Genomic DNA, 115,343 nt, shown 5'->3' with positions numbered 1-115,343 from the left:
CCAGTCCGCCCTGCAGACCCAATTGCTGGTCCGCCAGCGGCCGCGCGGGGTGCGACTCACGGCGAGTGGACGTCAGCTCGCCCAGGACCTCAAACCGATCCTCGAGCAGGCCGATTCACTCTACGAGTCCGTCAACGGCATGTCCGCCTCCCTCAGCGGCGAACTGAAACTCGGGGTCTTCGCACCGCTCGCACCGTTCCGCCTCCCGACCATCCTGCAGGCGTTCGAAGCCGAACACCCCGAGGTGTCGGTGTCGATCGTGGAGGCCGACCTCGCCCGCCTCCAGGAGGTGCTGCTCCGCGGCGAGTGCGACGTCGCGCTGATGTACGGGCTCGGGCTCGGCTCCGGCTTCACCTTCGAAGTGCTGGAACGGATCCCGCCGCACGTCCTCGTCTACGCGGACCACCCGCTCGCCGTCGCCGGTCGGAGCCGGATCGCGCTGCGCGAGCTGAAGGACGATCCGGCGATCGTGCTGGATCTCCCGCACAGCCGCGAATACTACGAACGGCTGTACCGGAGCGCCGGGATCAGCCCGCGGGTGCGTCACCGCTTCTCGGGCTACGAGACGGTGCGCTCTTTCGTCGCCAAGGGCCACGGTTACGCCGTCCTCAATCAGCGCCTCCACAATGACCGCACGTATTCCGGCGGCCGGGTCGTCGCCCTGGAACTGAGCGATGACTTCCCTCCCATCGAGGTGATGCTGGTGCGCCCCGCAGGAGTGCAGGCCACGCGCCGCGCCCTCGCGTTCGAGGAGACCTGCCGGCTCATCTATGGACGGGCCGGCTCACCCGACTCATAAAGGAAATCTATAAGAGGACTAAAAACAATCAATTAGACAGATGTGATCCGCGCCACTGATCGTTGATGGCAAGTCCTTCAAAGGAGATCCCCATGGTCCTGAAGCACGCCGTCGACCTCACCGGAACCCCCTCCGGGAGCACCACGGAACCCCCAGCCCCCACCATCACAGCCGCAGCCACCGCCGCAGCCGGCAAGAGCACCGTCATGCAGCGGCGGGTCCTCCTCGGAGGAAGCGTCGGCCAGTTCATCGAGTTCTACGATTTCACCCTGTACGGCCTCACCGCCGTCATCTTCTCCCAGTTGTTCTTCCCGAGCGGAAATCCGGTGGTCGGCCTGCTCGCCACCTTCGCGACCTTCGGCGTCGCCTTCGTGGTGCGGCCCCTGGGCGGCCTGTTCTTCGGCGCGCTCGGCGACCGCATCGGACGCCGCCGGGTCCTCACCATCACGCTCATGGCGATCGGCGGGGCCACGGCCCTGATGGGCATGCTGCCGGGCTATGCGCAGATCGGCCCGTGGGCGCCCGCGCTGCTCGTGCTGTGCCGGCTCATCCAGGGGTTCTCGGCCGGCGGCGAATCCGTGGGAGCGCCGTCCTTCGTCTTCGAGCACGCCCCCGTGCGCAAGCGGGCCTTCTGGCTCAACATCACCATCGCCGCGACGGCCCTCCCCTCCGTGGTGGCCGGCGGCATGATCCTTCTGCTCAGCCGCTCCCTGCCCGACGAGGCGTTCACTTCCTGGGGCTGGCGCCTGCCGTTCCTGCTGGCGCTGCCACTGGCCCTGGTCGGGGTGTGGATCCGCAGCCGGACCGAGGAGAGCGAAGCGTTCCACCAGGCACGCGCCGAACGGGACCCCGAGTTCAGCCCCGTCCGCGCCGCGTTCCGCGAGAACGGTCTCCGCATGGTGCAGGTCATCATCGTCATGGGCCTGACGGCCATGGGCTTCTACTTCCTCTCCGCCTACTTCGTCTCCTACGTCCAGACCGCGGGGCACCTCACGCGGGAACAGTCCCTTCTGGTGAACGCCTCTGCCCTGGCCCTGTACGCGATCCTGCTCCCGTTCGGCGGACGGCTCAGCGACCGGTTCGGCCGGAAGCCCCTGCTCATCGCGGGGGCCGCCGCGCTCGCCGTCCTGTCGGTGCCGAGCTTCGCCCTCGTCACGAGCGGCGACACGATGCTCGCCCTCCTGGGCCAGTCCCTCTTCGTGGTGGCCCTCTGCGTCTACGGCGGCGGCTGCTACACCTTCTTCGTCGAGATCTTCACGACCAGGACACGTTTCACCTCGGCCGCCGTCAGTTACAACGTCGCCTACGCCCTCTTCGGCGGCACGGCGCCGTTCATCGGCACAGCCCTGGTCGGAGCGAGCGGCGTGCCCTTCATGCCGGGCGTGTACATGGCGGCGGCCGCCGCCGTCGTGCTCCTGCTGCTTCTGTTCACCAAGGTCCCCGAGACCCGCGGGCGCCTCGGCTGACTCACCTTCCTTCACGCCTTCACGACAAAGGAGAAGCTCATGAATGCTTCCGAATTCCTCAGCGACTTCCACCACGTGGCGACCATCGGCGCGACGCCGCGCCACGGCGTCGAACGCCAGGCCGCGACCGACACCGACCGCCAGACCCGTGACTGGTTCGCCGGCGCCATCCGCGACGCCGGGTGGGAGCTCCGCGTGGACGGCATCGGCAATATGTTCGGCCTGCTCGAATGGACTCCCGGCGCCCCGTACATCCTGCTGGGCTCGCATCTGGACAGCCAGCCACTCGCCGGCCGCTTCGATGGCGCCTACGGTGTCCTCGCCGCGCTGCATGCCGCCAAGGCGCTCGACGCCGAAGTGTCCGCGTCCGGCGAGCGCCCCCGGTTCAATCTCGCGGTGGTCAACTGGTTCAACGAGGAAGGCAGCCGCTTCGCCCCGAGTATCATGGGCAGCTCCGTCTTCGCGGGGCTCTTCGAACGGGATGAGATGCTCCGGGTCCGCGACGTGGAGGGCACGGCAGTCCGCCAGGCGCTGGACATGATCGGGTACCTCGGCACGGACGAGGGTCCGGACGTGGCCGGATACGCCGAGATCCACATCGAGCAGGGCCGCATCCTGGAGCGCGAGGGGCACACGATCGGCTTGGTCGACTCGAGCTGGTACACCCAGAAACTGGACATCGAGGTGCTGGGCGAACAGTCCCACACCGGGGCCACCGCCATGGCGGACCGGCACGACGCCCTCGTGGCGGCAGCCAAGATCATCCTCCAGGTGCACGACGTGACGGGCGACTTCCCGGAGGAGGCGCTGGTCTCCTCCGTGGGGCAGCTGACCCTGGAGCCCAACTCCCCCATCGTCGTGGCACGGAGGGTTCACCTCGTGGCCGATCTGCGCTCCGGCGATCCCGCGATCGTGGCGGCGGCCCGGGAGAGTCTTCTCCGGGACATCGACCGGCTGGCCCGGGAGCACGACCTCACCATCACCGTGAAGGACTTCGACATCCGCCCGATCCGCCGTTTCCCGGAGAACGGTCTGGAACTCTCCGAGAAGGTCGCGGCGAATCTCGGCCTGTCCGCCCGCCGCATCCAGACGATGGCCGGTCATGATTCGGTGGCGCTCAACACGATGACCCCCACGGTGATGCTGTTCATCCCGAGCGTGGACGGCGTCTCGCATTGCGAGCGCGAGTTCTCCACGGACGCCGACATGACCGCCGGCCTCGCCATGCTCACCGGGGTGGCCCGCGAACTCGTCTCCGGGGCCCTCTCGTGACGGGCGGCTCCGCCGAACTGCACCGGCTGGACGCCACCACGGCACTCCGCCTCTTCCGGAGCCGGGAGCTCTCCCCGGTCGAGCTGATGGAAGCGCTGATCACACGCATCGAGGACGTCGACGACGCCGTCAACGCCCTCAGCGAAAGGCTCTTCGACACGGCGCTCGCCTCCGCCCGGGAGGCCGCCGACCGCTACGCCCGAGGGCGCGGCATCACCCCGCTGCTCGGCCTTCCCGTGGCGGCGAAGGAGAAGCACGGGATTGCCGGCCACACCCTGTCGCAGGGGCTGGTGGCCCACCGGGATGTGATCGCGGAGCATGACCACCCCGTCATCGAACGGATCCGCGCGGCCGGCGGTATCGTCCACGCCCGGACGACCACCCCTGAGTACAGCTGCGCCACCGTCACCCACAGCCCGCTCTGGGGAGTCACCCGGAACCCGTGGAACCCGCGGTACTCACCCGGCGGGTCGTCCGGCGGGGCGGGGGCCGCGCTGGCCGCGGGGATGTCGCCGCTCGCCACGGCGTCGGACATCGCCGGCTCCACCCGCCTCCCGGCCTCCTTCACGGGCACGGTCGGATTCAAGGCGCCCTACGGGAGGATTCCGGGGCTGGCGCCCCTGGCCGCGGACCACTACCGCGGCGACGGACCCATGGCCCGGACCGTGGCGGACACGGCGCTCCTCGCCTCCGTCCTGGCGGGCCGGCACCCCGGTGATCACGCCACGCTCGCGGACCCTCCGCCCCTGCTGAGTCTCCCGGGCTCGGCGGTGGACGCGGTCCGGGGCCGCCGCATCGCGCTGTGCGTGCGGCTCGGTGACTACCCCGTGGAACCCGACGTCGAGGCCAACACCCGCGAGGTCGCAGCGGCACTGCGGGCCGCCGGCGCCGTGGTGGAGGAGGTCTCCCTGCCGTGGACCACGGAAGAGATCAGTCGGACCATGTTCACGCATTTCGGCCATCTCCTGGGACCGGCCATGGAGGACGACACGGCCGGCTCGGAGCACCTCCTGGCGCCGTACACCCGGCGGTTCATGGCGGACGCACGTGCCGCCGCGGCCCGGGACCGTCTCCTCGACGGGATCCGCGCCGAGGCACGGATCCAGGCCCAGCTCGCCGAGGCCATGGCCGGCTTCGACGCGCTGCTCTGTCCCGCCTCCGCCGTCGCCGCGCTGGAAGCCGACGGCCTGTACCTCGACGGCATCGACGTGAACGGGGTCCACCTGGAGCACTACTGGCAGGCTCACATGACCGGGCCGTTCAACATCGCCAACCGCTGCCCGGTGCTCGCGGTGCCGAGCGGGATGGCCACGTGCGGCATCCCCACGGGGGTGCAGATCGTGGGTCATCCCTTCGACGACGCGACCGTGTTCTCCCTGGGCGCGGCCCTCGAGGAACTGCGCCCCTGGAGCCATCGCACCCCGTCGTTCGGCCTCAGCCGGGTCTGACGGAGCCGCCCGGCCCGCTTCATTCCCCCGTGGCGACCTCGCGGGAGGCGTCGTGGGACCACTGGGAGAACGAACCGGGATACAGCGTGGCGTCGATGCCCGCGAGCGCCAGAGCCGCCACTTCGTGCGCCGCCGTGACGCCGGAACCGCAGTAGACGGCCACGCGGCTGCCGGGCTCGACGCCGAGGCCCGCGAAGCGCTCCCGCAGCGCCTCCGGCTCGAGGAACAGCCCATCTTCGTCGACGTTCTCAGTGGTGGGTGCGCTGACCGCGCCCGGGATGTGGCCCGCTCGGGGGTCGATGGGCTCCGTCTCGCCGCGGAATCGCTCGCCGGCGCGCGCGTCCAGGAGGATGCCGTCAGCGGGCCACTCGGCGGCCTGATCGATCGTGATCGCGGCGTCGTCCGCCAGCGGCCGGAGCGTGACGTTCCCCGCGGGGAGGACCACTTCGTCCTTCTCGATCGGGAAATCCTCCTGGACCCAGGCCATGAGCCCGCCGTCGAGGATGCGCGTGTCCGCATGGCCGTGCGCTCGCAGCAGCCACCAGGCACGCGCGGCCGCCATGGACCCCGAGTTGTCATAGACCACGACCGTGTCGCCGTCGTTGATGCCCCAGCGCCGCGCCGCGGCCTGGAAGCTCTCCAGATCGGGCAGCGGGTGACGGCCGTCCTCCGGACTGGCAGGACCCGCCAGATCGGTCTCCATGTCCACGAACACGGCGGCCGGCAGGTGGCCCATGAGGTACTTCTCCCGGCCCAGCGGATCGCCCAGCTTCCACCGGACGTCGAGCAGGACGAGCTTGTCCGGGTCCAGATCGTGGACGTCGGCAGGGGCGATGGTCACGGGGAATTCTTGGTCCATGAGGCACACTCTATGCCCGTCGACGCGCTCTCCGGCAACACCCCACCACAGGCTGAACAGGGCGGGAACCGATTCCGGAGGCACGTCCGCCACGCCGACGAGGAGGCGCCCGCCCAGTAGGCTAGTGCCCGTGAGCGCAGCAGATTTCCCGCAGGTGGTCCGTTCCGGCGAACGGGCCTGGGCCGACGAAGCCATCCGGATCATCACGGCGGAGGCCAACCGTTCCGCCGACACCCACCTGTACAGCGTGCCGCTTCCGGAGCAGTGGGGCATCGAGCTGTTCATCAAGGATGAATCCACGCACCGCTCCGGCAGCCTGAAGCACCGGCTCGCGCGCTCGCTCTTCCTCTTCGGCCTGGTGAATGGCTGGATCGGGCCGGGGACCACCATCGTGGAGGCCAGCAGCGGCAGCACGGCCGTCTCCGAAGCCTATTTCGCACGGCTGCTCGGCCTGCCCTTCATCGCGGTCATGGCGCGTAGCACGAGCGAGGAGAAGATCCGCCTCATCGAGGACTTCGGCGGCTCGTGCCTGCTGGTGGACCACCCCGGCGAGGTCTACTCGACCGCGGAGGAGGTCGCCCGGACCACCGGCGGCCACTACATGGATCAGTTCACCTACGCCGAACGGGCCACCGACTGGCGCGGCAACAACAACATCGCCGAATCGATCTTCCAGCAGATGTCGCGGGAGAAGCATCCGGTCCCGGAATGGATCGTCGTGGGCGCCGGGACCGGCGGCACGAGCGCCACGATCGGGCGCTACCTGCGGTACCACCGGCACCCGTCGAAGCTCGCCGTGGTGGACCCGGAGAACTCCGCGTTCTACCCCTCCTGGCGGGACGGGGATCCGGAGCTCACCACCGGGATGCCGTCCCGCATCGAGGGGATCGGCCGTCCGCGCGTGGAACCGAGCTTCGTCCCGGCCGTCATCGATGCCATGATCCCGATCCCGGACGCGGCGTCCATCGCGGCGATGCGTCACCTCAAGCGCTACGCGAACCTCGACGCCGGCCCCTCCACGGGCACGAACCTCTGGGGCGTGTGGCAGCTCATCGCCGGCATGGTCGCGCGCGGCGAACAGGGCAGCGTGGTGACTCTCATGTGCGACCCGGGGAACCGCTACGCCTGCAGCCACCAGAGCGACGCGTGGCTCGCCGGCAAGGGCCTGGACCCTTCGCCGCACGAGCGCACGATCGAACGCTTCCTCGACACGGGGGTGTGGGAGCCGTTCGCGGAATGATCCGCAGGGGCGCCGTCCCTCCCGTTGCGTGCTCAGTGGTTGTTGTGTGCTCAGTAGTTGCGGGTTCCAGGCGGGATCACCCGCATCTACTGAGCACACAACGGAGGACAGTTCTTATCCGAGGTCGCGAGTGTCTCCCGGATCGAGGTGCTCGTAGCTCGTGCCGTAGAGGCCGCCCAGCCGGGTGACATGGCCCTCCAGCATGGACAGGCCCGCGGGGTTGAGCAGCGCCTCGTGGATGTTGAACGCACGGCGTGCCCGGACGCTGATGACGAAGTCGACCACTTCCTGGATCTTGGACCACGGCGCGTGCACCGGCACGAGCAGCGTGTCCACCTCGACCCCTGACGGCACCGTGAAGCTGTCACCCGGGTGGAACAGCGTCCCGTCCACGAGGTATCCGGTGTTGGCCACGAGCGGCACGAGCGGGTGGATGAGCGCGTGCTGACTGCCGAAGCCCCGCACCGAGTAACCGGCCACGACGACGTCGAGTCCGTCCCCGGCGTCGTGCACCCGGCCGTCCGGGTCGGCGGCGCCCGCTGCCGCGGCCTCCTGCCGCAAGGTTCCCGCGATCCCGGCCGGCGCATACACGACCAGGTCCGGCGAACTCACGAGCGCCGAGACGACGGCCGGCACGTCCACGTGGTCCGCGTGCTCGTGGGTGATGAGGATGGCGTGGGCCCCCTCGAGAGCGGGTCCGGTCTCCGAGAACGACCCCGGATCGATGACCAGGGTGCGGGGCCCCTCAGGGGTCTCCTTGTCGAGGCGGACGCAGGAATGGGTGTACTTGGTCAGCTGCATGACCTCAGGGTACGCCTGCAGGCTGTCACGGCATCGGCGAATCCGGCACCCTCACAGCATCTCCAGCGGAACCTTGCGGGTGGGAGCCGGGAACGCGGCGTCGATGCGGCCCAGTTCGGCGGCACTGAGCTCCAGACCGGCGGCGGCCGCATTGTCACGGACATGCTCGACAGTGGACGCCTTCGGGATGGCGATGACGTCCCCGGAGCGGATCGCCCAGGCGAGGAGCACCTGCGCCACACTCACGCCGCGTTCCTCCGCGATGTCCCCGAGCGTGGGGTCGTCCAGCAGACGGCCCTGTTCGATCGGCGAGTACGCCATCGTCTTCACCGGGCTGGAGAGCCGCGCCTGCGCCGGGAACAGGTCGAACTCGGGGCCGCGCCGCGAGGGGTTGTAGAGCACCTGGTTCACCGCGGGGGCGCTCGGGAAGCGGTCCAGCGCGTCGGCGTCGAAGTTGCTGATCCCCCACGCGCCGATCAGCCCGCGCCGGATCAGCTCCTCGAAACCTTCGACGGTCTCCTCCACCGGGTGGGAGCCGGGCCAGTGGAGCAGGTACAGATCGATCCAGTCGGTTCCGAGCACCTCGAGGGACCGTTCGCAGGCCTGCACGGTCCCTCGCCGCGAGGCGTTGCAGGGAAGGACTTTGTCCACCAAGTACACCCGGTCCCGGACCGGGGCGATGGCCTCCCCCACCAGGTCCTCCGAGCGCCCGTCGCCATACATCTCCGCCGTGTCCACCAGGGTCAGGCCGAGGTCGATCCCCTCCCGCAGCGTGGCGATCTCGGCGTCGCGGCGCCAGGGGTCGTCCCCCACGAACCAGGTGCCCTGACCCAGCGCAGGCAGAACGGTGCCATCGGACAGCGTGACGGTTTTCAAAGCGGCCATGGCAGTGAAGCCTACTGCGTGAACCACCGTGGTGTGCTGGGAACCCGATTGTTGCCATTCCCCCTCAGCCGGACACCCTGTGCCGAACGCCCGAGGCGAACCTCTCACCGCCCCGGGGTCCGATGGGACTAATCCCCGCCTGCTCCTTGTTAAACTGAATGTTCAGGACAGGACAACCAGGAGAGTAGTCGTGGAGCAGAGTTCAGAGGCCCGCGTGCAGACGAGGGTGACCAAACAGCGTCTCGCAGTGGACGCCGCCCTGGACCAACTAGAGGACTTCGTCAGCACGCAGGAGCTCCACCGTTCCCTGCAGGACTCCGGCGTGTCCGTCTCCCTGGCCACCACCTACCGCATCCTGCAGTCCATGGCGGATGAGGGCGCCGTCGACGTCCTCCGCAGCACCGACGGCGAAGCCGTCTACCGCCGCTGCGAGGCCGACAGCCATCACCACCACCTGCTCTGCCGCCGCTGCGGCAAGGCCGTGGAGATCGAGGCGCCCGCCGTCGAGGCCTGGGCCGCGAAGATGGCCGCCGAGCACGGCTTCACCGCCGTCACTCACACGGTCGAGATCATGGGGTTGTGCGCCGAATGCTCCCAGTCCTCTGGGACCACAGCACCACAGGGATGAGCAGGAGGGCCAGCACCCCGCCCGCGATCGTGACAGCGGAGTAATCCCCCGCAGCCATCACCACACCGGCCATCGCGCTTCCGCCTGCTCCTGACAAGGCGACCAGAACGTCGACGCCGCCCTGCACCCGTGCGCGGCTGTCCGGCTCGGTGGCGTCCACCAGCAGAGCGGTCGCCGTGATGAGGCCGAAGTTCCAGCCGAGACCCAGCAAGGCCAGCGCGAGCAGGAGCAGCCCCAGGGAGTCACTCGGGGCGAGCGTCGCCAGGACGGCCGACGCCACCAGCACGAGCCCGCCGGCGCACGCCATCCAGACCCTGCCGATCCGGTCGACGAGCCAGCCCGTGACGAGCGACGGCAGGTACATCGCGCCGATGTGGACGCCGATCACGAGCCCGACCTCACCCAGACCGTGGTGGTGCGCCCGCATGTGCACCGGGGTCATGGTCATGATCGCGGTCATGGTCACCTGGGTGAGCACCATGATGAGCGCGGCCAGAGCGACGCCGTGGCGCGCGGGCTTCTTCTCCGGCGCCGCTCCCGCGGCGCCCGGCGTCGGCGACTCCGCGTCCTCCGGAACCGCCGCGTCCTCCGCCTCCCGCCGCAGCTGGTGGGCCAGGCGGTACGGATCGGGCCTCAGCAGGACCCAGAGCACGAGGCCGGCCGCCGCATAGGCCACCGCGGCCAGCAGGAACGGACCCGAGAGGACCGGCAGCCCCCAGGACCCGGCCAGCGTGCCGAGCGGCTCCACCAGGTTGGGACCCGCCACCGCGCCCAGGGTGGTGGACACCAGGGCGATGCTCACGGCCCGGCCGCGCTGATCGGCGGTCGCCAGATCGGTCCCGGCGTAACGGGCCTGGAGGTTCGTGGCGGAGCCGCCGCCGTACAGGAACAGTGAGACGAAGAGCAGCACCGGGTTCCACAGGATCGCGGCCAGCACCACGCCGGCCGCGCCCAGGGCGCCCGCGCCGAAGCCGAACGCCAGCCCGGGCCTCCGGCCGAAGCGCTGCGTCGTCCGGCCCACCAGGTAGGCCGCCAGGGCGGAACCCAGGGTGAAGAGCGCCGTCGGCAGCCCGGCGACGCCGTCGCTGCCGAGCATCTCCTGCGCCAGAAGAGCGCCCACCGTGATGCCGGCCGCGAGCCCCGCGCCGCCCAGGACCTGACTGATCACGACGACGGCGAGGGTCCGCCGCTGCACGCGCGCCCGGTCGCCGTCGTCCGTCAGCGTGCGGGCCGGGGCCGCCGACGGCTCAGGCACGTGCCTCGACCTCGACGCGGCGCCCGTTGCGGCCCTTCCGTTTGCGCCAGGACCCGATGCCCCAGCACACGAGATAGATGAGGAACGAGATGGTCGTGACGTAGGGGCTGATCGGGATGCGCCCGGCCAGAGCCAGGAGGATGCCGCCCACGGTGGAGGTCGTGGCGAAGACGACGCTCAGCAGCACCACGAGCGCCGGGGAACCCGTGACCTTGAAGGCGGCGGCCGCCGGGGTGATGAGCAGGGCCAGGACCAGCAGAGCGCCCACCACCTGGATGGACAGGGCCACGGAGACGCCGAGGATCAGCATGAAGGCCATGGACAAGCCCTTGACCGGCACGCCACGGGCCTCGGCCACCTCGGGGTCGTCACTGGCGAAGTTGAGCGGCCGCCACAGCACCACGAGCGCCACCATCACGAGGGCGGCGGTCACGGCGAGCATCTGGAGCTGCACGGCGTCCACGGAGACGATCTGCCCCGTGAGCAGGGAGAACTTGTTCGCTGCTCGGCCTTCGTAGAGCGAGAGGAACAGGATGCCGAGGCCGAGCCCGAAGGGCATGAGCACCCCGATGAGGGAGTTCTTCTCGCGGGCTCTCAGACCCATCACGCCCAGGAGCAGGGCCGCGGCCACGGAGCCGAGCAGCGAGCCGAACACCACGTCCGCCCCGATCAGCAGGGCGAAGGAGGCGCCGGCGAAGGACAGCTCGGAGATGCCGTGCACTGCGAAGGAGAGGTCCCGCTTGACCACGAACACGCCGACCAGCCCACCGAGCACACCCAGGACCGCCCCGGCCCAGAGGGAGTTCTGGAGCAGGGCCAGCAGTTCGCCGTAGTTCTCGAAGTTGAAGATGGCGCTCAGAACGGAGTTGAAGTCCACTTACTCGCTCTCCTGTTCGTGGTGCACCTGTTCGGGGATGCCCGAGACCATCAGCCGGTCGCCGGACCGGATCACTTCCACATGACCCTGGTACAGCTCGGACAGGGTCTCGGTGTTCATGACCTCGTCAGGGGTGCCGATGCAGAATCGTCCTCCGGCCAGGTAAAGAACCTTGTCCACATAGGGCAGCACAGGGTTGAGTTCGTGGGTCACGAACACCACGGCGGAGCCCTCATCACGGCACTGACGGTTGACCAGTTCGCTCACGATGTTCTGGTGGCGCGGGTCCAGGGAGAGCAGCGGCTCGTCACAGAGCAGGATGGCGGGATCCGCGGCGAGCGCCTGCGCGATCCTCAGGCGCTGCTGTTCGCCGCCGGAGAGCTGGCCCACCGGGACTTTGGCGTAGTCGGAGGCCCCGACGTGGGCGAGCAGCTCATCGACCTTGCGATGGACTCCGCGCCGTTCCAGCCGGACGCCCCAGCGGTGCCCGTCGACGCCGAGCGCCACGAGATCTCGCGCCCGCAGGGCGGTGTCCGGGGCGAAGGACTTCTGCTGGGGCACGTAGCCCACGCGTTCCTTGGGGACCCGGCTCTCCAGCGTTCCGGCGGTCAGCGGGAGGAGCCCCAGCAGGACGCGGAGCAGCGAGCTCTTGCCGCTGCCGTTGGCGCCGAGGACGGCGAGGAATTCGCCCGCCTTGAGGTCCAGGTCCAGGTCCTCCCAGAGGACGCGCTGACCGAAGCCGAGCCCGGCCCCCCTGAGTGACATCAGGGAGGCCGGGGCCGGGTGCATCGTTTTCTCGTTCATGTTCTCCCTGAGCACGGGACGATGGAGGGTGCGCAGCGGCGCACCACTCTCACTTTAGCCCCGGACCTTCTCCACGGCCTTCTGGACGGCGTTCACGTTGTCCGACATCCAGCTCAGGTAGTCCTTGCCGTCCGGGAGGGTCTCCGTGAAGGACACGACCGGCGCTCCGGCGTCCGTGGCGGCCTTCTTCACCGCTTCGGTCTGCGGGCCGGAGGTCTGCTCGTTGTAGGCGAGGAAGGCGGCCTTCTTCGAGGAGAAGAGCTTGAGAGTCTCGTCGAGCACGGAGGCCGGGACGTCATGACCCTCCTCCACGGCGCTCGTGAACTCCTCCGGGGTGACGTTGTGCAGGCCCGCCGCCTCAAGGAGGTAGAGCGGCACCGGCTCGGTGACCGCCACATCCACATGGCTGCCCTTCGTCAGTTTCTCCAGGGTCTGCTGGTAGTCGCCGAGGCGGGAGGTGAAGGCGTCCGCGTTGTGCTTGAACTCCGCCGCCGACGCCGGGGCCAGCGCGCTCAGCCGCTGCTCCACCTGGGCCGCGACCTTCTGCATGGCCGGGAAGTTGTACCAGACGTGCTCGTTGAAGGAGCCGTGGTCATGATCGTGCCCGTGGTCGTCCGCCGCGGAGGCGCTCGGAGCCGGGCTCTCGGCGCTCTCCTGCTGGAGGCCGGAGACGGTCACCGCGTTGATGACATTGGCAGGGTCGAGCTTGGCGTCGGCCACCATGCCGTCCATGAAGCTGTCATAGCCTCCGCCGTTCACCACGACGAGACCGGCCTTGGAGACCTTGAGGCGATCCTGCGCCGTGGCCTCGTAGGAGTGGGGGTCCTGGCTGATCTTGGAGACGATCGATTCGACTGTCACCTTGTCGCCGCCGATGGCCTTGACGAGGCTGCCGTAGGCGCTCGTGGACGCGACGACGGTGATCTCACCGGACTTGGCGCTCTCCGTGCCCGCGGCGCTGCTGCCGGGGGTGGAGCAGGCGGCGACGCCGAGGAGGACGACGCCGGACAGCGCGGTCAGGGACAAGGTCGTCTTACGGAACTGCACGTTCTTTCGGGACTGCACGGGCACCTCTGGTTCAGGCTGGGGGAAGGTTGCTTCCCCCAGCCTAGACCTAAATGAGAATCATTTCCATTTAAGGGCGGAACTCACTGATCCTCAGGCGTCCGCTGACTCTCCCAGTACCGCACGGCGTCCTTCGCCTGCGTCTCGTCCTGGATCTCCCCCACGAGTTCCTCGATGACGTCTTCGAGGAAGAGGACGCCCAGGGTGTGCCCCTGTCCGTCCACCACCCGGGCCACGTGGGACCCGCTCTTCTGCATCCGGGCCAGCACGTCCTCGATCTCCATCTCCGGGTCGATGTTCACCAGCGAACGCTGGCGGACCACGGCGATGGGCTGGTCGTACTGGGACTCCGGGATGGAGATGACGTCCTTGATGTGGAGATACCCGGACAGCTCCCCCTCGTCATCCTTGAGCAGGATGCGGGAGTACCCGGTCCTGGCGACCATCCGCTCGAACTGCTGCGGGGTGGCGTCCTCACTGAGCGTGGCCAGGCGGTCCAGCGGGACCATGACCTGGGAGGCGCGGCGCTCGGAGAACTCCAGCGCCCCGGTGAGCAGGCCGGCGTCGTCCTCCACGAGGCCGTGCCGCGTGGATTCGTGGACGATCGACTGCACCTCCTCGAGCGTGAAGGTCGAGGTCACCTCGTCCTTCGGCTCCACGCGCATGAGCTTCAGCACGTGGTTGGCGCACCAATTCAGCGTGGCCACGACCGGACGGAGCATGGTCGCCAGTGCCGCCAGCACGGGGGCCAGCAGCAGGGCCGCCTTGTCCGCGGCGGACACCGAGATGTTCTTCGGCACCATCTCGCCGAAGGTCACGTGCAGGAAGGTCACCACGATCAGTGCCGCGGCGAACGCCAGCGCGCCGGCGAGCGTCTCCGGAATGCCGAGATGCTCCAGCGGCTCCGCGATCAGGTGGTGGATGGCCGGTTCGGCCACCTGCAGGATGAGCAGCGAACACACCGTGATGCCGAGCTGCGCACAGGCGAGCATGAGCGAGACCTGTTCCATGGCCTTCAGGGTGGTGGCCGCGCGTCGCGACCCCGCCTCGGCCAAGGGCTCGATCTGGCTGCGCCGCGCGGACATGATGGCGAACTCCGCCGCCACGAAGAACGCGTTGCCGAGCAGCAGCACCACCAGCCAGAGGATTCCCATCCAGTCACTCATGGCGCTCCCCCTCCGCGGTCTCCTCGTCACGGGGCAGGAAGGCGAGCCGGTCCACCCGGCGTCCGTCCATCCGCACCACGCGCAGTTCGCCGCCGTGGACCGCCACGTGATCGCCGGCCACCGGGATGCGTCCCAGGCTGCTCATCACGAAGCCACCCACCGTTTCATACGAACCGTCCTCGGGGATCACGAGGCCCTTGATCTGAGCCCCGACCTCGTCCGGACGCAGCAGGCCGGGGAAGAACCACCGGCCGTCGGCGCCCTGGAGCACGCCCGGCCTCCGCCGGTCATGCTCGTCGGCGACCTCGCCCACGATCTCCTCGACCAGGTCCTCCAGCGTCACGACGCCGGCGGTGCCACCGTACTCGTCCAGCACCACGGCCAGCTGCATGTTGGAGGCGCGCAGCTCGGCGATCAGATCGTCCAGCGGGATGGTCTCCGGAACCCGGAACACCTCGGTCATGAGGGATCCGACCTCCAGCTCGGCGCGCTTGGCCGTCGGCACGGCCACGGCCTTCTTGATGTGCACCACTCCCCTGATGTCGTCCACGGACTCTCCGGTGACGGGGAAGCGGGAATAGCCGGTGGCGCGGGCCGCGTCGACGACGGCGGTCACCGGCTCCACCGCGTCCAGCGTCTCCATGCGGAAACGCGGGGTCATGACATCGGCCGCGGTCTTGTCGGAGAAGCGCAGGGTCCGCGCCAGGAACTCGGCGGTGCCGGGATCCAGCGTCCCCATCTCCGCGGAACGGCGCACGAGCGACGCGAGCTCGTCCGGGGTGCGCGCGCCGGAGATCTCCTCCTTGGCCTCCAGGCCGAAGATGCCGAGCACTTTGTTGGAGAAGCCGTTGAGGACGATGATCGCGGGCTTGAAGATCATGGTGAACACCAGCTGCGGGCGTGCCACCGCCTTGCCGACCGCCATCGCCTGAGCGATCGCGAGGTTCTTCGGCACCAGCTCGCCCAAAATCATGGAGAACACGGTGGCGGCGATCATCGCGATCACGAGGGACACCGGCGTCGGATCGGCGAGGCCGAGCCCCCGGAGGGGTTCCTTCAGCAGGCTGCCGACCGACGGTTCCAGCACGTAGCCCGTGAGGAGCGTGGTCAGGGTGATGCCCAGCTGACAGCTGGAGAGCTGAGTGGAAAGGGACTTCAGGCAGGCCAGCAGGGGTTTCGCGGCCTCGTCACCGTCGTCGACGGCGGCCTGGACCTGCGCCTGGTCGAGCGCCACGAGGGAGAACTCCACGGCCACGAAGAAGCCGGTGCCGAAGATCAGCAGGATGCCGAAGACGAGGAAGAGCCATTCCATGGAGCGTGGTCACCCCCTCGACTGGCAGCGGTCAGTCCGCGGGTGGGTGGATGGGCATGGGATCGGGGTCTGCCGGCTGGATCGGACGCCGCGGGGGCAGCATGGCTGCGGCGGCGTCGGGAGCGTCCAGGCCGGCACCTGGAATGACTGTCCATAAGAAGACCAGTCTATCCAGAGGCGGGCCCGAATGGCACGCAAACTTTTACGCTCTGTAGATTAGCCCTCAGCAAGCGTCGTCACTAGACTGGCAAAGGTCTGGGTTCACGCAACCCGGCACTGGACCAGGCCGGCACCGAGGCCGGCTCTCATTCCAGCGGGCAAACAAAAATGGAAGAGGCGTATCACGTGCCAGAGCAGCCAAACCACCGTCTACCCGAAGAGTTCGGCGGAAATGAGTGGCTTGTAGATGAGCTCTACGAGCAGTTTCTGAAAGACAAGAACTCTGTGGACTCCAAGTGGTGGTCTGTCTTCGAGAACTACGGTTCAGGCAACCCGGCCCCGTCGACGCAGACTCAGGTGCTGCCGACCGTGGCCACGGCGACCAAGACCGCCACTGCGACCGAGGCCCCCGCCTCCCCTGCTCCCGCGACGGCGCCGCCCGCCGCCGCTGCACCGGCGCCTGCCGCTCCGGCACCCTCCGCCCCGGCCCAGGAAAGCCCCGCCGCACCCGCGCCCAAGGCCCCGCCGCGCGTCGTCGCGAAGGACGGCAACCGCACCACGGCCACCGCGCCCATCCCCGCCCAGCTGCCCAAGAGCGCTCCCGCGGAGTCCGGTCCGCAGGAAGAGAACGTGGTCCAGGTCCTCCGCGGCCCGGCGAAGGCCATCGCGGCCAACATGGTCACCAGCCTCGAGGTCCCCACGGCGACCAGTGTGCGCGCCGTCCCGGCCAAGCTCCTGATCGACAACCGCGTGGTCATCAACAACCACCTGGCCCGCGCCCGTGGCGGCAAGGTCTCCTTCACGCACCTCATCGGCTTCGCCGTGGTCAAGGCGCTCAAGCAGTTCCCCTCCATGAACGTCACCTACGACGTGCAGGACGGCAAGCCGGTCGCGGTCGAGAACGCCCACGTGAACTTCGGCATCGCGATCGACATGCCCCGGCCCGACGGCAGCCGCCTGCTCGTGGTGCCGAACATCAAGAAGGCCGAGACCCTGCGGTTCGCCGAGTTCTGGCGCACCTATGAGGACCTCATCAAGCGCGCCCGCAACGGCAAGCTGACCGCTGACGACCACTCCGGCACCACGGTCTCCCTGACCAACCCGGGCGGCATCGGAACGGTGCACTCGGTCCCGCGTCTGTCCAAGGGCCAGGCCGCGATCATCGGCGTCGGCGCTCTCGAGTACCCGGCCGAGTTCCAGGGTTCCAGCGAGAAGAAGCTCGCCGAGATGGCCGTGGGCAAGATCATCACCCTGACCTCCACCTATGACCACCGCGTCATCCAGGGCGCCGGTTCCGGCGAATTCCTGCGGATCGTCCACCAGCTCCTGCTGGGCGAGCAGAACTTCTACGACGAGATCTTCGAAGAGCTCCGCATCCCGTACGAGCCCGTGCGCTGGAGCCCGGACGTCCAGGTCGACCCGGCCGACGAGATCAACAAGGTCGCCCGCATCCAGCAGCTCATCCACTCCTACCGCGTGCGCGGCCACCTCATGGCGGACACCGATCCGCTCGAGTATGTCCAGCGCAAGCACCCGGACCTGGATGTGCTCAACCACGGCCTGACCCTCTGGGACCTGGACCGCGAGTGGCCCACCGGCGGCTTCGGCGGCAAGCAGTTCCTGAAGTTCCGCACGATCCTCGGCGTCCTCCGCGACGCCTACTGCCGCACCACCGGCATCGAGTACATGCACATCCAGGATCCCGAGGAACGCCAGTGGTTCCAGGATGAGCTGGAGCACCCGTACTCCAAGCCGAGCCGCGAGGAGCAGCTGCGCATCGTCTCCCGCCTGAACGCCGCGGAGGCCTTCGAGACCTTCCTTCAGACCAAGTTCGTCGGGCAGAAGCGCTTCTCGCTGGAGGGCGGCGAGTCCCTCATCCCGCTGCTGGACGCCATCATCTCGGACGCCGCGGACAAGGGCCTCGACGAGGTCGCGATCGGCATGGCCCACCGTGGCCGCCTCAACGTGCTGACCAACATCGCCGGCAAGACCTACGCCCAGGTGTTCCGCGAGTTCGAAGGCACGCAGGACCCGCGCAGCGTCCAGGGATCCGGTGACGTGAAGTACCACCTCGGCACCGAGGGCACCTTCACCTCCGAGTCGGGCAACACCACGAAGGTGTACCTGGCCGCCAACCCGTCCCACCTGGAGGCCGTGGACTCGGTGCTGGAAGGCATCGTCCGCGCCAAGCAGGATCTGCTCGACCAGGGCACCGCCTTCCCGGTCCTGCCCATCCTGGTCCACGGCGACGCGGCCTTCGCGGGCCAGGGCGTGGTGGCGGAGACGCTCAATCTGTCCCAGCTGCGCGGCTACCGCACCGGTGGCACCATCCACGTGATCGTGAACAACCAGGTCGGCTTCACCACGTCGCCATCCTCCTCTCGGTCCTCCACGTACTCCACGGACGTCGCCAAGATGATCCAGGCTCCGGTGTTCCACGTGAACGGCGACGACCCGGAGGCCGTGGTCCGCGTGGCGCAGCTCGCCTTCGAGTTCCGCGAGCGGTTCCACAAGGACGTCGTGATCGACATGGTCTGCTACCGCCGCCGCGGTCACAACGAGGGGGACGACCCCTCGATGACCCAGCCGCTCATGTACAACCTGATCGAAGCCAAGCGCAGCGTCCGCAAGCTGTACACCGAGGCCCTGATCGGCCGTGGCGACATCACCGAGGAAGAAGCCGAGCAGCTGCTGCGCGACTACCAGGAGCGCCTGGAGCGCGTCTTCGCGGAGACCCACGCCGCCCAGACCTCCCCGATCCCGGTCATCACCTCGGATTCCGCGGCCGTGTCCGGCATCGAACGGCCCATGGCGCAGCGCAACGACGGCATGGTCAACACGCCGAGCACCACCGCGATCAGCGCACAGACCCTCGCCCACATCGGCAAGGCCTTCCTCAACATCCCCGAGGGCTTCACCGTCCACCCCAAGCTCAAGCAGCTGCTCGAGAAGCGTGCGCAGATGTCCGTCGACGGCGGCATCGACTGGGGCTTCGGCGAGATCGCGGCCTTCGGCTCGCTCGTCATGGAGGGCGTCCCCGTCCGTCTGACCGGCCAGGATTCCCGCCGCGGCACGTTCGTGCAGCGTCACGCGGTGTTCCACGACCGCAAGACGGGCAAGGAATGGGCCCCGCTGGACAGCCTCTCCGAGGACCAGGCCAAGCTCTGGATCTACGACTCGCTGCTCTCCGAATACGCGGCCATGGGCTTCGAATACGGCTACTCGGTCGAGCGTCCGGACGCCCTCGTCATGTGGGAGGCGCAGTTCGGTGACTTCGTGAACGGCGCTCAGACCGTGATCGACGAGTTCATCTCCTCCGCCGAGCAGAAGTGGGGCCAGCGCTCCTCGCTCGTCCTCATGCTGCCCCACGGCTACGAGGGTCAGGGCCCGGACCACTCCTCGGCCCGCATCGAGCGCTTCCTGCAGATGTGCGCGGAGAACAACATGGTGGTGGCGGAGCCGACGACCGCGGCGAACCACTTCCACCTGCTGCGCCGCCACGCCTACAGCCGCCCGCACAAGCCGCTGATCGTCTTCACCCCGAAGCAGCTCCTCCGTCTGAAGGGTGCCGCCAGCTCGGTGAGCGACTTCACCACGGGCGGCTTCCAGCCGGTGATCGGCGATCACGCCGAGCTGGATCCGGCAGCCGTGAAGCGTGTCATCCTGGTCGCAGGACGCCTGTACTACGACCTGCTGGCCAACCGCGACAAGGCCCAGGACACCAGCACGGCGATCGTCCGCGTCGAGCAGCTCTACCCGCTGCCCGAAGAGGAGATCCGCGCGGAGCTGGCGAAGTACCCGAACGCCGATGTGGTCTGGGCCCAGGACGAGCCCGCCAACCAGGGTCCGTGGAGCTTCATGGCCCTGAACCTGGTGCCGTCCCTGGACCGCCCGGTCCGCCTGGTCAGCCGCCGTGCCTCCGCCTCGACCGCTGCCGGCACCGGCAAGCGGCACGCGGCCGAGAACGCACTGCTCCTGCAGCAGGCCTTCGACCACCGCGCCTGACCCGGCCGACGCGCCGTCGTCGTCATGTCCTGCGACTGACGACGACGGCGGCGCGTCGCGGCTCACAGACGCCCGTCACCTGCGCTTCGTGGCACAGGCGGCGGGCGTCTGTCGTTTAATGGAGTGGGGACGCTGCGCCGGACACGGCGCTTCAGCTGCGCGAAAGGACATTGTGGAGGACAGGAAACTTCGAATCGCCGCGATCGGCGATGAACTGCTGGCAGGACTCGGGGACCCCCGCGCGCTGGGCTGGTACGGACGGGTCCTGGCGCGCACGCCGCGAGACCAGTTCGCCCTGGAGAGCTATTCGCTCCCCTGTCCCGAAGAGGGCACCGAGGGCCTGTCCGCGCGCTGGGCGGATGAGACGGGCCGCCGTTTCGGTCAGGGTTACGAGAACCGCCTGGTGATCGGCCTCTCCGGACGTGACATCGATTTCGGGCTCTCCACCGCGCGCAGCCGCCTGAATCTGGCGAACATCCTGGATCACGCGTCGCAGGCGAGCGTCTCCGTCTTCGTGGTGGGTCCTCCGCCCAGCCTCGACCCTGCCAAGAACCGGCGTCTGGCCGAACTCAACACGGCGTTCGCGGACGTGACCACCCGCCGGCACCACTTGTATGTCGACACGTTCGCTCCGCTGCTCAATCACGAGCAGTGGCGCAACGATCTCGCAGCGAACGCCGGCGCTCCCGGCCAGGCCGGCTACGGCCTGATGGCCTGGCTCGTCCTGCACCGCGGCTGGTTCCAGTGGCTCAACATCGCGGAGCCCACGGACTGACCCCCTCCCGCTTCCCACACTGAGTGCTCAGTTGTTGCGGGTGTCGAACGCCGACACCCGCAACAACTGAGCACTCAGTACGTTTAAGGAACCTCTTGACTCGCGATATATCGCGATATATCGTGAAATCACAAACGCGATATATCGCAAGATTCGAGGAGGAGAACATGGCAGAGGAACGCTGGTCCGTCACCGGTCCACAGACGATCGACATTGAAGGCGTGACGTCCCTGAAGCTCGGCATCGTGCACGGGCGCTTCGACGTGGTCACCCACGAGGACAGCATCACCCGCATCGAGGTGTCCGAGATCTCCGGGGATCCCCTCGACGTCAGCTTCAATGCCGGACGGCTCGAGGTCCGGCACCAGGAGCCGGGCCCCCAGGGCTGGTTCAAGAACGTCATGAACACCGTGACCCAGTCCCAGGAGAACTCGGTCACCATCAGCATCGCGGTGCCCGCGGGCATCCAGGTGGATGCATCCACCGTCGCCGGCGGCGGCCTGGTCTCCGGGACCACGGCCAAGACCTCCCTCAACACGGTGTCCGGTGACGTGGTGGCCGATCAGACCGCCTCCCACCTGGACGTGAACTCGGTCAGCGGCGAAGCGATCATCCGCAATCACCGCGGCAGCCTGTCCGTGAACACCGTGTCCGGAGCTGTCACGGCCACCGGCGCCCTCAACCACGTCCGGCTCAACAACGTCAGCGGCGAGATCCTCCTGGACGTCTCCGAGGACACCCAGGACATCGGCGCGAACACCGTCTCGGGCGACATGACCATCCGGCTCCCCCACACCGTGGGCGTCGACCTGAAGGCGAAGACCGGCTCCGGCCAGGTCATCATCGACACGCAGCGCTACATGCCCGTCAAGAACACCGTGGCCACGATCGTCGGCCCGGAGGAGCATCTCCTGGTGCTCCGCACCAACTCCGTGTCCGGCGACGTCTCGGTGGTCCACGCCCCGGCAGAGGAAGGAGCACGGTAATGCCCCCCGTCTTCGCCCACGGCGCCTTGCGCCTCTACCTTCTGGCCCTGCTGGAGGACGGCGCCAAGCACGGCTACGACCTTATCAAGGCCCTGAGCGACCGCTTCAACGGGACCTACTCCCCCAGCGCCGGAACCATCTATCCTCGGCTCGCGAAGCTCGAGGAGGAAGGACTCGTCAGCACCCAGGTGGACGGACGGCGCACGAGCTACAGCCTGACCGACGCCGGCCGGCGCGAACTCGAGAGCCGCCGGGAGGAGCTGTCCGGGGTCGAGAACGACATCTCGGCGTCCGTCCGGCGCCTGGCGGACACCCTCCGGGAGGACATCGGGAGCAATATGCGCTCCCTCCGCGAGGAACTGGCCTCCACCACCCGCCAGGCCCGCGCCGAGGCCGCGCATCACGGGTATGTGAAGCCGGGAACTTCCGCATCGCAGGCCCGGGCCACCGCACTCAGTCAGGCCGCGGAACAGCTCATCACAGGCTTCCGGTCGGAGCTCCTGATGCTGGTGAGGCTCCGCAAGGCGCATGGCGAGCTGACCGAGAGTGAGCTGGAATCCCTGCGCACGATCCTGGACAGGGCCCGCGCGGAGGCGAAGGAGCTCTTCAGGAATTGATCCCACCCGGAATCCGCGTGGCGGACCGACGCGTCGGGCCCTGGAACCGCGATGGTTCCAGGGCCCGACTGTTCAGCGTCACGCTGAGATGATCTGCCGCACCGGGCGGCAGTCAGTCTCAGGTGTTGGGGCGCTTGCCGTGGTTGGCACCGCCACGCTTACGATCACGACGCTTGCGTGCACGCTTGCTCATAGCTGGACTCCTTCTGTTCTCGACTCTCAAAGAGCTGCCCTCAAGTCTCCCATATGGAGGGGACCGGAGCGAAACCGCGCCGTCGGCGCAGGGTGAGGGCCGACGTCGGGCGTTCAGGGTGTGAGCAGGCGTTCGGCACGCTCACGCCACTCAGCGCTTGGCCGGGACCTTGTCCGGGTGGAGCTGCCGGGCCAGTTCGTAGGTGAGCTCATTCGACTCGGCCACGAGCGGGACCGGTGCGCTGCGGGCAGTGCGACCGCTGTACGCCTTGCCCTTGGTGCCGACGGCGAGGCTCAGGTTCTGCAGATCGTTCGGTGCGTTCAGGGTGCCCACCGCATTGTCCTTGTTGATGTCCTGCCTCACGGTGCCCGCGTTGATGGCGCCGTTCCAGTTCCAGTCGATCGCAGCGTCGGCCCGGGCCTGATGCCGCGTGCCGTTCGTCCACCAGTACAGCTGGTTGCCCGCCGCCGCAGCGCCGAGACCGGCCGCCTCGTTGAGGGCCGCCTCATTCAAGCTGATCTGCGAGCGGGTGGAGTACCCGAAGTAGGCCCCACCGGCGGTCTGCGGGACTCCCGTGAGCTGGTACGAGTAGTTCATGATGCTCAGGTAGTTCGGCTTGTTGTTGACGTTGTCGGCGCCGCCGTGCGTCAGGCCGAGGTTGTGCCCGAGCTCGTGGATGAAGGTGCCCACGCGGGTGTCGCTGCTGGCGTTGCCCCAGTAGCGGGGTCCCACCGTCACCAGGAGCTCCAGCCCGTTGATCCAGGCCTGTCCCGAGGACGAGCTGTTGCCGTAGCTGTCCCCGAACACCGCGTAGTGGAAGACATTGGCACGGTTCGCATCGGAGTACTGCTGGCGGAGCGTGCGGACCTCGTCCACTCCGCTCAGGTTCTGCTTGTAGGGGATCTCATTGCCGCCGCCCAGGTCGTAGGCCGCTCCACGTGCTGATCCCGCGTCGAGGTGGATCGACACGCCCGTCGTGCCGTCGGGGTTGTTGACGGGAAGGTCGGCGAAGCCCTGCCGGATCCTGTCGAGCTCCGCGGTGGAGGGCAGGAGGCCGGGCATGTAGTCCAGCTCGACGAAGAGGTCCGCCCGGTGGGGGTCGGCCCCCAGCGCGGGGAGGTCGAGGTCGATGACCCCGTCCCCGTTCGTGTCGACGCCGTTGGTCTCCCAGGCGTCGGGCAGGCCGTCGCCGTCGGAGTCCGTCGCGGTCGGGGTGATGGCCGCCTGCGCCGGGCTGGCGGGAAGCAGCACACCGAAGAGCCCCAGACCCAGGGTCAGGGCGCCCGCGGAGGCCGCGCTCACGATCTTGTTTCTCATGGTGGTCACCTTTCAGGGTGGAGGTGCGAGGACCACAGGACGCCCGGGCCGGTTCGGCCGGGCTGTGATCACTTCCACAAGACCAGATCGTCACAGCCCCCTTCAATGACTGTTACAGAAAAAGTTAAACATTTAACAACGGACGACTGCCTTCTCACGGCCGAGTCGCAGGGCAGCGAGAAGCCCCCGCGCCCATCCCAGAGGACGGGCACGGGGGCTTCCCTCGACATCAGGCGCGGCCGGCGCGCGGCACCCGGAGATTCACGGGATCAAGCGCGTGCGGCGTGGATCCTCTCCAGGATGCTCTGCTTGAGCTGATCCGGAGCGGCCTCCGTGCAGGAACGCTTCACCATGGAGCGGATCATGCACTCGAGGTCATGCTGCTCCAGGCAGTTGGGGCAGTTCGCCAGGTGATCCTTGATCTCCTCCACGTCGGCGCGGGGCAGCGCGCCGTCGAGGTATTCGTAGATGCGTTCAATACGGGCGTCTTCGCAATCGCCCAGGCCTTGGCAGTCTTTCATTTCGCTTTCTCCACTGGTGCCGTGTCAGCTGCGGTGCGCCGCACGCCGATCCCCCGCTCAGCCGCGTACTCCGCCAGCATCTCGCGGAGCATCCGGCGTCCACGGTGCAGGCGGGACATGACCGTCCCGATCGGGGTGTTCATGATTTCTGAAATCTCTTTGTAGGCGAAGCCTTCGACGTCGGCGAAGTACACCGCCAGCCGGAACTCCTCCGGAATGGCCTGCAGGGCCCGCTTGACGTCCGAGTCCGGCAGGTGGTCCAGGGCTTCCGTCTCTGCGGAGCGGAGGCCGGTCGACGTATGGGACTCCGCCCGCGCGAGCTGCCAGTCCTCGATCGTCTCGCCATGAGACTGCAGGGGCTCGCGCTGGCGCTTGCGGTAGAGGTTGATGTACGTGTTGGTCAGGATGCGGTACAGCCAGGCCTTCAGATTGGTTCCGGGCTTGTACTGGTGGAAGGCCGAGAACGCCTTGGTGTAGGCCTCCTGCACCAGATCCTCAGCATCGGCGGGGTTCCGGGCCATGCGCATGGCCGCCGAATACAGCTGGTCCACGTACTGCATGGCGTCCCGCTCGAAACGGGCCCGTCGCTGGTCATCACTTTCGGACGCGACGTCCACCGCACTGCTGTCCGAGGCGGACCGCCCCGTTGCTTCTTCGTCCGTCGTCCGGGCCGCGGCGGCTCCGGACCCGGGGTTCTCCGATTCCGTGGTGTTCATCGCGTCCCAGTCTAGCCCCGCAGGCAGCGCCGGAACCCGGGAGCCACCGGCCCGGACCACGGGTGCTGCCGGGCGATCCAAGACCACGGGCATGGGCACTCCTGAAACATCCTCCGCACGAGGCTTCTCCTCGTGTCATCACTGCTTCGGACAACCGCTGCCGCGGCGCAATTATTCCGCAAAGATGCAAGACTAGAGATAGTCCGGGCGCTCCTGTCCCGCGACCCACCAGGTGAACCATCTCTCCAGGAGGTCTCGTGTCCGTGGTTCGATTCCTTGCCCGCCCGCTCCTCGCCAGCAGCTTCATCGCTGACGGCATCCACAAGATCAAGAAGGCGCAGGATCCCACCGTCCGGCCCGCCGTGCTGGCGCGCCGCGTGGCGGACACCCTGCCTGTGGAACTCGGAGACGCTTTCCTGAACCGCGCCGCCGGTGGCGCGCAGCTCGGCGCCGGCGCGCTCTTCGCGCTCGGCAAGCTGCCGCGGCTCGCCGCCCTGGTGCTCGCCGCCTCCGCCGCGTGCACCACTGCCCTCGAGTACCGCGCCGCCGACGCGACCACCAAAGAGGGCCGCGCGGCCCGCCGCAGTCAGCTGCTGAAGAACCTCTCGCTCAACGGCGCCGCACTGCTCGCCGTGGTGGACACCGCGGGCAAGCCGAGCCTCGTCTGGCGTGTGCAGCACCGGCCCGAGGGTGGCGCCGGCGCCGCCAAGGGAGACTGATTCGTGCCGCAGCAAGTCCCCGCCGCTCAGCCCTGGGCGGCTCCCCTGGCCCCCGGACCGGTCGACGCGACCGTCTCCGTGCCGGGTTCCAAGTCCCTCACCAACCGCTACCTGGTGCTGGCCGCGCTGGCGGACGGCCCTTCCCGGCTCCGCGCACCTCTGCACTCCCGCGACTCGGCTCTGATGATCGCGGCCCTGCGCGGCCTGGGCGCCACCGTGGAGGAGGTGGCCGGGGACGGGTCCTTCGGTCCCGATCTGCTCATCACGCCGATCCCCCAGGACGCCCCCGCCTCACCGGTGAGCGTGGACTGCGGGCTCGCCGGGACGGTCATGCGGTTCGTCCCCCCACTGGCGGCCCTGCGCCGGGGTGACACCCATTTCGACGGAGACCCCCACGCCCGTCAGCGCCCCATGGGCGCGATCATCCAGGCGCTCTCGGCGCTCGGCATCACTTTGACGTCCGACGACGGCGGCGCCCCGGCGTCGCTCCCCTTCACCGTGCGCGGCGAGGGCTCCGTCCCGGGCGGCCACGTGATCATCGACGCGAGCGGCAGCAGCCAGTTCGTCTCGGCCCTCCTCCTGGTGGGCGCCCGCTTCAAGGACGGGCTCCACATCGAGCACGCCGGGAAGCCGGTGCCCAGCCTGGACCACATCCGGATGACGGTCGAGGTCCTCCGGTCGCTCGGTGTCACGGTGGACGACTCCGTGCCGGATCACTGGTTCGTCTCGCCGGGTCCCATCAGCGCCTTCGACGTGCGGATCGAGCAAGACCTCAGCAACGCGGGTCCGTTCCTCGCCGCGGCGCTCGTCACGGGCGGCACGGTCCGCGTGCCGCACTGGCCGAGTCCCACCACGCAGGTCGGCGACCTCTGGCGTGACATCCTCCCCCGGATGGGCGCCACGGTCACCCTGGACGGCACCACGCTCGTGGTACAGGGCGGGCCCCGCATCCTGGGCGGCGACTTCGCGGACACGAGTGAGCTGGCGCCCACGGTGGCCGCGCTGTGTGCCCTGGCCGACTCGCCGTCGCGCCTGAGCGGCATCGCGCACCTTCGCGGGCACGAGACCAACCGGCTCGAAGCCCTCGTCACGGAGATCCGCCGCATGGGCGGTGACGCCGAGGAGACCGCCGACGGCCTGATCATCCGGCCCGCCGCCCTGCACGGCGCCGTGCTGGACAGCTATGCGGACCACCGCATGGCCACCGCGGGCGCGATCTGGGGTCTGGCCGTGCCGGACACCTTCGTGGAGGACATCGCCACCACCGCCAAGACCATGCCTGACTTCCCCGCGCTCTGGAGCGCCATGCTGAACGGCGCCTCCGGCAGCACGGGAGCGACCACGGCCCCCGGAACCCAGGCGGTCTCCTGACGTGGGGCGTGGAAACTCTGCGCGGTCGCTGTCCTCGTGGGATGAATCCGACGTCCGGCTCCGGCCGAGCAAACGTGGCTCCCGGCCCCGCACCAAGGACCGCCCGAGCCATTCGGACGCGGTGATCGGGCGGATCATCACGGTGGACCGCGGTCGCTACACCGCCGTGCTGGATGAAGGCACACCGCAGGAGCGCACCATCATCGCCGCCCGAGCCAAGGAGCTCCGGCGCAATCCGGTGGTGGTCGGTGATTTCGTGGCGCTGGTGGGCGATGTCTCGGGCGATCCGGACACGCTGGCACGGCTTGTCCGGATCGAACCCCGGAAGACCCTCTTGCGGCGCAGCGCGGACGACACCGATCCGGTGGAGCGCGTCGTCGTCGCCAATGCGGACAAGCTCGTGGTCGTGGTCGCGGCCGCGAACCCCGAGCCCCGCACCGGCTTCATCGACCGCGCCCTCGTGGCGGCCTACGACGCCGGGATCGAGCCCATCCTGCTCATCACCAAGGCCGATGTGAAGGACCCCGCCGAACTGCTGGCGAACTATCAGGCCCTGGACCTCAAAGTCATCATCAGCCGCACCACGGAGGCCGGCGCGAGCGGCATCGACGCCCGGAGCGCCGACGGCGGCTCCGCCTCGCTGCTCGGCACCGCCGTCGAGGAGCTCCGAGAGGAGCTCGACGGCTCCGTGAGCGTCCTCCTGGGGCACTCCGGCGTCGGCAAGTCGACCATGGTCAACGCCCTCACCGGTTCCGAACGGGCCACCGGCCAGGTCAACGCGGTCACGGGACGTGGCCGCCACACCTCCAGCTCCGCCCTGGCACTTCAGATGCCGGGGGCGCGCCCCGGGACGTGGATCGTGGACACGCCCGGTGTCCGGTCATTCGGCCTCGCGCTCGTGGATCCCGAACGCATCCTGCAGGCGTTCCCGGATCTGGCGCCCGGCACCGAGGCCTGCGAGCGCGGCTGCAAGCACGGCGCGCAGGCGATCGGCTGCGGCCTGGACGTCTGGGTGGCCGAGGGACACGCCGGGCCCGCCGGCGCCTCCCGCCTGGAGTCGCTCCGCCGGGTGCTGGATGCCGGAACGCAGGAGGAACGCGAGGCCAAGGAGCTCGGCGCTCCCTGACGGCGCGGTCACGTCCGTGCCCCGGATGAGCTGGGACGCGCGCTTTGTGGGTACGGTTTAACCCATGATGGACTCCTCCCAGAACTACACCGATGACCTCCGGCTTGCCCATGTCATGGCGGACCAGGTGGATGCCCAGACCATGGCGCGCTTCAAAGCCCAGGATCTGAAGGTCGAGACCAAGCCGGATCTGACGCCGGTGAGCGACGCGGACCGGAGCGCCGAGGAGTACATCCGCGCCCAGCTGTCCCGGGCCCGTCCCCGGGATTCCGTCATCGGCGAGGAGTTCGGCACCACGGGCCACTCCTCCCGCCGCTGGGTCATCGATCCGATCGACGGCACCAAGAACTTCGTGCGCGGCGTGCCGGTCTGGGCCACGCTGATCGCCCTCATCGAGGACGACCAGGTGGTGGTCGGCGTCGTGAGCGCGCCCGCCCTGGGCCGCCGCTGGTGGGCGTCCAAGGGCCACGGCGCCTACACGGGCCGTTCGCTCGCCTCGGCCACCCGGCTGAAGGTGTCCGATGTGCACCGCCTCGAGGACGCCTCCCTCTCCTACTCCAGCCTGGGCGGCTGGAAGGAGCTCGGCCTGCGGGATGAGTTCCTCGACCTCCACGACACGGTCTGGCGCACTCGCGCCTACGGTGACTTCTGGTCCTACTGCCTCCTGGCCGAAGGCGCCGTGGACCTCGCCTGCGAGCCGGAGCTGAACCTCTATGACATGGCCGCGCTCGTGCCGATCGTCACCGAGGCGGGCGGCCGGTTCACCTCGCTCGACGGGCAGGACGGACCGTTCGGCGGCAACGCGGTGGCCAGCAACGGCATCCTGCATTCAGAGTTCCTCCGCCGCCTCAATCCCGGCCTCGACGATCTGCTGCAGGCCCCCTGAGCAGGTCATATTCCACGTAATATTCGCGGCGCGTTCCTCCGGGGACGCGCCGCTGTTTTACTCTCGTAATCAGGTCACGAGTGCCAGCGCTAAACCCCGGTTTGCTGGCCGGCAACCCTCCAGACGCGGTGGGGTGCCCCGGGTGACGACCAGGCCGGCCACAGAAAGTGGTGCGGCAAGCGCGGTGCCCGCCTGTGCGGGCCCCCTCCACGATGCAGAGGTCCCAGCATGTCCGTCAACACCCTTGCCCCCCGCTCCGCCGTCGCCGGAACCGGACGCGCCCACGCGCCGTCGCTGGCCGCCAATCCGTTCGCCGCGGTGACCGGCGCGGAGATCCAGGCCCCGCTCATCCAGGGCGGCACGGTCCGCTACGCCAACCTCGACTACGGCGCCTCCGCCCCCGCGCTGAGCGTGGTCTCCGCCTACCTGAACGAGATCCTGCCGTACTACGCGAGCGTGCACCGCGGCGCGGGCTACGCCTCGCAGATCAGCACCTCGGTGTATGAGAACGCCCGGGAGATCGTGCGCGACTTCGTGGGCGGGCGGCCGGATGACCTGGTGATCTTCACGCGCAACACCACCGACTCCCTGAACGTGCTGGCGGGCTGCCTGCCGCAGCGTCAGGGCGAGCAGGCCGGCGACGTCCTCTACCTGGACATCGAGCACCACGCCAATCTGCTCCCCTGGCAGCGGGTCGGTCACCGCAGCCTCGTGGCGCGGGAGACCATCGCAGCCACCGTGGAGGCCCTCCGGGAGGAACTCGAAACCGGGGGCGTCGCGCTTCTGGCCGTGACGGGCGCGTCCAATGTCACCGGCGAAATCCTGCCCATCGCCGAGCTCGCCGCCCTGGCCCATGAGTACGGCGCCCGGATCGTCGTGGATGCCGCTCAGCTGGCGCCGCACCGCCGGATCGACATCACCGCGCTCGACGTCGATTTCCTCGCCTTCTCCGGCCATAAGCTGTACGCGCCCTTCGGCGCCGGAGTCCTGGTGGGCCGTGCCGATTGGCTCGACGCCGGCACTCCCCACCTGCTCGGCGGCGGCGCCGTGCGGGAGGCCCGCCTCGACTCGGTCGTGTGGACCACCGGCCCGGCGCGCCATGAGGGCGGCTCCCCCAACGTCCTCGGCGCGGCCACCCTTGCCCGGGCGACCCAGGTCCTGGCGTCCCTGGACCATGACTCCTGGCAGCAGCACGAGGCGGACATCCGCCGCCACCTGGAGGACGGGCTCGCTGCTCTGGACGGCGTCACCGTGCACCGGATCTTCAGCGATTCCACCGACTCGATCGGCGTGGTGAACTTCTCCGTGGAGGGTTACGACGCCGGCCTCGTGGCCGCATACCTCTCCGCCGAGCACGGGGTCGGGCTCCGGGACGGCAAGTTCTGCGCCCACCCGCTGCTCAAGCGGCTGGGGCTGCCCGCGGGGTCGCTCCGCGCCAGCTTCGGTCTGGGCTCCCGGCTCGAGGACGCAGAGCGCCTCATCGAAGGGATCCGGCAGCTGCGCGAACGCGGCCTCGGCTGGGACTACGTCGTGGACGCCGGCCGCTGGGTTCCCGCCAACGACCAGCGCAGCTACCCGCACTGGGCGCCGAACACCCCCGGCACGGCAGGCGCCGCGCCCTGCAGCACCACGGACTGATCCTCCGAGGCGGCATGTCCGGTCGCACAGGGGCCGGCGTGGCCGCCCCTGTGCGACCCTTAAACGGCAAGCCGCCCGCGCGCTCCGCGGGCGGACCCCGTCGTCGCCCAGGAGCCCGCATGTCAGCCCGTCACGTGTCCCCGCCCGGTGGTCCCCGCATGGACACCACCACCCGCCGGGAGATGGGCCGCGCATTCGAACGGGGCGGCGAGCACTACGCCCAGGTCCGGCCCTCCTATCCCAGCGAGTCGGCCACGTGGTGCGTGCCCGACGGCGCGCGGTCGGCCGTCGACGTGGGCGCGGGCACCGGGAAGTACACGGCGCTGCTCGTCGAGCTCGGCCTGGACGTGACGGCCGTGGAGCCCTCCGCGGACATGCTGGCTCAGCTGCATGCGGAACTCCCCGGCGTCGCGACCGTGCAGGGAACAGCGGAGGCCACCGGCCTTCCCGCGGAGAGCGCCGATCTGCTCGCCGTGGCCCAGGCCTGGCACTGGTTCGATCCTCTCGCGGCGAGCGCGGAAGCCGTCCGGGTCCTGCGGCCGGGCGGGACCCTCGCCCTGATCTGGAACCAACTGGACACGTCCGTCCCCTGGGTGCACCGGCTGTCCCGCATCATGCACGCCGGCGACGTCATCAAGCCGCACTTCGTGCCCGCCGTCGGGCCCGGCTTCACCGAGCTGGAGGGCGCCGTAATCCCGTGGCAGGACGAGGTGACGCCGGAAGACCTCCTGGAGCTGACCAAATCCCGGAGCTACTATCTGCGCGCGTCTCCCGCGACCAGGGAGAAGGTCCTCGGCAACCTCCAGTGGTACCTCTACGAGCATCTCGGCCATCATCCGGGCGAGGTCCTCACGCTCCCCTATCGCTGTTACGCCTGGAAGACCACGCGGCGCTGACGGTCACACTTGCGTCAACAGCACTCCGACTCTAGAGTTTTAGGCAAGCCGAAATTATTGAGTTCGGCCTGCCTAAGCAGGAGGAGATGAGATGAAGACCGAGCTGTCCCCAGGAGTCGTCGCACCGCGCCGTGGCGCGGGAGTCCTCCTCCTCGGACCGGCCTTCGTCGCGGCCATCGCCTACGTGGACCCGGGCAATGTCGCGGCCAACCTCACCGCGGGCGCCCAGTTCGGGTACCTGCTGGTCTGGGTCCTCGTCGCCGCCAACATCATGGCCGTGATGGTCCAGTACCAGTCCGCCAAGCTCGGCCTGGTCACCGGACACTCCCTCCCGGAACTCCTGGGGCAGCGCTTCCCCACCTGGGGACGGCGGCTCTTCTGGCTCCAGGCCGAGACCGTCGCCGTCGCCACGGATCTCGCGGAGGTGGTCGGCGGTGCCATCGCCCTCAACCTGCTGTTCGGCATCCCCCTTCCCCTCGGCGGCATCATCATCGGCGCGGCGTCCATGGCCCTGCTCCTGATGCAGAACCGGCGGCGGCAGCGCAGTTTCGAGAACGCGATCATCGTCCTGCTCGGCGTCATCACGGTGGGCTTCCTGTGCGGGCTGATCGTGAGCCCGCCCAGCGCCGGCGGTGTGTTGGGAGGCCTTGTCCCCCGTTTCCAGGGCACCGAGTCCGTGATGCTGGCAGCGAGCATGCTCGGCGCGACCGTCATGCCCCACGCGATCTACGTGCACTCCGCCCTCTCCCGCGACCGGCACCGCCCCGTGGGAAGTGACGCCCCGGACGAGCGCACCTTGAGCCGTCTCATCGGGGCCACCCGCTGGGACGTCGTCTCCGCTTTGGCCATCGCGGGCGCCGTGAACATCGGCATGCTCCTGCTCGCGGCCTCCGCCCTGAGCGGCCGCGAGGGCACCGACAGCATCGAGGGCGCCCATGCCGCCATCACGACGACGCTCGGCCCGGTCATCGGCGCCGTGTTCGCCGTCGGGCTGCTCGCCTCAGGCCTCGCCTCCACCGCGGTCGGGTCCTACGCCGGCGCCACGATCATGGGCGGGCTCCTCAAGGTGCAGATCCCGCTTCTGCTGCGCCGGGTCCTGACCCTCATCCCCGCCGTGATCATCCTGGCGGTCGGCATGGACCCCACCCAGGTGCTGGTCCTGAGCCAGGTCGCCCTGAGCTTCGGCATCCCCTTCGCCCTGATCCCGCTCTTCCTGCTCAGCCGGGACCGCCGCGTCATGGGCCGTCACGCGGACCATCCCGCGCTCCAGGTGGCGGCGGCCGTGAGCGCCCTCCTCGTGATCGTCCTCAACGGGGTCCTGATCTGGCTGACGTTCGTCTCTGGCGGGTGAACAAGCGCGCCTCCGGCGCGACGGCGGCCGGTCGCCGCCCCGGCGCCGTCACCGGCCTCGACTAAACTGGGGCCGTGAAGTCTGCCGTCGCCTCCTCCTCGATCGAGGACTACGTCAAGGTCATCTACTCGTTCACCGAGTGGCAGGACAAGCCCATCAGCAGCACGCAGCTGGCCCAGCGGCTGGGCGTGGCGAACTCGTCCGTGTCCGAGATGGTGCGCAAACTCAAGGACCTCGGGCTCGTGGACCACAAGCCCTACGGCGCCGTGACGCTCACGGCGGAGGGGCGGACCCTGGCCCTCGCCGTGGTGCGGCGTCACCGCCTCATCGAGACGTTCCTCGTGCGCGAGCTCGGCTACGCCTGGGACGAGGTCCACGACGAAGCCGAGCTCCTCGAGCACGCCGTCTCCGAGACCTTCGTGGAACGCCTGGCCGAGAAACTCGGACACCCGGACCGTGATCCCCACGGCGATCCCATCCCCACGGCCGATGGCACCGTCGCGCTGCCCGAGGCCCGGCTGCTCTCTGAGCTGGATGAGGGGCACCACGGGCACATCACGCGCATCAGCGACGACGACCCGGAGCTTCTGCGCTACCTCAGCCGCGAGGGTGTGGACGTCGACGCCGTCGTCGAGGTCGGCGAACGCAAGCCGTTCAGCGGCGCGCTGCAGGTTCATGTGGCCCCTCCCGGCGGCCAGGAGGGCCACACCGCGGAGCTGGGCGAGCAGGCGCTGCACGCCCTCTGGGTCGCGGACGACTCCCCGCACGAGGGCTGCATCCTCCCCTGACATCCTCCCCGGCCCAGCCCTCGGGGGCGCCGGGACATTGCGGATCGCGGGTCATCGTGTTTGCATCCTTGCATGAGCACCATCGACCCGGATGCCGCCTCCCGTGCCAAAGCTGCCAGGATCCCGCAGGCGCAGGACCTGTGGGGACCAGGCCTCACGGTACTCGTGGGCGCTTTCGTGACCGCGTACAGCATCACCGCGTTCGTGACCGTGCTCGACACGGAGAACGCGGATCCGGAGCCCTGGCAGTGGATCCTCCGGATCACCGCTCTCACGGTCGCCGCAGGAGCAACGATCGTGGGCCTCAACACCTGGGTCGCCCGCTCCGTGCGCAATCCCCGACTGCCCGGGTTCGGCGCCGCGCAGGCCCTCGCGTGCGCCTCCGCCGCCTTCGGGACGACCGTCGTCGCGCCCGCCCCGGTCTGGTTCCGGGAACCGCGGATGATTCCCGGGACCTGGTGGCTGGCCGGGATCGCCCTGTTCCTGGGGATCCTGTCCGTGGTCTCCTGGGGCGCACGGGCCGCCGACCGACGCCGTGAGGACGAGACCATGCGGAGTGGCCGTCTGACCACGGGCGTGGTCACCAACCAGGGCTACGACCGGTTCCACGAGTCCAACCGCATCCTCACCTCCGTCACCTACTCCTTCGACGACCTCAACGGTACCCGCCGGTTCGTCCGCCGTCCGGCCATGATCACCGCGGACGATCCCGTGATCACGGGTGAGCTCGTGGACCTCTGGTTCGACCCGGCCCGGCCCGACCACCTCAAGACCATCGCCGTGCGACGGCGGCCCGCGGAACGACGCCAGACCGCGGGCTGACGAAGCACTGGTGGACATCGCCCGCGGTCCGGACTGCGGGCCCTGAGAAAAGGAGAGTTCATGGAAGACCAGGACGACACCCAACAGGAGCCGAGCATGTCGCAGAAGCCCAGCGGCGGCGCCCCGGTGACCGACCTTCGCTTCGAGGTCTTCGGCTTCATCGCGCGTCCCATCGAAGAGGTCTATGAAGCGGTGGCGGATCCGGCCATCCTGAGTGAGTACTTCACCACCGGGGGCGCAATCGGACGCCTGGAGACCGGCGCCACCGTCCAGTGGGACTTCGCGGACTTCCCGGGGGCGTTTCCCGTCACGGTCCTTCGCGCAGAGCCCGCTGAGATGATCTCCCTGCGCTGGGGCGCAGCTCCCGGCACCTCGGTCGAGCAGGACGGCACGGTGGTCGACTTCGTGTTCACCTCCGTGGACGACGGCGCCCGCACCAAGGTCGCGGTGCGGGAACAGGCCTGGAAGCCCACCGACGACGGCGCCGCAGCGGCCTTCGGCAACTGCATGGGCTGGACTGGGATGCTCGCCGCGATGAAGGCCTGGCTGGAGCACGGAGTCCGTCTGAGGGAGGGCTTCTACCGCTGACGGACGTCACCTTCGAAGCGTCCGTCCAGGCACTTCCGTTAGGCTCGAAGGGATGAGTCCTGCGAGAAATGTCCTGAAGTCCGTGGCCGGAGTGGGTGGAAGACTCCTGGCCTTCACCACCGTGAGTGCCGTGATCGGAGCGCTTCTGGTCGGTTTCCTGGCGCCCTTGGTGGCCGCCACGGACGCCGCCACCAAGGGCTCGGTGCAGTTCTTCGACAGCCTGCCGGAGGAGCTCACCATCAACCCGCCGGGCCAGGTGAGCAGGATCCTGGCCGCCGACGGCTCGCAGATCGCCACCGTCTTCAGCGAGAACCGCCAGGATGTGACGCTCAAGCAGATCGCTCCCGACATGCGCAACGCGCTCGTGGCGATCGAGGACTACCGCTTCTACGAACACGGCGGCATCGATCCGATGGGGATCATGCGCGCCCTCGTCAGCAACGCGTCGGGTGGCCGGCAGGGCGCCTCCACCCTGACCCAGCAGTATGTGACCAATGTTCTCAACGACAGCCGGACCGCCCGGGGTGACGCGTCCGACGTCGTGCTCAACGGTCAGAAGACCACCGGGGACAAGCTGCGCGAGATGAAGCTCGCCCTCGGTCTCGAGAAGCGGCTGAGCAAGGACCAGATCCTCCAGGGCTATCTCAACATCGTGGCCTTCAGCGGCAACGCCTACGGCGTCCAGGCCGCCAGCCAGTACTTCTTCTCGGTGGATGCCGCGAAACTCAGCCTGCCGCAGGCCGCCCTGCTGGCCGGACTCGTGAACGGCCCCGGCTACTACGACCCCATCGCCCACCCTGACCGCGCCGTCGACCGCCGCAATCTGGTGCTGGACGCGATGCTCAAGCACGGCTACATCACCGCCAAGAAGCACGACGCCGCCGTCAAGGCCCCGCTCAAGCTCGCCGTGAAACAGCCGCGCCAGGGCTGTGCGTACGCCTCGCAGTCGCCGTACTTCTGCGACTACGTGCTGCACCAGTTCCTGAACGACCCGGCCTACGGCGCGACGCCGGACGAGCGCCTCAAGCTGCTGCAGCGCGGCGGTCTGACCATCCGCACGACACTCGACCCCCGTCTGCAGGGACCGGCCCAGCGCCAGGTGGACGCGACCACCGGCGCCAACCCGGACAAGTGGGGCGCCTCGCTCGTGACGATCCAGCCCGGCACCGGCAAGGTGGTCGCGATGGCTCAGAACTCCCGGATGCTCGCCAAACAGGGCTCCGGATTCGTCACGGCCTACAACTTCAACGTCGACAAGACGGACGAGGCCGGCCAGGCCCTGGGCGGCGTCGGCGGCATGCAGCCCGGTTCCACCATGAAGCCCGTGACCCTCGCGGCCTGGCTCGGGGAGGGGAAGTCCCCCGATCAGACGGTGGATGCTGCGCGCCGTGTCTACCCTTTGAACTTCCCGTGGAAGAGCACCTGCGGTCCCGTCGCAGGCGCATACAACTCTCAGGAGATGTCCAAGGGCGCTGCGCCGGACCTCCAGAACGACACCCCCGGGTTCTACCGTCCCATGACCGTCCGAATGGGCATCTACTACTCGATCAACACGGCCACTTTCGCCTCGGCGGCCGGCTTGAACGACTTCTGCGACATCCAGCGGGCGGCCGATGCCCTGGGCATGCACGACGGCGCGGGCAAGGGTCAGAAGCTCCAGCTCAACACGCTCGGAAACCTTCTGGGCGGCGCCAACGTGGCCCCGCTGACCATGGCGAACGCCTTCGCCACCTTCGCCAGCAATGGCACCTACTGCACCCCGATCTCGATCACCCGTGTCGACGACGGGAAGGGCAAGCGCCTCGGCGGTCAGAACCCGTCCTGCAAGGCCGGCGCGATCACGCCCGAGGTGGCCAAGCGCGCCACGAACGTGCTGCAGGATGTGCTGTCCAAGGGGTCCGGCCTCCTGATCCCGGACAAGGTGACCGCGCCCGCCGCCGCCAAGACCGGCACGAACCAGTACAACAACCAGACCTGGATCGTCGGCTACACGCGGGGGCTCGCCACGGCGTCCTTCTTCGGTGACCCATTCAACGCGAGCGAATCGCGACCCGGACGGAACGTGACCCTCAACGGCAGGACGTACCCCGCCGTCGACGGTGCGGACATCGCGGGACCGCAGTGGGCCCGGTACATGCAAGTCGTCTACGGCCTGTACGACCACGGGAACTTCGATCCGCCGACGCTGCCCAAGAAGGCCACCCCGAAGAAGGCGGATCAGAAGAAGCCGGACACGGAGAAGAAGGCCAAGCCCCGGCGGTGACCGGTTCTCCAGCGGCATTCCAGCGGTTCTCCGAGGCCGTCCGCCGCCGGATACGATGGGCGGCGTGCGCCGTCTAGCCCGGATCCTCACTGAGGTCTTCTCCCCCACCGTCCTCGTCACCGCTTTCCTGCTGATCAGCTGTGCCGTGGCGGACGGCTGGCGCGGTCTGTGGTTCGGCCTGCTCGCCGCCGTCTTCACCGCGATCGGGCCGTTCCTCGGCATCGTCATCGCCTCCCGGCGCGGGCAGCTCAGCGACCATCACGTGGGCGACCGCAAGCAGCGTCTGCCGGTGCTGATCGCCTCGCTCGGCTCGGCGGCGATCGGCTGGGCGGTTCTCCTCCTCCTGCACGCGCCGTGGTCCGCTGTGCTCGGCCTGCTCGGGGTGGCGCTCGGGATGATCGTGGTGGGAGCCGTCAACGCGTTCTGGAAGCTGAGCGTACACACCGCCGTCGTCGTGTTCACCACCGTGGCGCTGGTGACCGCCCTGGGGCCGTGGAGCGCTCCGCTCCTGCTCATCCCCGTCGCCGTCGGATGGTCGCGGGTCCGGTTGGGTGACCACACCGTCGCCCAAGTGCTCGCCGGCGTCCCGGCCGGACTGCTCGTCTGGGGCGCCTACGCGCTCATGGCGTGAAAGAGTCCTGAGCAACCACCCTGAAGACAGCGAAAGGCCCCGGATCGTGAAGATCCGAGGCCTTTCAAGGGTGGAGATGGCGGGAATCGAACCCAATGAGACCCTTCTCGTGCTCTACGTTGTAATGCTACAAACCTGGAGTGACGAAGCACCAGACGAGCAGTGGAGGCCGTACCCGGGGTTCGGATTGCCTACGGCAGCCCTGAGACGCGCCTGTCCGACACAGATGCGATCAGCACCCAAAGCAAAAACACTTAGCCCTTTGTGCCAGTTCCTGTGCCGGTGGCGGAGTTGACCCGCCATCTTCGCAGTTGACGCCAGCCGAGAAACCCACACCATGCAGCCGGAACAATTGCGATCGGCGTGCCAATAACGCATATCAAGAAGACCCCTGCGACGCAGAGCCAAAAGACGGCCCACCCCAAAGACCCTTGCTTGGCACCCTTCGCCAGAGATTGCGCAGCAACAACCGTGCGAACCTGGCTCCTGCCAGCTTTCGGATCTCGCCCAGGCGAAGCTACGAACCCGCTATCCCAGCCAGCAGGAATTTCGTACTCAAGACTCCAAGGAACGAGCTTCATCGCATGGTCCGGTCCGGCCTCTACCCATTCGTCAGGGATTTCAGATGCTCTTGCGGCCTGGAGCACTAGCTGGGCGGCCAAGGCTGACCCCTTTATCTTGACAGTCGCCACTGGAGCAATCCCTAAACTTTCTAGATGCTCGATGGTCGGGAGAAAATGCTGCGAGGTCACAGGCGACATTTCACCTACACGCTCGCCGTCAATCCGCAGCTCAACATAGGGGCGCTCCTGTCCATTTCTTAGGGTGCGAACCCCCCTATGAAGCGTCGAGTACAAGAAACCCTCTCCGCTGGGTGGCACGAAGTTGAACAGAACATCGAAGTGCTCTTCTTCCTTAGTGACCTGCAAGCCGCTCCCCCATGGCAGTTGCTTGTGTTCTCGATCAGGAAGTTGGTTGAGAGGAAGCAAGTCGGCATGAGGAATTGCAACTTGAACTCTGGTGCTGATGTCGCTTGAAGTTCGGAATGCCCAAATCCTTCCAATCGTGCCTGGAAGATAACCACTCGCCACGATGCGTCGGACCAGCGGACGGTACCGGATTGCATCTTCCCTTGACAAATAGCCAACATGGTAGCCGTTGGCAATCACCATTACAGCGTTTGGATCATGGGCATTGAATGGCTCGGGCACGAGAAGGCACTGGACATCCTCCACGACGATTTGTTGATTCAGCGGCAAAACACCGCCGGCGGCCGCCGTGAGTTCATCCAAGCGGTAATACTCACCCACGACGTCAACATTCGCCCACGTGCTACTGCTGGCAGTTATCGGATACACCGGAAGCACTGTCTCCCCCACTCTCTCCAAGTCCACGGTTTGACCCAAGGCTATCCAGGAGCACACTTGAAAGGAACTAGAGTGAGCGTTCCTTGCTCCAGATACCTGTGTTAGGTGTAGGGTCCAACTGCGATTCTGTAAGCGTTCGGAGGGAACCTTCGAAGTGCATCAGGCAAGACAACAAGCAATTCTGCGACTTCCTGAGCCGAAACCGCCTCATACGCCAGGGTGTGAAGGACCTCGTTTTCAATTGCCTGCCAGGCTGTGCACCAGTTCAGCAGCAGCCCTCATTCCGGGGCTGCGCCTTGGCGCGTCAGTTTTACGCATACCCATGTTCGAGCATCAATGTGCAAGACCTCTGGAGCGGGCGGAGCAGTGGCCTGGTCGCGAGGAGGCGGTAGCTGGGATCACAGACTCCGGTCCCCTGAGTAGCGGGTGTCGCAGAGGGTCTTGTCGCACCAACAACTCCTGGGAATACGGCACCAGGAGACGACGAAAGGCCCTGGATCGTGAAGATCCAGGGCCTTTCCATGGTGGAGATGGCGGGAATCGAACCCGCGTCCGATGTTGCTTCTGCAGGGCTTCTCCGGGCGCAGTTTGCGTCGGATTTTCTCGGCCCCAGCCATGCTGCAAACAGCTGGCTGATCCGGGCCCAGTCATCTGAAAGTCCCAGAAGCCCCGATGACGAGGGCTCCTGGCAGTGGCTATCTAGACGACGCCAGATTCCACGGCGATAGCAACCGTGGGCTGACGGACTGTCTTACTGCTTAGGCAGCAAGAGCGAAGTCAGTGCGCTTAGATTCGGCACTTATTGGTTTGCAGACATCGTTTACGAGATAAGCCTGCATCCTCGGCCCGCTTCACCTGCGTCGACAGACATCGTCGAAACCGATCATCCCCATGTTCATTTACCAAACACCTGCAAGGTCTCCCCGACAGGACTCTCCAGCATACCTCCACTGGAGCACGATGCCAAGCCCGGAAGCTTGGCCCCGGACAGGCCGGCTCAGCGCTTGTTGCGCGCCCGCAGGACCCTCTGGGCCTCGCGCTTGTCCTGCGCTTCGCGCAGGCTCTGGCGCTTGTCGTACTCCTTCTTACCGCGGGCCACGCCGATTTCGACCTTGGCCCGCCCGTCGACGAAGTACAGCTGCAACGGGACGATCGTGAAGCCGCTCTCCCGGATCTTGTGTGAGATCTTGATGAGCTCGGCACGGTGCAGGAGCAGCTTCCGGCGGCGGCGGGAGGAGTGGTTGGTCCAGCTCCCCTGGCTGTACTCCGGGATGTTGACCTGCTCCATCCAGAGCTCGTCGTTGTAGAACGTGCAGAACGCATCGCCCATGTTGGCGTGCCCCTCGCGGAGGGACTTCACCTCGGTCCCCATGAGAGCGATACCCGCCTCATAGGTGTCCAGCACTTCGTAGTCGTGGCGCGCCTTGCGGTTCGTGGCCACGACTTTCCGGCCACTTTCCTTCGGCACGGCTGACTCCTTCGGTCTGAAAACAGTCCTTCCAGTCTACCCATGCACTGCGCCGTACCGCGCATTGTCCGCTCAGGAAGAACGCGGCAGACGCCGGAAGGCCCGCTCCCCCTCGGGGAACGGGCCTTCCAGGTGATGCTCCAGGACATCTAAAGCATGGTCATGGGATCCACCGGCGAGCCGTTGACCCACGTCTCGAAGTGGGCGTGGCAGCCGGTCGAGTTGCCGGAGCTGCCCGAATACGCGATGACCTGACCCTGCTCCACGTGCTGGCCCGCCGACACGACCACGGAACTGTTGTGGTAGTTCACCGTGGTCAGCGCGTTGCCCTGCACGACGCCGTGGGACACCTGAACGGTCCAGCCGCCACCGGTGGTGATCCAGCCGGCCAGGGTCACGGTGCCGGACGCCGCCGCGTGCACCGGGGTGCCGCAGCCGACGCCGAAGTCGACACCGGTGTGCATGTAGCCGCCGGTGCCCCAGAAGTCGATGGTGCCCGGCGGCACGGCGCGCCAGCCCCAGCCCGACGTGATCGGCGGGTTGCCGTCGAACGGGGCCCGGATCCCGAAGGAGGAGATCGGTCCCGGTGCCGGCGGCACGTACGGCTGCTGGGCCGGAGGCTGCGCCTGGCCCTGCCGCGCGGCCTCCGCGGCGGCTGCGGCCGCTGCTGCCTCCGCCTTCCGGCGCTGCTCGGCCAGCCACTCCTGTCGCAGCCGTTCGTCGCGGGCCTTGATCTGGGCGGCCACCTGGTCCTGAGCCTGATTGACCTTGGCCAGCTGCGCCTGGATGGCGGGCTTGGACGCTTCGAGTTCCTTGTTGAGTCGCGTGGTGTCCGAGACGAGCTTGTCCACGGCCGCCTTCTGGCGGGCGGCCTCGTCGCGGGCGGACTGCTCACGGGCCAGCGCCGCGTCCGCCTGCGCCTTGAGATCTGCGATCTCCTGCTCGACGGCGGCGAGACGCGCGGGCTGGTTGACGTTGACGGCGCTCTGCTGGTTGAGCTTCTCCATCGCGGCGTTCTGGGTGCGGAGAGCCTGATCGGCCAGGTCCATGCTGCTGACCAGCTTCTCCGTGTCCGTCGCGCCGAAGAACAGCGTGAGGTCATTGGGCACGCCGCCGGACTTGTAGGCCTGGGTGGCGATCTGCCCGATCAGCTTCTTGGTCTCGCTGGACTTCGCCTTGTCCTGGGTCATCTCCTGCGCCAGCTTCGCCTTGCTCTGCTGCGCCGCATCGACCCGCACGGCGAGGGACTGCGCCTCGGACGCCGCCGCCGCGACCCGTCCCTGAGCATCCGCCAGGGCCTTCTGCGCGCCCGGAAGCCGGCCCTGGAAGAGGGTCAGGTCCGCCGCGGACTTGGCGATCTTGCCGTCCAGGAACTCCAGCGAGGACTGCACCTGGTTCGCGCGGTTCTGGAGCGCCTGCTGCTGGTCATCCAGGTTGTCGGCCTGGCTGGGTGTGAGGCCGAGCCCCAGCAGCAGCACGACGACGGCGGACGCGCCGATGGTGCGGCGCGCGGCCTTGCGGCACAGCTCGCCGTCGTACGGGAAACGGAGACGCGCAGCCTTCGCGAGAGCCCTCTGTGTCGGTCCTGCAACGTTCATGACGTTCCTTTCCATGGGCCCACGCTCAGGCGTTGAGCGGCTTGCGGAGGGTGAACAGGGATGAGACGCCGGCGATCACGGCGCCCAGGGCGATCAGGCCGGGAACCAGCCAGAGCGTCTGAGCATCCGAGATGAAGGCGGTCTGCTTGTACTGCTCGGCAAGGTAGCCGGTCAGGAAGAAGTGCGAGATCCCCCAGATGGCCGCGGAGGCGAGCAGCGCCCCGATCACGGCCGCGATCACGCCTTCGAGGATGAAGGGCAATTGGATCACCGCCTTGGAAGCTCCCACCAGTCTCATGATGGCAGTCTCCTTGCGCCGCATGAAGGCCGAGAGTCTGATGGTGGTCGCGATCAGCAGCGCCGCACAGATGATCATGATCGCCGCGATCCCGATGGCGACGAAGGACGCCGTGTTCATGGCGGAGAAGAGCTTCTCCAGGATCTGGCGCTGGTCGATCACGCTCTCCACGCCGGGCTGGGCGGAGAAGGTCTCCGAGATGACCTTGTACTTCTCGGGATCCTTCAGGTTCACGCGGAAGGAGGAGGGCAGCTGGTCCGGGGTCACCGAATCGACGATCGGCGAATTGGCGAACTGCTCCTTGAAGTGCTTGTACGCCTCGTCCTGGGACTCGAACTGGAAGTCGTTGACGTACTGACGGATCGCATCCGAGTCCAGGGTCTTGCGCAGATTGTCCTGCTGTTCCTTGGTCACCGGGCCGGAGGAGCAGTTGGCGGTGGTGGAGCCGGGGCTACAGAGGAAGATCGCCACCTGGACCTTGTCGTACCAGTAGCCCTTCATCTGGTTGATCTGCATCTGGAGCATCCCGGCGGCGCCCACGAAGGTGAGCGACACGAAGGTCACCAGGACCACGGAGATGAACATGGAGAGGTTCCGGCGGAGGCCGTTGGCGATCTCCCCGAGGATGAACATGGGCCTCATGCGCGCTCCTCCCCTGCGGTGGCGGCGGTCTCGGGAGCGCCGGCGGACGTCTTCACCTTGGGGATGAGGGACGTGTACGTGGCCTTGGCTTCGTCACGGACGACCTTGCCCTTGGTGAGTTCGATGACGCGGCGGCGCATCTGGTCCACGATGTCATCATCGTGCGTGGCCATCACGACCGTGGTGCCGTTGGCGTTGATCTTCTTCAGCACCTCGGTGATCTCCACACTCGTGGTCGGGTCCAGGTTGCCGGTCGGCTCGTCGGCCAGCAGGATGTCCGGCTGATTGACGACGGCGCGGGCGATCGCGACGCGCTGCTGCTCACCACCGGAGAGCTCGTGCTGCATGCGCTTCTCCATGCCTTCGAGCCCCACCATCGCGAGGACATCGGAGACGCGCTCCTTGGTGCGCGCACGGCTGGCGCCGATCACCTGCATGGCGAAGGCGACGTTCTGGTACACGTTCTTCTGCGGCAGGATGCGGAAGTCCTGGAACACCACGCCGATCTTCCGGCGCAGCTTGGGCACGCGCCAGCTGGAGAGGGTGGAGACGTTGTGGCCGGCGACGTAGACGGACCCGGTGGTGGCCACGTCTTCGCGGTACACCATCTTGAGGAAGGTCGACTTACCGGAACCGGAAGCGCCCACGAGGAAGACGAATTCGCCGCCCTCGATCTCCACGCTCACCGAGTCGAGCGCGGGTCTGGCCTTGGGGTCGTGGATCTTGGTGACATTTTCGAATCGAATCATGGCTTCACACAGCCCGGTCGGCAGGCGCGACGGAACCGCTCCAGCGGCCGGGGCCTGGGCCTAGTGTTGGGGGAAGTGATGGCACCGGCTCCTCGAGTTTATGGTCGCACCGCGGGAACGCCGCCCCATTCGGGCGGCGTGTCGTGCAAAGGCTTGCACTGCGCCGCAGGTGAGGCCGGTGTCTTCCGGCCCGGAACCGGGATGTGGCACCCCCGGCTTTCGCGCCGGGTGCTACTCGGGGATCGCTCAGGCCTCGGTCTTGCGGCTGTCGGCGCGCCAGCGGATCCCGGCGTCGATGAAAGCGTCGATGTCGCCGTCGAGGACAGCGCTCGTGTTGCCGACTTCGTGGTTGGTGCGGAGGTCCTTGACCATCTGGTACGGGTTCAGGACGTAGGACCGCATCTGGTCGCCCCACGAGGCCTTGATGTCACCGGCCAGCGCCTTCTTCTCGGCGTCCTCCTGTTCCTTCTTGAGGAGGAGGAGACGGGACTGGAGCACGCGCATGGCGGCCGCGCGGTTCTGGATCTGGGACTTCTCGTTCTGCATGGAGACCACGATCCCCGTGGGGATGTGCGTCAGGCGGACGGCGGAGTCGGTGGTGTTGACCGACTGGCCACCCGGGCCGGAGGAACGGAACACGTCCACGCGGATCTCGTTGTCCGGGATCTCGATGGAGTCGGTCTGCTCGATCAGCGGGATGACTTCGACGGCGGCGAAGGACGTCTGGCGGCGCCCCTGGTTGTCGAAGGGGCTGATGCGCACGAGGCGGTGCGTGCCGGCCTCCACGCTGAGGGTGCCGAAGGCGTAGGGGGCGTTGACCTCGAAGGTGGCGGACTTGATGCCCGCTTCTTCGGCGTAGGAGGTGTCCATGACCTTCGTCGGGTAGCCACGGCGCTCGGCCCAGCGGAGGTACATGCGCATGAGCATTTCGGCGAAGTCGGCGGCGTCCACGCCGCCCGCGCCGGAACGGATGGTGACCACGGCCTCGCGCTCGTCGTACTCACCGGACAGCAGCGTGACGACTTCGAGCTGTTCCAGGGAGGAGCGGATCGAGGCGAGCTCCGTGCCGGCCTCGGCCAGGGAGTCCTCGTCACCGGCTTCCTGACCGAGCTCGACCAGGACCTCCAGGTCATCGATGCGGCCGGCCAGCGTGGTCAGACGCTCGAGTTCCGACTGACGGTGCGACAGCTGCGAGGTCACCACCTGGGCGGCGGCGGGGTCGTCCCAGAGATCGGGGACGCCGGCCTTCTCGCTGAGTTCGGCGATCTCCCGTCGCAAGGAATCGACGTCTGACACTTGTGCGATGGAGTCGTAAGTAGCCCTCAGTGCACGGATCTCTGCAGGAAAATCAATCTCAGCCATGGTCTTCCAAGACTACGGCATGTACGGCGGTCAGCGTCCGGGGTGCGTGCGGCGCCTCGCCCTTCCCAGGACGAGAGCCGAACCCGGTGTGAAAGCTCGACCTGCCGGGGCGGCGTCGGTGTTGTGGATCGACCGACGATCGCGGCGGACGCGGCCTCCACATCCGCGCTGACAGGCCGCCGCCTTTCACCGCACGAGCCGGGCCCGCGCCGTCGAGCCTGACTCGAGGGGGATGCCGTCCGGGACGAACACCCCGAGCAGCGGTGGGCGCGCCACTGCTGTGAGGCGAACCGTGGCGCTGCGTCCATCGGGGCTGCCCGATGCGTCGATGAGCGCCAACCCTTCCAGAGTCGCCGCTGCGGGGCTGCGGCGCAGGTAGTCCGCCGCCGTCGCGCGGACCCTGGCGTCGTTCAATCGCACGGCTGCATGGCCCCGCCCCTCCCCCTCGATACCGGTGATGTCGAACGCATCGGCCGCCGCGGATGCCGCGCCGTCCGCCAGGGACAGGAGCTTCTTGTGGTCGAGATACACCGACGAGACATCCAGCAGGACCACGGCCGCGAGCAGAGCGATCACCACGTAGCCGAGCGTGAGGATGTTGATGCTCCCCGTCTGTGCCGCATTCCGGCATGTGCTTCGCCGCGTGTTCTGCGACGGGTCGGCCTGCATGCGGGGTTTGAATCCCCGCCCTGGCCCGGATCGCTGTCGCCCGTCGGCCCGCCCCCACCGCGGATTCGGCCACGGCACGTTTGACGCACCCTTTCGGCGTGTCACCTGAACCTGCCGACGATCTGAGTCCCGCTCGCGCTGACGTGGGCGACGTCAAGGCCGAGACCCGGTGGAGTGAACGGCAGCTCGACGTCGACCGTCACCTGCACCGTCACGGCGGTGCCGGGCCGTTGGCACTCTTCGGGCTGGCACGTGACGGTCATCTGGGCCGTGCCGGACGGAATGTCCTGGTCAGCGAGCGCGAGGTCGACGGCACGCTCCATCGCGGCCCGGGCACTACCTTCGTCCTTCGCGTGAACGGCCAGCCGGGCGGCCTGGTCAGCGCCCCCGCTCACTGCGAACCCCGCGGCCTGGATCCGGGTGACGGCGAGGATGAAGTACAGGACCGGGATGAGCACGAGCAGGGACAGGAACACGAACTCCACGGCGGCACCCCCCTCCTCGCCGGAGCGGCTGCCTGCGTGCCACCCGCCGGCTTCGTGCGCGGGGGCCGGCGATTCCCACCGCGCCGTCGCGGAACTGCTCCGGGAATCCGGTCCACCGCCCTCACCCCACGCGTTCAGCATGGCCGGTCACCTCCAGAACCCGATCCGGCCCGAGCAGGCCGACGACAGGGAACGGCGCGCGGATCGTGACGGTGAGCAGCGTGTCGTCGCCCTCCCGTGCCTCGGCGACCGTGATGTCCTGTGCGAAAGCGGGTCCCACGGCCCCGGAGATGAGTTCCCTGGCGCGGGCCACCGCATCATCCGGAACCCGGTCCGCGAGCGCACCGTAGCGCGCGCCGGACGACGCGGCGTCGATCAGCGAGTTGCGGACATGCAGAATCAAGGTGAGCTGCAGGACTCCCAGGAACAACAGAGTGAGCAAGCCCGAGACCAGGACGAAGTCCACCACCGCCGAGCCCTGTTCCTGACGGGGGCACGATTTTCGGAACGGCCCCAGCAGGCGTCGCCGTGGGAGCCTGCGGTCCGGAGCCGGCTGAGCGGTTCCCCGAGCCTGCTGTGCAAGGTCCCGGGGACGCCAGCTTCCAGGCGTTGTCACTTCCGGGTGACGGTGTCGATGGCCTGCCGGAACAGCCCTTCAAGCGCCGGGCCCGCCACAGCCAGCAGGAGCGCCACGAGCGCGGCCGTCATCAAGGTCACCATCACCCAGCCGGGCACGTCTCCACGGTCCGGGTGACGCCTCCGATCAGTCCTCTCCTCGCGGAGCCGGACGGCGAGCAGGCTGCTCACGTTCACGAAGAGGGTCAGGAACATTGTCCAAGCGATAGCCGCAACGGGCGATCGCCTGGACCTCACGGACCGCTGCGTGCCGGACCGGCGCGGCCCCGACCAGGACTCGGGAACGGGACTGCCATGGCGACCATCCGCGAGCCGTGGCGACGCGTGGCGCCACCGCAGAGTCCGCATCATCTGGGCAGGCCGATCGAGATGACTCCGGAGATGGTTCATGGGGATTGCTTTCATCGGTGGTGCGCCCTTCCTTCTGTCGTGTTCGTTGCTGACGACGCTGTGCTCATGGGTTCCCCAACGCACTTTGCTGCCCGCGCTCGTGTGGGGCTCAGTGCCTTCGGCGGCAAGGTGGCTGATACGACGCATCACAGCATCAGGGTGATGGCGGCCAGGCCGGGGAACACGGCGAAGAGGACCGTCAGCGGCAGCACACCGAACACGACGGGCACCATCATGAGGATCTCTTTGCGCCCCGCCGACTCCATGAGTTCGCGTTTCCCGAGGTCCCGAACGTCCTGGGCCTGGGCCCGCAGGACATCGCCGAGCGGGGTGCCTCGTTCCATGGCGACGATGAGACCGTCCACGAAGCGCTCCACCGGGACAAGCCTCACGCGCCGGGCCAGCCCACGGAGTGCGTCAAGGAATGGTGTTCCAGACCTCGCATCCGCCACCGTCCGGGCGAACTCCGCGGCCAGCTCACCGTGGGCGATCAGCGCGATTCTCTCCACTGCGCCACGCGCGTTCATCCCGGCGCCGACCGCGAGCGCCATCATCTCCGCCAGGCCCGGGAACTCTCTCAGGATCTTGGCCTCCCGTGACCTGATTCTCTGGCTCAGCCGTTGCTCCTGCCCCAGGGCGACGAGCGCCGCCGCACTCAGCGCAGCGAGCAGCGCCTGGAGCGGAGCGACGCGCCCCGAGAACACCCCCAGCAGGCACACCAGGAGGACCGTGGTGAAGGCCGCACCGCCCAGAAGCAGCTGGGCCGCCCGGAAATCCAGAGCGGTCCTGGCACTCCCGGCGCGGGCCAGACGTTCCTGGAGCGCCGAGTTGCCCGCACGGAACCGTCCCAGCCACGCGACTGCATCGCGGAGAACCGGAGTCAGGATCCGTTCCAGCGGCCCGAAGGGAGTGATGGTGTGCGGGGCCGTCGTGAGCAGGCGGGAGCCGGTGTCCTGGGCGCGCAATTGTGGAGCGACGCGTTCGGCCAGGGTCATGGCTCGCATGAACGGAAGCCGCACCACGGTGAGCCACAGACCGGACCCGAAGAGGAGACCGCACAGCGCGGCGCAGAGTCCCGTGCTCATCCGAGGACTCGTTCATCGGACGGGAGCGCACCGATCCGTTGCATGACCCGGTAACAGAGCACTGAGACCACGAGCCCTCCGCCGAGGACACCCAGGCCCTCCACGGAGCTGTAGGCACTGACCGCCTCATGCCGGGTCGACATCATCAGCAGCACCAGCCAGGGCGCCGCCACCGCCAGCCGGGCCGCGTTGACCGTCCACGACTGACGGGCCTCGAGTTCGCTCCGGGTTCGTGCATCGTCCCGGAGGAAGTCGGCCAGTGCGGAGAGGAGAATTCCCAGATCGGCTCCGCCGACGTCACGGGTCAGCTTCAAGGCTTCGATGATCCGGTCCGCGACGGGATCGGAGAGCCGGGCCTTCAGCCGCGCCAGGGAACGGTCGAAGCTTCCGCCCGATCGATAGTCCGCCGTGAACTCCTCGAAGAACGGGCGAAGATCCTCGGGCCCTTTGCGCGCGAGCTGCATGAGTCCTTCCGGGAGCGACAATCCTGCCCGTATCGCCGACCGCAGGTGGTCCACCGCATCCGGCCAGCACCGGCGGAGGGCGGCCACCCGTCGTCGTGCGCGCCAGGACACGAGCGACCACGGAACCCACGCGGCGAACGCCGCGAAACATGAGGCGATCGGCACAGACCGGGTGAAGGCCAGGACCACGAGTCCTGCCACCAGCGCGAGGATGAGGGCGGAACCCACCAGTCCGGCCGGTGAGACCTTCTGCACGCCGGCCGACTGAAGGGCTTGCGCCAGACGGGAAGGACGCGCGGGGACGGCGCCCCCACCGCTGCGCGGCCAGCACGACCACCAGATAAGGAGAAAACCCAGACCGAGAGCCAGTCCAAGCACCGCCGACATCAGGCGGCACCGACCAGAGAGTGGAGCCGGAAGCCCGCCCGGACGAATTTGTCCTCGGGCGGGAGCTGGCCCGTCGGTTCGAGCGCGCCGTCCTGCAGCGCGAAGATGACACTGGATTCGATGACGTTGTTCTCCACGCGCCGGCCGAGAGCCACGATCTCCGACACCAGCCGCCGGCCGTTGGGCTGCCTCTGGCAGTGCACGACGAGGTCGACGCAGGAGGCGACCGTGGGAACGACGAAGTCACTGCTGATGTTGCCCCCGGCGAGCAACGGCAGTGTGCAGATCTTCGTGACGGCGTCCCTCGCCGAATTGGCGTGGACACTGGCCATGGCTCCCACCCCGGAATTCATGGCGATCAGCAGGTCGAGACTCTCCGCCGAGCGGACCTCCCCCACGATCAGGCGGTCCGGCCTCATCCGCAGGGCCTCCTTCACGAGCCGTCGCAGGGGGATCTCCCCTTCCCCCTCGAGGTTCGGCTGCCGGCACTGGAGGCCCACCACGTCCGGAAGTGGACACTGCAGCTCGAAGACCTCCTCCACCGTGATGACCCGTTCCCGCGCTCCGATGGCCGACGTCAGGCAGTTCAGGAGTGACGTCTTGCCGGCTTGAGTCGCCCCCGAGACGAGGATGTTGAGCCCGCTGCTCACGGCGGCGCCGAGGAAGCGAGCCCCCACCCGCGTCAAAGAACCTAACTCCACCAGATGTTCCAACCGGCTGGCCCTCACCACGAACTTCCGGATGTTGACGGCCCAGTGCCGCCGAGTGATGTCCGGAATCACCACGTGCAGACGGGACCCATCCGGGAGCGAGGCGTCCACGAAGGGGGAGCTCAGATCGAGACGGCGCCCGGACGTCTTGAGCATCCGCTCCACCAGATCCTCCACCCTCGCCTGGGACATCTCCAGGCCCGTCCGTTCGGATTCCCCGCCCCGCGCGACGAAGATCTCGCCGGGCCCATTCAGCCAGATCTCCTCCACCTCGGGGTCGTCGAAATACGCCTGCAATTCACCGAACCCCGCCACGGAGTCCAGGAGGTGGCGGACCGTGTCCTCGTGCCCTGGGAGTGGCGGCAGCCCACCGCGCACCGCCCGCTCCTCGTAGTCCGTGACCGCTTCCACGACCAGGTCGCGGATCCGTTCCCCGTCCGCCCACGGGTCGATCCCCCGCCGACGCACCAGTTCCCGCACCTCAGCCTCGATGAGTTCCGCCGCCTCCACGGACCGCCCTTCGTTGATTCTTGTCATGTCGATGTCATGTTATGAAAGATCCCTTATCGTGCCAAGTGGCAGTCCGCTTTCCTGTGGACAACCTCTCGACGCCCTCTGACTCATCCGAGAGCGCGCTGTTAGTCTGGTGGCACGCGTGAGTCCGCCCCACTCCCGCCTTTCCCCCTCCTCCTCTGCCCACGGAGACGTCTCATGCACCACGGGTTCCAGCCCGCCGCCCCCGCCCACCGTCGTCGAGCCTTGACCAGGAGCCTGACCGCGGCTGCGATGTCCACCGTGCTGCTCGTCTCCGTCGCCTACACCGCGGCCGCGGCCCCCACGCCTGAGCCGAGCGGACCGTCGACCGCCGCGCCGGCGCCCACCCAGCTCCCCCAGGCGCCGTCCGAACCGCTGCCGAACGGCCAGACCGCCGGTGACCCCGCCGTCGCACGCCAGGCCGTCGGTCGCGAGGGCGCGACCATGCGCACGAACGGCGAGAAGAAGCGGCTCCTGGCGCCACCCGCCGACGGACCCGCGCCGAAGCCCGAGGCCCTCACGGCAGAGAAGACGGCCGAGGGCTCACCCACGAGCGGGCTCTCGGGCTCCGCGACCGGGCTGTCGCGCACCGTCCCCGCCGCCTTCAGCACCTCGCACTGGCGGCCGACCTTCGGGGTGCCCGGCCAGGACGTCAGTGCCTGGCAGGGCACGGTGGACTGGGCGAGTCAGTGGAGCCTCGGCTCCCGCTTCGCTTATGTGAAGGCCAGTGAGGGCACCTATTACACGAACGCGAACTTCGCCTCGCAGTACAACGGGTCCGCGAACCAGGGCATGGTGCGCGGCGCCTACCACTTCGCCATCCCCAGCTGGTCCTCCGGCGCGGACCAGGCGCGGTACTTCGCCTCCCACGGCGGCGGCTGGAGCGGCGACGGCCGGACCCTGCCTCCCGTCCTCGACATCGAATACAACCCCTATGTGGGGCGCACCGACCTCGGATACAACTCGGGCGACACCTGCTACAACCTGGCGGGCGCCCCGATGGTCAAGTGGATCACCGACTTCGGGAACACCATGCGGCAGCTGACCGGCCGCTACCCGGTCATCTACACCACCACCGACTGGTGGAAGCGCTGCACGGGCAATTCGGCGGCATTCTCCTCCTACCCGCTGTGGATCGCGGCGTACCCCTCGTCCGCGAGCAACACCCCCGGCACTCTCCCGGCCAGCTGGCAGCAGTACAGCATCTGGCAGTACAGCGATGAAGGACCCTTCGCCGGCGACTCCAATGTCTGGAACGGCGACCTGACCGGCCTCTCACGCTTCGCCACCTATGGCGACTCCACGCGGTTCACCGCCGTCGGCGATTTCAACGGCGACAAGCGGCCCGACCTGGTGGGCATCCGGCCGGACGGCACCCTCGCACTGCTCCCCGGCAACGGCTCCGGCGGGTACGGCGCGGCCACGGTGATCGGACGCGGCTGGAACATCTACCAGCAGCTCATCGGCGCCGGAGACCTGAACGGCGACGGCCGGCCCGATCTCCTCGGCGTCCGTCCCGACGGCTCCGTCTGGTTCTACGCGGGCACCGGCGCGGTCAACTCCGGAAACCAGGGCTACGCGCCCGCGGTCCGGCTCCCCGGCCTCCAGTGGTCCTCCTACAGCAGGATCCTGGGCGGGTCCGACCTCACCGGGGACGGCCGGCCGGACATCCTCGCCCTGGGGCAGGACAACGCCCTCTACCTGATCCCCGGCCTCTCGAGTCCGAGCGCGGGCTCGTCGGGCTTCGGGCCGGCACGGAAGCTCGCCGGAACGAACTGGGGCGCCTACCCCCTCATGGCCCTGAGCGGGTCCTTCACCAAGTCGAACACGCCCGGCCTCATCGCGTCCGACGCCACCGGCGCACTGCTGCTCTTCCCGTCACTCGGAAGCGTCGACGCTTCCGGGAACGCGTTCGGAGCGCCGCTGCGGATCGGCAACAGCGGCTGGGGCCAGTTCAGCGGCCTCCTGAGCACCGGTGACTCCAATCTGGACGGCCAGCCCGATCTGCTCGCGCTCCGGCCCGACGGGTCCTCCCTCTTCTACCCGGGCGTGGCCGGCGACTCCGACGGGTACGCCACGGCCCGCAAGATCGGCAACGGCGGCTGGACGTCCTTCGCCGCCGTGACCGGTGGCTTCAACCTCAATGGGGCCGGCCCCGCCGACACCCTCGGGATCTACGCGAACGGGAAGGCCCTGCTCTACGCCGGAACCTCCTCGGGCCAGCTCGGGACCGGCACGGCTCTGAGCACCTCCTTCGGCCCGGTGAAGTCGGCGTTCCTCGGCGACTTCTCGAGCACCGGACGAGGGGACGTCCTGACCATCCGCCCCGACGGCACCCTCTGGTTCTCCGCCAACAACGGACCCGCCAACGGTCTCCCCCGCTTCGCCACGCCACGTCAGATCGGGTCCGGCTGGAACATCTACCAATCGGTCCAGGCCGTGCGCAACCTCAGCGGCAAGGGCAGCTGGGACCTGATCGCCATCAAGCCCGACGGCACCCTGTGGCTCTACCCCGGCACTGGGAACGTCTCCTTCTCCACGCCGCAGAAGATCGGCAACTCCTCCTGGCAGACCTTCACCTCGGTGCTGCCGATCGACGCCGACGGCGACAACCGGACCGATCTGTACGCCGTGCGACGGGACGGGACCCTCTGGTTCTACCAGGGCACCGGGACCTCGCCGTACATCGCCCCGGGCCGTCAGGTCGGGCGGAGCGGGTGGACCGCGTACAAGGCGCTCGCCCCCACCGGGGATCTCACCGGCGACGGCCGTGCGGACTTCGTCGGCATCAACACCAACGGATCCCTCTGGTTCTACGCGGGCACGGGAATGCCCGAATCTTCCCTGGGGACGGGGCGTCTGATCGGCACCCTGCGCTGACCACTTGGTAGGATTACCGGCGTCCTACGCGTTCGTCCCCTGGACCGTAGTCAGAAAGGCGCCCCTTGCTGATTTCCTGGATACCAGCTCTCCCTGCCACTCTGGCGGCTCTCGCCGTCTTCCTGCTCCCGGGAGCGCTGGTCAGCCGGCTCCTGGGTGCGCGTGGACTGACCTGGGCCTCCGTCTCCGGCCCCGTGTCCGTCAGCCTGATCGGCATCGCGGCGATCCTGGGCGGGTTCCTGCGGATCCCTTGGAACGTCTGGACCCTGATCGGCACCACGGTCATCGTGGGGGCGCTGGCGGTGCTGGTGCGCCGGGCGCTGATCCGGGTGGGCTGGATGAGCGGCCCCGACGCGGAGCACGCGGGATCCTGGCGGTCGCCGTCGAACATCAAGGGATTCCTCGTGGGATTCTTCGCCGTGGTGCTGTCCGGCGCGTTCATCGTGCGCCGGATCATGCAGATCATCGGGGTCCCGGAGAACTTCTCCCAGCGCTACGACAACGTGTTCCACATGAACGCGATCCGCTTCATCCTGGACACGGGGAAGGGCTCGTCCCTCACCCTCGCCTCGATGGACCCGTCCAACACCACGGGCTTCTACCCCGGCGCCTGGCATGACACGGTGGCACTCGTCGCCCAGCTGTCGTCGGCGGACATCCCGCTCGCGATCAACGGCACGACGATCGCCCTCCTGGCCGTCGTCTGGCCCCTGGCCTGCTTCCTGCTGGTCCGGACGGTCGTGCCGTCGACGTCGGGCGCCGCGCTGACCACGGCGGTGCTCTGCGGCGCGTTCGGCCTCCTCCCGTTCCACCTCCTGGACTGGGGAACCCTCTACCCCAACCTGCTCTCCCTGCTCCTCCTCCCCGTCGGGATCGCCCTCCTGCTCGGCGTCACGAAGGCGCCGTTCGGGCACTGGACGCAGCGCGTGGCCCCCTTGCTCCTCTTCCTGGCGGTGCTGCCGGGAATGGCCCTGGCACACCCCTCCGCGATCCTCACGCTCCTGCTGCTGGCCGCCGTCCTGTTCGTGGTGGCCTGGTGGCGCGAGATCCGCAGGTACTTCAGCACCCGCGACCGCCGCCGGGCGCTCTGGGTCTCGCTCGCGTTCGCCCTGTACTTGGCGGCCTTCACCGTGGCCTGGATGAAGCTGCGCCCGTCCAAATTCGGCGCGCACTGGCCTCCCGTGACCTCGTCCGGCCGTGCCCTGGGCGAGAGCCTCACCTTCTCCACCAACGGCTTCGCCGAAGCATGGATCCTCACGATCCTGGTGGTGGCGGGCGGCGTCATGCTGCTGCGTCAGCACCGCGCGACGTATCTGGTCGCGTGGTTCGCCATGTCCTGTTTCCTCTACATCTCCGCTTCGGGCCTCCCGGACAGCGCCTGGAGGGACTTCTGGAGCCAGATCTGGTACCACGACGCCCACCGCCTCGCAGCGCTGACGGTCGTCTTCGCGCTGCCCCTGGGCGCCGTGACACTGTGGGAGCTCTGGAAGCTCCTCGCCCAGCAGATCGGGCGGCTCGGAAAGGTCATCGACGCCCGCGTGCTGACCGCCGGGACCGCGGTCCTGGCGATCCTGCTGACCTCCGTGGCGGGTCTCGCCCTCCAGTCGAGCCGGTTCAACCCGAACCTGAACGGCGTGGTGCTGCGCAGCAAGTGGGCGTTCGACCCCAACTTCCCGGGCAACCTCCTCAGCCCCGACGAGGAGAAGCTCCTCGAGCGGCTGGACACGAAGGTCCCGGAGGGCTCGGTGCTGATCGGTCACCCCGCTTCGGGCGCCGCTCTCGCATACGCCTACACGGGCCGCGCCGTCATCCTCCCCGCGCTCGGCTCAAGTCCCAGCGCGGACGACATCCAGTTGACCTCGAAACTCACCGGCCTCGACACCGACCCGGCCGTATGCTCGAGCGTGAAGCGCCTCAACGCCTACTACATCCTGGACTTCGGCACCGAGCTCTCGCCGAACACGGTCAAGTACACCTTCCCCACGCCGGAGGAGATCGCCAAGCTGCACAAGGTCCAGCTGCTGGACCAGCAGGGCAAGGCCAAGCTGTACAAGATCACGGGCTGCAAGTAGCCGGCCGCCCGCGGCGAGCGGATCACGAGCACACTGGGCGACAGGAACGCACTCGACGCAAGAACACCCTGAACGACGACGGCGCCGCCGCGGCTGGGAAGCCGCGGCGGCGCCGTCGTCGTGTGGCCGGGAAAGTCCGGTGGGCTCAGGCGCGAGCCGCCAGGCGGTCGATGTACCCGCCCCAGATCTCGACCTGGGCCTCGGCCGACAGCGGCCGTGCGGCAGCGTGGGCAGCGGCCTTCCAGGCGTCGATCCGCTCCGGGGTGAGGGCCTGCAGGGTCTGCCGCAGCGACTCCGCGGTGAAGTCCGACGTCACGTCGCCGAGACCGTATTCGCGGACCAGGGACTCCATGGCCGGCGACGGGCCCACGATCAGGCCGAGCCGAGCCTGCACGGCTTCGAAGAACTTGTTGGGGAGGGCGTTCTTCAGGTTGAAGTTGGTCGGCGGGAGGAAGACCAGGGACACGTCGTACTCGCTGAGGGTCGCCACCAGCTGACGGTACGGCACGGGGTCCCGGAACCGCAGATTGGGCAGGCCCTCGGCCTTCTCACGCAGCTCAGCCACGTAGTCGGGCTCGTTCGGCATGACGATCATGTCCAGGGTGAGCCACTCCGGGGCGTCACGCATCGCCTCGATGAAGTTCTCCAGCTTGCGGTAGCGCTGGCCGGCGGCGCTGTGGATGAGCCGCACGGACGTCCCGGTGGGCTTCGGCTCGGCCTCCGCGTACGGCGCCGCGTTCGTCACCACACCGGCGTCCACGCCGTAGTCCTTGGTGTATTCCTCCGCGATCCCCTGGGACACCGTGGTGACCGAGGCGGCACGGCCCAGGTAGGTCCTGCAGAGCCAGCGCATGAACGGTGCGACGAAGAAGCGCCACTTCAGGTCGTCTTCCTTCTCCCGCGGGGCGAACTCGTGGAGGTCGGAGTGGACCCCGAGCCGCGGCTTGAGGTCGAGGGCCACGGGAAGGCTGTTCAGGTCGTTGGCGAGGATGATGTCGAAGCGGCCCTGAGGAAGCAGGGCGCGGGCGGCCTGCACCGCGGTCATGCTCTCGTACACCCGCTCGAAGCGGCGCGTGAGCAGGCCCGCCTTGTCGGACGGCCAGCCCCGCGAATCCGAGGGAAGGGCATAGTGCTCCGTCACGCCGTCCGGGGCCTCACCGTAGGCGCACGTGGCGACCTGGTACTTGTCCTTGAAGAACTCCACCTGCTTGAGAACCCTGGGATCCGATCGGATCGGTGAGAAGGTCAGGATCAGCAGGCGAGGGAGTTCTGTCATGCCTTCATTGTCCCAGATGGCGCGGGCGGCGTCATACGAGGGGAGGCCGGTGGGGCGCGGTTCTCTCAGAAGATCGCGCGGAGATACGGGATCCAGGCGGCGAGGAGGGACACACCGAAGCTCAGCACCAGGGTCACCGCGAAAGCACCCACGGCCGGCGCGAACGCGGTGCCGGAGGCGATGGCCGGGCTGAGCCTCTTGAGGACTTCGAAGATCACCAGATGCACCAGGAACACCCCGAAGGAGGCCTGCGAGAGAGCGGAGATGCTCCGGGTCAGGCGAGCGGGCCACGGCTTCCCTGGCGGCGGCACGGAGACCGTGAAGACGAAGACGGCCACGGAGAGGATCGCCACTCCGATGCCGAGGTACGAGACCGACACCACGGCGTCGAGGATCCTGGACTGGCCCTTGTGGCCGAAGTGCCAGATGCTGAAGGCCGCGAGCACGACGATCACCGCGGCCAGGGCCACGCGGAGACCGCGGCTCACGCGCAGGTCCCGGAGCGCATACCCCAGGACGAAGTAGCCCACATAAGGCAGCCACTGGGTGAGGATGTTGAGTGCGATCGGGCGCGCGACGCCGAACAGCCCGGCCACGCCGGGGACCATGTACGCCAGGACCGTGACGCCGAGAATGACCGAGCCGGTGATGACAGGCCGCATCCTGCCTCCGCGGCTCAGGAAGGCCGCCAGCATCGGGGCCACCGCATACAGTCCGAGGATCAGCCACAGGAAGTACAGCTGAGTGAAGACGGAACCGTCCACGAGCAGCTGCACGATGCGGCCGGGAGTGAGCTGCTCATGACGGAGCAGCACGCGCACACCGATCAGATACACGAGGTTCCAGACGATCAGCGCCGGCAGCAGCCTGGCCGCCCGTTTGAAGTAGAACGCCCTGGGGTCCTCCAGCGCCTGCCGTGATCCGAGGATGAGCGCCCCGGAGATCATGACGAAGACCGGGACCACCCAGATGAACGCGATGTCGACGCCGGCCGCGAGCCACCAGCTCCGCCCGCCGTCGGGAGCCTGCCCCACGACATGCCCGAAGACATGGATCGCCACCACGCCGCAGATGCTCACGATCCGCAGGATGTCGAGCGCGTGACGCCTCTCCGCGACGGGCTCGGCCCACCGGACCAGAGCCTGCCCGTGGCCCTGCGCAAGCCTCATTCGGCCGGTCGCTCGGCCTCGGAGACCTCGGGAGCCGGCGAGCCTGCGACGGAGGACCGCACCTCATCGCCGCGCAGCAGCTGCTCAGGAGCGGGCGTCTCGTCGAGGGCGATCCGGCGCGACAGCTTGGTGACCATGGACTCCAGTTGGCGGAACCGCTGGTACGTCGTGGCCATGAAGACGAGGAAGCTGACGATCAGCCCGTAGAGCACGAGGTCGGTGCCACGGCCGATCCCGAGGGAGCGGGCCACCATCGTGAGCAGCTCCGGGAAGAAGATGGAGAACACCGCCACGCAGGCGAAAAGCGCCAGCATGAGCCGGCGGATGGCCAGGTGACGTGCATTCGAGCCACCCCGCATCAAGGCGAGGGACACGATCACGACGGCGATCACAAGAGCGATCTGAACGACTATCTGCACAATGTCACCTAAAGAAGAGATCCGCGATGATGTTGACCGAGTTCAGCAGCGACTGGCCCTTGGACTTGGAGTAATCCGTGTAGATGATCTCCACGGGATGCTCCACCCAGCGGGGCTCCAGCGCGGCGATCTGGTGAATCAGCTCGGAGGCGTGCGCCATCCGGTTCTGCTTCAGATCCAGCTGGGAAGCGAGCTGAGGGCTCAGGGCCCGGAGACCGTTGTGGGCATCCGTGAGGGCCATGCCCGTCGCCATCCGGAACTGCGCGGCGGCGGTCCGGAGCACGAGCCTCTTGGCCGGGGAGATCTTGGTGCGGCCGTCCAGGAAGCGGGATCCCAGGACGACGTCGGCCTCGCCGGAGCGGATGCGCGCCACCATGTCAGCGGCGTCCGCCACCCGGTGCTGCCCGTCGGCGTCGAACGTCACGATGCAGTCCAGTTCGGGGTCCTGCAGCGCGTATTCCATCCCGGTCTGCAGCGCCGCACCCTGGCCGAGATTGACCGGGTGCTGGACGACGACGGCGCCCGCGGCGCGGGCCACCGCTTGCGAACCGTCACTGCTTCCGTCGTCGACGCAGACGACGTGCGGGAAGACCTCCCGGAGTTCGCTGATCACGGTGCCGACCACGGACGCTTCGTTGTACATCGGAATGACTATCCAGGTGCGGCTCACGGCACCAGTATCCCACAGCCGCAGGACGGGACCTTCCCAACGGGCCGTCCGGCCATGCCCCTCACGCCCTGGCCTCGGCGAGTCCGTCGGCCCCGGACCGTGCGATCCGGCGGATCGCGTGGAGCATCGTCATGGGCCCATGGACCAGCCAGGCCCGGGTCCGGCGGCGCAGTGACCAGACCGCTCGATCGGCCGTCAGATCCGCCGCCACGATCACATCGCAGGCGGCCAGCGCCCGGACCAGCTGCCCGCGCTTCCGGACCTGACGCGCGAAGGCGCGGGAGGCGGCGTTGTCCCTCACGAGACGCCCGGCGACCCCGGCGGGACCCGGCAAACCGGCCAGACGTGCCAGGACCGGCGCCAGCGGTCCGCCGGCGTCGGGGATCACGACGAGTTCCAGCCCGTCGACCGCGTCCCGCAGCCCCGGGCTGTCAAGGCACACCGCCAGGGCCACGAGTTCCTTGCCTTCGGCCCGGGCGGCGGATTCCGCACGGCTCCGGAGATCCTCGATCACGGCCTCCCGGTGCGCGCCCTGCGCCACCAGGATTCCCAGTTTCAGCGTGTCCGCCATCAGGCTTCCCGTCCTTCCGTCGTGGCCACGGTCTCCACGGTTCCGGTCCGCGCATCCGTGCCGTCCACGACGGCGGGCGCCACGGCCGGGACGCCGGCCGTTGAGCGCAGCTCGGCGATGACCGGTTCGAGAATGGTGCTGCGGAGGAACTGCTGCCCGTACTCCCACGCCGCGTCCCATCGTGCGGCATCCGGGGACGCCACTTCGCGGGCGCAGTCCCGCAGCGCTTCCGCGATCGCGTCCGCGCTGAGGTCTTTGGCCGGGAACCACAGCGGATAGTCCCGCAGAAGATCGGTGGCGGCGTTGCCCAGGTCGTGCACCGAGACGATCGGGCGTCCCGTGGCGAGGTACTCGGCGGTCTTCCCGCCGGTCACGTACCGGCCCGTGGACAAGAGCAGGAGCAGCGCGTCCATCTCCTGATAGAACCCCGCCACCTCGCGCTTCGAGATCGGGCCGTCGTAGCGGAGCCCGGGGTAGCGCCCGGACCCGAAGATGTCGAGGATCTCCGCACCGGCGGCTCCGGACGCGCTGAGCTTGCCACGGAACACCGCCTCACCGGCCATGCCCTGGCCCACGGCCGAGCTCCAGCCGTCCAGGAACTCCTGGAGCGGCATGTTGACGTACTGGAGAGTGCCCAGGTACCCGAACCGCGGTTCGGCGGTCGCCCGGGCCTGGGGCTTCGCATGGCCGGGCTGCGGATCGAATCCGTTCGCCACCACGCGCATGCGCGCCTCGGATTCCGGGTACCGGCGCGCGTATTCGTCCCGGATCTGGTCATTGACGAACCAGATCTGCTCGGCGTCGCGGAGATAGGAGGCCTCCAGCCGGCCCCGGTCGCTCGCGGGGCCGAAGTCCTCGGCGCCGCTGATCGTGTTGAACGCCCAGGCGTCCCGGTAGTCCATGACGTACGGGACGCCGGGCAGGACGCGGGCGACCGCAAACGAGACGTAGGGGCTGGCCGACGCCATCACCAGGTCGACGGGCTTGTCCCGGTGGACCCGGCGTGCGGCCTCGCCGGCGGGCCCGAGCCACGCACCGTGGAAGTCCTCGGGGAACTCCTTCCGGCTCTTGCGGCGCAGGGCCTCCTTCCAGAGGTACGGCGCTTCGATCCGCAGCCGCGAGTAGCCCCGGAGGTTCCCCCGGGCCGGTTCCTCAGCCCCGCCGTCGCTCACCGGGACCACCGTGATCCGCGGATCGACGGAAGCGGCGAGCTTCTCATCGATGCCGGAGATCTCCGACCATGTCCCGGGATCGAGCGTGAGGACGGTGACGTCCCAGCCATCCGCGGCGAAGGCGTTCGCCACCGCGGTGCAGCGGTAGACCGACGACGCCGTGCTCGGCGGGAAGGCGAAGGAGATGTAGAGCAGATGCGGCTTCCTCATCGGGCCTCCTCCAGGATCCTCGCGTAGGCGGCGTTCAGCTTCGGGATCATCCCCTCCGCGCCGTGGTTCCTCCGGACATAACCGGGGCCGTCCAGCGTGCGGGAGAGCGCGGCGGGATCCTGGAGCGCCTCGGTGACCGCGCCGGCCACCTCGCCGCGGCTGACGTGGACCGCGGCGGGTTTCTCGGGGTAGCCGTCGACGGCGTCGGCGAAGACGAGCGGCACCCCGATGCCCATGGCCTGGAGCTCGCTGACCGCCAGGATCCCGGCCACCTGGCCCACCGCGACGTGCGCGGTCGAGAGAGCCTGCAGGAACGCGGCCTTGCTCATCTTCGGCAGCAGGCGGACCCCGAGGTCACGCGCCTCGGCGGCCCGGTCTCCCCAGTCGAGCCCGACGATGTCGGCCTGTCCCCCGGCCGCGGAGACCACCTCGGCCGCGGTCTCGAGGAGCGCGTCGCCGCCCTTGGACGCATCCCAGCGCGACGGGAAGATCACCGTGGGCCGGCCGGACGGGTTCCACGCGGGCAGCTCGGACATGTCGACCGGGGCAGGGAGATACTCGGCGTCCGGGCGGGCCCGCTCCGCCTTCTCGCGCAGATCCGGAGTGGTGTACCAGACGTGCGCCGCGCCGTCGATGTCCTGCTTCATCGCGGCGTGATGCTGCTCCTGCCAATAGTTCTCACGGATGTCCGTGCCATGCAGCGTCAGCGCATACGGCCGGGAGAATGCGCCCCGCGCCCACTTCGCCCGTCCGCCCATGTTCACGTGCCACAGCTGGGTCAGGGGGTACGCCAGTGCCTGCTCGGCGCGGAAACGGTAGTACGCGGACTTTCCGCCGCCTCGCGTCCAGGGCCCCTGGATCTGCCGCCAGGGCATGCCGTGACGCCTGCCCTCTTGCACCAAGGTCCGTCCGACGTCTGCGCAATCGAACAGCTGTGTCACCCGGATCCGCTCATTCATGGTCCTCATCTTCTCATCAGCCACGGGCCGGGGCCTCACCGCGGGCGTCCTCGCGCCCTTTCCCGCGCGGCCGGAGACCGGTCCCGCCGCCTCGGTCCGGGCGGCCCACCGGTAGTATGAGAGGAATCCCTTCCCATGCGTCACGGAGTACCACTTGAGACAACTGCGCCACACCATGCGCGAACTGCTGCCGCTCCTGCCCCGGAATGCCCGCAGGTTCCTCCTGCTCTTCGGCGTTCTCTCGGCGGTCCTGGCACTGCTGGACTCCGCGGCGCTGGGCGTGTTCGCCCTGGTGCTGAATCAGGTGCTCAAGGCGGGCGACATGACCCTGCCGATCATCGGCTCCGTCAGCCGTGAATTCGGGCTCCTGGTGCTGGTCTCCTCCGCGGGTGTCATGATCCTCAAGTCCGTCCTGAACATCTGGCTCCAGTGGGTCTCCACGCGCAAGTTCGCGGATTACGAGCTCCAGATCGGCACGGTGCTCTTCCAGAGCTACATCCGGGCGCCGTGGACCGAACGGATGAAGCGGTCCACGCCCGAGCTCGTGCGCATGATCGACGTCGGCATCGCGAACACCGTCTCGGGCGTCCTGTTCCCGGCGGTCACCCTCCCGGCGCAGGTGCTGACCTTCGCTACGGTCCTGATCGTCCTGGTGGGCGCCTCCTGGCAGACCGCCCTCGTCACCGTCATCTACCTGGGCTGCATCGCCGCCTTCCTCTACTTCTGGCTGTCCAAGAAGTCGTACCAGGCCGGCCGCATCAACCGCGACGCCGCCATGAAGATGTCCGCCCTGGTGACCGAGATGCTCGCCGCGCTCAAGGAGATCACCCTCCGCGACAAGGCGGACGAGGTGGGCGGCATCGTGATGGAGAGCCGTGAGCGCGCCGCTCGGTCCCGCTCCAACATCCGTTTCATGGGATCCGTTCCGAAGTTCGTCATCGACATGGCGCTCATCGGCGGCTTCCTCCTGATCGGCACCATGGGCTACCTCATCGGCGGATTCGAGACCGCGATGTCCTCCGTCGCCATCTTCGGCCTCGCAGGGTTCAAGATGGTCCCGGCCCTGACCCAGGTCCAGTCCCAGCTGACGCTCGTGCAGTCGACCCTCCCCTACACCGAGACGGTCATCCGGGACATCAAGGACGCCGAGGAGTACCGCCGGAACGCGGAGAAGCTGGGCAAGCAGCCGCTGGCGCAGGCGCCGCGCCTTCTGGAGCTCAAGAACGTGGAATTCAGGTACCCCGGCTCGGAGCACCCCGCCGTCACCGACATCAACCTGACGCTGCCGATCGGCTCGTCGCTCGGCATCGTCGGACAGTCGGGCGCCGGCAAGTCCACGCTGATCGACATCTTCCTGGGCCTTCTCACCCCGTCCCGCGGCGAGATGACCCTCGACGGAGTCCCCCTCGAGGACGTGCTGTCCGCCTGGCGCAGCCGCGTGGGCTATGTCCCCCAGGAAGTCGCCATCTTCGACGGCACGATCGCCCAGAACGTGGCGCTGAGCTGGGGTGACGACCTGGACGAGGAACGCGTGCGCATCGCCCTGGAGCGGGCGCAGCTGCTGGAGACCGTCGAGAAGCGCGACGGCGGCATCAACGGCCGCGTGGGCGAGCGCGGCCTGGCGCTCTCCGGCGGTCAGCGCCAGCGGCTCGGCATCGCCCGTGCCCTCTACATGGACCCCCTCGTGCTCGTCCTCGACGAGGCCACCAGCGCACTGGACACGGCCACCGAGGCCGCCGTGGCCCAAGCCATCAACGAGCTGCACGGCGACATGACCGTGATCTCCGTGGCACACCGCTTGTCCACCGTGCGAGGCAACGATCAGATCTGCTTCATGAAGGACGGCACCATCGTCACGCGCGGCACCTTCGCCGAGGTGGTCCGTGACAACCCCGACTTCGCCCAGCAGGCCGCCCTGGCGGGCCTGCACTCGCAGGAGGAAGCCGCCGCCGGCTGAGTTCCCCTCAAGAGCGGCGCGCGGCGGCCTCGTACAGCTCGCACAGGCGCGGGACGTAGGCCGCCGCGTCGTAGCGGGGCAGCGCCCAGACGGCCCCTCCCAGGCGCCCGGCGGCTGCGGCCGGGTCCCGCAGAGCCTCCAGGGCCTGCTCCACGACCTCCTCGGTCGAGCCTTCCAGCACGGGCGGCGTGGTGCCGTCGTCGGGCCGTGCGAGCCGATGTCCCACCGCAGCCATGGGCGCGCCCATGCAGAGGGCTTCGAACTCACTCGTGGCGAAGTTGTCACTCGCCTGGCCGATGGTGAGGTGAGAGCGGGCGATCGTCGCGTGGTATTCGGGCTGGCTCATCCGGCCCAGCAGTTCCACCCCGGCGTCCCGGGCCGCGGCGGCTCCCGGCCCCCAGTCGAGTCCCTGAAGCCTGACCTCCGGCCCCAGCGCGGCCCGCAGCGCCGCGGCGAGCTCGAGCTGCCGCTCCACACCCTTGTCCTCGTCCCAGCGGGACACGAAGAACACGGTGGGTTCCTGAGCAGGCGCCCACGCCGGGAGGCTGCTGGCGTCGACGAGAGCGGGGAGGAACTCGGCGTCCGGGCGGGCTTCACGAGCATTCCCGGCGGTGTCGTTGTTGGCGAAGAACACGTGCTCGGCCCCGTCGATCGCGGTCTGGATCTCGGTGTGGAATCGCGGATCCTTCCACTGCCGGCGGATGTCCGTGCCGTGCAGCGTCAGAAGATACGGCCTGCGCGGCATGCCCCGTTCCTTGAGCAGGCGGGCGCTCGTCGCGTAATGCACGTGCACGACCTCCGCCGGGAGCAGATGGGCCAGACGGCGCGCGACGAACGGCAGGAACCGGGCCTTGGCCAGCACGGGGTTCGCCGGGGCGGCTCCCAGGGGACGGACCTGTTCCGGCGGGAGGTAGTCCCAGTGGATGCCCTCCCGTTCCGCCGCCCGCACCATGTTCCGTGCGACGAAGGCGCAGTCGTTGAATTGCAGGACCTTGGGCTGCTCGCTCATGGTTCGTGTCCTTTCGGCGGCGGATCGGGGCTATCCGGTCCGCACGCTGTCGGTCTAGGCTCGGGCGACGGCGGCGGCGTAGCTCTCCTGGAAGAGCTCGCCGACGGCCTCGGGTGAGAACCGCTGACGGATGGGCGTCGCGATGTCCTCCGCGGGCACCTCCGCGAACGCGTCCTTCGCCTCGAGGATGGCCCGTCCGAGTGCCTCCGGGGTGGCGTCGTCGACCAGCCGGCTGTTCTGGGGTCCCGCGTAATCGGAGAACCCGCCGACGCGGGTCGCCACGACGGCCCTGCCGGCGGCGAGCGCCTCCGCCGCGGAGGTGAAGAAGTTCTCCTGCGCGGTGGGCAGGAAGAACAGATCGGCATCCGAGAGCTGCTCCGCCACTTCGGCGGGACGGACCGACCCGGCGAACCGCACCTGCTCCTCCAGGCCCAGCGAGGAGACCAGCGCCTCGCATTCGGCGCGCTGGGGCCCGTCGCCCACCCAGTTCAGCTCCGCGGCGAAGCCCTGATCGCGCAGCCAGCCGACGGTCTCGATGGCGGTCAGCGGCCTTTTGCGCGGGATGAGACCCCCGACGGCCACCAGTTTCAGAGGGCTGCCGTATTCCGCGGGCCGCACCTCGGCGGGTCCTTCGACCACACACGGGACCACGACGGCGGCGTCCGGCCGGGCGAAGCGCTGCATCTCCCGCGCCAGCTGACCGGTGACCCCGGTGACCACGTGCGGAAGGCGCAGGACGGCGCGCAGGCCGGACAGCTTCTCCCAGAGCGGCGAGACGCTGGCCGGGTTGACCACCCCGTTCCAGTGCTCGGTGTGGACCCACGGCGTGGTGCGGCCGGTCAGAGTGCGCCCGCTCCAGGGGGCCATCGCCACCAGGATGGACGAGAACGCCATCGTGTGCACCACGTCAGCCCACCGCAGTTCGCGGGCGACCGTCCGGGCGGTCCGGAGCAGACTGAGGGGGCGCCGCGGATCCGCGTTGGTCCGGAGGACCGGAGTGCCTTCCCAGAGGCCGTCGCGGTCCCCCGCCGCCGGCGCGCTCCCCAGCCGTGCGTGGATGACACGGACATCGTGTCCCTGCCGCCGGATGGCGTCCACATGCTCGGCGTTGAAAGGCGCCTCGGTGGGCTTGTCCGCGCTGGGGTACCAGGTGGCGACTACCAGGATCTTCATGGGTTCCTCGGGTGACTGGAGAACGGGCCGGAGGTGGTCCGGGCGTGCGGGGCGATGAGCGGGGTCAGAGAAGAGCGGAGGCGCTCATGAATCTCAGCGGGGCCTCCCGGTGGAACACCTGGGAGAGACTGCGCGGCACCAAGGCCCGCGGATGGCTGAACTTCCTCCGGGCCTCGGACAGTCGGGCCATGACCTCGGAACGTTCCTCGCCGCGGGCCACCGCATCCAGAAGCGCGCGGTCGGCCAGCGACAGGGGCCTGGCGGCCCGCGGTGCGGCGAACAGCAGGATCCTGGCGGCCACGGCGGCCTCGGCGGCGTCCGCCGCGGTCCACGTCCCCGCCTGCGCACGGAGCCAGACGTGGCCGAAGAGGTGGACCCTGATCAGCTTGGTGACGAGCGCCTCCCCGGACCTCGCGGGAAGCCCGAGGAACCAGTCGGTCTGCACCAGGTCCGTGGCGAAGGCGAGGTCCTCCGTGATCGACCGGGGCGTGTGCGTGACCCGCAACCGCGCGTCGTCGTGCACCAGATAGCGCGGCAGGCCGCGCCCGTAACTGATCCGCGCGCCCGAGAACCACAGGCGGGCCGAGAAGCTCTGGTCCTCGCCGGTGGCGTACTTCGTGGGGAATTCGAGTCCGAGACCTCGGACGACGGCCAGGCGGAGCACCCCGAGCGGCGCGGTCCGGTAGCTCAGGCGGTCCGCCACGGGATCGAGATCCCGGTGTCTGCCACGTCGCACGACCGGGGTGCGGACAGGCCCTCCCCCGGCATGGGCCATCGGCGCGATGAGGGCGTCGGCGCCGTCGGCTTCGGCGGCGTCGACCCAGGCCGCCAGCGCGCCCGGCTCCACCGTGTCGTCACTCCCCATGATGCCGACCCAGGTCGCATCGGCTTCGGCGATCCCTCGGTTGAAAGGCCCGGCAGGGCTGCGGATGCCGTCCTGGTGGGAGACGAACCGGACCTGGGAGCGGTGTTCCGGGCTGACCTGTTCTTCGATCTCCCGGGGATCCGCATTGTGGCAGACCACCGTGATCCGCAGACGTCCCGGTTCCTGAGCGTCCACGGGAAGTCCGCCCTCGATCAGCGAGGCGACGGCCCGGCCCACCGGCCGGTCCGGGGTGTGCACCGCGATCACCATGTCGAGCAGGACGGGAGCGGGGGATCGGTTTTCCACCCAGTAAGGTTATCGCGGGAACCCCTAACCGGTGCAGGAGCTCACTCAGCCATGAACCAATCCATCGACGTCGTCATCCCCGTCCACGACATCCGGAGGCCCGCCGCCCGCGCCGTCCGCTCGGTCCTGGACCAGCGCAGCGCCCTCCTCGCGCTCGGCGTGGACCTCCGCGTGATGCTCGTCTGGCACAACCTCGGCGACGAGGACGTCGCCCGGGCCGCGAAGGCGCTGCCCGGCGGCGACGGCTTGCGGCAGGAGGTCCTCCGCGACGGCCTGCACTCGGCCGCGGGTCCCCGGAACTGGGCGCTGGACCACAGCGATGCCACGTTCCTGTGCTTCCTGGACTCGGACGATCACCTCGAGCCGGGTTCTCTGGCGGCCTGGTGGACCTGCGCGGAGGACGAGCGTGCCGCGGCGGTGATCGCGCCGCTGCGCACTCCATCGGGCGCCATCCTCCGGTCTCCCCGCATCCGCCCGTCGGCCCCGCGGACCCTCGACGCCCTGAAGGACGGGCTCGTCTACCGCAGTGTCCCCTACGGTCTGCTCCGCCGGTCGGCACTGGAGTTCGTCGGTTACCGCTATGAGGAAGGCCTCCGCACCGGCGAGGACCTCTCCACCACCCTCAAGCTCTGGTTCCGTTCTGGCACCATCTGCTACCCGTACGGCGCCCCGGCCTACCACCAGACCGACGATTCCGGCGAGGGACGCGTCACGAGCACGGTCCTGCCGATCGGCGAGGAGTTCCGCTGGCTCGAGGCTCTGCTCGAAGATCCCTGGCTCAAGGACGCCACCCGTGCCGAACGCCGGGCGATCGCCCTGAAGGTGCTCCGCGTCCACGGCGTCGGGGCGCTCCTGCGCCGGACGGCGGGCACGGAATCCGACGCCGGGAACACCGAACGGCTCTGGAACGCGGAGGAACAGCGCCACTGGACGGAGCTGCTGAAGCGTCTGGAGTCCTTCGCCCACGGTCTGCCGCCGGCGTTGAGCCGACGGGACGCCGCCCTGGTCCGCGAAGCCTGCGACGCCGGCGACCTCGCCTCCCTCCGCGCCGCGGCGGACCGCCATGCCCGTGCCGGCCGCGCCGGCGAACTGCTGCCCCTCCGGCTCTCCGCGGTCCTCTCCCGTGACGCGGTCCTGACCCATTACGTCCTGGAGAAGCTCCGTACCCGGCAGGGGATCTTCAGGGCTCCTGAGCCGCACGCCTGAGAGGCCCACCGGCTCGGGCCGGGCGGGATTCCCTTATAGACTCGTGTCCATGCGTATTCTCAGTGTCGTCGGCGCGCGACCCCAATTCGTCAAACTCGCACCCATCGCCAAAGCCCTGGAGGGCAAGGCGGATCACGTGATCGTCCACACCGGACAGCACTACGACGAATTGATGAGCGACGTCTTCTTCCGCGATCTGGGCATCCCCCAGCCCGACCACAATCTGGCGGTCGGCTCCGGCAAGCACGGCGAGCAGACCGGGGCGATGCTCGCCGGTCTCGAGCGCGTCTTCGAAGAGGAGAAGCCCGACGTCGTGCTCGTCTACGGCGACACGAACTCGACCCTCGCGGCGGCACTCGCCGCGGTGAAGATCCACATCCCCGTGGCCCACCTGGAGTCCGGCCTGCGGTCCTTCAACCGCCGCATGCCCGAGGAGCACAACCGGGTCCTGACGGACCATGCCTCCGATCTGCTCCTCGCCCCCACCCAGGTCGCGATGGACCACCTGGCCACCGAAGGCCTGAGCGGGAAGTCCATCCTGGTGGGAGACGTCATGACGGACGTGCTGTACGCCGTCCGCGATCGCCTGGCCACCGAGCCCGCTCCGCTCCCCCACGGTCTGGAGGACGGCGGCTACTACGTGTGCACCATCCACCGCCCGGACAACACCGACAGCCCCGAGCGGCTCTCCGCGATCATCGAATCGCTCGCCGGCCTCGACAAGCCTGTGCTGCTTCTCGCCCACCCGCGGCTCCGGGCCCTGGCCGACAAGCACGGCATCGATCTCGCGGCGGGCTCCCTCGTCCCGAACGAGCCCCTGGCCTACCCGCAGCTCGTGGACGCCGTCTCCCGCAGCGCGGGCGTGGTCACCGACTCCGGCGGGCTCCAGAAGGAGGCCTTCCTCCTCCGCGTCCCGTGCACGACGATCCGCCCTGAAACCGAGTGGGTCGAGACCGTCGACCTCGGCTGGAACGTCCTGGTCGATCAGGACCTGAGCATTCTGGCCTCCACCGTCCAGCGTCCCGCGCCGGCCCCGACGGACGCCGCGCCGTATGGCGACGGCCAGGCCGCCGCCCGCACCGCCCAGGCACTCCTGGACACCTTCGGCGGCGAGTGACACCCACCCCTGACGACAGACGACGGCGGCGGGACACCTGATGGTGTCCCGCCGCCGTCGTCTGTTCTGCCGGGAGGTTCCCCGGAAAGGGTCGCTGCGTCAGCCCGCGCCGTGGGCCGCCGTCCGGACGACCGCGGCGGCACGACGCCCCGCGGCCGCGAGCGAGGCGTTCTCCCGGACCCAGTCGACCCGGCCGTCGCGGCTCTGCGTCCCCCCGAAGGTCGGGTCGTCCAGCACCGCACGCATGGCTGAGGCCACCGCGTCCGGGGTGAAGTCGCTCGCCGCGCCGAGCCCGCCGTCGGACACGAGCACCGCGGCATCGCCGGTCCCGGCATAGAGGACGGGCGTGCCGCAGGCCGCCGCGGCGTAGATCTTGGTGGGCTTGGCGAAGTCGTAACCCTGGCCCGGCTTGATGCTCACGACCGCGGCAGCGGCGCCCCGGATCCAGCGGGCCGCCTCCTCTGCGGGGATGACCCCGCCGAAATGCACCCGGCCGGGGGCTTCGCGCTCCGCGAGGGCCTTGAGCGCCTCCTCATCGGAGCCCTGCCCGAAGAAGCGCAGCTCCACGTTCCCGGGCAGCTGCGCGAGGGCCTTGATGAAGATTCCGGCGTCCTGCCACTCGGACATGGTGCCCGTGTAGACGAAATAGGGCTTGGCGTTCTGATCGGCGACGGGGCCGTCCGGCACGAAGGTCGACATGTCGATGCCGTTGCCCACGGAGTGGATCCTGTCCCGGGGAACGCCGAAAGACGCCACTTGATCCGCGACGCCGTCCGAGACCGCGATCACGGCGCGCGCCCGGCGCAGCACGAATCCTTCGATCCCCCGGAGCGCCCTGTGCACCGGCCCGCCGACGTTCATCGCCTGCAGGGCGTCGCTCCAGATGTCCGCGGCGTAGTAGACGAAAGGACGCCGCCGCAGCAGGGAGCTCACCGCCACCACCAGTCCGGTGGTGGGCGGCGGCTCCGAGACCACCACGTCCGCCCGGCTGAGCAGCAGGCGGAAGAACAGCGGCACGTCGAAGCTCAGGTACTGCACATAGCCGCGGACATTGCCGCCGGCGTCCCGCAGGACGGGCCAGCGCCGCACCCGCACCGAATCCCGGCAGGGCCCGGCGGACCGCGGCGGCGTGGTGCTGAGGACCTCGACGTCCAGTCCGTCCTCCACCAGGCCGTCCGCCAGAGCCTGCAGCCGGAAGGCCGCGGCCCCGACCTCAGGAGTGAACAGCCTGGTGGCGATCAGGGTCTTCGTGGGCACTGACACTACGCGGAGAGCTCCACGGTGCTGCCCGTCGCGGCGGACTCCAGGCACGCCTCGGCCACGCGCAGCGTCGCCAGGCCCTCACGCATCGTGACCACATCGTTGCGGATGCCGAGGATGGCGTCGCGGAAGGCCTCGTGCTCGGTGCGCAGTGGCTCCGGCTTGGCGATGGCCAGGCGGGTCACATTGCCCTCGGACACGCCGCGGAAAGCCGCCATGGACTCCCACTGCGTGGCCACGGTGCCGTTCTCGAAGAACGTCAGATCAGCGGTCACGGTGTCGGCGACGAAGGCGCCCTTCTCGCCCGTGACGATGGTGATCCGCTCCTTCATGGGCGAAAGCCAGTTCACGAGGTGGTTGGTGATCACGCCGCCCTCGAGGCGGCCGGTCGCCACCACCATGTCCTCGTGCGGACGTCCGCTGCGAGTCGTGGTCTGCGCGTAGATCGTGGCGAACGGGCTCTGGGCGAGCCACGCCGTCAGATCGATGTCATGGGTGCCGAGATCCTTGACGACGCCGACGTCGGCGATGCGGGCCGGGAACGGGCCCTGGCGGCGCGTCGCGATCTGGTACACGTCGCCGAGCTCGCCGGCTTCGATCCGCGCCCGCAGCGACTGCAGGGCCGGGTTGAAGCGTTCGATGTGCCCGACGGCGCCGACAAGACCCTTCGCGTCGAAGGCCTCCACGAGACGCTCCCCCGCGGGGACGGAGGCCGCGATCGGCTTCTCCACGAGCGTGTGGACACCGGCCTCGGCGAGGGCGAGTCCCACCTCCTCATGCAGACCGGTCGGAACGGCCACCACGGCCATGTCGAGCCCCTGGGCGATGAGTTCCTCCACGGAGGACAGCAGCGGCACTCCCCCGGCCACGCCGTGGGGATCGCCGAAGGAGTCGGCGACGGCCACGAGGTCGACGCCGTCGATCTCCTTCAGCACGCGGGCGTGGTGACGCCCCATCATGCCGAGGCCGATCAGGCCTGCGCGCAGATTCGCCATGGCTCAGGCACCTGCCTTGACGAGCGTGTTCACCGCGGTGACGATGCGCTCCAGGTCGTCCTGGCTGAGGGACGGGTGCACCGGGAGGGACAGCACCTCGAGGGCCGCAGTCTCCGTGTTGGGCAGGTCCTCCGTGCGGTTGAAGGACGGCAGCCGGTGGTTCGGGACCGGGTAGTAGACGCCGGAACCGATGTTGTGCTCCTCACGGAGGGCCTTGGCCAGGCCGTCGCGGTCTTCGGGGACGCGGATCGTGTACTGGTGGTAGACGTGCACGGCGCCGTCGGCGACCTTGGGGGTGCCCACGCCTTCGAGGTTCGCGTCGAGGAACGCGGCGTTCGACTGGCGCTGCGCGGTCCAGCCTTCCACCTTGGTCAGCTGCACGCGGCCGATCGCGGCGTGCAGATCGGTCATGCGGGCGTTGAAGCCCACGAGCTCGTTCTCGTACTGCTTCTCCATGCCCTGGTTCCGGAGGAGACGCAGGCGGCGCTCGACGTCGGCGTCCGGCGTGGAGACCATGCCGCCTTCACCGCTGGTCATGTTCTTCGTCGGGTAGAGGCTGAACATGGCGAAGGTGCCGAAGGTGCCGACCTTGCGGCCGTTCAGGCTGGCGCCGTGCGCCTGGGCGGCGTCCTCGTAAAGGTCGATGCCGCGCTCCTCGGCCAGCTTGGCGAAGGCCTCCGCGGCGAAGGGGTGACCGTACAGGTGCACCGGAAGGATGCCCTTGGTCTTGTCCGTGATGAGGGAGGCCACGTGATCCACGTCCAGCGTGTAGTGGTCCAGCTCGATGTCGGCGAAGACGGGGGTGGCGCCGGTCAGGGCGACCGAGTTGCCCGTGGCGGCGAAGGTGAAGGACGGCACGATGACCTCATCGCCCGGGCCCACTCCGGCGGCCAGGAGGCCGAGGTGCAGGCCCGAGGTGCCGGAGTTCACGGCCACGGAGGCGCGGCCGTCCAGCAGGACGTCGGAGAACTCCTTCTCGAAGGCAGCCACCTCCTTGCCCTGGGCCAGCATGCCCGACGCGAGGACGGCGTCGACGGCTGCGCGCTCCTCGTCCCCGATGATCGGCTTGGCTGCCGGGATGAATTCCGTGCTCATGCGTTGTCCTCGACTTCCGAAAGAGTGTTTCCGTTTTCGCGGTACTGCTGACCCGTGGCCGGGCAGACCCAGTACTCGCCGTCCTGCTTCAGGGGCTCGCCGGCCTTGCCGACCCAGCCGACCCGGCGTGCCGGGACGCCCACCATGAGCGCGAACGCCGGGACGTCCTTGGCCACCACGGCGCCCGCTGCCACGGTCGCCCAGCGGCCGATGGTGACGGGGGCGACGCAGACCGCACGGGCGCCGATGGACGCGCCGTCCTCGATGGTCACGCCCACCGGGGTCCAGTCATGTGCGCTCTTGAGCGAGCCGTCGGGGCTCACGGACCGCGGGTAGGTGTCGTTGGTCAGCACGACGGCCGGCCCGATGAAGACACCCTTGCCGAGCTTCGCCGGCTCGTAGACGAGGGCGTAGTTCTGGATCTTCGTGTTGTCGCCGATCTGGACCCCGGTGCCGACGTAGGCGCCACGGCCGACGATGCAGTTCTCACCGAGAGTGGCTTCCTCACGGATCTGGGCGAGGTGCCAGACCTTGGTCCCTTCGCCCAGGACCGCGGCGTCGGAGACGTCCGCTCCGGGCGCGATGAATGCGCTCATGACTGTTCCCTTCCGGCCTCAGGCCTTGCCGATGACCCGGTAGGTCACGCCCGGCCACTGCTCCGCGCTGCTGACCCGGCGGCCGTCGACGAAGACCTTGATGCCGGGCAGCGCCTCGGGCGTCAGCTCTCGGTATTCGGCGTGGTCGGCCTGGACGACGGCCGCGTCCACGGGCTCGCCCAGGTGATGTGCCGTGAAGCCGAGCTTCTCCAGCTCGGCGTCGGTGTACAGGGGGTCGTGCACGGTGACGGTGGCCCCGCGGGCCTCGAGCGAGCGCACGGCGTCGAACACGCCCGAGAACGCGGTCTCCTTCACGCCACCACGGTAGGCGGCGCCGAGCACGACGACGCGGGCGCCGCTCAGGTCGCCATAGGCGCCTTCCAGCAGGCCCACGGTGTAGTCGGGCATGTCGGCGTTGGCGGCACGAGCCGCACGCACGACGGTCGCCTCCGGGTCGTTCCAGAGGTACAGGCGCGGGTACACCGGGATGCAGTGGCCGCCGACGGCGATGCCGGGCATGTGGATGTGGCTGTACGGCTGAGAGTTGGACGCCTCGATGACCTGGTAGACGTCGATGCCCTGGGATCCGGCGAAACGGGCGAACTGGTTGGCGAGCCCGATGTTGACGTCGCGGTACGTGGTCTCGGCGAGCTTCGCGAGTTCGGAGGCCTCGGCGGAGCCCAGGTCCCAGACGCCGTTGGGGCGCTTGAGGTCGGGGCGCTCGTCGAAGTCGAGCACGGCTTCGTAGAATTCGACCGCCTGGCGGGCGCCTTCCTCGCTCAGTCCACCGACGAGCTTGGGGTACTTGCGGAGGTCCTCGAAGACGCGGCCCGTGAGGACACGCTCCGGGGAGAAGACCAGGTGGAAGTCCTTGCCCTCCACCAGACCGGAACCGGCTTCCAGGGCCGGCTTCCAGCGGGTGCGGGTGGTGCCGACGGGCAGGGTCGTCTCATAGGAGACCAGGGTTCCCGGGGTGAGGTGCTTGGCCAGTTCCGCCGTCGCAGCGTCCATCCAGCCGAAGTCGGGACGGGCCTCGGAGTCGACGAACAGCGGGACCACGAGGACGATCGCGTCGGCGCCGGGGACGGCCTCCGCGTAGCTGGTGGTCGCCTTCAGCTTGCCTGCGGGCACCAGTTCGGAGAGCTTCTCCTGAAGGTGGGCCTCACCGGGGAACGGTTCCTGCCCCTGGTTGATCAGGTCCACCACGGTCTGGTTCACGTCGACGCCGACCACCTCGTGGCCCTTCGACGCGAACTGGACGGCAAGCGGGAGCCCGATCTTGCCCAGGGCGATGACTGCAATTTTCACGTGTCGGTGATCCTCATCTTCTACCCGCCAGGTCAGGATCTGACCGGCGTCGTCTTCTTCATGTCCAAGAATAGCCAAGCGGCTGGTGTCGCGGAGCGCATGTCGGCAACATCAGCGATTCTCACGGCTGCGCAGGAGTTCGACCACGTCGTGGCTCGGGCCGTCCATCACGAGGTTGCCGTGTTCCAGCAGCACGCCCCGGCGGCAGATCCTCTGCACCAGGTCCAGATCGTGACTCACCACGACGAGCGTCTTCCCGGCATTGACCAGTTCCTCGATCTTGGTGAGGCACTTGCGCTGGAAGGGCTCGTCGCCCACCGCCAGGATCTCGTCCACGAGGAACACCTCGGGGTCGGTGTGCACCGCCACCGAGAAGGCCAGCCGCAGGTACATGCCGGAGGAGTAGAACTTCACCTCGGTGTCGATGAACTGCTCGATCTCGGCGAATTCGACGATCGAGTCGAACCGTTCCGTGATCTGCTCCTCGGTCATCCCCAGGATGGCGCCGTTGAGGAAGACGTTGTCCCGGCCCGAGAGGTCCGGGTGGAAGCCCGCGCCGACCTCGATCAGACCGGCCACCCGGCCCCGGGTCCGCACCGTGCCCTCGTCCGGCGTCATGACACCGGAGATGTGCTTCAGCAGCGTCGACTTGCCGGACCCGTTCAGGCCGAGCAGCGCGACGCTCTCGCCCTGACGGATCTCCAGGTTGATGTCCTTGAGAGCGTGGAACTTGCTGGAGAGATCACCCTTCCGGCCCTTGAACAGCCAGACGATGGCCTCCTTGATGGAGCGGGAATGCCTCAGCACGAACTGCTTGCTGATGCCCCGGACCTCGACGGCGATCGGAGATTCGTTCACGGTCTACAACTCCTGGGCGAAACGGGATTCGAGCTTGCGGAACGTCCACTGGCCCAGCAGCATCACGAGTGCCGAGACCACGAGGCCGACAGGCAGCCAGAGGCTCAGCAGGTGGTCGGGAGCGGCAGGCGCCCGGCCGTCCGTCGTCGGCATCCAGAACGCATAGTGGAAGAGTTCGACGGCGATCGTCAGCGGGTTGCACTGATAGACCGTGTACCAGGTGCTGCCGAAAGCGTTGCGCACCATGGTCCACTGGTACATCACGGGCGAGGCCCAGGTGGCGACCATGAGGAACAGGTCGACGATGTTCTCCACATCTCGGAAGAACACGTTGACCGCGCTGAAGAACAGTCCCAGACCGATGGCGAACATCGCCACGACCAGGAATCCGCCCACCATCGCGATGGCGCTGTGCCAGTCGGGCTTCCACCCGGTCGCGAAACAGGCGATCAGAAGCACCGCGAGCTGGGGCACGAAGTGCACCCCGGAGACCCAGACGGAACTGACCGGGAACAGCTCCCGCGGGAGGTAGATCTTCTTGATCAGGCCCGAGTTGCTGACGATCGAGCGGGACGCGTTGCTCAGCGACTCCGAGAAGAAGTTCACCAGGACGATGCCGGAGAAGAGGTACACCGCATAGTTGTGCAGGCCCTTCTCCAGGCCGAGGAAGATCCCGAGCGCCACGTAGAACACGGCGAACTGCACACCGGGCTTCACATAGGACCACAGGAGCCCCAGGATCGAGCCGCGGTAGCGGATCTTCAGTTCCTTGCCCACCAGGAGCTTCAGGAGATACCGCTCCCTGAAGACGTCCCGGAGGCCACGTCCCAGGCCTGGCTGGACCAGGCCCGTCTCTGCCTGCGTCATTCAGCCCCCGGCTGCGTGTGCTTCTCGAAGGTCTTCCGCCAGGACTCGACGGAGGTCATCTCCGGCAGAGCCTTCTGGTAGACCTCGCGGAGGTTCTTCCACTCCTTGAGGAGCGACGCGTGACGGCGGCTCGAGCCGGCCAGGTAATTGCGGACCTTCTCCGGGCTGCGGCGGTACCAGGACGCGCCGGTGCCTTCCGCGTTGGAGACCACGGCGGAGTCGTACTGGGAGACCGTCCACCACTTGTTGTCCTGGTGGGCCACCTTGCTCTGCGGGTATTCCTTGCTGAGCTCGTTGACCGGGACGAACAGCTGACGGATCACGGTCTTGGCCGTCCACGGCAGCAGGGTCACCAGGTTCGGCTTGCTGAAGCCCCTGCCGTTCTTCGGGGGCTTGGCCATCTTGGGCGTCGGGAACGCCTCAGGGTCGCTCTTGAAGACCGTGTCCTGGTGCTGCGACAGCATCCCGCGGATCTCCGGCAACCGGGTGTTCAGCATCTCGTGGAGACGGTCCGGACCGGCCATGAGGTCGTCGAGGGCCCACTGGCGGCCTTCCACGGTCGCGTACTGCATGGACACGATGTGCTTGATGTCCGCGAACTGGGACTCCTTGAGCACTCGGCCGCCCAGCTCGTACGGGCTGTGCAGGAGCGCCGCGATGGCGCGGTTCCGGGCGTGGAAGTAGGCCTGCCAGCCGACCAGGTCGTCCTTGTCGATCCAGGAGACGTGCCAGACGGCGGAGCCGGGCAGGCTGACCGTGGCGTAACCGTTCGCCTTGGCACGCAGGCCGTACTCGGCGTCGTCCCACTTGATGAAGACCGGCAGGGAGAGACCGATCTCGCGGATCACGGACGTGGGGATGAGGCACATCCACCAGCCGTTGTAGTCGACGTCGACGCGGCGGTGCAGCCAGGGGGTCTGCCGCAGGTTGGAGGCCATGAAGTCGTGGCCCATCTGCATGTCCGGGTGCGGGGAGTCCGGCTGGAAGCGGTACGGGTTCACGACCTCGCCGAAGGTGTGCAGCACCGTGCGGTTGTAGAGGTCGAACATGTGACCGCCCACCAGGGTGGGCTTGCGGCAGAAGGCCGCGAAAGTCAGCAGGCGCGGGATGGACTCCGGCTCGACCACGATGTCGTCGTCCATGAGCAGCACGTAGTCGCTGCCGTTCTCGAGCGACTCGAACATGCCGCGGGCGAAACCGCCGGACCCGCCCAGGTTGTCCTGGTTGATGATGCGGAGACGGTCGCCGAGCTGCTCCTTGACCTCGTCGAACCCTGCGGCTTCCGAGACCTTCTGCGTGCCCTGATCGACGATCAGGATCTCCTTGACGTGGGTCAGCGCGTCTTCGTTCTGCGCGAGGAGACGCAGGTTGTTGATGCAGTAATCGGTCTTGTTGAGCGTCGTGATCTGCATCGTCACGGAACCGAGTTCCGGACCCCGCGTCGGGGTCCCCCACTCGGCGGACTTGAGGAGCAGCGCCTCGGAGCCGGCCACGAGGTCGAACCAGTACCAGCCGCCGTCGCCGAACGGGGCGAGGGTGAGATCGAAGATCGACTCCGCCGTCCCGGACACCCGCTGCGTGGCCACGCGCTGGAGCGAGCCCCTCGCATTGGACTTGTAGACGATCACGGTGCCGGTGCCGGAGGTGTGCACGCGGAGCTGCACGGCTTCCAGCGTGGTCCAGCGGCGCCAGTAGCTCGCGGCGAAAGCGTTGAAGTAGGTGCCGAAGGAGGCACGTTCGCCCTCACGGACCTTCGTCGAGGTACGGCTCAGGAAGTCCTCGGAGTGGACTTCGCGGGACGGAGCGCTCACGCCGACCCGCGGGGTGTCCGACTGCGCCGCGCCCGGGATCGTGGGGATGGAGCGTCCGATGGCGGACCCCATGTCGATGTACAGAGGAGCGGTGTCCATCTGCGTCACCTCGGGCAGGATCACCCGCTGGAGACAGGTCCACTCGTTCGCTGCTGCCGTCGTTTCGGAGCTCATGCGTCCACCCCACCGCTTTCCATCTTGGCGCCGTCCGCGAAAGCCGGACGGATCTTGTTCTCGAACATGGAAAGGGCGGAGCCGATGGCCATGTGCATGTCCAGGTACTTGTAGGTGCCGAGCCGGCCGCCGAACAGGACCATGTCCTCCGCGGCTGCGAGGTCGCGGTACTTGAGGAGCTTCTCGCGGTCCTCAGGAGTGTTGATCGGGTAGTACGGCTCGTCACCCTTGTCAGCGAAGCGCGAGAATTCGCGCATGATGACGGTCTTCTCCTCCTGGTAGCCGCGCTCCGGGTGGAAGTGGCGCGGCTCGATGATGCGGGTGTAAGCGACGTCCTCGTCGTTGTAGTTCACCACGCTCGTGCCCTGGAAGTCGCCCATCGGCAGGACTTCCTCTTCGAAGTCGATCGTGCGCCAGGACAGATCGCCCTCGACGTAGTCGAAGTAGCGGTCCACGGGACCGGTGTAGACCACGGGGATCCGGCCGACGACCTTGGACTTGGAGTACTCGTGCGAGTCGTCGAAGAAGTCCGTGTTCAGGCGAACCTCGATGTTCGGGTGCTCCGCCATCTTCTCGATCCACGCGGTGTAACCGTTGGTGGGCAGACCCTCGTACTTGTCGTTGAAGTACCGGTTGTCGTAGTTGTAGCGCACCGGGAGGCGGGAGATGATGCTCGCCGGCAGGTCCTTGGGATCCGTCTGCCACTGCTTGCCGGTGTAGTGCTTGATGAACGCCTCGTACAGAGGGCGGCCGATCAGCTGGATGCCCTTGTCGTTGAGGTTCTGGGGATCCGTGCCCGCGAGCTCGCCGGCCTGTTCCTGGATCAGGGCCTTGGCCTCACCCGGCGTCAGATTCGCCCGGAAGAACTGGTTGATCGTGGCGAGGTTGATCGGAAGGGAGTAGACCTCGCCCTTGTGCACGCCGTAGACCTTGTGCACGTAATCCGTGAAGGTGGTGAAGCGGTTGACGTACTCCCAGACCTTCTCATTGGAGGTGTGGAAGAGGTGTGCTCCGTAGCGGTGCACCTCGATCCCGGTCTGGGGCTCGGTCTCGCTGTACGCGTTGCCACCGATGTGATGACGCTTGTCCAGGACCACCACCTTGAGTCCCAGCTCGCGCGCGGCCCGTTCCGCGATGGTCAGACCAAAAAAGCCTGAACCGACAACAACCAGATCAGCGTTCACCAATTCTCCTGAACTACTCGGGGCGGAACGGCGCCCATGCACGGAGGAGCATGCGCCTGCTGAACTAGGGTACCCGAGTTTATGTACACAGGCCGGAGGCCCGGTTTGTCCACATAGCGAGACGAAGGGGTCTGTTCAAACGAAATCCATCCCTAGCGTTCTGGTGATGAAAGCTCTCAAGCCGCCGGTGATCCTGGAGTGCACGCTCGTGATGCACGACGGCGCACAGGCGCCTTCCGGGTTCGGCTCACGGCAGGTGGAACTCACCCTCGCCTGCGGTCCGGCTGCAAGCGGAAGGCACGTGTCCGCCGCGCTCGGTCGCCGCTATGGACCGGGTCCCTACACTGTCGCAGGCGAGCCCCTGGACGAGCTCTCCCCGGGCCGGAATCCACTCGTGACGGGTTGCGTCATCCTCGCGCCGTCCGTGCTGGGCGGCCAGGGAGGCCGCGATCCTGACGGCGCCGAGGCCCATCTCGATCTGGTGGTGCTCTCCGGCCCGGATGCGGGGTCCACTCTTCCCCTGCGACGTGGCGAGCATCACCTCGGACGGGGAGGTCCGCCGCTCCATCTCACCGATCCGAGCCTCTCGCGGAATCACGCGGTTCTCTCCGTGTCGCCCGACGCCATCCGGTGGACGGATCGTGGGAGCCTGCACGGCACCACTCTGGACGGCGTCGAGATCCGCGGCACCACGGACCTTTCGACGGAGGCCGTCCTCCGGTGCGGCGCGACCTCCTTCGCGATCAGACCGACAGCACTGTGGGAAGCGGATCTGGGCTCACTCGGGCAGCCGCCCGGACCGCCCCGCGAGGTTCCGGCGCCGCACCAGCACCAGAACCGGCTGGCGACGGCGCTGCTGTCAGCCGCCCCTCTGCTCGGTGGCGTGGCCCTGGCCTGGGGCTCGGGATCGTGGCAGTTCGCTCTGCTCTCCCTGCTGTCGTCAGTGCCGTTCCTGTATCCGGCCATCGCGGGGAACGGCGCCGCGCGCTCGTTCCGGGCGCAGCTGAGCCAGGCGGTCAGCGTGGACCGCGAGCGCCAGGAAAGCGCCTTCCCTCCCCTGGGAACACTGCTCCTCGCCCGTACGGCGTCCACGCCGCCGCAGCTCGGCTCGTCGCCGGCAGGTCAGGGAGGCGATCTGCGCCCCGGAGCCGATACCTCAAGTGGCTCTGCAGAGAGTGCACCTCGGATCCGGAACGCTTCGGAGGGGGGCCTCTGGCTGCGGCTCGGGACCGGGGACGCCGAGGCCGATGTGATCTGCCGGCCGGACTCGCCTCTCGCCGCTCGGGTGATCCGCACGTGGAATGCGTCTTCGGGAGAGGTCGGACAGGATCAGAGGAGTACTCGAGGTGAGGCGTGGGCGGGACGACATCGGGTCCGGCGAGCGCCGTCGCCCTCGGGACTCCACACGGAGGCTCGGCAGAGAAGGAAGGGGCCCTTCCAGGTACGTGCACCCTGGCGAACGCCGCGTCTCCCCCGGGTGCTCGGAGCCCGGCGCCCGGGTGGATCGCGAGGAACGTTCACAGGATCTTCCCCGCTGGTTCATCGGGATGCCCCGGTCAGCGTCCGGGCCGACCCCGGGCTCGTGGTCGTGGCCGACCCTTCCGACTACGTGGAATTCGTATGCGGCCTCATCGTCCAGCTCGTCCGGAGACCCGCCGGCAGTCGACCAGGAATCGTCCTGGTGGATCCCGGGAAGGTCCTGCCGTCGTCGCTCCGGTTCCTTCCCGGTGTCCGGTGGGCCGGAGAATGGACCGGGCTCTTTCCGGAGGGCGAGGACGCTGCGGAGACGACCGGTGTCGTCGTGGTCGGCGCGCCGGGATCCTCGCTCCCGAGTCAGTCCGGACGCCGGGTGACCTCCCCGGCCGTCACCTTTCTGCTGCACGGGTCGCCCGGCCACGGCGATCCGGCTGTCCGCGCGCCTCGGGGATTCGCCCTCGCAAAGGTCCACCGCACCGAGGGTTCGATCTCGTCTGTACGCGGCGTTCCCGGCGGGACGGCGCAGCGTGGCACCACGAATGAGCGGCGTCGGACCTTCATACCCGACTTCGTGTCGTCGGAGGTCCTGGATCGGTTCTGCCGAAGCTTTCGAGATCTCTCCCCCGACGAAGTTCCGGGAGCCGCCCAGGGGCACCCGGCCCTGGGCCGCAGGGTTCCTCTCGTCGCACTTGCTCCCAGCTCGCGCTCGATGATCCTGGATGCCTGGGGCGCTTCCTGCGGGTCAGGCTCCTTCCTGTTTCCCATCGGCGCCAAGGAGGCTGGGCCCGCCGGCCTGGACCTCGTCCAGGACGGCCCGCACTTCCTCGTGGCCGGAACCACCGGATCGGGGAAGTCGGAGCTTCTTCGTACCCTCGTTCTTTCCGCGTCCAGCCACCTGCCGCCGTCGGAGCTGGGATTCATCCTGGTCGACTTCAAAGGGGGCGCCGCGTTCGATGGGCTGAGCAGCCTGCCCCATGTGCACGGCGTGGTCACCGACCTCGGGCCGACCGAGCTGGACCGTGCCCTCATCTCGCTGAGGGCCGAGGTCACCTTCCGGGAACAACGCTTCCGAGAGTTGGGCGTCCCGGACTGGACCGGGTATCGGAGAGTCCGCCGGGCCCACGAACCACCACTCCCCCGGATCTGCCTGGTCATCGACGAATTCCGGATGATGATGGATCACGCACCGGACAGTCTCCGCGAGCTCGTCAGGCTCGCGAGTATCGGACGGTCTCTGGGCGTGCACCTGATCCTGGCCACCCAGCGACCGCAAGGAGCCGTCAGCGCCGACATCCGGGCGAACCTGGGTACGAGTATCGCTCTCAGGCTGCAGTCCGACCTCGACTCCCTCGACGTGATCGGCACAACTGCGGCTGCTGGAATCGCCTCGGACATCCCCGGCCGCGCCGTGGTGGCCCAAGGTGGCGTTCGGACGCTGATCCAGGTCGCCGACGTGGCGTCGGTGCCGGCACTGGGCGAAGACGAGGTGCACGTGGCCGACTGGCACGATCCGGGATCGAATCCAGAGGGAATCCGCGCGACCGGCCCCTTCGGAACAGCGGGGTCGTCCCAGGGGGTCCGGAACGACTCACACCTTGTGACGTGGTGTGAGGCGATCTCCTCGGCGTGGGACGCCTGGAGCGGCGGCCCCTTGCAGCATGACGACAGATCCCCTCGTGGACGGCTTGACGACTCGCGAGAGCCACGCGAGGGGGAAGACAGCCGAAGGCAGCACCGCCGAAGCTCCGGCGCCAGTCGTTCGCTGCCCTCACACCATCGGTCGCCCCAGCCGCGACGAGTTCTCGCGCCCTCTCTTCCCACCCGCTTCGATCCGGCGACGTACCCGGATCTCGGATCGGCCTCGAGCGACGATCGACCCGCTCTGGCGCTGGTAGACCTCCCCGCGTCCCAACGGCTGACGGTCCTGACCTGGTCGCGGGGCGAATCGGTGGGCCTGCTCGGGGCTCCCCAGGACCGGGCGACACTCACCGCGCACCTCCTCGGCGGAGTCCTGAGACACTCCTCTCTGCGCCTCACCTCCATCACCACGCACTCCCCCTCCGGCGCTACTGCCGCACGGCACGACACCCAGCGGGTCGCCCGGGCCCCTGCAAACGGCCACGAAGGGCCAGGCGGCCACGAGGTTCAGCACGATCAGGAAGTTCAGGACGGACCCAGCTCAGACTCGTTCGCGCAGGAGAACCGGGCCCGGATCATGCCGCACCGGCTCATCTCCGCCCGGGACACCGCTGGTCTCGCGGTGCTGGTCCGCGAGCTGCGCGATGGCCCATCCGGCGCCGGGTGGGAGCACGTCGTGCACCTCGAGTCCTGGGAGGCCACGCTCGCAGCGATACGGCACTCCGAGCACTACGGATTGGAGGGGGAACTGCTGGAACTGCTCCGCGACGGCGGGAACTCCGGGATCCGGTTCCTGCTGGGCGGCGACGAAGGTCTGGCCGCTTCAGGGGCCCTGGGAGCCCTGGATCATACGATCTATCTGCCGTCCACCAGGGCCGAGGACGATCTTCGGCTCTCCCGAGCGCTTGCCGCGCTCGACCCGTCCTCTCCCCGTGTGCTGATCAGAAGCTCACGATGGGGAACAGGTCTGCACCTTGCGCAGCCCGTCTCCAATACGCGCATCGGCACAACCCGGACCCATGATCCATCGCTCAGCCCCTGATGGGACGGAACCACGACCAGGACCCGTGGCCGGCCGATGGATGAACGGGCGGCCGATGAGAAGACAGCGGGCGAAGAGCCGGTCGATGAAAGGACAGTCAGAGAAATGCCCTTCAGTGAAGAGCCCGTGGATGAAAAACCGGTGGGTGAAAAGCAGCGAGTGAAGAGCTGCCGGCCAAGGCGTGAAGAAGGCGCCCGAGCGGCTTGCCATGCACTCAGTCCCGCCCCGAAGGCGACGTCAGGAGCTGAACCATCGGCTTCTGCGACGACGGCTGCCGTCCCTTACTGAGAGGACGTCGGCTGACCGTTCCCCGGTCCGCCGTTCCGCTTCTCCTCGGCGCCGGTCTCTTCGTCGGGGTCCGCAGCTTGTGTGCTCCATCGCCCGTAGGCGACGGCCCGCGGGTCGAAGATCAGCACGGCCGACACTGCGGCGGGAATGATGATGAGGAGACCCTGCCAGATCAGGCCCGCCTGGAGGGTCGGAATTCCGATCGCCAGAATGAAGAGCTGCGCGACCAAGGCGCCCGACCGAGGCCAGCGGTAGCCACGGAACAGAAAATGGCCGATCGCCATGAGGCCCACGCCGAGCGCGGCGAAGAGCACCGCGAGGAAGATGGCGCCCGCGAGAGTGAGGACCGGCGTCCCCGCCAGAAGATTGACCACGTAGATCCCGGCCAGCACCAGGAGGACGAGGCCTTCCACCAACGCCACCAGAGAGACCACCGTGACCGACAAAGGCCTGGACGAGGGGGCACCGGATTGGGTGGGATTCATCTGCATGCTTTCTCTTTCAGCCACATGGCTGGGACGGGCGCCGTACGGCAGGACCCTTGACACAGTCGCACCCTACCGGACATAGTCAAATTCGGGACATCACTGAGCCGGGGATGTGATGCACCACTCATGTTTTCCGGCGATTTGACGGCTTTCACCCCTTGTTTGCTCCGCGTTAACGTGACACGCTTGTTAATAGAGTCGTGGGGCCAGAAATGGCCCCTTTCCTATGAAGGGCCAAGTGAAATTTTTCACAAAGCCTGAAACACAGATTTGGAGTGAGTGATCGCATGGATTGGCGTAGCCGTGCCGCCTGCCTGGACAAGGACCCCGAGCTTTTCTTCCCTGTCGGCAACACGGGCCCAGCGCTTCTCCAGATTGAAGAAGCCAAGAGCGTCTGCCGTCGGTGCCCCGTCGTGGACACCTGCCTGCAGTGGGCCCTCGAATCCGGCCAGGATGCCGGCGTCTGGGGTGGCATGAGCGAAGACGAGCGCCGCGCACTCAAGCGCCGCGCCGCGAGGGCTCGCCGAGCCTCCTAGGGGGCAGCGGAGCAGTCGAACATCTGAGCTGTACAACTCTGAGCAGTACAACGCAGTGGCGGGCCGGAACCTGAGGGTTCCGGCCCGCCACTGCGTTGTCGTGGTGTCTCCGGCCGAACATGTTGCTGGAGGTCGGCGTCGAAGATGAACCCGGCCCGGGTTATCCGGGACAGCCCCGGCGGACCGCATGGCGTCAGGCGTCGAGGGGGATCACCAAGCGGACGTCCGTTCCGCCGCCCTCTCGGGCCAGCCATCGGATCGTGCCCCGCAATTCCGAGGTGATGAGGGTCCGCACGATCTGCAGGCCGAGTCCCCCACTGGTCCCGCCGAGGAGGCCGGGACCTGCGGACGGCTCCGCCTCGGGCGGCAGCCCCACGCCGTCGTCGGAAATGGTCACGGTGAGCTGACGCTCCCCCGCGTCGGTGACGCTGCGCCGAGCGTCGAGCCAGACGGTGCCTTCACGATCCTGCAGGCCGTGTTCGACCGCATTGGTGACCAGTTCGTTGATCACCAGGGCCAGCGGGGTGGCGAGGTCGCTCGGCAGCTTGCCGAATTCACCGGTCAGTTCCGTGCTCACCTTCTGCGAGGGAGACGCGACCTCCGCCGACAGCCGGAACTGAGGGCTGATGAGCTCGTCGAAATCGACCACCTGTGAAAGCCCCTGAGACAGGGTCTCGTGGACGCGTGCGATCGTCGCCACCCGGCGCATCGCCTGCTCCAGGCCTTGACGGGCTTCGTCACTCACCATGCGCCGCGACTGCATCCGTAGCAGAGCCGCGACGGTCTGGAGGTTGTTCTTGACCCGGTGATGGATCTCCCGGATGGTGGCGTCCTTGCTCACCAGCTCCTGCTCGCGGCGCCGGAGCTCGGAGACGTCGCGACACAGGACGAGGGCGCCGAACCGGTGGGTTCCATCGCGCAGCGGGATCGCCCGCAGCGTCAGCGAAACACCCCGTGACTCGATCTCGCTGCGGAGCGGCATCCGGCCCGTGACCACGAGCGGCAGGGTCTCGTCGGCCAGCCGTCGGTCCTTGATCAGGCCGGCGGTGACCTCCGCGAGGGACCGGCCCTCCAACGACTCGATGTCACCGAGCCGTCGGAAGGCGGACACTCCGTTGGGGCTGGCGTACTGCACGATGCCGTCCGCGTCCAAGCGGATCAGTCCGTCGCCCACGCGCGGTGCGCCACGGCGCGATCCCGTGGGGGAGGCGAAATCCGGCCAGAGACCCTGCGTGCCCATCTTGAGCAGGTCATAGGCGCACTGCCGGTAGGTGAGTTCGAGCCGTGACGGCATCCTCGAACTCGAGAGATCCAGGTGAGACGTGACCACCGCCAGGGTCCGGCCATTGCGGACCATGGGGATGGCCTCCACCCGAAGTGCCGAGTCACCGTTGCTCCAGGCCGCCTCGGAGGACCGCTCGATGTGGCGGGACTTCCAGGCCCGCTCCACCAGGGGCTGAAGATCGGAGCGGATGCCTTCGCCGACGAAGTCCGTGTGGAACACGGTGTGGCTCGTGGACGGCCTCACGTGAGCGAGGGCCACGAACCCGAGCTCGGGATCCGGGAACCACAGAGCAAGGTCGGCGAAGGCGAGGTCGGCCACCATCTGCCAGTCACCGACCAGCAGATGGAGCCACTCCGCGTCCCCGGGGCCGAAATCAGCATGTTCCTTGATGGGATCAGTGAATATGGCCACGGGGAGTCTCCTCGATCAGTGCCGGACGATGGAACGCAAGAGCCTCAATGCTACCGAGAGAGACGCCATGTCGTCCTTCTCCAGCGAGTTGACCTCTTCGAACATGTTCCGGGCACGCATCAGCTGCTCGGCGTTCCGTTCCTCCCACTGAGCCAGGCGGTCGTCAGGAGCGGTCTCCCCTTGGCTGACCCCGAGGACCGACGTGGTCATGTCGGCGACCGTCGAGTAGAGGTCGTCGCGCAGCGCCGCACGGGCCAGGGCCTGCCAGCGGTCGTCCCGCGGGAGGGCACTGATGCGCTCGAGCAGGGAGTCCACGTGGAAGCGATCGAAGACCGTGTAGTACACGCGTGCCACATCGTCCATGTTCTCGCCGGTCTGGCGGGAGATCCGCGCCATCTCGAGGAGCGGGAAGCTCTCGAAGAGTTCGGCCCAACGGATGCCGAGCTCTTCCGGCAGACCCCAGGAGCTGGCACGGTTCCGCCAGGCTTCGAAGCGGACGAGGTCCTCGCCCCGGAGGTAGTCAGCGAGCCGGCCGCGCAGAGCGGCGACCTTCGGGCCGAAGTCCGCCACGATGTCGGCGACCGGAGCGCTCGTCGCGCCGTCAGCCACCAGCCAGCGCACGGCACGGTCGAGGAGCCGCCGGATGTCCAGGTGCACCGTGGTCCAGTGCGCGGTGGGGAACGACGCCGGCAGGCTGTTCAGAGCGTTCAGCATCTCCGGCAGCTTGTAGATCTCGCGGAGGGCGATAAAGGCCTTCGCCACGGCGGATTCGGTCGCCGAGGTCTCCTCGATCGCGCGGAACGCGAACGTGATGCCGCCGACGTTGATCATCTCGTTGGCCACCACGGTCGCGATGATCTCGCGGCGCAGCGGGTGGCTGTCCAGCTCGGCGTCGAACCGCTCCGCCAGAGCCTTCGGGAAGTAGGCGCGGAGCGTCGAGCCGAACCACGGGTCATCCGCGAGGTCACTGTCGCGCAGGGCGTCGGCCAGTTCGATCTTGGCGTAGGCCGCGAGCACGGACAGCTCCGGTGAGGTGAGGCCCTGGCCCTGTGCCAGGCGCTGGCGCAGCACCTCGGTGGAGGGCAGCGCTTCGAGCTCACGGTTGAGATCGGCCTTCACATCGAGCCAGTCCATGAGCCGCTCGTAGCTGGGGCTCCACTCGGCGACGCGGGTGCGGTCGTTGAGCAGGAGGATGTTCTGCTCGATGTTGTCCTCGAGCACCAGCTCGCCGACCTCATCCGTCATGGACGCCAGGAAGGCGGCGCGTTCCGCCGGATCGAGCTTTCCTGCCGACACCATGCGATCGATGAAGATCTTGATGTTGACCTCGTGGTCGGAGCAGTCGACGCCGGCCGAGTTGTCGATCGCGTCGGTGTTGAGGATGACGCCCTGGAGAGCCGCCTCGATACGACCGCGCTGGGTCATGCCGAGGTTGCCGCCCTCACCGACGACCTTGACGCGCAGGTCACGGCCGTCGACGCGGATGCCGTCGTTGGCCTTGTCCCCGACCTCGGCGTGGCTTTCGGTGCTGGCCTTGACGTAGGTCCCGATGCCGCCGTTGTAGAGGAGGTCGGCCGGGGCCAGCAGGATCGCCTTGAGGAGCTCCGGCGGGCTCATCGCCTCGGTGCCGTCGGGCAGACCCAGGGCCACGCGGACCTGAGCGGAGATCGGGATCGACTTCGCGGAACGGGGGAAGACCCCGCCACCGGCGCTGATCAGATCCCGGTTGTAGTCGTCCCAGGACGAACGCGGCAGCTCGAACAGGCGCTTGCGCTCCGCGAAGGAGGACGCGGCGTCGGGCTGAGGGTCCAGGAAGATGTGCCGGTGGTCGAAGGCGGCCAGCAGCCGGATGTGCTTGGACAGGAGCATGCCGTTGCCGAACACGTCGCCGGACATGTCGCCGACGCCCACCACAGTGAAGTCCTCGCTCTGGGTGTCGAGGTCCAGCTCCGAGAAGTGCCGCTTCACGGACTCCCACGCACCGCGGGCGGTGATCGCCATGGCCTTGTGGTCGTAGCCCACGGAACCGCCGGAGGCGAAGGCGTCGCCCAGCCAGAAACCGTACTCGGCCGAGATCGCGTTGGCGATGTCGGAGAAGGACGCGGTGCCCTTGTCGGCGGCGACCACCAGGTAGCTGTCATCCGCATCGTGCCGGACGACGTCGCGCGGCGCCACCACGTGCTCGCCGTTAGCGTCGGTCACCAGGTTGTCCGTGATGTCCAGGAGACCGCGGATGAAGGTCTTGTAGCTCTCGATGCCCTCGGCCATCCAGGCGGAACGGTCCACGGAGGGATCCGGCAGCTGCTTGGCGAAGAACCCGCCCTTGGCGCCCGTCGGAACGATCACGGCGTTCTTGACCATCTGGGCCTTCACCAGACCCAGGATCTCCGTCCGGAAGTCCTCGCGCCGGTCGGACCAGCGCAGGCCACCACGGGCCACGGCGCCGAAGCGCAGGTGGACACCCTCGACCCGCGGCGAGTACACCCAGATCTCGAACGCCGGGCGCGGGAAGGGAAGCCCTTCGATGCCGGCCGGGTTGAGCTTGAAGCTGAGGTAGTCCTTGCCCTGGTAGTAGTTGGTGCGGAGCGTCTGATCGATCAGGTTGATGAATGTCCGCAGGACGCGGTCGGCGTCCAGCGTCGCGACGCCGGCCACGGCTTCCTCCAGCGCGGCGTGAGCCTGCTCGATGGCGGCGGCGCGGCCGTCGTCGTCGAGCTCTCCGCCGGCGGTGGGCAGCGCAGGATCGAAGCGGGCCTCGAACAGGGCCACGAGGCCACGGGTGACCTCGGCGTTGGCCAGCAGCGTGTCGGCGATGAAACCGTACGAGTTCGTGTTGCCCATCTGACGCATGTACTTGGCGTAGCTGCGCAGGATGAGCACCTGGCGCCAGGTCATGCCCTCGGCGAGCACGAGGCGGTCGAAGCGATCGGACTCGATGGTGCCGTTCAGTGCGGCGGAGAACGATTCCGCGAGCAGGTCGCTGCTGCCCAGCGGATCGGTGCCGGCCGGGTACTTCAGGCCGAGGTCGTACAGGAAGAAGTCCTGGCCGTCCTTGGTCTCGATCTCGAAGGGGCGCTCGTCGAGCACCTCGAGACCCAGGTTGTGGAACACCGGCAGGATCTTGCTGAGGCTCCTCGGAGCGAGCAAGTAGATCTTGACGCGGGCGTCCTCTTCGAGGATCTCGCCGGCGCCTTCGGGAAGGTATGCGTGCAGCTGGATCTGCTGCTCGACGGCGTGGTCGCCGCCCTGCGCGGCCGCATTGGCCAGGCAGTCTTCGAAGCGCTGGATGTCGACCAGCGCGTCCTCCACCTCGTAATCCACGCGGTAACTGGCGGGGAAGGCTTCGCTCCACTGGGAGGCCAGACGTTCCGCCGCCGCTTCCGGATAGGTTTCGCCGAGGACCTCTCCCAGACCTTCGGACCACGAACGGGCGGCCCGCACCAGTCGTTCTTCGAGACCTTCGGTGTCGAATGCGCTCAGATCGGCGCCCTTCGGCAGACGGATGCGGAAGAACACCCGGGCGAGAGCGGACTCGCTCATGCGTGCCTCGAAATCGATCGAGACGGCGTCGAAGGTCCGGGTCAGCTCGTCCTGCAGGCGGAGACGCACCGAGGTGGTGTACCGGTCGCGCGGGATGAAGACCACCGCGGACATGAAGCGTCCGTAGATGTCCGGGCGAAGGAAGAGGCGGGTGCGGCGGCGCTCCTGCAGCAGCATGATGGCCTGCGTGGTGGCGACGAGCTCCGGCACATCCATCTGGAACAGCTCATCGCGGGGGTAGGTCTCCATGATGCCGAGGAGGTCCTTGCCCGAGTGCGACTCGGTCGGGAAACCGGACGCTTCGAGGACGGCCCGTACCTTGTCCTTGATGATCGGGATGGTCCGCACGGAACCGGTGTACGCGTTCGTGGAGAAGAGTCCGATGAAGCGGCGCTCGCCCGTCACATTGCCTGCGGCGTCGAAGCTCTTGATACCGATGTAGTCGAGGTACGCGGCGCGGTGCACCGTGGACCGCGAGTTGGCCTTGGTGATCACCAATGCGCGCTTCTCGCGGGCCTTGGACCGACCGGAATCGGTCAGGTGCTGGATCTTCGGCGAATCGCCGAGGCTCCGCATGAGGCCGAGGCCGCCTTCTTCGTGCGCCTCCAGGACGTCCTCGCCATTGACGTCGAGGAGGTCGTATTCGCGGTAGCCCAGGAAGGTGAAGTTGTCGTCCTCCATCCAGCGCAGGAGCGCCTGGGCGCCGGCGACGTCCTGGATGCCGGCCGTCGCGGGGAGCTGTCCCAGCTCATCGGCGACCTCGGAGGCCTTGTCGCGCATCTTCTGCCAGTCCTCGACGGCGGTGCGGACGTCGTGAAGGACCTTTTCGAGGCCGGAGACCAGCTCTGCGGCCTCGTCCTCGCCGGCACGATCGATCTCGACGGCGATCCAGGACTCGAGGCGCGTGGTGGCGCCTTCGGCGGCGACGAAGGCGGCGAGCGACGGGATGGCGGCGGTGTCACCACTGGTCTGGCCCACGTGCGCGGGGACCTGCGAGATCTTCCCGGCCTCGTGGGTGTCGGAGTCGCGCTGCACGACGAGCATCGGGTGGACCACGAGCCGGATGGCGCGGTGCTGACGGACCAGCTCGGCGACGACGGAGTCCACCAGGAACGGCATGTCATCCGTGACGATCAGGACCACGCTGCAGCCGGGTTCGGTCCGGACCTCGACCAGTGCCTGCTCCGGAGAGCGGCGGCTTCCGAGACCGTGATGGGCGAGCGCCCGCTCGCGGAGCACATCCGCGTCGTAGCGCGCCCGGTCCTCGGGAGCGAGGTGCTGGTAGTAGTTGTCCAGGAAAGTGTCGACCGTTTCCTTGGTCATCGTCGGATTGCTGTCTGCCAGCGACACGTTGCACGCCTCCAGGGAGAATGATTCACCGCTTCATTGCGGTCTTAGTGGCGAGCCTAGCGCGATCCCATCCACCGCGTCGTGGTGTAAAACACAGAGGATTTCCGAGAACGCTGTGCAGGTGCACAAACGACGGATCGGACCGCCCGGCGTAGTTCCGATTGCGGAGCCGACTCGGCCAGGACGTTCCCATTCCTCAGCGCGATGTCCACAATTTCCGGAGAGAACGGCAGAAATGACCCGATCGGCAGGGAGGGTCCGAAGCGTTCCCACGCTTCCCGGACCTGCCGCTCTGGAAACCGTCCGACGGCATCCTGTCGCACCTTGTTCATCAGCACAACCGCTTGGGCCTGCGGCGCAGCGTCGAGCAGGGAGGGGATGGCGCGCACCAGTCGCGGCAGGCCCACCGCCGTCGCCTCCCCCACCGCATAGACCCGTTCGGCCGCGCCGAGGGCCGTGAGAGCGGCGGCATTCCGCCGGGGAGCCATCGTGTCGAAGCTGAGTTCCTCGTCCGCTTCCAGGCAGAATCCGACGTCGATGACCACGTGGTCATAGGTCGAGGAACAGAGGTCGATGACGAGGGAGAGCGCCGGCCCCCTGAGTTCCGTCCACCGTTCCGGGCGGGTGAGCCCGCTGAGGACGTCAAGAGAGCCCTGCCCCACGGTCAGCGGAACACGACAGCGTTCGAGTGCCGGCCCATCGAACCGGCCCTGGTCCGCCAGCCGGCAGGCCTGCGCGAGACCCGCGGACTCGTCCAGCAGTCCGAGGTGGGACGCCACACTCGCGCCGTACGTGTCGGCGTCGAGAAGGACGACACGTCGCCCCTCCATCGCCAGCTCGGCGGCGAGATTGACCGCCACCGTCGTCCTTCCGGGTGCTCCGGCCGGCCCCCACACGGCGAGGACTCCGGGCGGCCCCGGATGTTCTTCCGCGGACCTCGTCCCGTCGGGACGGTTGCGGCCCGAGCCCTTGGTCACGCGCGATCCTTCTCCGGGGTTCGAGCCTTCTGAATCCGTGCCTTCTGACTCCACGCCGCCGGAATCTGCGCTGACGGGAGCTGTCGGCCCTGTCGAATCCGGCGAGGGCTGCACGGCGAAGCCCGAGTGTCCCACTCTCGCCCACGAAATACCAGGCCGGATCCGGGGACCCGGCGCACCGCCGTCGCCCGTCACAGCAGGCGGGTCCGACCGCCGGCCCGGCACATCCAACGCAGAAGAGAGGATCTCCTCCACCTGCGCGACGCCTGCGTCAGCCGGCAGCGTCACCGCCCCGACCCTGGACAGACGCTCTCGCTCGACCCGGTCAGGGCTCAGGATGAGCACGATGACTCCGAGAGCCCTGAGCCGGTCCACCGTGGTGGCGTCGAGGGAATGGTCGTCGCCGACGAACAGCGCGACCTGGGCAAGGCCCGCCTGACACGCCCCCATCAGCTCTTCGAGGCTCTCACTCTGCCGGACCACCCGGAACGCGCCATGGCGCCGACCGTTCAACTGCTCCGCCAGAACCCCCGAACCAGAGCCGTGGGCGGCGATGCTCACCGTCACGAGGCCCGCCCGGCAGGGTTCCAGACCAGCGAGATCCTGGATTTGTTCGCCTGCGCCGCGAGGACCTGTGGCAACTGGGCGTCAGGAATCAGCACGATGACGACTTGGGACGCGGTCGAGCCGAACGTCTGCTGGCTCTGCACCACTTTGACCACCTCCCCGGCACGCACCACCAGACGTGGCTCTCTGAAACCATTGCGCTCGTCCGGAGCCGCCACCCAGAGGTCGGCAGTGGCGCCTTCCTGAAGCTGCTCGGGCAGCACCCCGTCGACGGACACGGCCACGGGCTTGCTGGTGAGGGCGCGCACCGCGCCGATACTGCTCCGGGGAACGAGCTGCCCCTTCCCCACGAATGCCGTGGCGATCATTCCGTCCGGGATCGCCTCATCCGCCCTGACATACTGCCCCTCCGCGTTTCCGAGTCGGACCGTGACCCGGTCGAAGTCGTCCGCCGTGAGCCGCTCGCCAACAGGGATCCCCTTCCGCGCCACATAGACTTCCACGCCTCTGTCCAGCCCGGCGACCAGGCTGATCGTGCCCACCGTGGACAAGAGCACCAGAAGCAGACCCAGTAGCAGACGAGGATCTTTCCAGGACGGCTTCCTCAGCCGGGTCGAAGGCGTCTCACTCACGAATCTCTCCTTTCCACAGGCGAGGATCGCGCCTGTGCTGGATCAGTATTCATCATCATTGACGAAAGTTTCAGTCGATTGACTCCCTGTGATCCGTCTCTATGGATAACCGACCACCGCGCGTGTCCACAAGATGGCAGAATGGGGGCATGCGCCGCTTCCTGACCCTCGCCGATGTGGAGGAGATTCTCCAGATCAACTCCTCGCAGGCCTACGCGCTGGTGAGAAGCGGGCAGCTCAAGGCCATCCGGGTGGGCGGCCGCGGTGTCTGGCGGATCGAAGCCGAAAAGCTCGAGGAGTACATCCAGGAGCAGTACGAACAGACCAGGCTCAGCATTGAGAATCCCTCGTCGACCTCGGAGAGCTCCCCGGCGAACTGACGCCGCGCTCTGAAGCCTGACGACCCTCACATCACGACTCGCGGAACGCCCCTGGCCCCATCCCGCTCCGGACGGCCCTGACGGCTGCGAACGGGATCGCGGCCACGTCCTGACGCCGTCCTGACTCGCTGCCCGCGGCGTCCCAGAGCTCCAGAAAGTCGGCGCCCACCCGCGCGATCACGCCTGACAGCGCCACGGGGTCCGAGCCCTCAACCTGCAGAAACACCCTCACCGTCGAGCGGTCACGGGACACCGTCCTCAGCGCGGCGGCCATCCCCAAACGCCCCCAGACGGCATCCGCAGGGGACATGGTGGATCGCATCAGCCCCGTGGCCCACCTGATGGAGCGGACGGGAACGAGCCAGTCCGCCGTTCCGCCCTCCACCATCAGCCAGTCCGCGCCGACTCGCCGCACCACACCGTCCAGGCGACCGACCCCTGGGATGTCCAGGGTGACTAGGCGGGTCTCCGCACCCCGCAGCCGTTCCAGGAACAGCACCCGGGCGAACTCCGCTCGTTCAAGCTCGCCGGCACTGGACTCGCGGTCCAGGCGCAGAGCCTCCTCCAGTTGGGCTTCCATGTCTCCGAACAGCAGTCCCCAGCGCATGCGAGCACGGTAGTGCCGGTGCTTTGTCATTCAAAAGTCACCCCTGATCGAACATGCTCTGGACAAACCCACCGAAGCGGATCAAGATGTATCTACTTTCATCAAATCGCATCAAACTCCATCAAAGGAGACTATATGAGCCTCAGAGCGACCCACTCCCTACCGACAGCGCCCGCTGCGGGGCGGACCGAGGCGATGCTGTCCTTGTGCGTCCTGGCTACGGGCTCTCTGCTCCTTCTGGTCGGCTGGTCCGGGCGCGCGGCCGTGAACCCCCTGCGCTGGGTGGGGCCGGACGCCTCGAACCTTCGGCTGGAGACACTGGTGGGGTCGCTCGCCTTCTGGGCCGGGTCAGCCGCCGTGATCTGGTGGCTGCTGTCCATGTCGATGGCATTCCTCGCTGCCGCCTGTGAGCTGCGCGGACGGCACGTATCCTCGAAGCGGCTCGGACAGTGGACACCGGCGTTCATGCGGCGCCTGGCTCTGGCGATCCTGGGTCTCACCCTTCTGGGCCCTTCAGGAGCTCAAGCGGCCGCCATGGCCCCATCCGGTATGGCCCTCTCGGCCGGCTCGGCCGCCCTCGACGCGCCGGCTCTGAGTCCTCCGAACTCTCCCGGTCCGTCCCGTTCTCCTCTGCCCCGTTCCGCAAATGCGGTCAGTGGGCTGAGCACCACGCCCGAGGCTGCGGGGCGATCTCATCCGACGGATGCTCTCGATCCGAACTGGACTGCTGACACCTCTCGGTCCGAAAGTCTGGACGGGACGACGGCGACGACCCGGGATCGTCCTCCGGTACCTCTCCACGGGTCCGATTCGCTCGATCCCGGATGGACGCCCTCGACCGTCACCGCAGAGCCGGGGCTCATGGCACCGGAACCCCGGCGGCACCCCTCCGGCGTTCAGGCATCACACCGCGAGGTGGTGGTCCGGCCCGGGGATTCCCTGTGGATCCTGGCCTCCAGAGAGCTCGGTCCGAGCGCGACAGATCTGGAGATCGCACGGTTCTGGCCCCAGTGGTACTCCGCCAATCACGAGGTCATCGGGCCGGACCCGGATCGTCTCCTGCCCGGAACCGTCCTGAGAGTCCCCGCGCGGCAGTGACATGACCGGGCTTCTCAGCGCGACCTCAGTCAGCGCCACCTCAGTCAGCGCCTCACCTTACGCCGCCTCGGATCCCGGCCCGCAGCCTGTCGCTCGGGCCCGAGCAGCCATCCGTCCTCGGCCGCGGGCCACCACCCCTCTCCAAAGGAGTGCACCACATGACACCGTTCGCGTCGACACCTTCGACGGCGGGAGATCCACCAGCGATGAGGCCAGACCCCACGCCCTCGACGGGTCGCGACGAGGCGGTGACCCTCCGCACCATCACCCCGCCACGCTCGGCACCGCCTCCGGCGCCGGCGTCCCTCGACGAGGCCCGGCGGTTGAGCCAGCTCAAGGGCCAGGTGCACCGGCTCGTGCAGGCCATCATGGAGGCGTTGAACGGCAGTCGTCCTCTGCAACAGCTCTCCCGCTGGATGGAGCCTGAGCTGTTCGCATCGCTGCAGCTCCGCAGGGCATTGGTTCAGGAGTCACAGGAACACTTCGGACGAAGCCGCACTTCGCCCTACGCCGACGCGCACGTTCAGAGCATCCATGCCCAATGCCCCACGTCCCAGATCGTCGAGGCGACCGCCGTGGTCCGGTGCCGGAAACGCACCAGGGCCGTCGCGATCCGGATGGAAGCACGGCGTACTTCCTAGATCGTGACGGCCCTGGAGATCGGGTGACGCCCGGACGGGTCTTACCGTCCGGGCGTCACCTCGTGGTGCTAGCGACGCTTGCGGTTGCCCTTCTTGCCGCCACTGCGTGCGGGGTTTCCGGACCTGGAGTCGCGGGTGGCCTCCGTGGCGGAGTCCTTCCGTTCGACGTGGGTCTCGGTCTCGCCGTCCTCGCCGGGGGCGGAGTACTGCAGCTGCGCGGGCTGCTCCGGCGTTTCGAGGCCTGCGGCATGGATGTGCGGCTCCGAAGCGGCCTCGGCGGCGGGGGTTTCGGTGACCTCCACCTCAAGGTTGTACAGGAAGCCGACCGACTCCTCGCGGATGCCGGCCATCATGGCCTGGAAGAGCGTGTAGCCCTCGCGCTGGTACTCCACGAGCGGGTCACGCTGGGCCATGGCCCGGAGACCGATGCCCTCCTTCAGGTAGTCCATCTCGTAGAGGTGTTCCTGCCACTTGCGGCCGATCACCGAGAGGACCACGCGGCGTTCGAACTCCCGCATGTTCTCGCTGCCGAGCTGCTTCTCCCTCGCCTCGTAGGCAAGGCGGGCGTCGGAGAGGATCTCCTCCTTGAGGAAGGACGCGGTCACCCCGCTCTTTCCACCGGCCTCGTCGAAGATGTCCTTCTGGCTCAGGGTCATCGGGTAGAGCGTCTTGAGGTTGCTCCAGAGCACGTCGTAGTCCCACTCTTCGCTGTGACCCTCCGCCGTCGCGTCGTCGATCACCGCGTTGATGGTGTCCTCGAGGAAGAACTGGACCTTCTCATGCAGGTCGTCGCCTTCGAGGATCCGGCGACGGTCACCGTAGATGGCCTCACGCTGGCGGTTCAGGACGTCGTCGTACTTGAGCACGTTCTTGCGCTGTTCGGCGTTCCGTCCCTCGACCTGGCCCTGCGCCGAAGCGATCGCGCGCGAGACCATCTTGGACTCCAGGGCGGTCTCGTCGTCGAGGGTCGACGCCATCAGACGTTCCGCGGCGCCGGAGTTGAACAGACGCATGAGGTCGTCCGTCAGCGACAGGTAGAAGCGGGACTCGCCCGGGTCGCCCTGACGGCCGGAACGGCCACGAAGCTGGTTGTCGATACGACGGGACTCGTGACGCTCCGTGCCGAGCACGTAGAGGCCGCCGAGCTCGAGGACTTCCTCGTGCTCGTCCTTGACCGCTTTCTTCGCGGCTTCCAGAGCCTCGGGCCAGGCGGCCTCGTACTCTTCCGGGTTCTCCTCCGGATCCAGGCCACGGGCTTTCAGAGCCGCGACCGCGGTGAACTCGGGGCTGCCGCCCAGCATGATGTCCGTGCCACGGCCGGCCATGTTCGTTGCGACCGTCACGGCGCCCTTGCGGCCGGCTTCGGCGACGATCGCCGCTTCGCGAGCGTGGTTCTTGGCGTTCAGGACCTCGTGGCGGACGCCCTCCTTGGCCAGCTTCTGGGAGAGGTATTCGCTCTTCTCGACGCTCGTGGTGCCCACGAGGACCGGCTGGCCCTTCTCGTGACGCTCGACGATGTCCTGCACGACGGCGTCGAACTTGACCACCTCGTTCTTGTAGACGAGGTCAGGCTGGTCGATGCGCTGCATCGGACGGTTCGTGGGAATCGGCACCACGCCGAGCTTGTACGTGGACATGAACTCCGCGGCCTCGGTCTCGGCCGTGCCGGTCATGCCGGAGAGCTTGTCGTACATGCGGAAGTAGTTCTGCAGGGTCACGGTCGCCAGGGTCTGGTTCTCGGGCTTGACCTCGACCTTCTCCTTGGCCTCGATCGCCTGGTGCATGCCTTCGTTGTACCGGCGGCCGGCCAGCACACGGCCCGTGTGCTCGTCGACGATGAGGACTTCGCCGTCCATGACGACGTAATCCTTGTCCCGCTTGAACAGTTCCTTGGCCTTGATGGCGTTGTTGAGGAACCCGATGAGCGGCGTGTTGGCGGACTCGTACAGGTTGTGGATGCCGAGGTAGTCCTCGACCTTGGCGATGCCGGACTCCAGGACGCCGACGGTGCGCTTCTTCTCGTCGACCTCGTAATCGCGGCCTTCTTCGAGCTTCTGCACGAGAGAGGCGAACTCGCCGTACCAGCGGTTGGCGTCGCCCTGGGCGGGACCGGAGATGATGAGCGGGGTACGCGCCTCATCGATCAGGATGGAGTCGACCTCATCGACGATCGCGAAGTTGTGACCGCGCTGCACCAGCTCGGACTTGTCCCACGCCATGTTGTCGCGCAGGTAGTCGAAGCCGAATTCGTTGTTGGTGCCGTAGGTGATGTCGGCGTCGTACTGGACCTTGCGCAGCGCCGGGTCCTGATTGGCCAGGATGCAGCCACTGGTCAGACCGAGGAAGCGGTAGACGCGGCCCATGAGTTCGGACTGGTACTCGGCGAGGTAGTCGTTGACCGTGACCACGTGCACGCCCTTGCCGGCCAGCGCATTCAGATATGCGGGGGCGGTGGCGACCAGGGTCTTGCCTTCACCGGTCTTCATTTCGGCGATGTTGCCGAGGTGCAGTGCGGCGCCACCCATGAGCTGAACGTCGAAGTGCCGCATGCCAAGGGTGCGGGCCGACGCTTCACGGACGGCGGCGAAGGCCTCCGGCAGCAGCGCGTCCAGCGACTCGCCATCCGCGTGGCGTTCCCGCAGCCGGTCCGTCTCAGCACGGAGTTCGGCATCGGTGAAGCCTGTGAAGGAATCCTCAAGTGCATTGATGGCGTCCGCATAGTTGCGGAGACGCTTGAGCGTCTTCTTGTCGCCGGTGCGCAAGAGTTTTTCAAGAAGTGAGGCCACGTGCGGGTACTCCCAATCGATACGCGTGTCTTGGCATGCCGTTCACGGCGTGTTCAGTCTACGTGAGACACGTGGGGGAACCGCCCAGGGTTCCCGTCTGCGGGGTCGAATGCGCCTACAGCGAACGCTTCAGCTGCACGGTGAAGTCGTCGCTCCCCTCGACCTCGATCGCATCCAGTCCCAGCCAGCCCGCCATGGTCCGGAGTTCCTCGGCCAATCTGACGGCCGTGTCCGACGGGGCACCCGGTTCGTCGTAGGCGCCCCTCACCACGAGACGCGACGCCGCGCGGTCCGCTTTCAGGTCCACCCGGGCCGCCATCGTGTCACGGAGCAGGAATGGCAGCACGTAGTAGCCGTAACGACGCCGGTGGGCCGGGGTGTAGATCTCGATCCGGTAGTGGAAACCGAAAAGCCGCTCCAGGCGGGTGCGCTCGAACACCATCGGATCGAACGGGCTCAGCAGCGCCTGCCCGGAAGCCGTGCGCGGCAGCTTGACCCCGAGATGCCGGTACAGCCCGCTCCCCCAGCCGTCGACGTCGACCGGACGCACGACGTCGCGCGCGGCCAGCCGCTCGAGCGCTTCGCCCACGGGGCGGACCGGAAGCCGGAAATAGTCCGCGAGGCACTTGACTGTGCCAATGCCGTGGGCTCTGGCGGAAGCCTCCACCAGGAGATCGAGGGACGCCTCGCGGGCGGCCGGATCGTGGAGATCGGGACCCTGCTGTGCTTCGAAGAGCGGGAACGCCCGGGCCGTCAGGGTGTAGCGGCGCTCGAACTGATCGGTCCGGCCCGCCGACGTGACCTCGCCGCGCGCGAACAGGTACTCCAGCACCACCTTCACGGCATTCCAGTTCCAGCCCCAGTGGTCGTTGCGCTTCTCCTCGACGTGTCCGAGCCGCTCCGTGAGCTGGGAGGCGGTCAGCGGCCGTGAGCGGCCGAGCACCTCCAGGATGTTCTCCCGCAGTTGCTCCCGCTGGGTGGCGTCGAGGTGCTCGGCACTCACCCAGCGGCGACGCTGCCAGTGCCGCAGCGCATCGAAGTGGCCGGGCTGGATGAAGCTGGCCTCGTGGGCCCAGAACTCCATCATGCTGCGCGGAGCCTTCTGCGACATCCGGTCCACCAGAGCCTTGTCGTACGCACCCAGGCGGGAGAAGAACGGCAGGTAATGGCTGCGGGACAGGACGTTGACCGAGTCGATCTGCACCAATTGCATCTGAGCGAAGGAACGGCCCACCGACCTCGCCGTGGCGGGGCCCGTGGGCCGTTCCTTGGAGAGTCCCTGTGCCGCTAAGGCGATTCTTCTCGCCTGGGCGAGAGTCAGCGTTTCCGGCACGGTGCTCCTAGTCTGTCCTGCGCGCCCGTCCTACGGCGCGCTTCCGTCAGGCGACGACCACCGCATCCTCGTCGTCGGAGCGGTAGGCGTGGATCTTCTCCTGGCCCTCGGCCTCGGTGCACTCGGGATCGAGAGTGATGACGCCGTAGGTCCATCCCGTGCGACGGTACACCACGGAATGCTGTTCGGTCTCCTTGTCCACGAAGAGGTAGAAGGCGTGACCCACGAGCTCCATGTTGTCCACGGCCTCGTCCACCGTCATGGTGGTGGCGGGGAAGACCTTCCGGCGGATCAGGACGGGCGAGTCACCCGCGGGGATGTCATTGGGGATCTCATAAGGCGCCGGAGCCTCAGGGGATTCCGGAGCCGGTGGTTCGAGGCTTGCGGTGGCTTCATGCACCGCTTGCGGGGTGTGCCTGCCATGATGCACCTTGCGCCTGTCCTTGGCCCGGCGCAGGCGCTCGAGGAGCTTGCCATAGGCCAGGTCGAAGGCCGCGAACTTATCACCCGAAACAGCCTCAGCCCGGATCACCGGGCCACGTCCCAGAACAGTGACCTCGACGGTGAGATCGTTATCCGCCGACCGGGAGTGGGCTTTCTTGGAGACCTTCGTGTCGATCCGCTGGACCTTGTCGCCCAGCGTCTCCAGCTTGGAGAGTTTCTCGCTCGCGTACTCGCGGAAACGGTCCGATACAGTCACGTTGCGGCCGCTGATCATGAACTCCATGGTGTCCTCCACAGTGTTTCGGTGGCACGACGACGGCTGGTTCCTGGGGCCGGTCTGTTTGACAGTCGAGCCCCTTTCCGAGCCGCTATCGACAGGTACCTTCTTGGCTTGGTACCCAGTACTGACGTTAGTGGATAGCGCTCAGTAATTCATCCCTTGTTCACTTATTTCTTCCTGGGAACTCCCCCGGTCCGCCGGCGGCCTTGTGGCGGCGATCGCCACCGCACCGAGCACCCTGGCCCCTGCGCCCTGCAGCACCCGCCCGGCCTCGGCCAGGGTGGCTCCGGTGGTCAGGACATCGTCCACGAGGACGCAGCGGGCGCCCTTCAGCGCATCGGCTCCGTAGGCGCACCGGAACGCCCGGGAGAGCCGCATGCTGCCCGCCAGACGGCGTCGACGAGCCGCAGCCCCCAGCCCCTTCTGCCCGTTGCCCGGCCCCGGCAACGTACTGAGCAGCGCACGGCCCAGCCTGCGCAGCGGCGGTTCCGGCGCGCCGTCGCCGTCGCGCGGACGGGCGGCTGCCAGCAGCGCATGCGCGAGGCGCTCGGGAAGGCCACGGACGGCGAGCACGGGCACCACGACACTGTCGGGCGGCAGCCCGGTGGCGGCACAGCCGCTCAGCACCAGAGCCAATGGATCGAAACCGCGCTTGCGGAAGGATGCCCCACTGCTCGGCACCGGGACGAACCACAGCTCACCCGGCCGCTCCGGGCCGACGGCGCCTCGGGCCTTTCCTGCGAAGGCCCACATCGCCCGATGCAGCAGAGCCCCGAGCTCCCGCGTCAGCACCCGGTGGCCGCGCCGCTTCTGGGCCAGCACCACCTGGGAGACGACGCCTCCGTAGTCCGCCGCTGCCAGCACCGTCCACTCCGGGCGGTCCGCCAGCGCCGGCGCCCGATGACCTGCCGCGAACGGGGACAGCCCTTGAGCGTGCAGCTCGCTGCGGCATGCCGTGCAGAGCACCACCTCGGTCTGCCCGCAAGCGACGCATTCCGCGCCGGTGACCAGACTCGCCATCGCGGACAGCCCCTCGATCGAGACCGCCACGGCCCGTGACGGCCCGGTCCGATCAGCCGCGCGCCGCCCGGTCCGGTGGACCGGCTGTGTGAAGGAACCCATGCGTCGATCCTGGCCAGGACCGGTGGGCCCCGGAAGGCCCGGATCCCGCCCTGTGGATGACGATCCGCACAGGGCTCACTTCCACAAGGCCCCTTCCGACACGGGCCACCCTCACGCCGGGAGGGACGGCCTCAGCCCGCGAACTTCGGGTCCTTCACGCCCGCGCCCTGCTGGACCCACGTGTTGCCCACGCGCTGCGCCAGCCCGGTGGCCGTCTGCACATAGATGTCCTGGATGCCGTTGCCGACGCTGATGCCGCGCAGGCCGACCACGTCGGACAGGCTCTGGCTCTGGAAACTGCGCAACGACAGCAGGAGGGGCGACTCGGCGCCGGATCCCGACGTGTTGGCGACGAGGACCTGGGTGTCGCTCACCCAGGCGCCCTGGGTGACGTTCTTCCCGTCCGACAGCTGGAGCGGCGTCGTCAGGCCTCGTGGGGTGCCGTCGGCCCCGCGGATGACGCCGGCGATCAGGACCTTGGTGCCCTCGCCCTTGCCGGTCAGGATCAGGATTCTGGTGCCGTCCCGGGACAGCTGGGCGTCCTTGACGATCTGACCGCGCAGCCAGTCGGGGGCCAGCGAGACGGAGGCCGGCGGAGCGGGGCCGAAGGCGTTGTCCGAGTTGAACGCGATGAGCTTCCCATCCCCCGGGCCGCCGTTCCCGCTCCAGACCCAGCCCTGCGGATCGAAGCTCGGCCGGAGCAGCTCCGAGCCGTCCAGGACGTCCTTCACCGTCTTGCCCGCGGTGGCCATGTACAGGGCCGAACGCTGCTGGTTGAGGAAGGCGAAGCTGTCCTGTGTGTAGGACACGGCCGGATTGCGGGGGTTGTACGCCGCGGTGTCCAGTCCCTTCACCCGTTCGGCCTTGTTGTTGTCGTAGATCCCGAGCTGTTTCTGCAGCACCGACACCTGCCAGGACGGGACCGTGGCGTTCAGAATGGGCGGCACCACGGAGTCGGAGCCGTCCATCGTCAGCGCGGTGGACCCGGCCAGCAGCTGCACGTTCACCACGGACGCGGGGGCCCGGAGCGCGATGGTCAGCTGGTTCAGCATCCGGTGCCGGTCCGTCACGGAGCTCTGCAGCAGTCCCGCGGTGAGATCCACTTGCGCGGTGCCTGACACGATCGGCACCGAATCCTTGGCGAGACGGGTCCCCTCCGGGAATGCGCTCACCACCGCACCCTTCAGATGCGGCGCCGGCCCTGCCAGGATCGCCCTCACGATCGAGGTCGGGGTGGTGGAACGGGTGAGGAACCACCGGACATCGGGCACGGCGTAGCGGAAGCTCGGATCGTAGAAGTAGAGCGTGTACGGATCGTACAGGCGCTGGAAGACGTCCAGCGGGATGACGGTCCCGTCCCCCACCTGGGTGATGCGCCACTCGCCGTCGACCTTCGCCAGGCTCAGCGGGACCCGCCGGTGCGTCCCCTTCGGATGGGTGGTCACGATGCCCTGGGCGTCCACCTCATAGGCGAGGTCCAGATCGTAGAAGAACTCGCGGTCCTTGGCGCCGGGCACCACCTTCGCGGAGCGGTACACCAAGGTGTCCGTCTCCGGCTTCCAGGTGGTCGCGGTGTTCTGCGCCAGGTACAGGCGGGCGACTTTGTAGTCGTCCTTATAGCTGTTGCCCGCGTTGTAGAAACCTTCGATGATCGAATCCTCGGACGCGCCGGGGGCCGGGTCCGGCGGGTAGAAAACCTGCGGGTCTTTGACCTGCGGGGCGGAATCACCCTGGCTCTTGCTGACCGGGCCGGACCGCGGGATCGAGGCGCAGGCTCCTGCCGTCAGAAGCACGACGACGGCGAGCAGCAGGGCGAGGGCAGACCGCACCCGGGGTGCGCCCCGGCGTCGCGCGTGGCCCAGAGCGTGCCGGACCGCACCCACCGCGGGCGTCTTGCGCGCAGCGGCCGGGTGGTCCGTGGTGCACCGTATCCGCGTCATCGGGGCTCCTCCGGGCTGATCTCCTCGACGTGCCGTTCGACGATGCCGGACCCGGCCGGCAAGGCGGGCGGCAGGAAGCGGGGCAGACTCACAGGCGCCTCAGCGGGCTGGTAGTTGTCCACCGGAAGCGGTGATTCGACGATGGCGCCGCCGACCTTCAGTGGCAAGGTGAGACGGAAGGTGCTTCCGTCCCCCTTGCGGCCGCGCGCCTCGAGCCAGCCGTTGTGCAGTTTGGTGTCGGCCAGCGCGATCGACAGACCGAGCCCGCTGCCACCGGTGGAGCGGGCACGCGCCGGGTCGGCCCGCCAGAACCGGTCGAACACGCGCGCCGCCTGCGCGGGATCCAGGCCCAGGCCGTAGTCCCGCACGGTCACCGCGGCCGCCTCGTCGTTGGCGGCGACCGTCACGTCGACCCGCCGCCCCTCGCCGTGCTCCAGTGCGTTCAGCAGGAGGTTCCGGAGGATCCGTTCGATGCGTTTCGCATCCATCTCGACCACGACCCCTCCGGAGGGCGCATGGAGGCGGACCGCCGAGCCGTACTCCTGCGCGACGGGTTCCGCACCCTCGATCACGCGGCCCATGAGGGCGGCGAGATCGAGTGGTTCGGCGTCCAGCTGCGCGGCGCCCGCGTCGTAGCGGGAGATCTCCAGCAGATCGGCCAGCAGGGACTGGAACCGCTCCACCTGTGTGTGCAGGAGTTCCGCCGAACGCTTATTGATCTGATCGAAATCCTCGCGGGACTCGTACAGCACATCGGCCGCCATGCGGACCGTGGTCAGCGGAGTCCGCAGTTCGTGGGACACGTCCGAGACGAAGCGCTGCTGCATCTGGGACAGCGTGTTGAGCTGGGTGATCTGCTCCTGCAGGCTCGCGGCCATGTGATTGAAGGAGGCCCCCAGACGGGCGACCTCGTCCTCTCCCTTGACCAGCATCCTCTCCTGGAGCTGCCCGGACGCGAGGTTCTCGGACACATGTGCTGCGTGACTGATGGGCCGCACGACCGCGCTCGTCACGTACCAGGCGAGCACGCCGATCAGGACCACGAGGACGCCGGCGCCGATCAGCAGCACGTTCTGGATGTCGTTGAGCGTGGTCTCGGCGGAGGAGATGTCGTAGATGAGGTACAGCTCGTACACGCTGCCATTGAAGGACACCTTGTTGCCGATGGCGATCGCGGGTGCGGTTCCGCCCTTGATCGGGAGCGCCGTGGAAGCCCAGTACTGTTCATGGCCGGCCTTCTGGACCGCTTCCCGCAGATCGTCCGGAAGGACGCTCAGGCCGATGTCGTTGGAGCTCCGCGAGTCCACCCAGCGGGTCCGCGGCTGGGTCTGGTCCGGAACGGCCAGGAACACGAAACGCCGGTTCAGCTGGTTTCCCCTGCTGTCCAGTGCCGCGAGAGTGTCCCCCACGAGTTTCTGGGCGGACGCACGGTCGGTGACCTGGGCGCCGTCGAACGTGTTCTGGACCGTGGCGACGCTGCTCCGGGTGTCACTCTCGGCCTGGTGCAGGCGCTCCTGGAAGAGGTTGCTGGCGATCTGGCTGCTCAGATACGCACCCACCGCCACCAGGGCGACGGAGGCGAGCAGCACCGTGACGAGCACCGTGCGGAACTGGAGGGACCGGCGCCAGCGGTGGATCAGGGATCCACCGAGCCACGTGACTCCGCGCCAGAGCATCCGGGCGGCGCGCCGCAGCATCGCCAGGGTCCGGAGGGCGAACAGGCGGACCAGCCGTCCGCTCCGCCCGCCGTAGCGTTTCAGGACGCCGCTCGTGTCCTGGCCTTCGGGGACGACGGCGGCCGGCTCGGCAGTCGCGGGCCATGAGGCCTGGGCGGCGGGCAGCACCCGGACCAGGGCTTTGCCCGGCCCTGACGTCGCGGGGCCTGCCGTCGCGGGGCCTGCGGGATCTCCTGGCTCAGGAACCGGCTTTGTATCCGACACCGCGCACCGTCAGGACGATCTCCGGGGACTCCGGGTCCTTCTCGATCTTCGACCGCAGCCGCTGGACGTGGACGTTCACCAGGCGGGTGTCCGCGGCATGGCGATAGCCCCAGACCTGCTCCAAGAGCAGCTCCCGGGTGAAGACCTGCCAGGGCTTGCGGGCCAGGGCCACGAGAAGGTCGAATTCCAGCGGAGTCAGGGAGATCGGCGCACCGGCACGGGTCACCGTGTGACCGGCGACGTCGATGGAGACGTCCCCGATCTTGAGGGTTTCCGGGGCCTTCTGGTCGCCCGGGCGCAGGCGGGCGCGGACGCGGGCCACGAGTTCAGCGGGCTTGAACGGCTTGGGGACGTAATCGTCGGCGCCGGACTCCAGGCCGCGGACCACGTCGGTGGTGTCCGACTTGGCGGTCAGCATGACGATCGGGACGTCCGACTCCGCCCGGATGGCACGGCAGACTTCGATGCCGTCCGAACCGGGCAGCATGACATCCAGCAGGACGAGGTCCGGCTTGGCGCTGCGGAAGGCGCTGAGAGCCTGGGCGCCGTCAGCGCAGAAGCTCGGGTCGAAGCCGTCGTTGCGCAGCACGATGCCGATCATCTCGGCCAGTGCCTCGTCGTCGTCAACTACCAGAATGCGTCCCTTCATGGCACCCATCTTCCCTTAACGTCCGGGCCTTTGTCGTATCCGTGTCGTCAGCGGTGATTCGCCCGGTCAGGAGGCGATGGACTGCTCGAGCGAGTCCGCCAGGGCGGTGACGCGCCGCAGGGTCCGGAGGGCTTCCTCGGGGGTGCGGCTCTGTCCGCCCCGTTCGGAGACGAAGCGTGATTCCGGCAGGAGGCGCAACCGTGTCATCAGGGAGGACGGCAGCCCCAGATCACGGAAGGTGCGCAGCAGCGAGTCCGCGAGCGCCGTCGTCGTGCGGGCTTCCTGGCCGGGGGCGACCGTCAGCGGCACGCAGTCCGCCCAGACGGTCCTGCCGCTTTCGAGCAGCCCCGCGAGCCGTTCCCACTGGCGCGTCGTGAGGCCCGCCGTCTTCAGGCCCACCCCGTCCGCGCCCGCCTGCACGATCCGGTCCAGCGGCGCCTCGACCCCCGGGACGGCGATGGCGACCTCGGTGGCCCCCGCGGAGTGCAGGGCCTCCACCAGGAGACGCCAGGAGGCGGTCACCTCCTCGCCGGGTGTCGAGCGCAGAGTGCGGTAGCCGCTCGCGGTGGGGATGGTTCCGGCCAGTGCCTCCGTCACCAGGGGTTCGTCCACGACGACGGCGATCTCGGCGCCGGGGACCGCTCGCCGGGCGGCGGCCACGTGATCCAGAACCCCCTCCGCGAGGGCCTGCGCCACATCACGGCGCGCGCCGTGGTCGGAGATCACGCGTTCACTATGGTGCAGATACAGCGAACCCGCGAGGGTCACGGGCCCGAGCAGCTGGAGCTTGAGGGGCCCGGGCGCGGCCTCTTCCGCCCCGGCGACGTCGGCGAGCACCTGCAGGTCCGTGGCGAGCGCCGAGAGCGCCCGTCGGTGGTCCGCGGAACCGGCCTCACTGAGGCGCCAGCCATGGGGCTGCACATCGGCCGACAGTCCGGCGAGCAGGGCGGCGCTGCGTCCGGTCGCATCGGAGCCCACGCCTCGGGACGGCAGCTCGGCCAAGGGAGCCGCGTGCGGTGCGCCGAGTTCTCCGCGCACCGCCCGCGTGGCTTCGAGCGGGTCGGTCCCGGGCCAGGGGCCGTGGGCGGACCCGATGACGCGGGTGCCGCTCAGGCCCCGCTGCTCGGCGGTCACGCCGGGGAGCCGGCCTGCCCGGCCTGGCGCTCATGGTCGGCGGAGATGGCCTCGTGGTGCCGGATGACCTCACTGATGATGAAATTCAGGAACTTCTCGGCGAAGGCCGGATCCAGATGCGCCTCGGTGGCGAGGGCGCGCAGGCGGGCGATCTGCGCCGCCTCACGACCCGGGTCACCGGCCGGCAGCTTATGGCGGGCTTTCAGGACGCCGACGCGCTGGGTGGCCTTGAACCGCTCGGCCAGGAGGAACACGAGCGTGGCGTCGATGTTGTCGATGCTGGACCGGATGGTGAGCAGTTCGTCCATCACGCTCTGGTCCACTTCCCCGGCGAGCGAGCTCGCTTCGGGATCGAAATCAAAGGCCTGGCTGATGTGGTGCTCCGCGGTCATGGGAACCAGTTTACTGACGCCGAGTGGCAACCAGGGCGGCCGTCCGCTGAGTGGGACGGGCGAGGCGGGGGTGGGTGGGCTTGTCAGGTCCACCGTCGGAGGAGATTCCCTCGCGGCTTAGACACCGTTCGCAGCCGCCCCGGCCTCGCAAGCTCGGCAGGGTACCCCTGCTGCTCTCTTAGCCGCCGCTCGTTCCTCGCTCTGGCGTGCGATGCGCCGCTTCCGGGAACCCGCTCCGTCGGGACAGACATCACCCCGCAGGCTCCCCCGGCCCCGCCTCAGAGTTCGGCGCGCTGGAGCGAACGGGCCTTGTCGATGGTCGCCTGACCCAGCACGCGCGAGCCCTGGTAGAGCACCACGGTCTGGCCGGGGGCGACGCCGCGGAGCGCCTCGTCGAGCGTCACGACGAGCTGCGGCGCGCCGTCGCGCTCCTCGACCCGTGCGCGGGCCGGGACGGGGTCGCCGTGCGCCCGGACCTGGGCGTGGCAGGGGAATTCCTCGCCCGTGGCGACCTCGGCGATCGGGAGGCCGGCCCAGGAGATCTTGATGCCGCGGATCTCGTCGATCGCCAGGAGGGCCTGCGGGCCCACCACCACGGTGTTCTCCTTGGGGCGGATCTCAAGGACGAAGCGGGGCTTGCCGTCGGACGCCGGGCGGCCCAGCTTGAGGCCGCGGCGCTGTCCGACGGTGAACGCGTTGGCGCCTCCGTGCTCGCCGACCTTGGCCCCGGTCTCGTCCAGGATGTCACCCGGCTCCATCTCGATCTTCTCGGCGAGCCAGCCGGCGGTGTCGCCGTCGGGGATGAAGCAGATGTCGTGGCTGTCCGGCTTGTTGGCCACCGAGAGTCCCCGGCGCTCCGCCTCGGCCCGGACCTCCGCCTTGGACGGGGTCTCGGCCAGCGGGAACATGGCGTGCTTGAGCTGCTCGTGGGTGAGGACGCCCAGGACGTAGGACTGGTCCTTGGCCCAGTCGGCGGCACGGTGGAGTTCGCGGTTGCCGTTCTCGTCCTCGATCACCTTGGCGTAGTGCCCCGTGCAGACGGCGTCGAAGCCGAGGGCGACGGCCTTCTCCAGGAGCGCGGCGAACTTGATGCGCTCGTTGCAGCGCATGCACGGGTTCGGGGTCCGGCCCGCGGCGTACTCGTCGATGAAGTCCTGGACCACATCCTCCTTGAAGCGCTCCGAGAAGTCCCACACGTAGTACGGGATCCCGAGCACGTCACAGGCGCGGTAGGCGTCGCGGGAGTCCTCGATGGTGCAGCAGCCGCGGCTTCCGGTCCGCAGCGTGCCGGGCATGCGGGAGAGCGCCAGGTGGACGCCGACGACGTCGTGGCCGGCCTCGACCGCCCGTGCTGCGGCGACGGCGGAATCGACTCCGCCACTCATGGCTGCTAGAACTCGCATACCGGCTTTCTCATCAGGTTTCTCGGGGAGGGAGTGTGGAAGGACGCGCACCGCAAGCGGTCTGCGCGTCCTTCCATGTTAACGCCCATGGCTGAGCGGTATTCCCGGAAAAGCCCGCGACCGCTCAGGCTCCGCTCCCCCGCGCGACCGTCGCCGCGGTCTGGATGCTCGACTCATGACCGGCCATGCCCGCCTTGCGTGCCTGGGCGAACGCACCCGGCAGGGCCTTGAGCAGGGCGTCGACGTCGGCGTCCGTCGTCGTGTGCCCCAGGCTGAACCGCTGGGCGCCGCGCGCCGTCTCCTCGTCGAGCCCCATCGCCACCAGCACATGGGACGGTCGCGGAACGCCCGCGGTGCACGCCGAACCGGTGGAACTCTCCACCCCGGACATGTCCAGCAGGAAGAGCAGCGAATCCCCTTCACAGCCGGGGAATGTGAAGTGCGCGTTGGCCGGGAGGCGTCCCGGACCCGGCGCACCGCGGAGTACGGCCTCGGGCACGGCGGCCCGCACGCCCTCGATGAGACGGTCGCGGAGCGCGGAGAGTCTGGCCCCTTCGTCGTCCAGCGTCTCCGCGCAGGCGGTCGCTGCCGCCGCGAATCCCACGATCGAGGCGGTGTCCAGCGTGCCGGACCGCACATCGCGCTCCTGTCCCCCGCCGTGCTGCACGGGGACGAGCTTCACGTCGCGGCGCAGGAACAGCGCCCCGACGCCCACTGGCCCCCCGATCTTGTGGCCGCTGACGCTCATGGCGGCCAGCCCGGAGTCGCGGAATCCCAGCGGCAGCGCGCCGAACGCCTGCACGGCGTCGGAGTGCACCGGGACCCCGGCAGCCTCCGCGAGTTCCACCACCCGGCGGATCGGCTGGATGGTCCCCACTTCGTTGTTGGCCCACATGACGGTGACGAGCGCGATCGACTCCGGATCACGCTGGAGTTCCGCCTCGAGGGCTGTCAGGTCCAGGAGGCCCTCACCGTCCACGGGGAGCCAGGTCACCTCGGCGCCCTCGTCACGCTCGAGCCACTCGACGGTGTCCATGACGGCGTGGTGCTCGATCGTCGAGCACAGGATCCGCACCCGGCGCGGATCCTCGGCCCGGCGCTGCCAGAAGAGCCCCTTGACCGCCAGATTGTCCGCCTCGGTGCCGCCCGAGGTGAAGATCACCTCGGAGGAGTGCCCGCCACCGGCCGCGGCGATGGCCTCACGGGCCTCTTCGACGGCGCTCCGGGCCCGGCGTCCCGCGCCGTGCAGCGAGGACGGGTTTCCGGTGCGCGTCAGCTCGCGCGTCATGGCTGCGAGCGCGGCGGGGTGCAGGGAGGTGGTGGCGGCATGGTCGAGGTAGACAGGCACCCCACCAGTTTAAGTCCGCGATGACGACCGCGGAGCGCCTCCGTCAGACGAGCACGCGCAGCGCCCCGGGCAGCACCGTGACCGAGAGTGGCGGCGCGGTGAGGGCTTCCCCGTCCGCGTGGCACACGGGACCGCCGGATTCCAGGCGCACCTCCCGCACCCGCCGCACCGTCACCGCCGGGTGCAGCACATGCAGGCCGAGGAAGGCGAGCGGGAAGATCAGCACCAGGAGGAGCCGGGAGATCGGTGCGACCGTGACCAGGTCCAGCATCCCGTCATCCGGGACGGCCCGGGGAGCGATCCTCAGCCCTCCGCCGAAAGACGAGCCGTTCGCCACCGTGAGGATGACGGCGTCGGTCTCCTCGGTCACGCCGTCCACCCGCAAGCGGTAGTGCACCGGGCGGAATCCCCCGATCCGGCGGAAGATGGCCGCCACATACCTCAGCGTCCCCCGCGGGCGGGTCCACTCATTGGCCTGCCGGTTCACGACGGCGTCGAAGCCGGCCGCGAGCGCGGTCACGTAGTGCCGCACGGCTCCGTCGGGCAGATCCACGCGGGCCACGTCCACCGCTCTGCCACCGGAGGCCCAGGCGGCGACGAAGCGGTGGACCGCCGCGTCACCCCGGCGGGGCACTCCGAGGGCGCGGGCCGCGTCGTTCCCGGTTCCGGCCGGGATGATGCCCAGGGGCAGACCGCACCGGAGAGCCGCCTCGGCGCCGGCCTGGACCATGCCGTCCCCGCCCACGGCGACGAGCGCGTCCGCGGAGGAGGCGGCGTCGTCGGCCATCGCGGCGAGAGTGCTCGCTTCAGCGGCGGACAGCACCGTGGTCCGGGCACCGGCCTCCTGCAGGACCGCGACCGCGCGAGCGGCCCGGAGCATGCCCTGCCGGCTGCCGGCCGAGGGGTTGACCAGGACGGCGAGCCTCACGCCGTCCAGGGGCCGTGGTTTGACGGGGCGCTGGCGATTGATCACGCTTTATTGTGCACGCCAGGAACCGGCCCGGCGAACGATTCGTTGCACCACCACCGGCGCACGCGGGAAGGCCGCGGTGACGTGGGACGTCGTACAGGAGAGGCAGTGCTGATGACCACAGTACCTGGTGAGAACCACTACCAGGTCCTGGGCGTGGCCATGACGGCCAGCACCCAGGAGATCAAGGTCGCGTACCGCAGGGCCGCCCGCCTGACGCATCCGGACCACGGCGGCGATGCCGAGCGCTTCCGCGCCGTCACCCTCGCTTATGAGGTCCTGGTGGATGACACCGCCCGGGCGCGCTACGACGCGAGTTACGGCTCAGGGCGAGGCGCAGGCCAGAGAGACGGCCAGGGCGGGTGGGGCAGCCCGTCCCGGGACGGCTTCTCCACGGCGTGGGAGGCGGGCATGGATTCGCATGCCACGACGCGCTCCTCCGGTCCGCGGCCCAAGGCCTACGACCCCGCGGTGTTCGCTCCCCCGCTCGACCTTCCAGGAGCCCTCCTTCCCGCGGACCTCGCGAAGCTCCAGATGCACGGCCTGCCCCGGAAGCGCGGCATCTTCGGGGCCGAGGCCCGCATCCGGCGCGAGCAGCGGACGATGCAGCTCCTGCTGCGCCATGTGGTGGCGCAGCAGCCGTCCGCGCGGCTTGTCAACGGTCTGAAGGCCCCGGACGGCAAAACCCACATCGATCACGCGATTCTCGCCGGGTACCGCCTGGCCCTGATCGATTCCATGGTGCTCCCTCACGGCGCCTACGCCTGGGACGGGGAGAGCCTGCTGCACGGCGGACGTGCGGTGCTCCCCCCGCTGCTCGAGCACTCGGTGCGCCATCTCCAGGACCTCTTCCCGGAGCTTCACGTCACGGGCTGGACCATGGTCCTCGGCCCTGGGGACAATCTGCACGAACCCGTGATCGACCGCAGGCCGGGCGTCGCGGGCGGGGTGGAGGTGGCCAACGCCGCCGGGACCATCCGGGGTCTGCGGGAGTTCCTGGCCAACGGCCCCCAGCCGAACGTGGTGCACGTGCCGTCCCTGGCCCGTCTCATCCGTGGAATGCACTGAGCCCGAGCCGTTGAGCGGGCCGTCCTGACCTGGCTCTCCCCTCCGTCCGGATAGGATGATCGGGTGTTCCGCATCCTGTTCTACACCCCCGAAATCCCTGGCAACACCGGCAACGCCATTCGTCTGGCGGCCATCTCCGGGGCGGAGCTCCACCTCGTGGAACCTCTCGGATTCGACTTCGATGACGCCAAGCTGCGCCGCGCCGGCCTCGACTACCACGATCTCGCCGTCGTGACGGTCCACCCCACCCTGGAAGCGGCGTGGGAGGCTCTCAAGCCGCGCCGCGTCTTCGCGTTCACGAGCGACGGCGAGACCTCCTACACCGACGTCGACTACCTCCCCGGTGACGTGCTCATGTTCGGGCCGGAGTCCGTCGGCCTCCCCCGCGAGGTCAAGGACGATGCCCACGTGACGTCCCGGGTGCGGATCCCCATGCTGCCCTCGCGCCGCTCGCTGAATCTCGCGAACTCGGCGTCGATCGTCCTCTTCGAGGCCTGGCGCCAGAACGGCTTCCAGGGCGCCCAGCTCTGACTCCCGCTCCCCTCTGATCGACTGCTCCACAGGATGTCTTTTTCAGGTCTCCGGGACCCCGGAATGTCATCGTACGGAGCAATCGATCGGTTAAACGACGACGGCGGGTGGTCACCCTGAGGGGTGACCACCCGCCGTCGTCAGCGCGCTGCTACGGGACCACGAAGGAGAGCAGCATGACGCAGACGAAGCCGACCACGGAGATCAGGGTCTCCATCACGGACCAGGTCTTGAACGTCTGACCCACGGTGAGGCCGAACAGTTCCTTCACGAGCCAGAAGCCGGCGTCGTTGACATGCGAGAGGAAGAGCGAACCCGCCCCGATCGCGAGGACCAGGAGCGCTCCGTGCGCCGGGGAGAGGCCGCTGGCGAGCGGGGCCACGATGCCGGCCGCGGTGACCGTGGCCACCGTGGCGGATCCGGTCGCGAGCCGCAGGGCCACTGCGATGAGGAAGCCGAGCACCAGCACCGAGATGTTGGCGCCGGTCGCCCACTTGGCCACCGCGTCGCCCACGCCCGCGCCGATCAGCGTCTGCTTGAAACCGCCGCCCGCACCGACGATCAGGATGATCGCGGCGATCGGACCGAGGCTTGCGCCGAGCTTGGAGGTGATGGTGGAGCCGTTGAAGCCGACCGCGTAGCCGAAGGTCACCATGGCCAGGATGACGGCCAGGGTCATGGCCACGAGCGGCTCGCCGATGAAGTCCGCGAAGACCCGGAGAGTGGACGGGTCCTTGGCCGGCGTCGTGATGTCCACGATCGCCTTGAAGAGCATCAGG

General features: G+C 68.3%; 98 protein-coding genes, 1 other RNA gene and 1 riboswitch (2 of these 100 only partly in view). Of the genes, 34 read left to right on the top strand and 65 right to left on the bottom strand.

Annotation, left to right across the window (positions count from 1 at the left end; genetic code table 11):
* The 4 genes from BLV63_RS07625 to BLV63_RS07610 all read left to right on the top strand — a co-directional run.
* Positions 1-799, top strand: partial view of a LysR family transcriptional regulator gene (locus BLV63_RS07625; protein ID WP_066210973.1) — the 3' portion only. It extends 128 nt beyond the left edge of the window; the window shows 799 of its 927 coding nt (coding positions 129-927); the start codon falls outside the window, past its left edge; the stop codon is at positions 797-799.
* 92 nt (positions 800-891) lie between these two features.
* Positions 892-2,265 carry an MFS transporter gene (locus BLV63_RS07620; protein WP_082724004.1) on the top strand — a complete coding sequence of 458 codons (1,374 nt, stop codon included), beginning with the start codon at positions 892-894 and terminating at the stop codon, positions 2,263-2,265.
* 39 nt (positions 2,266-2,304) lie between these two features.
* A complete protein-coding gene (locus tag BLV63_RS07615) occupies positions 2,305-3,537 on the top strand; it encodes a M20 family metallo-hydrolase (RefSeq protein ID WP_066210974.1) in 1,233 nt (410 codons plus the stop codon).
* Positions 3,534-4,985, top strand: a complete 1,452-nt coding sequence (locus tag BLV63_RS07610) for an amidase (RefSeq protein WP_066210976.1) — start codon at positions 3,534-3,536, stop codon at positions 4,983-4,985. Before BLV63_RS07615 ends, BLV63_RS07610 begins: the two co-directional genes overlap by 4 nt.
* 19 nt (positions 4,986-5,004) lie before the next feature.
* Here BLV63_RS07610 and BLV63_RS07605 read toward each other — a convergent pair whose 3' ends face one another.
* Complete coding sequence (locus BLV63_RS07605; RefSeq protein WP_066210978.1) at positions 5,005-5,844, bottom strand: sulfurtransferase; 840 nt, start codon at positions 5,842-5,844, stop codon at positions 5,005-5,007.
* 130 nt (positions 5,845-5,974) lie between these two features.
* On the opposite strand from BLV63_RS07605, the gene BLV63_RS07600 reads away from it, so the two are divergent.
* Positions 5,975-7,084: a PLP-dependent cysteine synthase family protein gene (locus BLV63_RS07600; RefSeq protein WP_254780516.1), complete on the top strand. Its 1,110-nt coding sequence runs from the start codon at positions 5,975-5,977 to the stop codon at positions 7,082-7,084.
* A 114-nt stretch (positions 7,085-7,198) separates the two neighbouring features.
* Here the strand turns inward: BLV63_RS07600 and BLV63_RS07595 are convergent, their stop codons facing one another.
* A complete protein-coding gene (locus BLV63_RS07595) occupies positions 7,199-7,885 on the bottom strand; it encodes an MBL fold metallo-hydrolase (protein ID WP_066210979.1) in 687 nt (228 codons plus the stop codon).
* Positions 7,886-7,936: 51 nt separating this feature from the next.
* On the bottom strand, positions 7,937-8,770 hold the full coding sequence (locus tag BLV63_RS07590; protein ID WP_066210980.1) for an aldo/keto reductase: 834 nt from the start codon (positions 8,768-8,770) through the stop codon (positions 7,937-7,939).
* Between the two features lie 190 nt (positions 8,771-8,960).
* On the opposite strand from BLV63_RS07590, the gene BLV63_RS07585 reads away from it, so the two are divergent.
* Positions 8,961-9,398, top strand: a complete 438-nt coding sequence (locus BLV63_RS07585) for a Fur family transcriptional regulator (protein WP_066210981.1) — start codon at positions 8,961-8,963, stop codon at positions 9,396-9,398.
* Here the strand turns inward: BLV63_RS07585 and BLV63_RS07580 are convergent.
* The 6 genes from BLV63_RS07580 to BLV63_RS07555 all read right to left on the bottom strand — a co-directional run bounded on the left by BLV63_RS07580 (position 9,340) and on the right by BLV63_RS07555 (position 15,877).
* The gene (locus tag BLV63_RS07580; protein WP_066210982.1) at positions 9,340-10,653 is read right to left on the bottom strand and encodes an MFS transporter; all 1,314 of its coding nucleotides are present in this window, start codon (positions 10,651-10,653) and stop codon (positions 9,340-9,342) included. The genes BLV63_RS07585 and BLV63_RS07580 overlap by 59 nt on opposite strands.
* Positions 10,646-11,530: a metal ABC transporter permease gene (locus BLV63_RS07575; protein ID WP_066210983.1), complete on the bottom strand. Its 885-nt coding sequence runs from the start codon at positions 11,528-11,530 to the stop codon at positions 10,646-10,648. Before BLV63_RS07575 ends, BLV63_RS07580 begins: the two co-directional genes overlap by 8 nt.
* On the bottom strand, positions 11,531-12,295 hold the full coding sequence (locus tag BLV63_RS07570; protein WP_066211956.1) for a metal ABC transporter ATP-binding protein: 765 nt from the start codon (positions 12,293-12,295) through the stop codon (positions 11,531-11,533).
* Positions 12,296-12,388: 93 nt separating this feature from the next.
* Complete coding sequence (locus tag BLV63_RS07565; protein WP_254780514.1) at positions 12,389-13,399, bottom strand: metal ABC transporter solute-binding protein, Zn/Mn family; 1,011 nt, start codon at positions 13,397-13,399, stop codon at positions 12,389-12,391.
* An 83-nt stretch (positions 13,400-13,482) separates the two neighbouring features.
* Positions 13,483-14,565, bottom strand: a complete 1,083-nt coding sequence (locus BLV63_RS07560) for a hemolysin family protein (protein WP_066210987.1) — start codon at positions 14,563-14,565, stop codon at positions 13,483-13,485.
* Positions 14,558-15,877 (bottom strand): hemolysin family protein, encoded by a 1,320-nt coding sequence (locus tag BLV63_RS07555; protein WP_066210990.1) that lies wholly within the window; start codon positions 15,875-15,877, stop codon positions 14,558-14,560. The genes BLV63_RS07560 and BLV63_RS07555 overlap by 8 nt, the downstream gene beginning before the upstream one ends.
* A 345-nt stretch (positions 15,878-16,222) precedes the next feature.
* Between BLV63_RS07555 and BLV63_RS07550 the strand changes: the two genes are divergently transcribed.
* From BLV63_RS07550 to BLV63_RS07535, 4 genes are all read left to right on the top strand, one after another.
* Positions 16,223-20,041 carry a multifunctional oxoglutarate decarboxylase/oxoglutarate dehydrogenase thiamine pyrophosphate-binding subunit/dihydrolipoyllysine-residue succinyltransferase subunit gene (locus BLV63_RS07550; RefSeq protein WP_066210992.1) on the top strand — a complete coding sequence of 1,273 codons (3,819 nt, stop codon included), beginning with the start codon at positions 16,223-16,225 and terminating at the stop codon, positions 20,039-20,041.
* A gap of 172 nt (positions 20,042-20,213) precedes the next feature.
* Positions 20,214-20,816: a GDSL-type esterase/lipase family protein gene (locus tag BLV63_RS07545; protein WP_174521240.1), complete on the top strand. Its 603-nt coding sequence runs from the start codon at positions 20,214-20,216 to the stop codon at positions 20,814-20,816.
* A gap of 167 nt (positions 20,817-20,983) precedes the next feature.
* Positions 20,984-21,802, top strand: a complete 819-nt coding sequence (locus BLV63_RS07540; RefSeq protein ID WP_066210996.1) for a DUF4097 family beta strand repeat-containing protein — start codon at positions 20,984-20,986, stop codon at positions 21,800-21,802.
* Positions 21,802-22,419 carry a PadR family transcriptional regulator gene (locus tag BLV63_RS07535; protein WP_066210998.1) on the top strand — a complete coding sequence of 206 codons (618 nt, stop codon included), beginning with the start codon at positions 21,802-21,804 and terminating at the stop codon, positions 22,417-22,419. The genes BLV63_RS07540 and BLV63_RS07535 overlap by 1 nt, the downstream gene beginning before the upstream one ends.
* A 118-nt stretch (positions 22,420-22,537) precedes the next feature.
* On the opposite strand, the gene BLV63_RS19215 is transcribed toward BLV63_RS07535, so the two are convergent.
* The 4 genes from BLV63_RS19215 to BLV63_RS07520 all read right to left on the bottom strand — a co-directional run bounded on the left by BLV63_RS19215 (position 22,538) and on the right by BLV63_RS07520 (position 25,259).
* Positions 22,538-22,612 (bottom strand): 50S ribosomal protein bL37, encoded by a 75-nt coding sequence (locus BLV63_RS19215; protein WP_369299106.1) that lies wholly within the window; start codon positions 22,610-22,612, stop codon positions 22,538-22,540.
* Positions 22,613-22,762: 150 nt separating this feature from the next.
* The gene (locus BLV63_RS07530) at positions 22,763-23,929 is read right to left on the bottom strand and encodes a zinc-dependent metalloprotease family protein (protein WP_074784527.1); all 1,167 of its coding nucleotides are present in this window, start codon (positions 23,927-23,929) and stop codon (positions 22,763-22,765) included.
* Between the two features lie 269 nt (positions 23,930-24,198).
* On the bottom strand, positions 24,199-24,450 hold the full coding sequence (gene rsrA / locus BLV63_RS07525; RefSeq protein ID WP_066211000.1) for a mycothiol system anti-sigma-R factor: 252 nt from the start codon (positions 24,448-24,450) through the stop codon (positions 24,199-24,201).
* On the bottom strand, positions 24,447-25,259 hold the full coding sequence (locus BLV63_RS07520) for a sigma-70 family RNA polymerase sigma factor (RefSeq protein WP_066211002.1): 813 nt from the start codon (positions 25,257-25,259) through the stop codon (positions 24,447-24,449). Before BLV63_RS07520 ends, rsrA begins: the two co-directional genes overlap by 4 nt.
* A 164-nt stretch (positions 25,260-25,423) precedes the next feature.
* On the opposite strand from BLV63_RS07520, the gene BLV63_RS07515 reads away from it, so the two are divergent.
* The 12 genes from BLV63_RS07515 (at position 25,424) to BLV63_RS07460 (ending at position 38,245) form a co-directional block, all read left to right on the top strand.
* A complete protein-coding gene (locus tag BLV63_RS07515) occupies positions 25,424-25,885 on the top strand; it encodes a DoxX family membrane protein (protein ID WP_169795495.1) in 462 nt (153 codons plus the stop codon).
* Positions 25,886-25,888: 3 nt separating this feature from the next.
* Positions 25,889-27,256, top strand: a complete 1,368-nt coding sequence (aroA, locus tag BLV63_RS07510; RefSeq protein ID WP_066211004.1) for a 3-phosphoshikimate 1-carboxyvinyltransferase — start codon at positions 25,889-25,891, stop codon at positions 27,254-27,256.
* A gap of 1 nt (position 27,257) precedes the next feature.
* Positions 27,258-28,382, top strand: coding sequence for a ribosome small subunit-dependent GTPase A (gene rsgA, locus BLV63_RS07505; RefSeq protein ID WP_066211007.1), 1,125 nt, complete (start codon positions 27,258-27,260; stop codon positions 28,380-28,382).
* Positions 28,383-28,446: 64 nt separating this feature from the next.
* Complete coding sequence (gene hisN / locus BLV63_RS07500; protein WP_066211009.1) at positions 28,447-29,268, top strand: histidinol-phosphatase; 822 nt, start codon at positions 28,447-28,449, stop codon at positions 29,266-29,268.
* A gap of 72 nt (positions 29,269-29,340) precedes the next feature.
* Positions 29,341-29,456: riboswitch (SAM riboswitch) on the top strand.
* Positions 29,457-29,496: 40 nt separating this feature from the next.
* Entirely contained in the window at positions 29,497-30,906 is a 1,410-nt protein-coding gene (locus tag BLV63_RS07495) for an aminotransferase class V-fold PLP-dependent enzyme (protein WP_066211012.1), read from the top strand.
* Positions 30,907-31,025: 119 nt separating this feature from the next.
* Positions 31,026-31,802, top strand: coding sequence for a class I SAM-dependent methyltransferase (locus tag BLV63_RS07490; protein WP_066211013.1), 777 nt, complete (start codon positions 31,026-31,028; stop codon positions 31,800-31,802).
* 91 nt (positions 31,803-31,893) lie between these two features.
* Entirely contained in the window at positions 31,894-33,153 is a 1,260-nt protein-coding gene (locus BLV63_RS07485) for an Nramp family divalent metal transporter (RefSeq protein WP_066211015.1), read from the top strand.
* Between the two features lie 74 nt (positions 33,154-33,227).
* Complete coding sequence (locus BLV63_RS07480) at positions 33,228-33,941, top strand: metal-dependent transcriptional regulator (RefSeq protein WP_066211017.1); 714 nt, start codon at positions 33,228-33,230, stop codon at positions 33,939-33,941.
* 72 nt (positions 33,942-34,013) lie between these two features.
* A complete protein-coding gene (locus BLV63_RS07475) occupies positions 34,014-34,763 on the top strand; it encodes a hypothetical protein (RefSeq protein WP_066211018.1) in 750 nt (249 codons plus the stop codon).
* A gap of 60 nt (positions 34,764-34,823) precedes the next feature.
* Positions 34,824-35,351, top strand: a complete 528-nt coding sequence (locus tag BLV63_RS07470) for an SRPBCC domain-containing protein (RefSeq protein ID WP_254780512.1) — start codon at positions 34,824-34,826, stop codon at positions 35,349-35,351.
* Positions 35,352-35,403: 52 nt separating this feature from the next.
* Positions 35,404-37,614 carry a transglycosylase domain-containing protein gene (locus BLV63_RS07465; protein ID WP_082724006.1) on the top strand — a complete coding sequence of 737 codons (2,211 nt, stop codon included), beginning with the start codon at positions 35,404-35,406 and terminating at the stop codon, positions 37,612-37,614.
* A 64-nt stretch (positions 37,615-37,678) separates the two neighbouring features.
* The gene (locus BLV63_RS07460; protein ID WP_139244665.1) at positions 37,679-38,245 is read left to right on the top strand and encodes a phosphatase PAP2 family protein; all 567 of its coding nucleotides are present in this window, start codon (positions 37,679-37,681) and stop codon (positions 38,243-38,245) included.
* A 254-nt stretch (positions 38,246-38,499) separates the two neighbouring features.
* On the opposite strand, the gene BLV63_RS18345 is transcribed toward BLV63_RS07460, so the two are convergent.
* From BLV63_RS18345 to BLV63_RS07395, 14 genes are all read right to left on the bottom strand, one after another.
* On the bottom strand, positions 38,500-39,537 hold the full coding sequence (locus BLV63_RS18345; RefSeq protein ID WP_139244664.1) for an HIRAN domain-containing protein: 1,038 nt from the start codon (positions 39,535-39,537) through the stop codon (positions 38,500-38,502).
* Between the two features lie 597 nt (positions 39,538-40,134).
* Positions 40,135-40,503: a transfer-messenger RNA gene (gene ssrA, locus BLV63_RS07455) on the bottom strand.
* A gap of 106 nt (positions 40,504-40,609) precedes the next feature.
* Entirely contained in the window at positions 40,610-41,080 is a 471-nt protein-coding gene (smpB, locus tag BLV63_RS07450; protein ID WP_066211021.1) for an SsrA-binding protein SmpB, read from the bottom strand.
* A gap of 149 nt (positions 41,081-41,229) precedes the next feature.
* Positions 41,230-42,678: a M23 family metallopeptidase gene (locus BLV63_RS07445; RefSeq protein ID WP_139244663.1), complete on the bottom strand. Its 1,449-nt coding sequence runs from the start codon at positions 42,676-42,678 to the stop codon at positions 41,230-41,232.
* Between the two features lie 25 nt (positions 42,679-42,703).
* Entirely contained in the window at positions 42,704-43,618 is a 915-nt protein-coding gene (gene ftsX / locus BLV63_RS07440) for a permease-like cell division protein FtsX (RefSeq protein ID WP_066211023.1), read from the bottom strand.
* Entirely contained in the window at positions 43,615-44,367 is a 753-nt protein-coding gene (gene ftsE, locus BLV63_RS07435; RefSeq protein WP_066211025.1) for a cell division ATP-binding protein FtsE, read from the bottom strand. Before ftsE ends, ftsX begins: the two co-directional genes overlap by 4 nt.
* Before the next feature lie 246 nt (positions 44,368-44,613).
* The gene (gene prfB / locus BLV63_RS07430) at positions 44,614-45,729 is read right to left on the bottom strand and encodes a peptide chain release factor 2 (RefSeq protein WP_066211028.1); all 1,116 of its coding nucleotides are present in this window, start codon (positions 45,727-45,729) and stop codon (positions 44,614-44,616) included.
* 186 nt (positions 45,730-45,915) lie between these two features.
* Positions 45,916-46,398 carry a pilus assembly protein TadG-related protein gene (locus BLV63_RS07425; protein ID WP_082724007.1) on the bottom strand — a complete coding sequence of 161 codons (483 nt, stop codon included), beginning with the start codon at positions 46,396-46,398 and terminating at the stop codon, positions 45,916-45,918.
* A 101-nt stretch (positions 46,399-46,499) separates the two neighbouring features.
* Positions 46,500-46,883 carry a hypothetical protein gene (locus BLV63_RS07420; RefSeq protein ID WP_066211963.1) on the bottom strand — a complete coding sequence of 128 codons (384 nt, stop codon included), beginning with the start codon at positions 46,881-46,883 and terminating at the stop codon, positions 46,500-46,502.
* A gap of 121 nt (positions 46,884-47,004) precedes the next feature.
* On the bottom strand, positions 47,005-47,349 hold the full coding sequence (locus tag BLV63_RS07415) for a TadE/TadG family type IV pilus assembly protein (protein ID WP_254780510.1): 345 nt from the start codon (positions 47,347-47,349) through the stop codon (positions 47,005-47,007).
* 146 nt (positions 47,350-47,495) lie between these two features.
* Positions 47,496-47,714, bottom strand: a complete 219-nt coding sequence (locus BLV63_RS07410) for a hypothetical protein (RefSeq protein ID WP_074784132.1) — start codon at positions 47,712-47,714, stop codon at positions 47,496-47,498.
* A 341-nt stretch (positions 47,715-48,055) separates the two neighbouring features.
* Positions 48,056-48,994 carry a type II secretion system F family protein gene (locus BLV63_RS07405; protein ID WP_066211030.1) on the bottom strand — a complete coding sequence of 313 codons (939 nt, stop codon included), beginning with the start codon at positions 48,992-48,994 and terminating at the stop codon, positions 48,056-48,058.
* A complete protein-coding gene (locus BLV63_RS07400; RefSeq protein ID WP_066211032.1) occupies positions 48,991-49,845 on the bottom strand; it encodes a type II secretion system F family protein in 855 nt (284 codons plus the stop codon). Before BLV63_RS07400 ends, BLV63_RS07405 begins: the two co-directional genes overlap by 4 nt.
* Entirely contained in the window at positions 49,845-51,092 is a 1,248-nt protein-coding gene (locus tag BLV63_RS07395) for a TadA family conjugal transfer-associated ATPase (RefSeq protein WP_373277804.1), read from the bottom strand. The genes BLV63_RS07400 and BLV63_RS07395 overlap by 1 nt, the downstream gene beginning before the upstream one ends.
* Positions 51,093-51,266: 174 nt before the next feature.
* On the opposite strand from BLV63_RS07395, the gene BLV63_RS07390 reads away from it, so the two are divergent.
* Positions 51,267-53,969: a GH25 family lysozyme gene (locus BLV63_RS07390; protein ID WP_139244662.1), complete on the top strand. Its 2,703-nt coding sequence runs from the start codon at positions 51,267-51,269 to the stop codon at positions 53,967-53,969.
* Between the two features lie 65 nt (positions 53,970-54,034).
* A complete protein-coding gene (locus tag BLV63_RS07385; RefSeq protein ID WP_066211037.1) occupies positions 54,035-56,041 on the top strand; it encodes a DUF6541 family protein in 2,007 nt (668 codons plus the stop codon).
* A gap of 145 nt (positions 56,042-56,186) precedes the next feature.
* Here the strand turns inward: BLV63_RS07385 and BLV63_RS07380 are convergent, their stop codons facing one another.
* The 7 genes from BLV63_RS07380 to BLV63_RS07350 all read right to left on the bottom strand — a co-directional run bounded on the left by BLV63_RS07380 (position 56,187) and on the right by BLV63_RS07350 (position 62,487).
* Entirely contained in the window at positions 56,187-57,317 is a 1,131-nt protein-coding gene (locus BLV63_RS07380; protein WP_066211039.1) for a glycosyltransferase, read from the bottom strand.
* Positions 57,318-57,382: 65 nt separating this feature from the next.
* On the bottom strand, positions 57,383-58,486 hold the full coding sequence (locus tag BLV63_RS07375; RefSeq protein WP_066211041.1) for an acyltransferase: 1,104 nt from the start codon (positions 58,484-58,486) through the stop codon (positions 57,383-57,385).
* Positions 58,483-58,905: a DUF2304 domain-containing protein gene (locus BLV63_RS07370; RefSeq protein ID WP_074784129.1), complete on the bottom strand. Its 423-nt coding sequence runs from the start codon at positions 58,903-58,905 to the stop codon at positions 58,483-58,485. Before BLV63_RS07370 ends, BLV63_RS07375 begins: the two co-directional genes overlap by 4 nt.
* A 4-nt stretch (positions 58,906-58,909) precedes the next feature.
* Positions 58,910-59,575, bottom strand: a complete 666-nt coding sequence (locus BLV63_RS07365) for a glycosyltransferase family 2 protein (RefSeq protein WP_244907410.1) — start codon at positions 59,573-59,575, stop codon at positions 58,910-58,912.
* 61 nt (positions 59,576-59,636) lie between these two features.
* Positions 59,637-60,146, bottom strand: coding sequence for a hypothetical protein (locus tag BLV63_RS07360; RefSeq protein WP_066211045.1), 510 nt, complete (start codon positions 60,144-60,146; stop codon positions 59,637-59,639).
* Complete coding sequence (locus BLV63_RS07355) at positions 60,146-61,528, bottom strand: glycosyltransferase (protein ID WP_066211047.1); 1,383 nt, start codon at positions 61,526-61,528, stop codon at positions 60,146-60,148. Before BLV63_RS07355 ends, BLV63_RS07360 begins: the two co-directional genes overlap by 1 nt.
* Positions 61,525-62,487, bottom strand: a complete 963-nt coding sequence (locus BLV63_RS07350) for a glycosyltransferase family protein (protein WP_066211049.1) — start codon at positions 62,485-62,487, stop codon at positions 61,525-61,527. The genes BLV63_RS07355 and BLV63_RS07350 overlap by 4 nt, the downstream gene beginning before the upstream one ends.
* Before the next feature lie 154 nt (positions 62,488-62,641).
* On the opposite strand from BLV63_RS07350, the gene BLV63_RS07345 reads away from it, so the two are divergent.
* Entirely contained in the window at positions 62,642-64,444 is a 1,803-nt protein-coding gene (locus tag BLV63_RS07345; RefSeq protein WP_066211051.1) for an ABC transporter ATP-binding protein, read from the top strand.
* 7 nt (positions 64,445-64,451) lie between these two features.
* On the opposite strand, the gene BLV63_RS07340 is transcribed toward BLV63_RS07345, so the two are convergent.
* The 3 genes from BLV63_RS07340 to BLV63_RS07330 all read right to left on the bottom strand — a co-directional run bounded on the left by BLV63_RS07340 (position 64,452) and on the right by BLV63_RS07330 (position 67,797).
* Complete coding sequence (locus BLV63_RS07340; protein ID WP_066211053.1) at positions 64,452-65,453, bottom strand: glycosyltransferase family protein; 1,002 nt, start codon at positions 65,451-65,453, stop codon at positions 64,452-64,454.
* Positions 65,454-65,507: 54 nt separating this feature from the next.
* A complete protein-coding gene (locus BLV63_RS07335) occupies positions 65,508-66,626 on the bottom strand; it encodes a glycosyltransferase (protein WP_066211055.1) in 1,119 nt (372 codons plus the stop codon).
* A gap of 64 nt (positions 66,627-66,690) precedes the next feature.
* Positions 66,691-67,797, bottom strand: coding sequence for a glycosyltransferase family 2 protein (locus BLV63_RS07330; protein WP_139244661.1), 1,107 nt, complete (start codon positions 67,795-67,797; stop codon positions 66,691-66,693).
* Between the two features lie 51 nt (positions 67,798-67,848).
* Between BLV63_RS07330 and BLV63_RS07325 the strand changes: the two genes are divergently transcribed.
* Both BLV63_RS07325 and wecB read left to right on the top strand, forming a co-directional pair.
* Positions 67,849-69,003, top strand: a complete 1,155-nt coding sequence (locus BLV63_RS07325; protein WP_066211059.1) for a glycosyltransferase family A protein — start codon at positions 67,849-67,851, stop codon at positions 69,001-69,003.
* Positions 69,004-69,052: 49 nt separating this feature from the next.
* Positions 69,053-70,120 (top strand): non-hydrolyzing UDP-N-acetylglucosamine 2-epimerase, encoded by a 1,068-nt coding sequence (gene wecB, locus BLV63_RS07320; protein ID WP_066211061.1) that lies wholly within the window; start codon positions 69,053-69,055, stop codon positions 70,118-70,120.
* 99 nt (positions 70,121-70,219) lie between these two features.
* Here the strand turns inward: wecB and BLV63_RS07315 are convergent, their stop codons facing one another.
* The 9 genes from BLV63_RS07315 to glf all read right to left on the bottom strand — a co-directional run bounded on the left by BLV63_RS07315 (position 70,220) and on the right by glf (position 80,268).
* Positions 70,220-71,383, bottom strand: a complete 1,164-nt coding sequence (locus BLV63_RS07315; RefSeq protein WP_066211063.1) for a glycosyltransferase family 4 protein — start codon at positions 71,381-71,383, stop codon at positions 70,220-70,222.
* Positions 71,383-72,375, bottom strand: a complete 993-nt coding sequence (locus BLV63_RS07310) for a Gfo/Idh/MocA family protein (RefSeq protein ID WP_066211065.1) — start codon at positions 72,373-72,375, stop codon at positions 71,383-71,385. Before BLV63_RS07310 ends, BLV63_RS07315 begins: the two co-directional genes overlap by 1 nt.
* 3 nt (positions 72,376-72,378) lie before the next feature.
* Positions 72,379-73,470 carry a DegT/DnrJ/EryC1/StrS family aminotransferase gene (locus tag BLV63_RS07305; RefSeq protein ID WP_066211066.1) on the bottom strand — a complete coding sequence of 364 codons (1,092 nt, stop codon included), beginning with the start codon at positions 73,468-73,470 and terminating at the stop codon, positions 72,379-72,381.
* Positions 73,467-74,066 (bottom strand): N-acetyltransferase, encoded by a 600-nt coding sequence (locus BLV63_RS07300; RefSeq protein ID WP_066211068.1) that lies wholly within the window; start codon positions 74,064-74,066, stop codon positions 73,467-73,469. Before BLV63_RS07300 ends, BLV63_RS07305 begins: the two co-directional genes overlap by 4 nt.
* A gap of 18 nt (positions 74,067-74,084) precedes the next feature.
* A complete protein-coding gene (locus BLV63_RS07295; protein WP_066211070.1) occupies positions 74,085-75,374 on the bottom strand; it encodes a nucleotide sugar dehydrogenase in 1,290 nt (429 codons plus the stop codon).
* Positions 75,375-75,485: 111 nt separating this feature from the next.
* Positions 75,486-76,232, bottom strand: a complete 747-nt coding sequence (locus tag BLV63_RS07290; RefSeq protein ID WP_066211072.1) for an ABC transporter ATP-binding protein — start codon at positions 76,230-76,232, stop codon at positions 75,486-75,488.
* A gap of 3 nt (positions 76,233-76,235) precedes the next feature.
* Positions 76,236-77,099 (bottom strand): ABC transporter permease, encoded by an 864-nt coding sequence (locus BLV63_RS07285; protein WP_066211074.1) that lies wholly within the window; start codon positions 77,097-77,099, stop codon positions 76,236-76,238.
* Entirely contained in the window at positions 77,096-79,084 is a 1,989-nt protein-coding gene (locus BLV63_RS07280) for a glycosyltransferase (RefSeq protein WP_066211076.1), read from the bottom strand. The genes BLV63_RS07285 and BLV63_RS07280 overlap by 4 nt, the downstream gene beginning before the upstream one ends.
* The gene (gene glf / locus BLV63_RS07275) at positions 79,081-80,268 is read right to left on the bottom strand and encodes a UDP-galactopyranose mutase (RefSeq protein ID WP_066211078.1); all 1,188 of its coding nucleotides are present in this window, start codon (positions 80,266-80,268) and stop codon (positions 79,081-79,083) included. Before glf ends, BLV63_RS07280 begins: the two co-directional genes overlap by 4 nt.
* Before the next feature lie 166 nt (positions 80,269-80,434).
* Here glf and BLV63_RS07270 point away from each other — a divergent pair, with 166 nt between their 5' ends.
* Positions 80,435-84,424: an FHA domain-containing protein gene (locus BLV63_RS07270; RefSeq protein WP_169795496.1), complete on the top strand. Its 3,990-nt coding sequence runs from the start codon at positions 80,435-80,437 to the stop codon at positions 84,422-84,424.
* Between the two features lie 281 nt (positions 84,425-84,705).
* Here the strand turns inward: BLV63_RS07270 and BLV63_RS18660 are convergent, their stop codons facing one another.
* Positions 84,706-85,203: a hypothetical protein gene (locus BLV63_RS18660; protein WP_174521241.1), complete on the bottom strand. Its 498-nt coding sequence runs from the start codon at positions 85,201-85,203 to the stop codon at positions 84,706-84,708.
* A gap of 284 nt (positions 85,204-85,487) precedes the next feature.
* Between BLV63_RS18660 and BLV63_RS07260 the strand changes: the two genes are divergently transcribed.
* Positions 85,488-85,736 (top strand): WhiB family transcriptional regulator, encoded by a 249-nt coding sequence (locus BLV63_RS07260; protein ID WP_066211085.1) that lies wholly within the window; start codon positions 85,488-85,490, stop codon positions 85,734-85,736.
* Positions 85,737-85,929: 193 nt separating this feature from the next.
* Here BLV63_RS07260 and BLV63_RS07255 read toward each other — a convergent pair whose 3' ends face one another.
* The 4 genes from BLV63_RS07255 to BLV63_RS07240 form a co-directional block, all read right to left on the bottom strand.
* Positions 85,930-87,432 (bottom strand): sensor histidine kinase, encoded by a 1,503-nt coding sequence (locus BLV63_RS07255; RefSeq protein WP_066211087.1) that lies wholly within the window; start codon positions 87,430-87,432, stop codon positions 85,930-85,932.
* Positions 87,433-87,447: 15 nt separating this feature from the next.
* Positions 87,448-92,295, bottom strand: coding sequence for an NAD-glutamate dehydrogenase (locus BLV63_RS07250; protein ID WP_066211969.1), 4,848 nt, complete (start codon positions 92,293-92,295; stop codon positions 87,448-87,450).
* An 83-nt stretch (positions 92,296-92,378) separates the two neighbouring features.
* On the bottom strand, positions 92,379-93,866 hold the full coding sequence (locus tag BLV63_RS07245) for a CpaE/TadZ family protein (protein WP_066211089.1): 1,488 nt from the start codon (positions 93,864-93,866) through the stop codon (positions 92,379-92,381).
* Positions 93,863-94,498 carry a hypothetical protein gene (locus BLV63_RS07240; protein WP_066211090.1) on the bottom strand — a complete coding sequence of 212 codons (636 nt, stop codon included), beginning with the start codon at positions 94,496-94,498 and terminating at the stop codon, positions 93,863-93,865. The genes BLV63_RS07245 and BLV63_RS07240 overlap by 4 nt, the downstream gene beginning before the upstream one ends.
* A gap of 149 nt (positions 94,499-94,647) precedes the next feature.
* On the opposite strand from BLV63_RS07240, the gene BLV63_RS07235 reads away from it, so the two are divergent.
* Positions 94,648-94,878, top strand: coding sequence for a helix-turn-helix domain-containing protein (locus tag BLV63_RS07235; RefSeq protein WP_066211091.1), 231 nt, complete (start codon positions 94,648-94,650; stop codon positions 94,876-94,878).
* A gap of 31 nt (positions 94,879-94,909) precedes the next feature.
* On the opposite strand, the gene BLV63_RS07230 is transcribed toward BLV63_RS07235, so the two are convergent.
* Positions 94,910-95,485 (bottom strand): hypothetical protein, encoded by a 576-nt coding sequence (locus BLV63_RS07230; protein ID WP_066211093.1) that lies wholly within the window; start codon positions 95,483-95,485, stop codon positions 94,910-94,912.
* A 135-nt stretch (positions 95,486-95,620) separates the two neighbouring features.
* Between BLV63_RS07230 and BLV63_RS18340 the strand changes: the two genes are divergently transcribed.
* Complete coding sequence (locus tag BLV63_RS18340) at positions 95,621-96,583, top strand: LysM peptidoglycan-binding domain-containing protein (protein ID WP_139244659.1); 963 nt, start codon at positions 95,621-95,623, stop codon at positions 96,581-96,583.
* 206 nt (positions 96,584-96,789) lie between these two features.
* Positions 96,790-97,224, top strand: coding sequence for an Rv3235 family protein (locus tag BLV63_RS07215; protein WP_066211099.1), 435 nt, complete (start codon positions 96,790-96,792; stop codon positions 97,222-97,224).
* A gap of 68 nt (positions 97,225-97,292) precedes the next feature.
* Here BLV63_RS07215 and secA read toward each other — a convergent pair whose 3' ends face one another.
* The 12 genes from secA to BLV63_RS07155 all read right to left on the bottom strand — a co-directional run bounded on the left by secA (position 97,293) and on the right by BLV63_RS07155 (position 112,968).
* Positions 97,293-100,010 carry a preprotein translocase subunit SecA gene (secA, locus tag BLV63_RS07210; RefSeq protein WP_066211100.1) on the bottom strand — a complete coding sequence of 906 codons (2,718 nt, stop codon included), beginning with the start codon at positions 100,008-100,010 and terminating at the stop codon, positions 97,293-97,295.
* A 115-nt stretch (positions 100,011-100,125) separates the two neighbouring features.
* Entirely contained in the window at positions 100,126-101,343 is a 1,218-nt protein-coding gene (locus tag BLV63_RS07205; RefSeq protein ID WP_066211101.1) for a winged helix-turn-helix domain-containing protein, read from the bottom strand.
* 46 nt (positions 101,344-101,389) lie between these two features.
* Positions 101,390-102,070, bottom strand: a complete 681-nt coding sequence (gene hpf, locus BLV63_RS07200) for a ribosome hibernation-promoting factor, HPF/YfiA family (protein ID WP_066211970.1) — start codon at positions 102,068-102,070, stop codon at positions 101,390-101,392.
* Positions 102,071-102,211: 141 nt separating this feature from the next.
* Positions 102,212-103,189 (bottom strand): ComF family protein, encoded by a 978-nt coding sequence (locus tag BLV63_RS07195; RefSeq protein WP_066211102.1) that lies wholly within the window; start codon positions 103,187-103,189, stop codon positions 102,212-102,214.
* A gap of 131 nt (positions 103,190-103,320) precedes the next feature.
* Positions 103,321-105,129, bottom strand: a complete 1,809-nt coding sequence (locus BLV63_RS07190) for an LpqB family beta-propeller domain-containing protein (protein ID WP_066211104.1) — start codon at positions 105,127-105,129, stop codon at positions 103,321-103,323.
* The gene (gene mtrB / locus BLV63_RS07185; RefSeq protein ID WP_082724056.1) at positions 105,126-106,826 is read right to left on the bottom strand and encodes an MtrAB system histidine kinase MtrB; all 1,701 of its coding nucleotides are present in this window, start codon (positions 106,824-106,826) and stop codon (positions 105,126-105,128) included. Before mtrB ends, BLV63_RS07190 begins: the two co-directional genes overlap by 4 nt.
* A 217-nt stretch (positions 106,827-107,043) precedes the next feature.
* On the bottom strand, positions 107,044-107,718 hold the full coding sequence (gene mtrA / locus BLV63_RS07180; RefSeq protein ID WP_066211108.1) for an MtrAB system response regulator MtrA: 675 nt from the start codon (positions 107,716-107,718) through the stop codon (positions 107,044-107,046).
* Positions 107,719-107,784: 66 nt separating this feature from the next.
* Positions 107,785-108,852 (bottom strand): uroporphyrinogen decarboxylase/cobalamine-independent methonine synthase family protein, encoded by a 1,068-nt coding sequence (locus BLV63_RS07175; RefSeq protein WP_254780508.1) that lies wholly within the window; start codon positions 108,850-108,852, stop codon positions 107,785-107,787.
* Positions 108,849-109,244 (bottom strand): chorismate mutase, encoded by a 396-nt coding sequence (locus tag BLV63_RS07170; protein WP_066211110.1) that lies wholly within the window; start codon positions 109,242-109,244, stop codon positions 108,849-108,851. The genes BLV63_RS07175 and BLV63_RS07170 overlap by 4 nt, the downstream gene beginning before the upstream one ends.
* A 278-nt stretch (positions 109,245-109,522) precedes the next feature.
* A complete protein-coding gene (mnmA, locus tag BLV63_RS07165; RefSeq protein ID WP_066211112.1) occupies positions 109,523-110,647 on the bottom strand; it encodes a tRNA 2-thiouridine(34) synthase MnmA in 1,125 nt (374 codons plus the stop codon).
* 124 nt (positions 110,648-110,771) lie between these two features.
* Complete coding sequence (locus BLV63_RS07160) at positions 110,772-111,995, bottom strand: cysteine desulfurase family protein (protein WP_066211114.1); 1,224 nt, start codon at positions 111,993-111,995, stop codon at positions 110,772-110,774.
* A 43-nt stretch (positions 111,996-112,038) separates the two neighbouring features.
* Positions 112,039-112,968, bottom strand: a complete 930-nt coding sequence (locus BLV63_RS07155; protein ID WP_066211115.1) for a diacylglycerol/lipid kinase family protein — start codon at positions 112,966-112,968, stop codon at positions 112,039-112,041.
* 111 nt (positions 112,969-113,079) lie between these two features.
* Here BLV63_RS07155 and BLV63_RS07150 point away from each other — a divergent pair, with 111 nt between their 5' ends.
* Entirely contained in the window at positions 113,080-114,033 is a 954-nt protein-coding gene (locus BLV63_RS07150; RefSeq protein ID WP_066211972.1) for a J domain-containing protein, read from the top strand.
* A gap of 63 nt (positions 114,034-114,096) precedes the next feature.
* Positions 114,097-114,564, top strand: coding sequence for a tRNA (cytidine(34)-2'-O)-methyltransferase (locus BLV63_RS07145; RefSeq protein WP_066211116.1), 468 nt, complete (start codon positions 114,097-114,099; stop codon positions 114,562-114,564).
* A 151-nt stretch (positions 114,565-114,715) separates the two neighbouring features.
* Here BLV63_RS07145 and BLV63_RS07140 read toward each other — a convergent pair whose 3' ends face one another.
* On the bottom strand, positions 114,716-115,343 hold the 3' end of the coding sequence (locus BLV63_RS07140) for a GntT/GntP/DsdX family permease (RefSeq protein WP_066211117.1). The gene runs 755 nt beyond the window's last position; the window shows 628 of its 1,383 coding nt (coding positions 756-1,383); its start codon lies beyond the right edge, outside the window — the gene reads right to left on this strand; it ends in the stop codon at positions 114,716-114,718.

The organism is Arthrobacter woluwensis, assembly GCF_900105345.1.
Classification (GTDB): domain Bacteria; phylum Actinomycetota; class Actinomycetes; order Actinomycetales; family Micrococcaceae; genus Arthrobacter_E; species Arthrobacter_E woluwensis.
This window is presented reverse-complemented; position numbering and strand designations above follow the sequence as displayed.

Coding starts and splice junctions, on each gene's coding strand:
- BLV63_RS07405 (WP_066211030.1), bottom strand. CDS start 48,994: ATGAGCACGGGACTCTGCGCCGCGCTGTGCGGTCTCCTCTTCGGGTCC.
- BLV63_RS07355 (WP_066211047.1), bottom strand. CDS start 61,528: ATGAGGAAGCCGCATCTGCTCTACATCTCCTTCGCCTTCCCGCCGAGC.
- BLV63_RS07260 (WP_066211085.1), top strand. CDS start 85,488: ATGGATTGGCGTAGCCGTGCCGCCTGCCTGGACAAGGACCCCGAGCTT.
- BLV63_RS07540 (WP_066210996.1), top strand. CDS start 20,984: ATGGCAGAGGAACGCTGGTCCGTCACCGGTCCACAGACGATCGACATT.
- BLV63_RS07570 (WP_066211956.1), bottom strand. CDS start 12,295: ATGTCACTCAGGGGGGCCGGGCTCGGCTTCGGTCAGCGCGTCCTCTGG.
- BLV63_RS07410 (WP_074784132.1), bottom strand. CDS start 47,714: ATGTTCCTGACCCTCTTCGTGAACGTGAGCAGCCTGCTCGCCGTCCGG.
- BLV63_RS07335 (WP_066211055.1), bottom strand. CDS start 66,626: ATGAAGATCCTGGTAGTCGCCACCTGGTACCCCAGCGCGGACAAGCCC.
- BLV63_RS07490 (WP_066211013.1), top strand. CDS start 31,026: ATGTCAGCCCGTCACGTGTCCCCGCCCGGTGGTCCCCGCATGGACACC.
- BLV63_RS07560 (WP_066210987.1), bottom strand. CDS start 14,565: ATGAGTGACTGGATGGGAATCCTCTGGCTGGTGGTGCTGCTGCTCGGC.
- ftsX (WP_066211023.1), bottom strand. CDS start 43,618: ATGAGGCCCATGTTCATCCTCGGGGAGATCGCCAACGGCCTCCGCCGG.
- BLV63_RS07495 (WP_066211012.1), top strand. CDS start 29,497: ATGTCCGTCAACACCCTTGCCCCCCGCTCCGCCGTCGCCGGAACCGGA.
- hisN (WP_066211009.1), top strand. CDS start 28,447: ATGATGGACTCCTCCCAGAACTACACCGATGACCTCCGGCTTGCCCAT.
- mnmA (WP_066211112.1), bottom strand. CDS start 110,647: ATGCGAGTTCTAGCAGCCATGAGTGGCGGAGTCGATTCCGCCGTCGCC.
- BLV63_RS07280 (WP_066211076.1), bottom strand. CDS start 79,084: ATGAGCTCCGAAACGACGGCAGCAGCGAACGAGTGGACCTGTCTCCAG.
- BLV63_RS07465 (WP_082724006.1), top strand. CDS start 35,404: ATGAGTCCTGCGAGAAATGTCCTGAAGTCCGTGGCCGGAGTGGGTGGA.
- BLV63_RS07535 (WP_066210998.1), top strand. CDS start 21,802: ATGCCCCCCGTCTTCGCCCACGGCGCCTTGCGCCTCTACCTTCTGGCC.
- BLV63_RS07190 (WP_066211104.1), bottom strand. CDS start 105,129: ATGACGCGGATACGGTGCACCACGGACCACCCGGCCGCTGCGCGCAAG.
- ftsE (WP_066211025.1), bottom strand. CDS start 44,367: ATGATTCGATTCGAAAATGTCACCAAGATCCACGACCCCAAGGCCAGA.
- BLV63_RS07360 (WP_066211045.1), bottom strand. CDS start 60,146: ATGGCGGACACGCTGAAACTGGGAATCCTGGTGGCGCAGGGCGCGCAC.
- BLV63_RS07555 (WP_066210990.1), bottom strand. CDS start 15,877: ATGGAATGGCTCTTCCTCGTCTTCGGCATCCTGCTGATCTTCGGCACC.
- BLV63_RS07150 (WP_066211972.1), top strand. CDS start 113,080: ATGACCACAGTACCTGGTGAGAACCACTACCAGGTCCTGGGCGTGGCC.
- BLV63_RS07300 (WP_066211068.1), bottom strand. CDS start 74,066: ATGAGCGCATTCATCGCGCCCGGAGCGGACGTCTCCGACGCCGCGGTC.
- BLV63_RS18660 (WP_174521241.1), bottom strand. CDS start 85,203: ATGCAGATGAATCCCACCCAATCCGGTGCCCCCTCGTCCAGGCCTTTG.
- BLV63_RS07485 (WP_066211015.1), top strand. CDS start 31,894: ATGAAGACCGAGCTGTCCCCAGGAGTCGTCGCACCGCGCCGTGGCGCG.
- hpf (WP_066211970.1), bottom strand. CDS start 102,070: ATGGAGTTCATGATCAGCGGCCGCAACGTGACTGTATCGGACCGTTTC.
- BLV63_RS07605 (WP_066210978.1), bottom strand. CDS start 5,844: ATGGACCAAGAATTCCCCGTGACCATCGCCCCTGCCGACGTCCACGAT.
- BLV63_RS07250 (WP_066211969.1), bottom strand. CDS start 92,295: ATGACCAAGGAAACGGTCGACACTTTCCTGGACAACTACTACCAGCAC.
- BLV63_RS07310 (WP_066211065.1), bottom strand. CDS start 72,375: ATGGCGAATCTGCGCGCAGGCCTGATCGGCCTCGGCATGATGGGGCGT.
- BLV63_RS07620 (WP_082724004.1), top strand. CDS start 892: ATGGTCCTGAAGCACGCCGTCGACCTCACCGGAACCCCCTCCGGGAGC.
- BLV63_RS07270 (WP_169795496.1), top strand. CDS start 80,435: ATGAAAGCTCTCAAGCCGCCGGTGATCCTGGAGTGCACGCTCGTGATG.
- BLV63_RS07325 (WP_066211059.1), top strand. CDS start 67,849: ATGAACCAATCCATCGACGTCGTCATCCCCGTCCACGACATCCGGAGG.
- BLV63_RS07340 (WP_066211053.1), bottom strand. CDS start 65,453: ATGAGCGAGCAGCCCAAGGTCCTGCAATTCAACGACTGCGCCTTCGTC.
- BLV63_RS07350 (WP_066211049.1), bottom strand. CDS start 62,487: ATGAATGAGCGGATCCGGGTGACACAGCTGTTCGATTGCGCAGACGTC.
- BLV63_RS07400 (WP_066211032.1), bottom strand. CDS start 49,845: ATGTCGGCGGTGCTTGGACTGGCTCTCGGTCTGGGTTTTCTCCTTATC.
- BLV63_RS18340 (WP_139244659.1), top strand. CDS start 95,621: ATGAGCCTCAGAGCGACCCACTCCCTACCGACAGCGCCCGCTGCGGGG.
- BLV63_RS07230 (WP_066211093.1), bottom strand. CDS start 95,485: ATGCGCTGGGGACTGCTGTTCGGAGACATGGAAGCCCAACTGGAGGAG.
- mtrB (WP_082724056.1), bottom strand. CDS start 106,826: ATGCTGCGGCGCGCCGCCCGGATGCTCTGGCGCGGAGTCACGTGGCTC.
- BLV63_RS07375 (WP_066211041.1), bottom strand. CDS start 58,486: ATGAGGCTTGCGCAGGGCCACGGGCAGGCTCTGGTCCGGTGGGCCGAG.
- BLV63_RS07425 (WP_082724007.1), bottom strand. CDS start 46,398: ATGCAGGCCGACCCGTCGCAGAACACGCGGCGAAGCACATGCCGGAAT.
- BLV63_RS07590 (WP_066210980.1), bottom strand. CDS start 8,770: ATGGCCGCTTTGAAAACCGTCACGCTGTCCGATGGCACCGTTCTGCCT.
- BLV63_RS07530 (WP_074784527.1), bottom strand. CDS start 23,929: ATGAGAAACAAGATCGTGAGCGCGGCCTCCGCGGGCGCCCTGACCCTG.
- BLV63_RS07215 (WP_066211099.1), top strand. CDS start 96,790: ATGAGGCCAGACCCCACGCCCTCGACGGGTCGCGACGAGGCGGTGACC.
- prfB (WP_066211028.1), bottom strand. CDS start 45,729: ATGGCTGAGATTGATTTTCCTGCAGAGATCCGTGCACTGAGGGCTACT.
- wecB (WP_066211061.1), top strand. CDS start 69,053: ATGCGTATTCTCAGTGTCGTCGGCGCGCGACCCCAATTCGTCAAACTC.
- BLV63_RS07445 (WP_139244663.1), bottom strand. CDS start 42,678: ATGAACGTTGCAGGACCGACACAGAGGGCTCTCGCGAAGGCTGCGCGT.
- BLV63_RS07380 (WP_066211039.1), bottom strand. CDS start 57,317: ATGACAGAACTCCCTCGCCTGCTGATCCTGACCTTCTCACCGATCCGA.
- BLV63_RS07475 (WP_066211018.1), top strand. CDS start 34,014: ATGAGCACCATCGACCCGGATGCCGCCTCCCGTGCCAAAGCTGCCAGG.
- BLV63_RS07520 (WP_066211002.1), bottom strand. CDS start 25,259: ATGCCCGTGGTCTTGGATCGCCCGGCAGCACCCGTGGTCCGGGCCGGT.
- BLV63_RS07305 (WP_066211066.1), bottom strand. CDS start 73,470: ATGAGCACGGAATTCATCCCGGCAGCCAAGCCGATCATCGGGGACGAG.
- BLV63_RS07395 (WP_373277804.1), bottom strand. CDS start 51,092: ATGACAAGAATCAACGAAGGGCGGTCCGTGGAGGCGGCGGAACTCATC.
- rsrA (WP_066211000.1), bottom strand. CDS start 24,450: ATGAAAGACTGCCAAGGCCTGGGCGATTGCGAAGACGCCCGTATTGAA.
- mtrA (WP_066211108.1), bottom strand. CDS start 107,718: ATGAAGGGACGCATTCTGGTAGTTGACGACGACGAGGCACTGGCCGAG.
- BLV63_RS07170 (WP_066211110.1), bottom strand. CDS start 109,244: ATGACCGCGGAGCACCACATCAGCCAGGCCTTTGATTTCGATCCCGAA.
- BLV63_RS07285 (WP_066211074.1), bottom strand. CDS start 77,099: ATGACGCAGGCAGAGACGGGCCTGGTCCAGCCAGGCCTGGGACGTGGC.
- BLV63_RS07595 (WP_066210979.1), bottom strand. CDS start 7,885: ATGCAGCTGACCAAGTACACCCATTCCTGCGTCCGCCTCGACAAGGAG.
- BLV63_RS07390 (WP_139244662.1), top strand. CDS start 51,267: ATGCACCACGGGTTCCAGCCCGCCGCCCCCGCCCACCGTCGTCGAGCC.
- BLV63_RS07615 (WP_066210974.1), top strand. CDS start 2,305: ATGAATGCTTCCGAATTCCTCAGCGACTTCCACCACGTGGCGACCATC.
- BLV63_RS07235 (WP_066211091.1), top strand. CDS start 94,648: ATGCGCCGCTTCCTGACCCTCGCCGATGTGGAGGAGATTCTCCAGATC.
- BLV63_RS07195 (WP_066211102.1), bottom strand. CDS start 103,189: ATGGGTTCCTTCACACAGCCGGTCCACCGGACCGGGCGGCGCGCGGCT.
- BLV63_RS07470 (WP_254780512.1), top strand. CDS start 34,824: ATGGAAGACCAGGACGACACCCAACAGGAGCCGAGCATGTCGCAGAAG.